The 89,280-nt window shown below is 71.9% G+C and carries 84 protein-coding genes, 1 tRNA gene, 1 pseudogene and 1 riboswitch (1 of these 87 only partly in view); of the genes and pseudogenes, 39 read left to right on the top strand and 47 right to left on the bottom strand.

Going from position 1 to position 89,280, the window contains the following annotated elements:
- The 7 genes and pseudogenes from EJV46_RS23485 to EJV46_RS20010 form a co-directional block, all read left to right on the top strand.
- Positions 1-841: pseudogene (locus tag EJV46_RS23485) on the top strand (hypothetical protein); the annotation flags it as partial.
- A 14-nt stretch (positions 842-855) separates the two neighbouring features.
- Positions 856-1,656 (top strand): cellulose synthase operon protein YhjQ/BcsQ, encoded by an 801-nt coding sequence (locus EJV46_RS20035; protein ID WP_131550477.1) that lies wholly within the window; start codon positions 856-858, stop codon positions 1,654-1,656.
- 44 nt (positions 1,657-1,700) lie between these two features.
- Positions 1,701-6,416, top strand: coding sequence for a UDP-forming cellulose synthase catalytic subunit (bcsA, locus tag EJV46_RS20030; protein WP_165585629.1), 4,716 nt, complete (start codon positions 1,701-1,703; stop codon positions 6,414-6,416).
- A gap of 61 nt (positions 6,417-6,477) precedes the next feature.
- Positions 6,478-7,455 (top strand): alginate O-acetyltransferase AlgX-related protein, encoded by a 978-nt coding sequence (locus EJV46_RS20025; RefSeq protein WP_131550475.1) that lies wholly within the window; start codon positions 6,478-6,480, stop codon positions 7,453-7,455.
- Complete coding sequence (locus EJV46_RS20020; protein WP_131550474.1) at positions 7,452-8,153, top strand: ABC transporter permease; 702 nt, start codon at positions 7,452-7,454, stop codon at positions 8,151-8,153. The genes EJV46_RS20025 and EJV46_RS20020 overlap by 4 nt, the downstream gene beginning before the upstream one ends.
- 18 nt (positions 8,154-8,171) lie before the next feature.
- Entirely contained in the window at positions 8,172-12,167 is a 3,996-nt protein-coding gene (locus EJV46_RS20015; protein ID WP_131550473.1) for a cellulose synthase subunit BcsC-related outer membrane protein, read from the top strand.
- Between the two features lie 7 nt (positions 12,168-12,174).
- Positions 12,175-12,909: a GDSL-type esterase/lipase family protein gene (locus tag EJV46_RS20010; RefSeq protein ID WP_240782665.1), complete on the top strand. Its 735-nt coding sequence runs from the start codon at positions 12,175-12,177 to the stop codon at positions 12,907-12,909.
- Positions 12,910-12,998: 89 nt separating this feature from the next.
- Here EJV46_RS20010 and EJV46_RS20005 read toward each other — a convergent pair whose 3' ends face one another.
- Both EJV46_RS20005 and EJV46_RS20000 read right to left on the bottom strand, forming a co-directional pair.
- A complete protein-coding gene (locus EJV46_RS20005) occupies positions 12,999-14,102 on the bottom strand; it encodes an alginate O-acetyltransferase AlgX-related protein (RefSeq protein WP_131550472.1) in 1,104 nt (367 codons plus the stop codon).
- Between the two features lie 13 nt (positions 14,103-14,115).
- Positions 14,116-15,534, bottom strand: coding sequence for an MBOAT family protein (locus EJV46_RS20000; protein WP_131550471.1), 1,419 nt, complete (start codon positions 15,532-15,534; stop codon positions 14,116-14,118).
- Positions 15,535-15,766: 232 nt separating this feature from the next.
- On the opposite strand from EJV46_RS20000, the gene bcsD reads away from it, so the two are divergent.
- The gene (gene bcsD, locus EJV46_RS19995; protein WP_131550470.1) at positions 15,767-16,288 is read left to right on the top strand and encodes a cellulose biosynthesis protein BcsD; all 522 of its coding nucleotides are present in this window, start codon (positions 15,767-15,769) and stop codon (positions 16,286-16,288) included.
- Positions 16,289-16,313: 25 nt separating this feature from the next.
- On the opposite strand, the gene EJV46_RS19990 is transcribed toward bcsD, so the two are convergent.
- The 4 genes from EJV46_RS19990 to EJV46_RS19975 form a co-directional block, all read right to left on the bottom strand.
- The gene (locus EJV46_RS19990) at positions 16,314-16,709 is read right to left on the bottom strand and encodes a DUF2237 family protein (RefSeq protein WP_131550469.1); all 396 of its coding nucleotides are present in this window, start codon (positions 16,707-16,709) and stop codon (positions 16,314-16,316) included.
- Between the two features lie 156 nt (positions 16,710-16,865).
- On the bottom strand, positions 16,866-18,455 hold the full coding sequence (gene pckA / locus EJV46_RS19985; protein ID WP_131550468.1) for a phosphoenolpyruvate carboxykinase (ATP): 1,590 nt from the start codon (positions 18,453-18,455) through the stop codon (positions 16,866-16,868).
- 162 nt (positions 18,456-18,617) lie between these two features.
- Positions 18,618-19,340, bottom strand: coding sequence for a HugZ family protein (locus EJV46_RS19980; RefSeq protein ID WP_131550467.1), 723 nt, complete (start codon positions 19,338-19,340; stop codon positions 18,618-18,620).
- Positions 19,341-19,395: 55 nt separating this feature from the next.
- Positions 19,396-19,797: a hypothetical protein gene (locus tag EJV46_RS19975; RefSeq protein ID WP_131550466.1), complete on the bottom strand. Its 402-nt coding sequence runs from the start codon at positions 19,795-19,797 to the stop codon at positions 19,396-19,398.
- Between the two features lie 154 nt (positions 19,798-19,951).
- On the opposite strand from EJV46_RS19975, the gene EJV46_RS19970 reads away from it, so the two are divergent.
- A complete protein-coding gene (locus EJV46_RS19970; protein ID WP_131550465.1) occupies positions 19,952-20,323 on the top strand; it encodes a helix-turn-helix domain-containing protein in 372 nt (123 codons plus the stop codon).
- 447 nt (positions 20,324-20,770) lie between these two features.
- Complete coding sequence (locus EJV46_RS19965) at positions 20,771-21,472, top strand: response regulator transcription factor (RefSeq protein WP_131550464.1); 702 nt, start codon at positions 20,771-20,773, stop codon at positions 21,470-21,472.
- Between the two features lie 6 nt (positions 21,473-21,478).
- Here EJV46_RS19965 and EJV46_RS19960 read toward each other — a convergent pair whose 3' ends face one another.
- The 7 genes from EJV46_RS19960 to EJV46_RS19930 form a co-directional block, all read right to left on the bottom strand.
- Positions 21,479-22,099 (bottom strand): HAD family hydrolase, encoded by a 621-nt coding sequence (locus EJV46_RS19960; RefSeq protein ID WP_165585628.1) that lies wholly within the window; start codon positions 22,097-22,099, stop codon positions 21,479-21,481.
- On the bottom strand, positions 22,096-23,436 hold the full coding sequence (locus EJV46_RS19955) for a hydrolase (protein WP_131550462.1): 1,341 nt from the start codon (positions 23,434-23,436) through the stop codon (positions 22,096-22,098). The genes EJV46_RS19960 and EJV46_RS19955 overlap by 4 nt, the downstream gene beginning before the upstream one ends.
- Before the next feature lie 2 nt (positions 23,437-23,438).
- On the bottom strand, positions 23,439-24,410 hold the full coding sequence (locus EJV46_RS19950) for a tripartite tricarboxylate transporter substrate binding protein (protein WP_131550461.1): 972 nt from the start codon (positions 24,408-24,410) through the stop codon (positions 23,439-23,441).
- 60 nt (positions 24,411-24,470) lie between these two features.
- A complete protein-coding gene (locus EJV46_RS19945) occupies positions 24,471-25,562 on the bottom strand; it encodes a GGDEF domain-containing protein (protein WP_165585627.1) in 1,092 nt (363 codons plus the stop codon).
- A 77-nt stretch (positions 25,563-25,639) separates the two neighbouring features.
- Positions 25,640-26,560, bottom strand: a complete 921-nt coding sequence (locus tag EJV46_RS19940) for an AEC family transporter (RefSeq protein ID WP_131550459.1) — start codon at positions 26,558-26,560, stop codon at positions 25,640-25,642.
- Between the two features lie 60 nt (positions 26,561-26,620).
- On the bottom strand, positions 26,621-27,139 hold the full coding sequence (locus EJV46_RS19935; RefSeq protein ID WP_131550458.1) for a hypothetical protein: 519 nt from the start codon (positions 27,137-27,139) through the stop codon (positions 26,621-26,623).
- 102 nt (positions 27,140-27,241) lie between these two features.
- Entirely contained in the window at positions 27,242-27,805 is a 564-nt protein-coding gene (locus tag EJV46_RS19930; protein WP_240782664.1) for a polymer-forming cytoskeletal protein, read from the bottom strand.
- Between the two features lie 153 nt (positions 27,806-27,958).
- Here EJV46_RS19930 and EJV46_RS19925 point away from each other — a divergent pair, with 153 nt between their 5' ends.
- Genes EJV46_RS19925 through EJV46_RS19915 form a run of 3 tightly spaced genes read left to right on the top strand, consistent with a single transcriptional unit; the run spans position 27,959 to position 29,887 of the window.
- On the top strand, positions 27,959-28,936 hold the full coding sequence (locus EJV46_RS19925; protein WP_131550457.1) for an adenosine kinase: 978 nt from the start codon (positions 27,959-27,961) through the stop codon (positions 28,934-28,936).
- Entirely contained in the window at positions 28,933-29,415 is a 483-nt protein-coding gene (locus tag EJV46_RS19920; protein ID WP_131550456.1) for a hypothetical protein, read from the top strand. The genes EJV46_RS19925 and EJV46_RS19920 overlap by 4 nt, the downstream gene beginning before the upstream one ends.
- Positions 29,416-29,422: 7 nt before the next feature.
- Positions 29,423-29,887: a nuclear transport factor 2 family protein gene (locus tag EJV46_RS19915; RefSeq protein ID WP_131550455.1), complete on the top strand. Its 465-nt coding sequence runs from the start codon at positions 29,423-29,425 to the stop codon at positions 29,885-29,887.
- Between the two features lie 45 nt (positions 29,888-29,932).
- On the opposite strand, the gene EJV46_RS19910 is transcribed toward EJV46_RS19915, so the two are convergent.
- Positions 29,933-30,274 (bottom strand): hypothetical protein, encoded by a 342-nt coding sequence (locus EJV46_RS19910; protein WP_131550454.1) that lies wholly within the window; start codon positions 30,272-30,274, stop codon positions 29,933-29,935.
- Between the two features lie 266 nt (positions 30,275-30,540).
- Between EJV46_RS19910 and typA the strand changes: the two genes are divergently transcribed.
- From typA to EJV46_RS19890, 4 genes are all read left to right on the top strand, one after another.
- On the top strand, positions 30,541-32,388 hold the full coding sequence (gene typA, locus EJV46_RS19905; protein ID WP_131550453.1) for a translational GTPase TypA: 1,848 nt from the start codon (positions 30,541-30,543) through the stop codon (positions 32,386-32,388).
- 167 nt (positions 32,389-32,555) lie between these two features.
- Positions 32,556-32,807: a hypothetical protein gene (locus EJV46_RS19900; protein ID WP_131550452.1), complete on the top strand. Its 252-nt coding sequence runs from the start codon at positions 32,556-32,558 to the stop codon at positions 32,805-32,807.
- 244 nt (positions 32,808-33,051) lie between these two features.
- The gene (locus tag EJV46_RS19895; protein ID WP_131550451.1) at positions 33,052-33,375 is read left to right on the top strand and encodes a hypothetical protein; all 324 of its coding nucleotides are present in this window, start codon (positions 33,052-33,054) and stop codon (positions 33,373-33,375) included.
- A gap of 65 nt (positions 33,376-33,440) precedes the next feature.
- A complete protein-coding gene (locus tag EJV46_RS19890; protein WP_131550450.1) occupies positions 33,441-34,052 on the top strand; it encodes a hypothetical protein in 612 nt (203 codons plus the stop codon).
- Positions 34,053-34,058: 6 nt separating this feature from the next.
- Here the strand turns inward: EJV46_RS19890 and EJV46_RS19885 are convergent, their stop codons facing one another.
- From EJV46_RS19885 to EJV46_RS19865, 5 genes are all read right to left on the bottom strand, one after another.
- On the bottom strand, positions 34,059-35,351 hold the full coding sequence (locus tag EJV46_RS19885) for an ATP-binding protein (RefSeq protein WP_131550449.1): 1,293 nt from the start codon (positions 35,349-35,351) through the stop codon (positions 34,059-34,061).
- Entirely contained in the window at positions 35,348-36,097 is a 750-nt protein-coding gene (locus EJV46_RS19880; protein ID WP_255466118.1) for a response regulator, read from the bottom strand. Before EJV46_RS19880 ends, EJV46_RS19885 begins: the two co-directional genes overlap by 4 nt.
- An 85-nt stretch (positions 36,098-36,182) precedes the next feature.
- A complete protein-coding gene (locus EJV46_RS19875; RefSeq protein WP_131550448.1) occupies positions 36,183-37,403 on the bottom strand; it encodes a TolC family protein in 1,221 nt (406 codons plus the stop codon).
- Between the two features lie 5 nt (positions 37,404-37,408).
- A complete protein-coding gene (locus EJV46_RS19870) occupies positions 37,409-40,537 on the bottom strand; it encodes an efflux RND transporter permease subunit (RefSeq protein WP_131550447.1) in 3,129 nt (1,042 codons plus the stop codon).
- 103 nt (positions 40,538-40,640) lie between these two features.
- Positions 40,641-41,774 (bottom strand): efflux RND transporter periplasmic adaptor subunit, encoded by a 1,134-nt coding sequence (locus tag EJV46_RS19865; RefSeq protein ID WP_131550446.1) that lies wholly within the window; start codon positions 41,772-41,774, stop codon positions 40,641-40,643.
- A 237-nt stretch (positions 41,775-42,011) separates the two neighbouring features.
- Between EJV46_RS19865 and EJV46_RS19860 the strand changes: the two genes are divergently transcribed.
- From EJV46_RS19860 to EJV46_RS19850, 3 genes are all read left to right on the top strand, one after another.
- The gene (locus EJV46_RS19860; RefSeq protein ID WP_240782663.1) at positions 42,012-43,367 is read left to right on the top strand and encodes a cytochrome P450; all 1,356 of its coding nucleotides are present in this window, start codon (positions 42,012-42,014) and stop codon (positions 43,365-43,367) included.
- Positions 43,364-44,215, top strand: a complete 852-nt coding sequence (locus EJV46_RS19855) for a lysophospholipid acyltransferase family protein (protein ID WP_131550445.1) — start codon at positions 43,364-43,366, stop codon at positions 44,213-44,215. The genes EJV46_RS19860 and EJV46_RS19855 overlap by 4 nt, the downstream gene beginning before the upstream one ends.
- Before the next feature lie 84 nt (positions 44,216-44,299).
- A complete protein-coding gene (locus EJV46_RS19850; RefSeq protein ID WP_131550444.1) occupies positions 44,300-45,577 on the top strand; it encodes a DUF4157 domain-containing protein in 1,278 nt (425 codons plus the stop codon).
- Positions 45,578-45,612: 35 nt separating this feature from the next.
- Here the strand turns inward: EJV46_RS19850 and EJV46_RS19845 are convergent, their stop codons facing one another.
- Positions 45,613-46,506: an NAD(P)-dependent oxidoreductase gene (locus tag EJV46_RS19845; RefSeq protein WP_131550443.1), complete on the bottom strand. Its 894-nt coding sequence runs from the start codon at positions 46,504-46,506 to the stop codon at positions 45,613-45,615.
- Between the two features lie 5 nt (positions 46,507-46,511).
- A complete protein-coding gene (locus EJV46_RS19840) occupies positions 46,512-46,949 on the bottom strand; it encodes a carboxymuconolactone decarboxylase family protein (RefSeq protein WP_131550442.1) in 438 nt (145 codons plus the stop codon).
- A 114-nt stretch (positions 46,950-47,063) separates the two neighbouring features.
- Here EJV46_RS19840 and EJV46_RS19835 point away from each other — a divergent pair, with 114 nt between their 5' ends.
- Both EJV46_RS19835 and EJV46_RS19830 read left to right on the top strand, forming a co-directional pair.
- Complete coding sequence (locus EJV46_RS19835) at positions 47,064-47,948, top strand: alpha/beta fold hydrolase (protein ID WP_131550441.1); 885 nt, start codon at positions 47,064-47,066, stop codon at positions 47,946-47,948.
- Between the two features lie 73 nt (positions 47,949-48,021).
- On the top strand, positions 48,022-48,960 hold the full coding sequence (locus tag EJV46_RS19830) for a tripartite tricarboxylate transporter substrate binding protein (RefSeq protein ID WP_165585626.1): 939 nt from the start codon (positions 48,022-48,024) through the stop codon (positions 48,958-48,960).
- Positions 48,961-49,076: 116 nt separating this feature from the next.
- On the opposite strand, the gene EJV46_RS19825 is transcribed toward EJV46_RS19830, so the two are convergent.
- Positions 49,077-49,283 carry a hypothetical protein gene (locus tag EJV46_RS19825; protein WP_131550439.1) on the bottom strand — a complete coding sequence of 69 codons (207 nt, stop codon included), beginning with the start codon at positions 49,281-49,283 and terminating at the stop codon, positions 49,077-49,079.
- 418 nt (positions 49,284-49,701) lie between these two features.
- Between EJV46_RS19825 and EJV46_RS19820 the strand changes: the two genes are divergently transcribed.
- Both EJV46_RS19820 and EJV46_RS19815 read left to right on the top strand, forming a co-directional pair.
- The gene (locus EJV46_RS19820) at positions 49,702-50,799 is read left to right on the top strand and encodes a Fic family protein (RefSeq protein WP_131550438.1); all 1,098 of its coding nucleotides are present in this window, start codon (positions 49,702-49,704) and stop codon (positions 50,797-50,799) included.
- Positions 50,800-51,221: 422 nt separating this feature from the next.
- Positions 51,222-51,296 (top strand) — tRNA-Gly (locus EJV46_RS19815).
- Positions 51,297-51,304: 8 nt separating this feature from the next.
- Here EJV46_RS19815 and EJV46_RS19810 read toward each other — a convergent pair.
- The 5 genes from EJV46_RS19810 to EJV46_RS19790 form a co-directional block, all read right to left on the bottom strand.
- Positions 51,305-51,940, bottom strand: coding sequence for a glutathione S-transferase N-terminal domain-containing protein (locus EJV46_RS19810; protein ID WP_131550437.1), 636 nt, complete (start codon positions 51,938-51,940; stop codon positions 51,305-51,307).
- 9 nt (positions 51,941-51,949) lie between these two features.
- Complete coding sequence (locus EJV46_RS19805; protein WP_131550436.1) at positions 51,950-52,930, bottom strand: tripartite tricarboxylate transporter substrate binding protein; 981 nt, start codon at positions 52,928-52,930, stop codon at positions 51,950-51,952.
- A gap of 111 nt (positions 52,931-53,041) precedes the next feature.
- Complete coding sequence (locus EJV46_RS19800; RefSeq protein ID WP_131550435.1) at positions 53,042-53,389, bottom strand: Rieske (2Fe-2S) protein; 348 nt, start codon at positions 53,387-53,389, stop codon at positions 53,042-53,044.
- A complete protein-coding gene (locus tag EJV46_RS19795; RefSeq protein WP_131550434.1) occupies positions 53,386-53,949 on the bottom strand; it encodes an HXXEE domain-containing protein in 564 nt (187 codons plus the stop codon). The genes EJV46_RS19800 and EJV46_RS19795 overlap by 4 nt, the downstream gene beginning before the upstream one ends.
- Positions 53,946-54,377, bottom strand: coding sequence for an EVE domain-containing protein (locus tag EJV46_RS19790; RefSeq protein ID WP_131550433.1), 432 nt, complete (start codon positions 54,375-54,377; stop codon positions 53,946-53,948). Before EJV46_RS19790 ends, EJV46_RS19795 begins: the two co-directional genes overlap by 4 nt.
- Positions 54,378-54,521: 144 nt before the next feature.
- Between EJV46_RS19790 and EJV46_RS19785 the strand changes: the two genes are divergently transcribed.
- From EJV46_RS19785 to ccmI, 7 genes are all read left to right on the top strand, one after another.
- Positions 54,522-55,316 (top strand): heme ABC transporter permease, encoded by a 795-nt coding sequence (locus EJV46_RS19785; protein ID WP_131550432.1) that lies wholly within the window; start codon positions 54,522-54,524, stop codon positions 55,314-55,316.
- A 100-nt stretch (positions 55,317-55,416) separates the two neighbouring features.
- The gene (ccmD, locus tag EJV46_RS19780) at positions 55,417-55,551 is read left to right on the top strand and encodes a heme exporter protein CcmD (RefSeq protein WP_131550431.1); all 135 of its coding nucleotides are present in this window, start codon (positions 55,417-55,419) and stop codon (positions 55,549-55,551) included.
- A complete protein-coding gene (ccmE, locus tag EJV46_RS19775) occupies positions 55,548-56,042 on the top strand; it encodes a cytochrome c maturation protein CcmE (RefSeq protein ID WP_131550430.1) in 495 nt (164 codons plus the stop codon). The genes ccmD and ccmE overlap by 4 nt, the downstream gene beginning before the upstream one ends.
- The gene (locus EJV46_RS19770) at positions 56,039-58,006 is read left to right on the top strand and encodes a heme lyase CcmF/NrfE family subunit (protein ID WP_131550429.1); all 1,968 of its coding nucleotides are present in this window, start codon (positions 56,039-56,041) and stop codon (positions 58,004-58,006) included. Before ccmE ends, EJV46_RS19770 begins: the two co-directional genes overlap by 4 nt.
- Entirely contained in the window at positions 58,003-58,584 is a 582-nt protein-coding gene (locus tag EJV46_RS19765) for a DsbE family thiol:disulfide interchange protein (RefSeq protein WP_240782661.1), read from the top strand. The genes EJV46_RS19770 and EJV46_RS19765 overlap by 4 nt, the downstream gene beginning before the upstream one ends.
- On the top strand, positions 58,584-59,111 hold the full coding sequence (locus EJV46_RS19760) for a cytochrome c-type biogenesis protein (RefSeq protein WP_131550428.1): 528 nt from the start codon (positions 58,584-58,586) through the stop codon (positions 59,109-59,111). Before EJV46_RS19765 ends, EJV46_RS19760 begins: the two co-directional genes overlap by 1 nt.
- A complete protein-coding gene (ccmI, locus tag EJV46_RS19755) occupies positions 59,108-59,899 on the top strand; it encodes a c-type cytochrome biogenesis protein CcmI (RefSeq protein WP_131550427.1) in 792 nt (263 codons plus the stop codon). The genes EJV46_RS19760 and ccmI overlap by 4 nt, the downstream gene beginning before the upstream one ends.
- On the opposite strand, the gene EJV46_RS19750 is transcribed toward ccmI, so the two are convergent.
- From EJV46_RS19750 to EJV46_RS19740, 3 genes are read right to left on the bottom strand one after another with little or no spacing between them, the layout of a single operon-like run.
- Complete coding sequence (locus EJV46_RS19750) at positions 59,896-60,090, bottom strand: hypothetical protein (protein WP_131550426.1); 195 nt, start codon at positions 60,088-60,090, stop codon at positions 59,896-59,898. The genes ccmI and EJV46_RS19750 overlap by 4 nt on opposite strands.
- Positions 60,091-60,121: 31 nt before the next feature.
- Entirely contained in the window at positions 60,122-60,709 is a 588-nt protein-coding gene (gene mobA, locus EJV46_RS19745; protein WP_131550425.1) for a molybdenum cofactor guanylyltransferase MobA, read from the bottom strand.
- Positions 60,706-61,167, bottom strand: a complete 462-nt coding sequence (locus tag EJV46_RS19740; RefSeq protein WP_131550424.1) for a hypothetical protein — start codon at positions 61,165-61,167, stop codon at positions 60,706-60,708. The genes mobA and EJV46_RS19740 overlap by 4 nt, the downstream gene beginning before the upstream one ends.
- A 108-nt stretch (positions 61,168-61,275) precedes the next feature.
- Between EJV46_RS19740 and EJV46_RS19735 the strand changes: the two genes are divergently transcribed.
- From EJV46_RS19735 to EJV46_RS19725, 3 genes are all read left to right on the top strand, one after another.
- Complete coding sequence (locus EJV46_RS19735; protein WP_131550423.1) at positions 61,276-62,817, top strand: acetolactate synthase large subunit; 1,542 nt, start codon at positions 61,276-61,278, stop codon at positions 62,815-62,817.
- A gap of 49 nt (positions 62,818-62,866) precedes the next feature.
- Positions 62,867-63,433 (top strand): DUF2585 domain-containing protein, encoded by a 567-nt coding sequence (locus EJV46_RS19730; RefSeq protein ID WP_255466124.1) that lies wholly within the window; start codon positions 62,867-62,869, stop codon positions 63,431-63,433.
- Between the two features lie 73 nt (positions 63,434-63,506).
- Positions 63,507-63,672: riboswitch (TPP riboswitch) on the top strand.
- A 40-nt stretch (positions 63,673-63,712) separates the two neighbouring features.
- Complete coding sequence (locus EJV46_RS19725; RefSeq protein WP_165585625.1) at positions 63,713-65,281, top strand: ABC transporter substrate-binding protein; 1,569 nt, start codon at positions 63,713-63,715, stop codon at positions 65,279-65,281.
- Between the two features lie 88 nt (positions 65,282-65,369).
- On the opposite strand, the gene EJV46_RS19720 is transcribed toward EJV46_RS19725, so the two are convergent.
- Positions 65,370-65,792: a phasin family protein gene (locus tag EJV46_RS19720; protein WP_131550420.1), complete on the bottom strand. Its 423-nt coding sequence runs from the start codon at positions 65,790-65,792 to the stop codon at positions 65,370-65,372.
- A gap of 127 nt (positions 65,793-65,919) precedes the next feature.
- Complete coding sequence (locus tag EJV46_RS19715; RefSeq protein ID WP_131550419.1) at positions 65,920-66,573, bottom strand: helix-turn-helix domain-containing protein; 654 nt, start codon at positions 66,571-66,573, stop codon at positions 65,920-65,922.
- Positions 66,574-66,661: 88 nt separating this feature from the next.
- Between EJV46_RS19715 and EJV46_RS19710 the strand changes: the two genes are divergently transcribed.
- Positions 66,662-67,474, top strand: coding sequence for an aminoglycoside phosphotransferase family protein (locus EJV46_RS19710; protein ID WP_131550418.1), 813 nt, complete (start codon positions 66,662-66,664; stop codon positions 67,472-67,474).
- Here the strand turns inward: EJV46_RS19710 and EJV46_RS19705 are convergent.
- Positions 67,471-68,463, bottom strand: coding sequence for a tripartite tricarboxylate transporter substrate binding protein (locus EJV46_RS19705; protein WP_131550417.1), 993 nt, complete (start codon positions 68,461-68,463; stop codon positions 67,471-67,473). The genes EJV46_RS19710 and EJV46_RS19705 overlap by 4 nt on opposite strands.
- Before the next feature lie 79 nt (positions 68,464-68,542).
- On the opposite strand from EJV46_RS19705, the gene EJV46_RS19700 reads away from it, so the two are divergent.
- Positions 68,543-69,784, top strand: a complete 1,242-nt coding sequence (locus EJV46_RS19700) for an amidohydrolase family protein (RefSeq protein ID WP_131550416.1) — start codon at positions 68,543-68,545, stop codon at positions 69,782-69,784.
- Positions 69,785-69,797: 13 nt separating this feature from the next.
- On the opposite strand, the gene EJV46_RS19695 is transcribed toward EJV46_RS19700, so the two are convergent.
- From EJV46_RS19695 to EJV46_RS19675, 5 genes are all read right to left on the bottom strand, one after another.
- Positions 69,798-71,144, bottom strand: a complete 1,347-nt coding sequence (locus EJV46_RS19695; protein ID WP_131550415.1) for a capsular biosynthesis protein — start codon at positions 71,142-71,144, stop codon at positions 69,798-69,800.
- 28 nt (positions 71,145-71,172) lie between these two features.
- Positions 71,173-71,901 (bottom strand): formyltransferase family protein, encoded by a 729-nt coding sequence (locus EJV46_RS19690; protein ID WP_206020881.1) that lies wholly within the window; start codon positions 71,899-71,901, stop codon positions 71,173-71,175.
- Between the two features lie 52 nt (positions 71,902-71,953).
- Positions 71,954-73,252, bottom strand: a complete 1,299-nt coding sequence (locus tag EJV46_RS19685) for an aminotransferase class I/II-fold pyridoxal phosphate-dependent enzyme (protein WP_131550413.1) — start codon at positions 73,250-73,252, stop codon at positions 71,954-71,956.
- Positions 73,249-80,433, bottom strand: a complete 7,185-nt coding sequence (locus EJV46_RS19680) for a type I polyketide synthase (protein ID WP_165585624.1) — start codon at positions 80,431-80,433, stop codon at positions 73,249-73,251. Before EJV46_RS19680 ends, EJV46_RS19685 begins: the two co-directional genes overlap by 4 nt.
- Positions 80,434-80,628: 195 nt before the next feature.
- Positions 80,629-81,867, bottom strand: coding sequence for a glycosyltransferase family 1 protein (locus tag EJV46_RS19675; RefSeq protein ID WP_131550411.1), 1,239 nt, complete (start codon positions 81,865-81,867; stop codon positions 80,629-80,631).
- A 279-nt stretch (positions 81,868-82,146) separates the two neighbouring features.
- Here EJV46_RS19675 and EJV46_RS19670 point away from each other — a divergent pair, with 279 nt between their 5' ends.
- Together EJV46_RS19670 and EJV46_RS19665 are read left to right on the top strand one after the other, a co-directional pair.
- On the top strand, positions 82,147-82,581 hold the full coding sequence (locus EJV46_RS19670) for a PaaI family thioesterase (RefSeq protein WP_131550410.1): 435 nt from the start codon (positions 82,147-82,149) through the stop codon (positions 82,579-82,581).
- Complete coding sequence (locus tag EJV46_RS19665; protein ID WP_131550409.1) at positions 82,578-83,594, top strand: asparaginase; 1,017 nt, start codon at positions 82,578-82,580, stop codon at positions 83,592-83,594. Before EJV46_RS19670 ends, EJV46_RS19665 begins: the two co-directional genes overlap by 4 nt.
- A 37-nt stretch (positions 83,595-83,631) precedes the next feature.
- Here the strand turns inward: EJV46_RS19665 and EJV46_RS19660 are convergent, their stop codons facing one another.
- From EJV46_RS19660 to EJV46_RS19640, 5 genes are all read right to left on the bottom strand, one after another.
- Positions 83,632-83,877: a hypothetical protein gene (locus tag EJV46_RS19660; protein ID WP_131550408.1), complete on the bottom strand. Its 246-nt coding sequence runs from the start codon at positions 83,875-83,877 to the stop codon at positions 83,632-83,634.
- Positions 83,878-83,974: 97 nt separating this feature from the next.
- A complete protein-coding gene (locus EJV46_RS19655; protein ID WP_131550407.1) occupies positions 83,975-84,385 on the bottom strand; it encodes a thioesterase family protein in 411 nt (136 codons plus the stop codon).
- Positions 84,386-84,389: 4 nt separating this feature from the next.
- Positions 84,390-84,770 carry a hypothetical protein gene (locus tag EJV46_RS19650; protein ID WP_131550406.1) on the bottom strand — a complete coding sequence of 127 codons (381 nt, stop codon included), beginning with the start codon at positions 84,768-84,770 and terminating at the stop codon, positions 84,390-84,392.
- A 76-nt stretch (positions 84,771-84,846) separates the two neighbouring features.
- A complete protein-coding gene (locus EJV46_RS19645; protein WP_131550405.1) occupies positions 84,847-85,224 on the bottom strand; it encodes a hypothetical protein in 378 nt (125 codons plus the stop codon).
- Positions 85,225-85,249: 25 nt separating this feature from the next.
- Positions 85,250-85,966 carry a ribonuclease activity regulator RraA gene (locus EJV46_RS19640; RefSeq protein WP_131550404.1) on the bottom strand — a complete coding sequence of 239 codons (717 nt, stop codon included), beginning with the start codon at positions 85,964-85,966 and terminating at the stop codon, positions 85,250-85,252.
- Positions 85,967-86,091: 125 nt separating this feature from the next.
- Between EJV46_RS19640 and EJV46_RS19635 the strand changes: the two genes are divergently transcribed.
- Positions 86,092-86,619 carry a DUF4142 domain-containing protein gene (locus EJV46_RS19635; RefSeq protein WP_165585623.1) on the top strand — a complete coding sequence of 176 codons (528 nt, stop codon included), beginning with the start codon at positions 86,092-86,094 and terminating at the stop codon, positions 86,617-86,619.
- Here EJV46_RS19635 and EJV46_RS19630 read toward each other — a convergent pair.
- From EJV46_RS19630 to EJV46_RS19615, 4 genes are all read right to left on the bottom strand, one after another.
- Positions 86,610-87,155, bottom strand: a complete 546-nt coding sequence (locus EJV46_RS19630; RefSeq protein ID WP_240782660.1) for a gluconokinase — start codon at positions 87,153-87,155, stop codon at positions 86,610-86,612. The genes EJV46_RS19635 and EJV46_RS19630 overlap by 10 nt on opposite strands.
- Positions 87,155-88,108: a phosphogluconate dehydrogenase (NAD(+)-dependent, decarboxylating) gene (gnd, locus tag EJV46_RS19625; protein ID WP_131550402.1), complete on the bottom strand. Its 954-nt coding sequence runs from the start codon at positions 88,106-88,108 to the stop codon at positions 87,155-87,157. The genes EJV46_RS19630 and gnd overlap by 1 nt, the downstream gene beginning before the upstream one ends.
- A 69-nt stretch (positions 88,109-88,177) precedes the next feature.
- On the bottom strand, positions 88,178-88,531 hold the full coding sequence (locus tag EJV46_RS19620) for a hypothetical protein (RefSeq protein WP_131550401.1): 354 nt from the start codon (positions 88,529-88,531) through the stop codon (positions 88,178-88,180).
- Between the two features lie 36 nt (positions 88,532-88,567).
- On the bottom strand, positions 88,568-89,280 hold the 3' portion of the coding sequence (locus tag EJV46_RS19615) for a carboxypeptidase M32 (protein WP_131550400.1). It continues 778 nt past the right edge of the window; 713 of the gene's 1,491 nt are visible here — the last part of the coding sequence; its start codon lies off the right edge, out of view; the stop codon is at positions 88,568-88,570.

Genomic DNA, 89,280 nt, shown 5'->3' with positions numbered 1-89,280 from the left:
CGATCGTCCCGTGCCTGCCGCGCCGCCGGTCGCGGCCCCGCCGCCCGCGCCTCCGGCCGCAGCCGCGCCGCCGCTTCCGCCGCAGGCCCCACCCACGCCGCCCTTGCCGGTGCCGCCGGTCGTCACCGCGCCTCCCCCGGCGCCCCTGCCGGCTGCCGCCGCGCCTCTCCCTCCTCCGCCGCCGAGGCCGGCCGTCGTGGCGCCTCCTCCGCCGCCGGCCGCGGCCGTGCCTCCGGCGCCCCCGCCGGCCCCCCCGGCCGCGGCAGCGCCGACGCCGTCCCCGACGCCGCTGGTCATCGTGGCGCCTCCGGCCGCTCCCGCCGCGCAGGCGCCACAACCCGCCCTCGTGGCACTGCCGCCGGCGGCCCCCGTGCCCGAGCCGGCGCCCGAGCCGGCGATCGACTGGGCCGCCCTCGCTTCGGCCGCACGCCCCGTGCCGCGGGTCATCCGCGAGGCCGAGATCGCCGCCTTGGAGATGCCGGAGCCCGCGCCCGGAGCGCCGGCCGCGCCCGATTTCAGCCTGCTGGACTCCATCGGCCTGATGCCGGAACCGGCGCCCGCTCCGCCGCCGCCCGTGCCCGGCGGGACGCTCGCACGACTGCGCAGCCAGATCGCCGGCTCCGCAGAGCAGCCCCTGCCGAGCCCCGCCTACCAGACCGGCCCGGCGGGCCTGTCTTCCACCCCTCCGACCGGCACCTCCGCCGGCGAGGGCATCGTGCCTGCGTCGGCCGTGACAGTTTCCTTGGGGGAGGTTATGCGTTTGATCGCCTCGGGTAGCCCGCCCGCGGCATCCCCCATCGATACGTTCCGCGCCGCCCTGCGGTCGTCATCGCCCTTCTAGACGCCGGAGGCACCATGCCCCTCATCTGCTTCGCTTCCCCCAAGGGTGGTGTCGGTAAGACCACCCTGGCCGCGAACGTCGCCGATGCGATGCGGCGCCAGGGGCGACGCGTCATGGTCATGGACTTCGACCCGCAGAACACGCTCCGGCTGCATTTCGGCGTGCCTCTGACCGATGGGTCGGGATTCATGACCGAACTGCCCAAGCGCCCCGACTGGCGCGAGCTGGTGCGGCAGACCTCCTCGGGCGTGATGCTGCTGCCGCACGGCTCCGTCGACATCCGGGGCGCTCTCGGCCTCTTCCATTCGCTCGAGCGCGACCCGGAGCTGCTGGCCGCGCCCATGCGCGCGATCCTTTCCGACCCGAGCCTCCTGGTCATCGCCGACACCCCCCCCGGCGCGTCGCATTCCCTCAATATCCTCGCCCCGATGTCGGCCATGGTCGTCGCCGTGCTGCTGGCCGACGCGACCAGCGCCGCCCTGGTGCCCGACATCGACAATGGCCGCTTCCTCGGCGCCGGCACCATGGCCGCGCTCTTCGCCGGCCGGCTGCGCGTGGTGCTGAACGGCGTCGATCCCAATGCCCGCCTGTCGCGCGCCGCGGCCGAGACCGTGGCGCGCCACCTGGGCCCGCGCCTGCTGGGCGCCATCTGCCGCGAGGAGATCGTGGCCGAGGCGCTGGCCGCCCAGCGCCTCGTTCTCGACATCGCCCCGAACAGCCAGGCGGCCGAGGATCTTCGCGAGATCTCACGGGGGATCGAGGCCGCGCTGCCCTCGGTGCCGGAACCCTTCAGCGCAAATTGGGGTGCTCGATGAGCGAAGTTGCTGCCCGGAGGGAGCGCCTCGCGCGACTTCCGTTCATGCGGAACAAGTGGTTCGGCTGGCTCGTGACCATCGTGGGCCTCATCGCCGCGGCCGCCGTCATCACCGTTCCCATGCAGCCCGAGCAGCAGGTCATCTTCGCGATCGGAGGCTTCCTCTTCTTCCTGGTCTTCAACCGCTTCGAGGGGCGCACCGTCACCCTGCTGCTGGCGCTCCTCTCCACCGTCATCTCGCTGCGCTACATCTTCTGGCGCATGACGGAGACGCTGGACTTCAGCACCTTTCTCCAGACCTTCCTGGGCACCGGCCTGCTGCTCGCCGAGGTCTACGCCATCATCGCGCTCATGCTGGCCTATTTCCAGACCCTCTGGCCGCTGGAGCGGCGGCCCGCGCCGATGCCCTCCAATTCCGACGACTGGCCGGTGATCGACGTCTTCATTCCCTCCTACAACGAGCCGCTGGACGTGGTGCGCCCGACGGTCTTCGCCGCCCTCGCGCTCGACTGGCCGACCGACAAGCTGAACGTCTACCTGCTCGACGATGGCCGCCGCGAGGACTTCCGCCGCTTCGCCGCCGAGGCGGGCTGCGGCTACATCATCCGCCCCGACAACCGCGGCGCCAAGGCCGGCAACATCAACCACGCGCTGAGCCAGACGACCGGGGAGTTCGTCGTCGTCTTCGACTGCGACCACGTGACGACGCGCGGCTTCCTGCAGCTCACCGTGGGATGGATGCTGCGCGACCACGGCCTCGCGATGGTGCAGACGCCGCACTACTTCTACTCGCCCGATCCCTTCGAGCGGAACCTCGTCGCCGGCCAGCGCGTGCCGAACGAGGGGCTGCTCTTCTACGGCCTGATCCAGCAGGGCAACGACTTCTGGGGCGCGACCTTCTTCTGCGGCTCCTGCGCGGTGATGCGGCGCGCGGCGCTCGAGGCCGTGGGCGGCGTGCCGACCGAGACGGTGACCGAGGACTGCCACTGCTCGCTGCGCATGCAGAAGCTCGGCTGGCGCACCGCCTATCTGCGCGTGCCGCTCGCGGCCGGCCTCGCGACCGAGCGCCTCATGCTGCACATCGGCCAACGCATGCGCTGGGCTCGCGGCATGATCCAGATCATGCGCCTCGAGAACCCGCTGACCTCCAGCGGCCTGAACCTCGCCCAGCGCCTTTGCTACTTCATGGCGATGTTCCACTTCCTCTTTCCGCTGCCGCGCTTCGTGTTCCTGACCGCGCCGCTCGCCTTCCTCATCTTCGGCGAGAGCATCATCGCGGCCTCGCCGCTGGCCATCGTCGCCTATGCGGGGCCGCATATCGTCCATTCGGTCGTGACCAACTCGCGCATCCAGAAGCGCGTGCGCCATTCCTTCTGGTCCGAGATCTACGAGACCGTGCTCACCGTGTACCTGCTGCCGGTGACGCTCGCGACGCTGCTCGATCCCAAGCGCGGCCGCTTCAACGTGACGGACAAGGGCGGCACGCTGGAGGAGGGCTACTTCGATCTTCGCGCCGTGGGCCCAAACATGGTCCTCGCCGGCGCCCTCATCTTCGGCCTGCTGCTCGGCATCTACGGCCTCGCGGTCAATCCTCCGGCGAGCCTGGAATTCCAGGCCTATGCGCTGAACGTCGTCTGGGCGACCTTCTGCCTCATCACCGTGCTGGCCGGCCTCGCCGTGGGCCGCGAGCGACGCCAGGTGCGCGAGCGCGCCCGGGTCGCGGCCGAGGTGCGCTCGGCGGTGATCCTGGGCGACGGGCGCCGGGTGGAGGGCGTTTCCGAGGATCTTTCGCTCGGCGGCGCGGCGCTGCGCATGGAGGCGCCGGGCGACCTCGGCGAGGATCAGCTCGTGATGGTGGAGCTCGATGCCGGATCGCAGATCGTGACCGTGCCCGCCGAGGTGCTGCGCTGGCAGGGCGGCCGCGTGAACCTGCGCTTCCTGCCGCAGGACATCCATGACGAGGGCAACATCGTGATCGCCACCCTGGGACGCGCGGACGCCTGGGTCGATTGGGACAACATCCGCGCCGACCGTCCCCTGCGCTCGCTGAAGGAAGTTCTTGTGTCGATTGGTGGCCTCTTCTCCGGCGGTTCGCAGTTCAGCTTCCGCCGCCGCCCGCGGCGCGCCCACGATCTGCCCGACCTGCCGCCCGCGACGGCGCAGGGGGGGGCTCAGGGCGCGGCGCAGCGCGCCGGCATCGTGCGAGGCGCCGGCGTGCCGGCCGCGGTCGGTGCCGCGCTCCTGCTCTTCCTCGCCGGCACCGCCCTGGGCCAGAGCCGCCAGCCCGGCTCGGCCCTGAACGCCCCCGGCGGCCAGGCCCCGGCCGCGCCCATCCTCTCGCCCGCTCCCGGCGCGGCGCCGGCCCCGCAGGGCTTCGGCGCTTCGCCCCAGGCGCCGGCGCTCTCGCCCTCGCCGATGCTGCCGCCGATCCTCTCGCCGGCGCCGCAAACCTTCGCGCCCCCGCCGCTCACGCCGGCCCAGGCTCCGAATCCGCTGGCTCCGAATCCCTTGGCGCCGCCCGTGCTGAGCTCGGCGCCGCAGAGCCCGAACCCGCTCGCTCCCGCCCCGCTCAGCCCCGCATCCGGCGATCCCAACCCCCTGATGCAGGCGGAAGGGCAGGAGGCGCCGGGCACGCGCACCGAGACCCGCACGCTGCGCCAGCTCGGTCTGCGCGGGCCGATGCAGCTGCGCGGCGTGTCGGATCTCCAGGGCATCCTCTTCGGCGTGCGCGGCGACGAGGTGGTGACCTCGGCCCGCCTGATCCTGCAGGGCGCGACCTCGCCCGCGCTGATCCCCGAGCTGAGCCAGATCGCCTTCACGCTCAACGAGCAGTTCGTCGGCACCGTCCAGCCGGATCGCGCGCGGCCGGCCTTCGGGCCGCTGGAATTCCCGATCAATCCCTTCTTCTTCGCGGATGTGAACCGGCTGAACTTCCGCTTCACCGGCCGCTACGCGATCGAGTGCAACGACCCGCTCTCCGGCCTGCTCTGGAGCACGATCTCGGACAACTCGACGATCTCGCTCCGGCTCGAGCGACTGCCGGTGACGCGCGACCTCGCGCGCCTGCCCGAGCCCTTCTTCGATCCGCGCCTGCTGCGCGAGCCGCTGGTCCTGCCGATCGTCCTGCCGGAGACGCCGAGCAACGACGCGCTGCGCTCCGCCGCCATCGTGACCTCCTGGTTCGCGGTGCAGGCCGATTATCGCGGCGCCTCCTTCCCGGTGGCGACGGTGCTGCCGCCGACCGGCAACGCGATCGTCGTCACCACGGGCCCGGATTCGATCCCCGGCCTCGTCCTGCCGCGGATGGAGGGCCCGACCCTCGCCGTCGTGCAGAATCCCTCCGACCCGCTCGGCCTGCTGCTCGTCATCGCCGGCCGCAACGGGCCCGAGGCCGTGACGGCGGCGACGGCGCTGGGCGTCGGCCGCGAGGCGCTGACCGGCGAGCTCGCCACGATCCAGGATCAGGCCATCCCGCCGCGTGTCGCCTATGACGCGCCGCGCTGGGTGCGCACCGACCGTCCGCTGCGCTTCGGCGAGATCATGGATCCGTCCGAGCTGCAGGCCTTCGGCTACGTGCCCGGCCCGATCGCCGTGCCCTTCCGCACGGCGCCCGACCTCTACACGGCGCGCGAGCGGGCCATGTCCTCCCTGGTGCGCTTCCGCGCGCCGCCGGGGCCGATCATGGATGTCGCGGTCTCGCGCCTCGACGTGGCGATCAACGACATCTACCTGCGCTCCGTCCCGCTGCGCGCGGCCGACCTGGCCTGGCCGCTGAGCTGGGTTCAGCGGCAGTTCGTCTCCTCCGAGGTGGACGAGGCGCAGGTCGCGCTGCCGAGCTACATGCTCTACGGCCAGAACGAGCTGCAGCTGCGCTTCGACATGCGCCCGCTGCACCGCGGCGACTGCATCGCGGTGCCGGGCGACATCCGCGCCTCGGTGGACCCGGACAGCACGATCGACCTGACCGGCGCCTATCGCTTCACCACCCTGCCGAACCTGGCCTATTTCGTGAGCTCGGGCTTCCCCTTCACGAAGTTCGCCGATCTCTCCGAGACGGCGGTGGTGCTGCCCGAGCGGCCGAGCCAGCAGGAGCTGGAGGCCTTCTTCACGATGATGGGCCGCATCGCGGCGCTGGTGGGCTACCCGCCGGTGAACCTGCGGGTCATCCGGCCGGGCGCGCTGCAGGAGAATGCCGACAAGGACCTGATCGTGATCGGCACGCTGGGCCGCCAGCCGGCGCTGCAGCAGCTTCTGCGCGACACGGGCCCGCTGCAGGCGGAGGGCAACCGGCTCACCGTCCGGCTCAACGACGGCATGGGCGATTTCCGCAACCTCTTCGGGGGCGAGCGCCGCGGCGAGCTGGAGCGCGTCTCGGCGCTGCTGGCAGCGCCCGGCGAGTCGCTCGGCGCGCTGATCGGCTTCCAGAGCCCGCTGCAATCCGGCCGCTCGGTCGTGGCACTGACGGGGTCCAGCCCTGCCGGCCTGGAATCCATGGTGATCGCGCTGCGCGATCCCGAGCAGGTGCCGCGCGTGCAGGGCGACCTCGCGCTGCTCTCGGGCGGCCGCGTCTCGGCCTTCCGCGTGACCTCGACCTACCAGGTCGGCGCGCTCCCGCCCTGGCTCTGGCCGGAATTCTACCTGGGCAACAACCCCTGGTACCTGCTTGCGATCCTGCTCGTCGTGCTCGTGCTGGTGCCCGCGCCGCTCTACTGGATCCTGCGCCGCCGCGCGGCCCAACGCCTGAGGGAGCGCTCGGCGTGACGGGATTTCCAGGGGGACGTTCGGGGGCGGAAGGCGCCCGCTGTCGAGGGGCCGCGTGAAGATGCGTCAGATTTCCGTGTCGCGTCGCGCCTTGCTGGCGGCCTCGGCCGCCGGGGGCCTGGCGGCGCCGGCGGTGGCTCAGTCGGGCCTCGTCACCGTCGGCACGAACGGCTGGATCTTTCCGGTCTGGGACAAGATCGACGGGCTCGACAACACCGCCCTGCGCGAGACCGTCCAGGTCGTCGCCAATGCCGTGACCGCGCTCCGGGCCGGCCGCATGGACGCGGTGATCTGCCTCATCCCGTCCCGCAAGCGCCTCCTGCGGCAGTTCATGCCGGCCGGCTCGCGCTATGCCGCCGAGGTGGAGCGCCGCTACAGCCTTCCCCTGGCGGAGCTCCGCCGCGCCGGCGCCCTCGTGCCCGACCTGGACGCGCATTTCCGCAACGTGATGCAGCGCGAGCCGCAGCGCCAGCTCTTCTGGAAGACCGATACGCACTGGACGCCGGTCGGGGCCGAGGTGGCCGCCATCGAGACCGCGCGGCAGATGCGGGAGCAGCTCGGCATGCCGCCGAGCCCGCGCCCAGGCACGCGGCTGGGCGACCTTCGTCCCATGACCCTCGCGGCAGGCGACCTCGCGCGCTACGCGAGCACCCAGCGCGGCGTCTATGGGCCGGAGGAATCCTGGATCCGGCAGATCCTCGGCGCCGAAGGTCCCGCCGCGCTGCTGGCGGATGACGCGTCGGACGTGACGGTCGTCGGCACCAGCAACGTGCAGCCGCGCTTCGGCTTCGTGCCGGTGCTGTCCAACCAGGTGCTGCGGCCGGTCGGCCTCTTCTGGAAGCCGAACAGCGTCGGACCCTACTTCGCGCTTCTCGAATACCTGAAGAGCGAGGACTTCCGGCGGAACCGGCCGCGAGCCCTCGTGTGGAACCTGCTGGAGCCCGATATGGTGACCTCGACCAACAATGCCGCCTGGGGTCAGGCAGCCATGACCTCGGCCAATTTCATCGCCGAGATTCGCCGGCTGGTGGCCGCATGAGACCCGCCCTGCGCACGGCGCTGGCCGCTGCCCTCCTCTCCGTTCCCCTGGCCCTCTCCTCTGCGGTGCCGCAGGCCCTGGCGCAGAGCCAGGTCTATGATCCCGTGCCGCCGCGCGGCTCGGCCTATGTGCGCCTCGTGAACGGGCTGGTGGGCGAGATCCAGGCGCGCCCCGACTTCCTGCCGCCGCAGCGCCTCGGCACCGCGCCCGAGCAGCGCGTGATGGCCTTCACCGCCGTGGAGAACGTGGCCGGCCGCCAGCTGCGGCTGGAGTTCCAGGAGGGCCAGGCGCGCGGCAGCGCGACCTTCCGCGTCGAGCCGGGCAGCTTCAACACCATCCTGCTGCACCCGGCGGCGGGCGGCATCGGCGCCACCGCGGTGGTCGACACGGCGGACTTCAACCAGACCCGCTCGCGAATCGCCTTCTACAACGTCCTGCCGGACTGCCCTGCGGCGACGCTGGCGCTGCTCCCTTCGGGGCCGGCGGTCTTCGAGGGCGTGCCGGCGCTGGGCACCCGCGCGCGCAGCGTGAACCCCGTCACGGCCCAGGTGCGGGCGAGCTGCGGCGCGCGCGCCGCCGCGCCGATCGCGCTGCAGGGGCTGGAGGCGGGCGGCATGTACAGCGTCTGGCTGATGGGCTCGGGCAGCAACGTCGCGGGCTTCGTCACGCGGGACACGACGGCGCGGTATCAGCGATGACGCACGAGGCGGCCTGACATGACCAAGGAAGCGGGGACCATGCCGCAGCGCATCTCTCGGCGTGGGTGCCAGGTCGTTTCCGGCCAGGGGCCGGCCTTCGCGACGCTCGCCGTCCTCCTGGCCGCCGCGACGCCGGCCGAGGCGCAGGCGCCGGCCCAGGTGCCCGGCCTCGCGCTTGGCCCCGGGCCGGTCGATGTCCGCACCTCGGGCGGGGCCGCGACGGCGAACCTCACCGAGCAGGCGCAGTTCTGGCAGCAGCAGGGCCAGCCGGAGCGCGCGCTCCAGGCCTATGAGCGTCTGCTGGCGGTGGAGCCGAACAATCTCGACGCGCTGGCCGGCGCGGTCGAGACGGCCGCGCTTAGCAACCAGACCGCGGCCGCGCAGCGCTACCTGCAGCAGCTTCGCCGCGTGTCGCCGCAGGATGCGCGCCTGCCCCGCGTGACCGAGCTGGTGCGGCTGCTCAACGAGGACGCCGAGACCCTGAGCGCCGCGCGCGGCCTCGCCGCCGCCGGCCGCGGCTCCGAGGCGGTGGCGCGCTACCGCCAGCTCTTCCGCGACGGCAACATCCCCTCCGCCCTTTCGGCCGAATACTTTCAGGTGCTCGCGGGTTCCTCGGAGGCGGGGTACCGCGAGGCGACGCAGCAGCTGAGCCAGCGCGTCCAGGCCGCGCCGAACGACGAGCGCCTGGCGCTGACCTATGCGCAGATCCTGACCTATCGCGAGGACACCCGCGCGGAGGGCGTGGACCAGCTCCAGCGGCTGGCCGCCCGCCCTGGCGTGCGCGGGCCGGCGCGCGCCGCCTGGCGCCAGGGGCTGCTGTGGCTCGGCGACGACCCCGAGACCGGGGCACGCATCGAGCAGTACCTGGCGGTCTTCCCCGGCGACCGCGAGCTGGAGGCGAAGATGCGCGCCTCGCAGCGCGGCCTCGCGCCGGGGGCCGAGGCCCGCCTCCTGGCCTGGGCCGAGGTCGATCGCCGGAACTACGGCGAGGCCGAGCGGCAGTTCAACGCCGCGATCGCGATCGACGGGAACGATGCCGAATCCGTGCTCGGCCTGGCCGTGCTGCGGAAGATCCAGAACCGGATGAGCGAGGCCCAGCGCCTGCTCGAGCGCGCCATCGCGCTCTCGCCGGACCGCGCCGAGGAATTCACCCGCTCCGTCGGCGACCTCACGCCCTATCAGAACCTGCGCGGCGGGGGCCAGGGCGGTGGCGGTGGCGGTGGCGGTGGCGGCGGCGGCAGCGGCCGCGGCTTCACGGCGGGTCCCTCCGTCCAGGGCTGGCGCGCGCTGGCGCGCGGCGACCTGGACGGGGCGGACCGCTTCGCGCGCCGCGCCCTCACCGGCCGGGGCCAGGAGCGCCTGGACGCCGAGATGATCCTGGGCCAGGTCGCGTTGCAGCGGCAGGACTTCATCACGGCGGAGGCGCGGTTCCGCAACGCCCTGGCGCTGCGCCCGAACCTGCGCGACGCGCAGACCGGCCTTTATTTCGCGCTGACCGGCCAGAACCGGATCGCCGAGGCGGACGCGCTGCAGCGCGAGGCGGGCCTCTCGGTGGCCGGCGCCGGCGGCGCCCGGGCCGTGGCGCTGCGCGACCGCGCCACGCTGATCGACGACCCCGAGCAGCGGCTGGCGGCGCTGCGGCAGGCCCTCACGGTGGATCCGGCGAATGCCTGGGTGCGGATGGACCTCGTGCGCCAGCTCAAGGCCATGGACCGCATGGAGGAGGCCCGCGCCCTCCAGGCCCAGATGGAGCAGGACACCTCGTCTGAGACCTCCACGGCCGCGGCGCTCCTGGCCCAGGAGGACGAGCGCTACGGCGCGGTGGTGGCGCTGCTGGACCGGGTTCCGGTGCGGCTGCGCAACAGCGACACGAACCGCCTGCTCGCCAATGCGCGGCGCGAGTACGAGGTGCGCCAGGTGGAGCGGCTGGTCCGCGAGGGCCGTCCCGGCGCCACCGAGGCGCTGCTGGCCCTGGCCAACCGGCGCGACCCGTCCTTCGCCAGCGGCCCGGCCGTGGTGCGCGCCTTCGCGCGCCTCGGCGATAGCCGGGGCGCCGGCCTCGCCGCGCGCGCGGCGCTCACCGCCAATCCGATGACCACGGCGCAGAACCGCATCGAGCTCGCCTCCGCGCTGCTGGAGGCGAACCGGATGGAGGATGCGGCGGCGCTGCTGAACCCGCTCGCCGCCGACAGCCGCATCCCGACCGAGACGCGGCGCGAGCTCGCCCGCGTGATGGAGCAGGGCACGGTCCAGCAGTCCGACGCGCTGATGTACCGCCAGGCGCCCGAGGAGGCCTATCAGGCGCTGCGGCCCAACCTCGAGGCGCAGCCCAACAGCGTGCCGCTGAACATGGCGCTGGTGCGGCTCTATATCAGCGCGCGCCGCTACGACGAGGCCCGCCAGCTCGCCCAGGCCGTGCTGGACCGCGAACCGCGCAACCTGCTGGCCCGGGTGACGATGATCGACGTCGCGGCCGCGCAGGGCCGCTTCCGCGAGGCGGAGGGCCTGCTCGCCGAGACGGCCTTCTTCCACCCCAACGATCCGCAGGTGCTGATGGCCGAAAGCCGGCTGGCGCGCGCCCGCGGCGACTACGTCCGCACCCTCCAGGTGCTGGAGCGCGTGGCCGCGCGGCGGCTCGAGCACCTGCGCCAGAACGGGCAGATCGTCGAGGCCGAGCAGACGGCGCAGGCCTTCAGCCCGACGCGGCGGACCGCGACCTCGCCGCTCACCGATCCCACCTCGGTGCAGATCGCCAGCGAGCTGGTCCGCGCCCGCGACGAGGCCGCGACCTGGCTCCAGGCCGGCATCCAGATCCAGAGCCGCACGGGTGAGGCCGGGCTCTCGCGCGCGCTGACCGTGGTGGCGCCCGTCGAGGTCTCGACGCCGGTGCCGGGCATCGGCGGACGCGTGGTGGTGGGGCTGGACACGGTCTCGATGAATGCGGGCCGGATCGGCAGCGGCGTGGAGACGCAGCGGCAGTTCGGCACCAATGCGCTCAGGGCCCCGGCCGACTTCCGCCGGCCCAACGCCGCCGTCGACGGCTATGCGCTGCGGCTCGCCTATATGCGCAACAACTTCCGCGCCGATATCGGCTCGACGCCCATGGGCTTCGCGAATCCGACGGTGGTCGGCGGGGTTGAGGTGGTGCCGCGGATCAACGAGCAGTTCCGCGTGCGGCTGACCTTCGAGCGGCGGGCGATGACGGACAGCATCCTCTCCTATGCCGGCCAGCGCGAGCGCGACTGGCCGGTCAACTGGGGCGGCGTCGTGCGGACCGGCGGGCGGGTGCAGCTGGAATATACGCCGGCCGCGCGCTGGGGGGCCTATGCGGGGGTGGGCGGCTATTCGATCGACGGCCAGAACGTGCAGGCCAACAAGCGGATCGAGGCCTCGGTCGGCGCCTACTACAACGTGCTGCGCACGCCGAGCCAGAGCCTGACCCTGGCCGCCGGCGCCTTCTACACGGGCTACGACAACAACCTCGGCGCCTTCACCTTCGGCCATGGCGGCTATTTCAGCCCGCAGCAGAACATCCTGGGCCAGGTGCAGGCCGAGTACATCGCCCGCTGGGGGGATTGGTCGTTCCGCGGCGTGGGCAGCGTGGGCTACCAGAACTACCGGACCTCGGGGAATGCGGTCTTCCCGACGAACTCGGCCCTGCAGGCGCAGCTCCAGCAGGCGGCGCTTCTCGACGGCACGATCCAGACGCGCGTGCCCGGCCAGCGCAGCGATGGGCCGACCGGGTCCATCTTCGCGAACCTGGAATACGCCATCAATCCGAACCTGCGCCTGGGCGCGGCCGGGCGCTACGAGCGGGTGGGCAATTACGAGGAGGGCGTGGGCTTCTTCTACCTGAGATGGCGCCTCGACCGGCCGCGCTCCGACCTGCAGCCCTTCTACGAAGGGGCCGCGTATCCCACCCTCAACGTCAACGATCCCATCCAGGGCAGCTTCCAGCAGGGCAGGCCGGAATGGGTCCAGCTCCCGAACGGAGCCACCAGGCCCACCTGGTGAGATGAGAATGCGGCATTTCCTCCTGACGGCGGCCATGTCGCTCGGGCTTGCCGCCCCCGCCCTGGCGGCCTGCCCTGTCCCGCCGCGCGGTCAGCCGCTGCCCATCGAGGCGACGGCCAGCCTGCAGCCCTGGCCGCCCTGGCGCGTGGCGGTCGATTCCATGACCGAGCGGCTGCGGCGCAGCAACGTCTCGCCGGCACGGATGGTCTTCCTCGGCGATTCCATCACCGAGGGCTGGCAGGCGCAGATCTTCCAGCAGTTCTACGGCCACCGCGCGGCCATCAACCTCGGCATCGGCGGCGATGCGACGCAGGGCATGCTGTGGCGGCTGGAGAACGGGCACTGGCCGGCCAACCTGCGGCCGCAGCTCATCGTGCTGATGATCGGCACGAACAATCTCGGCTATGGCTCGACGGCGGAGAACACGGCCTACGGGGTGGGCGCGATCGTCGCCCGGCTGCAGCAGCTCTCGCCGAGCTCGCGCATCCTTCTGCTGGGCATCCTGCCGCGCGCCGCCACGGCGGCGGATCCGGCGCGGGCGCTGGTGGACCGGACGAACCAGCTCATCGCCGCCTGCGCGGACGGGCGCCGCGTCATCTTCGCCAATCCGGGGCCGCTGCTGCTGGACGGGGCCGGCAACCTCGCCGACTACGTGTCCTTCGACGCGCTGCACCTCACCATGGTGGGCTATGCGATCCTCTCCACGGCGATCGAGCCGATCCTGCGGCAGAGCTTGCCCTGATCCTCTCCGATCACGGAGATCGGTGAGGATCAGGAAGCGCCGCGCCTGATCTCCCGGGACGCAGCTTCGCGCGGGAGGGCGCCGAGCGGCTATCGCGCGAAGAAGGCCCGCTCCTCGGGCGTGATCGGCTGGCCGATGACCCGTTCCGGGATTTCCCAGATGATCAGCCGCGGCGGGCTCTCGCGGAAGGTCGCGCCGGCGAAGTAGTCCGAGGCGGCGCCTGAGAAGCCGCCGCCCGCCCGGGCCAGGTTGGTGACCTTCGCGCCCAGCGCCTCCTGCAGGGCGCCGTGGAAATTGGCGTTCACCGAATAGGAGGAGCCGATCAGCGTCACCTGCGGCGCTCCGGCATCGTCCAGCAGGCCGCCGCTGGCTTCGGGCTCGCGGGTCCGCGCGAGGTGCTGCCGGTCGATGCGTGGCCTCAGCCCGTCGGGCAGGATGTCGAGGCCCATCAGCCGCAGCAGGTCGCCGGGACCGGGGGTCAGCGCGGCGTCGCGGGTCGTCGCGAAGCCGCCCGGACGGTCGATGCCGACACCCTGCGCCCGGGCCGCGATGGCCTGCGCCGCGACCGCGGCGCCGTCCTGGTTCCAATGGGTGTCCGTGCGCCAATAGGCATCCTGCCGCGCGGCCAGGGCCTGGAGCGGCGGCAGCAGCGGGACGGGCGCGAGATCCTTCGCCGACAGCGCGGCCATCAGGCGGTCGTAGCGCGCCGCCGATTGCGCGGAGAGCGGCGCGCCGCAGAGCCGGTCGCCATGCACCCGCGCCTTGTCCGGCACGACCGCCACGAGCAGCGCGATGTTCCGGGCGGCCAGCCGGTCGCGGATTCGCGCCAGGGCGTCGACGCGCTCGGCCATGATGGCCTCGGCATCCGGCCAGGGGCGCAGCTCTTCCGTCAGGAAGAGCCAGCCGTCGCAGCCCACCCGCACCTGCGGCCCGCCGGAGCGGAAGAGGCCCCAGCGGAACAGCCCGCCGGCAGCGCGCGCCCAGGGGTCGATGGGCAGGTTGTGCGCCATGATGTGGTTGATCGCGCCGGCGGTGCGCCCGGCGAGGAAGGCCTCGCCGTTCAGGTTGGGCTGGAGGCGCTGCTGCGCGGCGGGGAGCGCGATGGCGCGCAAGCCCTCGGACAGGCCCCAGGCCAGGATCGCGATGACCAGCACCGCCTGCCAGATCGCGGTCTTTCGAAGCCAGCCTTGCATCCGTGCGGCTCCTTCAGAACTGGAAGTAGAGGAAGGGAACGGCGGCGCGGCTGTAGAGCAGGATCATGCCCAGCACGAAGCCCGCCAGGGGCGCCGCGGCCCAGCAGTACCGCCAGAAGGCGCCCATCTCCTCGACGGGCCGCTGAAAGGGCAGTCGGCCGCCGAGCAGCGGCAGATAGATCAGCACCACGGCGAGCAGCATGCACCACCACTGGTCGGGCGTGACCTGCCAGGCCAGGGCGTCGGAGATGGGCAGGCTGCCGGGGAGGAACATCGCGCCGTACATGGCGACGGCGCTGGTCATGTCGTGCGCCCGGAAGGCGACCCAGCCGACGACGACGGCCAGCATCAGCAGCAGATTGCCCAGGAAGTAAGGCATCGGTCCGTGGCCGGCGCCGCGCCAGGCGCGGTGGATGGCCAGCCAGCCGCCGTGCCAGAAGCCCCAGAAGATGAAGGTCCAGTTGGCGCCGTGCCAGAAGCCGCCGATGACCATGGTCATCAGCAGGTTCACATAGGTGCGGACCGGGCCCTTCCGGTTGCCGCCCAGCGAGATGTAGAGGTAGTCGCGCAGGAAGCGGCTCAGCGTCATGTGCCAGCGCTGCCAGAATTCCTGGATGTTGCCCGCCAGGTAGGGGTTGTTGAAGTTCTCCGGGAAGCGGAAGGCGCACATCTGCGCGAGGCCGATGGCCATCGCCGAATAACCCGCGAAGTCGAAGAAGAGCTGCAGCGTGTAGCCGACCGCACCGGCCCAGGCGTCCGCCATGCTCGGGTTGGGCAGTGCGTAGACCACGTCGACCATGGGCGAGATGGTGTCGGCGATCAGCACCTTCATGCAGAAGCCGATCATGAAGCGCCGCGCGCCCAGGCCGAACTTCTCCAGCGTGTGGACGCGGTGCTTGAGGTCGTCCTCGATCTCGGCGTAGCGCACGATCGGGCCGGCGATGAGCTGGCTGAAGATGGCCTTGTACGCCGCGAAGGCGATGAAGTTGCGGCTGACCGGCACGGTGCCGCGCCACACGTCGACCATGTAGCTGACCGATTGCAGGACGTAGAAGGACAGTCCGATCGGCAGGATGATCTCCGACCAGGGCGTGGGCGCGAGACCTATCGCGCTGATGGCGTCGTTGAAGGTCTGCACGCCGAAGTTCGCGTACTTGAAATAGCCGAGCACGCTCAGGACCACGACGAGGCCGAAGGCGAGCAGCCGGTTCTTCGTGCGGCCCGGCTCCGTCCGGTCGATCAGCCGCGCCATCACGAAGGTGAAGACCGTGACCCCGACGAGCAGGCCGAGGAAGTCCACCCGCCACCAGGCGTAGAAGCCCCAGGACAGCAGCAGGATCGTCCAGTTGCGATGGCGCGCCGGCGTCAGGAAATAGAGGGCGAAGAACAGCGGCAGGAAGAGGAAGAGGAACTCGAAGGAGGCAAAGATCATCGGCCGCTATCCTCCCTGCGGGCATTCGTCCGGGACGGAACCGCATCGCGAGAGGCGGCGACGCATTCATATGCGCAGGCCATTGACTTTCCTCGATTCGCGGGGGGACGCAGGACGGCCTTAGCATCGACAACTCGGGTTTTGCAATGCCCGCCATGCGTGTTTTCCGGCCGTGTTGCGCGCCTGCAAAGGTGCCCGTTTCGCGGATTTTCACCGGCCGCGTTTCTGATTTATGGTCTATGCCGTTGCGACGGATTCATGGGGCTCGCTCGTGCCGGACCAGATCACCGAACAGAACGCGCTCACCTATTTCGCCCGGCGCGGCGTGGCGGCGCAGTGGCGCACCTTCCTCCGCGCGATGATGGAGACGCTGGAAAGCCATCTCGACGCCCCCGGCCGCGAGGGGATGATGCGTCTGGTGGGCGCGCGCATGGCCGCGCTGATGCCGCTGCCCGCCTGTGCCACGCTGGGCGAGCTCGAGGCCCGCATCAACGACGCGCTTGCCACGGTGGACTGGGGCTATGTGCAGATGAGCCTCGACCTGGGCAACCGCACGATGGTGCTGCGCCACGTGGCGGCGCCGCTGGTGGGCACGCATGCGGACCTCAACGGCTCCTGGATCGGCTCGGTGCTGGAGGGGCTCTATGCGGGCTGGCTCGGCAGCCAGCCCGGCGCGGAGCCGAGCGTGCCGGTGCGGAAATGGTCGCCGGATGGCGCGGCGCTGCTGCTGCGCTACGCGAATATCCCCGGCTGACGCCTTCTCACCGGGCTTAAATCGCTCAGGCGGCGTGCAGCCGCAGATGCGCCATCCGGGTGACCTGCAAGGTCGCCTCATGCGTCGCCGCCAGAACGACCTTCGGTGCATGGCCCGCCTGCCGCGCCTCTTCCCAGCGCGCGGCGCAGAGGCACCAGCGATCGCCGGGCTTCAGGCCCGCAAAGCCGTATTCCGGCCGTGGCGTGGAGAGGTCGTTGCCGGTGGCGCGGGAGAATTCGAGGAAGCCCTCCGTCATCTCCGCGCAGACGGTGTGCAGGCCGAGATCGTTCTCGTCCGTATTGCAGCAGCCGTCGCGGAACCAGCCGGTGAGGGGCGCCATGCTGCAGGGCAGGAGCACGCCGCCGAGCACGTTGTGCGCGACGGGCCGTTCCTCGCGGCGCGGGATGGAACCGTCCGGCATTCATCCTCCCTCAAACAGGCGCGCCGAGCAGATGATGCGCACCCCGGTCCAATCGGGCCGCGACTGCGGCCGGCGCCGCCCAAGCCCCTTGCCGACCCGCGCTCCAGGAGCGGCCGGGGCGAGCCGCCCCAACCCGCCCGGGGGTCGGAGGGTCGACTAAGCGGCGGCCTTGATGGCCGCCGCCTTCACGTCGTCGCCGACGGCGCCGGCGAAGGTCTCGAAGTTCTTCTCGAAGAGGCCCACCAGCTTCTTCGCCGTCGCATCATAGGCCGCCTTGTCCTGCCAGGAGTCGCGCGGGTTCAGCACGTCACCCGGGATGCCCGCGACGGCCTTCGGAATGGCCAGGCCGAAGAACGGATCCGTCACGAACTCCACCTGGGCCAGCGAGCCGTCCAGCGCCGCGCGCAGCAAGGCGCGCGTGTGCTTGATCGACATGCGGTGGCCCGTGCCGTAGGCGCCGCCCGTCCAGCCCGTGTTCACCAGCCAGACCTGCGCGCCGTCGCGGGCGATCAGGCTCTCCAGCATGCGGCCGTAGACCTCCGGGTGGCGCGGCAGGAAGGGCGCGCCGAAGCAGGTGGAGAAGGTCGCCTGCGGCTCCTTGCCGAGGCCCTTCTCCGTGCCGGCGACGCGCGCCGTGTAGCCCGAGAGGAAGTGGTACATCGCCTGGGCCGGCGTCAGCTTGGAGATCGGCGGCAGCACGCCGAAGGCGTCGGCCGTCAGCATCACCACGTTCTTCGGCAGGCCGCCCATGCCGCCCGGCTGCGTGTTCGGGATGAACTCGATCGGGTAGCAGCTGCGCGTGTTCTCGGTGTAGCGGTTGTCGTCGAGGTCGAGCTTGCCGTGCTTGTCGGAGACCACGTTCTCGAGCACGGCGCCGAAGCGGTGCGAGGCATCCCAGATCTGCGGCTCGGCCTCCTTCGACAGCTTGATGACCTTGGCGTAGCAGCCACCCTCGAAGTTGAAGACGCCCGTCTCGGTCCAGCCATGCTCGTCATCGCCGATCAGCGCGCGCTCGGGATCGGAGGAGAGGGTGGTCTTGCCCGTGCCGGAAAGGCCGAAGAACAGCGCCGTGTCGCCATCCTTGCCGACATTGGCCGAGCAATGCATCGGCAGCACGCCTTGCGCCGGCAGCAGCCAGTTCATGACGGTGAAGATGCTCTTCTTGATCTCGCCGGCGTAGCTGGTGCCGGCGATCGCGATGATCTTCTGCTTGAAGGAGAGGCCGATCAGCGTGGTCGAGCCGGCGCGGCCGCCATCCTCGGCCGGGACCGATTCCAGCTCGGGCGCGTGCAGGATGGTGTAGTCGGGCGTGAAGCCCTCCAGCTCGGCCTCGGCCGGGCGGATGAACATGTTGCGCGCGAAGAGGGCATGCCAGGCATTGGTCGTGACCAACCGCACCTTGATGCGGTACTTCGGGTCGGCGCCGGCGTAGAGATCCTGGGTGAAGAGCTCCTTCTGGCCGCCGAGGTAGCCGCGGACGCGCTTCAGGAAGACCTCGTACTTCGCCGCATCCAGCTTCTGGTTGACCTTGCCCCACCAGACATCGGCCGAGGTCTCGGGCTCGTCCACGACGAACTTGTCGGCCACCGAGCGGCCGGTGTGCTGGCCGGTGATGCCGATGAAGGCGCCGTCGGCCGAGAGGCGGCCCTCGCCGCGCAGCATGGCCTGCTGGACCAGCGAAGCCGCCGTCAGATTGGCATGGACGGTGCCGTTGGTGACGCCGGTGCCGGCGAGGGAGTCGGTCATTCGCGGTTTCCCAGTGAAGCGGACGGCCGGAGGCGATCGCTCGTCCCGGCCCAGGCTGTTTCGAGGAGAGTTGAGACCGAATTAGGGCGGCTAAGCTCCGGTGACAATGCGCTAACACCTCGCGGAACCGCAGTTCGTCGCAAAAGACGCGAGGCGACCCGCCTACTGCGATGCACGATTGCCAGGACGGCCCCGTCGCGCGGCACGGATCAGCTCCGCGCGGACCGCGTCCGGGCCGGACGCGGGCGCCTCGAAGTCCAGCCGGAGGACGGTATCGCCAAGGACGAGATCCAGCCCGTCCACATCGACCGCGGCGAGGCGCCAGGCGCCTGGGCCGCCGCCGGGCAGGCCCCGTGCGATGGCGGCGATAGCGTCCGGATGGTCCTCGTTGACGTGCTGGATGATCTCCGCCTCCGCCGAGGCGATGGCTTCGACGGCGTCCGGATCGGGCAGCAGCCCGGCGAGGGGCAGCCGCGTCGCGCGGGCAAAGCCGCCGACGAGGAGAGCTCCGCCCGGCTTCACTCGCCAAAGACCGAAATCGCCGAAATCGGCATAGGCGGCGGCATAGGGATGCCGCGTGAGCCAGCGCGCCTTCAGCCCCGCATCTTCGATCCGTTCGGCGATGCCCGTGAGCGTGACGCGCGGCGCCGCCTGCGGATTGGCCGCCGTGGCCCCGCCCTGGAAGAGCAGGGCGCAGCGCGGCTCCCGCATCAGCTGCCGCGTGTGTTCGGAGAGCGTGGAAAGCCAGAGCAGCGGCGCCAGCTCCGGCGAGCAGGCTGGGGTGACGAGGCCCGCGAAGGGCTGCCCGTCGCGCTGCGTGGCCAGGGTGGCGGCCCGCGCGGCGCGGATGATCTTCCGGGCTTCGAAGCCTGAATCGTCGGTCATGGGGGAAGCCTGGGGCGGGAGGAGCCGGGCGTCCACCCGGCCCATGCCCCGGTGGTCAGCGGTAGGAGCAGGTGAAGCGGATCTGCGTGCCGACCTGGGCGGGCGCCGGGGCGCCCGTGCCGCCGGGGTTGCTCGTCCGAAGCGCCAGGACGGTGATGTCCTTCTGCTGGAAGGCGTTCAGATCGAAGCGGGCGATCGGGCGGAAGACGGTGAAGTTCCCGATGCGGGCGAGGGTGAGCATCGTCGCCGTCATCGCGCGGCGGTTCGGGTCCATGTTCTGGAACTGGCCGTGATACTCGACTTCGGCGGTCCGGCCGTTGGAGATCACGTTGCTGTAGAATGCGTTGGCGACCAGGCTGCCGTTGCAGTAGCGGGCCTGCTGGGCGGCGGCGGGGTAGGCGAAGGCGCTGGCGGCGACGGCGGCGGCGAAGGCGGCGGTCCGGGCGAAGCGGGTCATCTGGTCTCTCCTGGTCGGGGCGCCTTTCGGCTCGGTTGGAGAATGCGGCGCGGTGGCGTCGCCGGCCACCAGGCGGAACCGATCGCCGCGATAGGCCGCCGCCGAGGAAGGACTTCGCAAGCGCGATCAATCCGGCCTGGGGCATAGGCGGCGCATGACGCTCAGGACCGCCACCCTCACCGACCACGCCGCGCGCATCAGCCGCGCCGTCCGGCATTCCTCCGAACGGCTGGAGCGCACGCCCTTCCTCGAGGAGCTGGCCGGCGTCGCCGCCTTCTCGCCCTGCTACTTCCACCGGGTCTACCGCGCGCTGATGGGCGAGACGCCGGCCGAGACCCTGACGCGCCTGCGCCTGTCCCGCGCCGCCGCTGCCCTCATCCGCACCGGACAGACCATGTCGCGCATCGCCCGCGAGGCTACGGCTCGGTCGCCGCCTTCACCCGCGCCTTCCGCGAGGCCCATGGCCTCCCGCCCGGCGCCTATCGCCACCGCGCCGGCATCGGCGCCATCCTGGAGCACGAGATGACCGAAGTGATCTTCACCGAGCTGCCCGCCAGGCACCTCGCCACGCTGCGCCACATGGCGCCTATGCCGAGATCGCCGGCACCTTCGAGCGGCTCGCCGCCTGGGCGCGCGGCAGCGGGCTGGTCGGGCCGCAGACGCGGTTCTACGGGCTCTATCGGGACGACCCCGCACGCCGTTCCGTCCAGCACGGGATGCTCGGCCGGTTCCTCGCCGCTGGCGGGCAGCCATTCGCCGTAGAGCCGGTCTAGGCGCCCTTCAGGAAGCGCAGCCGGGCACAGCACAACGCCGGCAGCGAGAGCACTAGCTCAACGATTGCCGCACCCTGCCGCCGGCCGAGTGGCTGACCGACATTCTTCTGCCGCTGAAACGGAGATAGTTGCGAATCTGCCACGGCTGCGTCTGTTTTGTGCCTGAATCGCCGCCTATGAAGGGCGGCAAGGAGGCACCCATGCCGCAAACCATCGCCCTCGTGGACGACGACCGCAACATCCTGACCTCGGTCTCCATGACCCTGGAGCAGGAGGGCTATCAGGTCCGCACCTACACGGACGGCGAGAGCGCGCTGCAGGGCCTCATGGGCAAGCCGGCGGACCTGGCCGTGCTCGACATCAAGATGCCGCGCATGGACGGCATGGAGCTGCTGCAGCGGCTGCGCGCCCGCAGCGCCATGCCGGTCATCTTCCTCACCTCCAAGGACGAGGAGGTGGACGAGCTGATGGGCCTGCGCCTGGGCGCCGACGATTACATCACCAAGCCCTTCTCCCAGCGCCTGCTGCTGGAGCGCATCCGCGCGCTGCTGCGCCGGAACGAGGCGATGAAGCAGGAGAGCAGCGGCGTCGTCGCCGGTGGCCTGCTGGTCCGCGGCGACCTCACGCTCGACGAGACCAAGCACACCTGCATCTGGAAGGGGAAGCCGATCCAGCTGACCGTCACCGAGTTCCTGCTGGTGAAGGCGCTGGCGCTGCGTCCGGGCCTCGTGAAGAACCGCGACCAGCTGATCGACGCGGCCTATGGTGAGAACATCTATGTCGACGACCGCACCATCGACAGCCACGTGAAGCGGGTCCGCAAGAAGTTCCGCGCGCAGGACGACGAATTCGCGCAGATCGAGACGCTCTACGGGATCGGCTACCGCTACAAGGAGCAATAAGCGCCTTCAGCCGCGTAGGCGCAGGCCGATCTCGGTCAGCGCGCCGACGCGCGTGCAGCCCTGCACACGCGGGTCATGCACCTCGCCCCAGAGGCCGCGCGCGATGAAGACCGGATGCAGCCCCGCCGCCCGCGCCGGCTCCACGTCGTTGTCGAGACGGTCGCCGACATAGGCGATCTCGGCCGGCGCCGCGCCCGTGGCCTTTAGCACCTCGGCGAAGAAGCCCGGCTCGGGCTTGGACACGCCCCATTGGGCCGAGGTCGCGACGAAATCCGCGCCGAGGGACAGCGCCTCCAGCGCCTCGGCCACGCCGGGCGGCTGGTTGCCCGCGATGCCGACGCGGAACCCCGCCTGCCGCAGCGATGCGATGCCGGCGCGCACGTCGGGATAGAGATCCGCCTCGGCGGGAATTTCCAGCCCGTTCAGCCGGGCGCGATGGGCCTTGATGTCGACATGCGGCGCCAGCTCGCGGATGGTGCCGCCGATGCCCTTCTCTGCCGCGATGCCTTCGCGCAGCTTCTGCGTGAACGCCTCCTCGGTGAGCTCCAGCACATCGGCCCAGCCGCGGATCAGCCGCGCCTCGTCCACCAGCACGCCGCCGACGTCGAAGACGACCCAGGAGATCACCAGGTGAGCTCCAGCACGGCGATGCGGTTCTCGGAGCGCGGCAGCGCGCGGCCGACCAGCTTCTCCTCGTTGTACAGCGCATGGACCGCGCTTCCGGCGCGCCCGATCGGCAGCGCCCGGCTTGCCGTGGCAAGGCTGGCCACGCCCTCGCGCTTCTCCGCGACCTCCTGGTCGTCGATCAGCACCACGTCGCGCGGCCAGGAGAAGTAGCCGCGCGGGCGCGTCAGCCGCACGATGCAATCGGCGCCGCGCTCCGCCTCGGTCAGCGGCGCGGGCGGGCGGAGGTTCACCACGGCCGAGGAGCGCGGGAAATGCGAGCGGAAGTAGTGCGCGACCGGATGGCCCGGCACGCCCAGCACGATCTCGACCGGCATGTAGCGCCAGGCCGGCAGGACGGCGCCGCCCCAGGCGCCGTCCGCGCCCGTGGTCATGTTCAGCAGCGCGTCGCCCTCGCGCTGGCCCTGCCAGTCGAGCGTCCAGACCTCGACGGTGGCGCCGGCGACCGGGCGGTTGGTCGGCACGCCGTTGGACAGGCCGGTCACGATGCCGCCGATCCGCGGCCGCTCCTCCGGCACGACGCCCAGCATATGCGGCTCGCGGCCCGCGATATGCTTGAACTGCTCGCGGAAGGAGCGCCAGTGATAGGCCGTCTCGCGATGATCGAGGCCGGTCAGCAGGATGTTGGTGGCGCCGCGCAGCGCCGGCCCGTCCTGCGTGATGCCCGTCGGCGTGCCGGGCCGGCCGACATAGCGGCCGTCCGGCTGCGCATAGAGGTCGTTGTCGGAGCGGAGGGTGAGGAAGCTCGTGCCCGCGACCACGTCCGTGGGGCCGCCGTTGAGCCGGCGCAGGAACGGCGCGCGGCCGTTGAACTCGCTGCCCGGGTTGAACTCCCAGTCGTAGACGCCGCGGTTGGGCGTGCCGCAGGTGACGACATGGCTCACCTGCGCGGCCCCGGCCGGCCGCGAGACGAAGTCGCGGATCGGGTAGCCGCCGCGCGAATTGCCGACGAGCGCCACGCGGGCCGCCCCCGTCCTCGCGCGCAGCTCCGCGACGGCGGCGGCCAGGCGCTCCGTCTGCTCGGCGCTGGAGCTGCGGTCCGACTGGGCCACGGCGTCGTCGGCGCGGGCCACCGGGTCGGGCAGGCTGATCGCCGTCATCCGGGCGCGCGGCCAGTTGTTGGATTCGAAACGCCAGAGCGTCGTCATCCACAGGGCCGCGTGGTCGCCGTTGCCGTGCACGAAGAGGATGGGTGTCCGCGCCGCGTCCTGCGCGGAGGCGGCGCGGAGGAAGGGCAGGGCGAGCGCGGAGCCCAGCAGCGCGCGGCGGGCGAGGGTCATGTTCAGCCGTCCAGCCTGATGCCCAGCTCGCGAATCAGCGGGCGCCAGAGCGCGTTCTCGGCGGCCACGAAGGCCTCGAACTGCGCCGGCGTCCACGGCTGGTAGTCGATCCCCAGCCCCCGCATGCGCGAGGTGATGTCCGGCGACTGGATCGCGGCGATCATCTCGGCGGAGAGCCGGGCGACGATGGCCGCCGGCGTCGCCTTCGGCACGCTCATCCCCTGCCAGCCATAGGCCACGGTGTTGGGGTATCCCAGCTCGGCCATGGTCGGCACCTCCGGCGCGTCGGGCGTGCGGGCCTCCGTGAGCGCGGCGAGCGCGCGCACCTTGCGGTCGCGGATGAAGGGCAGGCCGGTCGCGGTGTCGATCACCACGCAGTCCACCTGGCCCGCGAGCAGGTCCTGCATGGCGGCCGGCCCGCCGCGATAGGGGACGTGGGTCACGTCGATGTTGGTGCGGCGCCGCACCAGCTCCATCGCCAGGTGATGCGGCGAGGCGACGGCCGGCGTGCCGTAGGTGACGGAGCGTTGCCGCGAGGCCGCCAGAAGCCCGGCAAAATCGGCCGGCGCGCCCTCGGGCCGCACGACGATGTAGAGCGGGAAGCGGCCGATGAAGCCGGCCCCGGCGAGGTCGGTGTCCGGATTATAGGGCAGCCGCGTGTAGAGCGCCGGGTTGTAGGTCAGGATGCCGTTGTCGACATGCAGCCAAGTATAGCCGTCGGCGGGCGCGCGCGAGACCGTCTCGCTCGCCAGCACGGCGCCGCCGCCGGGCCGGTTCTCCACCACGACGTTCTGGCCGAGCCGCGCGGACATCGCCGCGCCGATGAGCCGCGCGAAGGTGTCCGAGGCGCCCCCCGGCGGATAGCCGACGATCCAGCGGATCGGGCGCTCCGGGAAGCTCTGCGCCGGCGCCGCCTGCGGCAGCATGGCCGCCATGGCGGCGCCCGATCGGAGGAGGTTGCGGCGTGCCAGCATGGGTCGGTGTCTCCGGGATGTCGGGGCATCATGAAGGGCCGGCGCCGGCCTTCCAAGACGTCATCCCCAAACGGCGCCGGACTTCGGCATGGGCGGGTCGGTGCAGAGGCGGTTGCGGCCGCCGCGCTTGGCCTCGTAGAGCGCCGCATCCGCCCGCTCGACGAGATGCGCGGCCGCCTCGCCCGGTTCCGCCACCGCGAGGCCCAGCGAGACGGTCACGCCGAGCCGCTGCCCGGTGTGCTGCCCCCCTTGGCGGATGAGGAGCGAGGCGCCGCCGACGCGGGCGCGGATCGCCTCCGCGGTGCGCGCCGCCTCCTGCAGGCCGTGGCCGCGCAGGATCACGCAGAACTCCTCGCCGCCGAAGCGCGCCGCCAGCGCGTCCTGGCCGGCCCCCAATGCCTGGGACAATGTCGCCGCCAGCAGGCGCAGCACGTCGTCGCCCACGTGATGGCCATGCGTGTCGTTCACCGCCTTGAAGTGGTCCACATCCACCATGACCAGGGCGAGCGGCAAGGTTCCCGCCTCCTCCAGCCCGGCGCGGAGCGCCTCGTCCAGGCAGCGGCGGTTGGCGAGGCCGGTGAGCGGGTCGGTCGTGGCCTGGCGCCGCGCCTCGGCGAGTTGGGCATGGAGCTCCTGCGTCTTGCGGGCGGTTTCGGTCAGGCGCCGCGCGGCGGCGTCGCTCCGGCGGCTGACCTCGCGCGTCTCGGCGACCAGGCGCTGCAGCACGGCGCCCAGGGCCTCCGGGCCGTCCGAGAGGCCGTCGGAGGCCTCGCGCAGCGATCCGCCATAGCGTGTCGCGGCCTCCCGTGCCCCATCCACCAGGGTCACCGCCTCGGAAACGGCGCCCTCCAGCCGGCGCGACATCTCGTGCAGCGAGAGGGCCTCGTGCCCCGCCTCGAAGAACTGCGCGTGCAGCTCGTCCATCCGGGGCTGGGCGATACGCCCGCCGCCCTCCAGCGCCGCATCCAGCGCGTAGCGCAACCCGGGCTCCGAGCCGCCATGGTAGCTGAACCAGATGAGGTAGTTGGCCGGCGTGGGCGAGAGCCCGTTCTGCAGCATGGAGGCCATGGCCGCATGCGCGAGCACGAGGCTCGGATCCTTGCGCGGGGGCGCCGGCGGCGGTTCCGCGATGGCGGCGGTGGGAAAGGACATTCTCGGCTCGGCATCCCGTTCGTTCCGCGCCCAGAAGACCACCATAAGGTGAACAGGAGGTTTCCGCCGGCGCGGATTCAGCCGAGGCCGGTGATCGCCTTCACCGCGAGCATCCACAGGGGCAGCGTGAGGACTGAAAGAAAATGCTCCGAGGAGGTGATCGCCGCCATCAGCGGCGCATCGCCGCCCATGGCGCGCGCCATGACGTAGGAGGTGGCGGCCGTCGGCAGTGCCATGAACAGCACGGCGATGGTGGTGGCCAGCGGCGGGAGGTCCAGCCAGAGGCAGGCCGCCAGCGTCACCGCCGGCACGATCAGCAGCTTGAGGAACGCGGTCGCGAGCTGCAGCGGGATGCGGTCCGCCAGCGCCTCGACGGAAAGCGCCGCGCCCACGGCCAGCAGGCCCAGCGCCACCGAGGCGCGGCCCAGGGATTCCATCAGCGGCTTCAGGCCCGGGGGCAGCCCACCCAGCCAGGCCACGAGGAAGCCGGCCACGCAGGCCAGCATGAGCGGGTTGCGCAGGATCTGCCGCAGGATCGGCCAGGGCCTGAACCCCTTTTCCGAGGCGAAGGCGGCGTTGCTCACGAACTGCACGAAGGGGACGATCAGCCCCGAGGAGACGGCGCCGAGCGCGATTCCCGGCAGGCCGAACATGGCGCCGGCCACCGCGAAGCCGATCAGATTGTTGAAGCGGATGCCGCCCATCACGACGCTCGTCATCGAGGCATGGCCCTGGCGGTGATGCCGGGAGATCAGCAGCGAGAGCACGGTGCCGATGCCGAGCGCGATCCAGATCGCGACCAGCATGCCGAGGATCGGAACCTCGCCCAGCCGCACCGAGCCGATCGCCGCCACGAGGAGCGAGGGCAGCAGCACCCAGAAGATCAGCTTCTCGATGCCGGCCCAGATGGCGTCGTCGCGCAGCAGCCGTCGCTTCAGGACCGCGCCGAGCGCCAGCATCCCGAAGCACGGCACGAAGGCATCGATGTAGGGGAGCACGGTCAGAGCATCTTCAAGGCGGGCCGACCTCGCCCGGCCAAGGCACGCGGCAAGTCTGGCTCACGCACCGAGTTCGAGCGGCGCAGCGTTTTCGTCGGACGGAGCCTGGTGCGATGCGCCCTGCGCCGCGAGGTCCCGCAGGCAGGAGGCCTCGGTGCGCTGCGCCAGGCCGCCGGCACGCGCCTGCACATGCGCCACGCGCGGCCCCGCCTCGGAGGGATACATCACGATGTCGAGCTGGCAGCCGCCGCCGGCATAGAGCCAGACCTCGGCCGGTCCCTCCTCGCGACGGAGGATGGGCTCGCCCAGCGCGGCGCGCACCGCCGCGGGCGAGGCGCCGAGCAGCGCGGAGGCCATGCGTGGAGCCGGAGCAGGCCGGCGCGCGGCGGCGGGCCCGGCCATGCGGCCCGGGACGCGGGGCGGGAGCGGGGCGGCCGAGGGCGCGGAAGGCGGCACGCCCAGCGCCTCCAGGCTCGCGCGATGGGAGGCGAGGGCGGCCCGAGCCGCCTCGACCTCGCGATCCGGCCCCGTGGCGCAGGCCGCGAGAAGAAGGGGCAGGAGGAGGACCCAGCGCGGCATCGCGCGAACATCCCGGAAGAAGGTTAAGCCCGCCTGCAGGAAGCGGGCCCCAGGATCCAGACAAGACCCTGGGTCAAAGCAAGATCCGGCGTCAAACCAGGATCAGGTGCCCTCGCCCTGCAGCATCTCCATGCTACCGACGATCTGGCCGCCCTCCTCGACGGAGAGCTTCTTGTATCGCGCCATGCCCTTCACCTTGCCGGTGGAGCGGATGACGAGGTTGCCGCGCGCCGTCAGCGTGCCGTCGAAGAGCCCCCCGATCTCGGCGTCCTCCACCTGGACCTCGCCGCGGAAGACGCCGGTCTGGGTCACCGAGAGCTCGGCGGCCTGGATCATCTGGCTCTCGACCGTGCCGTCGACCACCAAGCGCTCGGCATCCGCCACCGTGCCCTGCAGGCTGATGCCGCGGCCGACGATCAGCGTGCGGCGGTCGGCCTGGCCCTCGACGCGCGGCGTGCGGGCCGGCGAGGCGGGGGCGCCGGGCACGCCCGGCCGGGCCGGGGCAGCGCCGGGCTTCGGCGGCACGCCCATCGGCGCGCTGTTCGCGGACGGCGCACGGTAGGTCGGCATTGTCAGCTCGGAGTCGCGCGAGGTCGGAACGCTCACCGACTCCTGCGGGCCCTGGGCCTCAGAACCGTCATCCTTCTTGCGGCCGAAGATCGACATGCGGGCAATCCTTCAAGTTCTAGGCGTTGGAACAGGTTTATAACGGCCGGCCTCTTGGGGGCAACGGCAGGTTGCAATTTATCGCGCCGGCTTTGCAATCGGCCGGTTTGGCGGCTACGCCTCCCGTTGCGACGCAACAGGATCCCGCCCCGCATGACCCCACCCACGCTCGATATTCTCGGCATCGGCAATGCCATCGTGGACGTTCTTGCGCCCACGGATGAGACCTTCATCGCCGAGCGCGGCCTGCCCAAGGGCGGGATGCGGCTGATCGACGCGGCGGAGGCCGAGGCGCTCTACGCCGCCATGCCGGCCGGAGTCGAGAGCTCGGGCGGATCGGCGGGCAACACCTGCGCGGTGGCCGCCGCGCTGGGTGCCAAAGTGGGCTTCCTGGGCAAGGTCGCCGCCGACCAGCTCGGCGAGGTCTTCGCCCATGATATCAAGGCGGTGGGCGTGCATTTTCCCACCCCGCCGCTCTCCGGCGCCGCCCCCACGGCGCGCTGCCTGATCCTGGTCACGCCCGACGGGCAGCGGACCATGAACACCTTCCTCGGCGCCTGCGTCACCTTCGGCGAGAAGGATGTGGACGCCGCCGAGGTGGCCCGCGCCAAGGTCGTCTACCTGGAAGGCTACCTCTTCGACCCGCCGGAGGCGCAGGCCGCCTTCAGGGCCGCCGCCCGCGCCGCCCATGCCGCCGGCCGGAAGGTGGCGATCACCCTCTCCGACCCCTTCTGCGTCGGCCGGCACCGCGAGGCCTTCCGCGCCTTCGTGAAGGAGGAGGCCGACATCCTCTTCGCCAACGAAGCCGAGATCCTGGCCCTCTACGAGATGGACGACTTCGAGGCCGCCGCCGCCCAGGCCGCCCAGGAGGTCGAGATTGCGGCCCTGACCCGCAGCGAGCACGGCTCGATCATCCTCTCCGGCGGCGAGCGGCACCTGGTCGCCGCGCAGCCCACCACGGTCGTCGACACGACGGGCGCCGGCGACGCCTATGCGGCCGGGTTCCTGGCCGCCTGGGCCAGGGGACTCTCCTTGCCCATGGCCGGGCGCTGGGGCAGCATCGCGGCCGCCGAGGTCATCAGCCATTACGGGGCCCGGCCGCTCGTGAACCTGAAGGAGCTCGTGGCATGATCCGCCTGATCGCCCTCGCGCCGCTGCTCGTGCCGATGCTGTTGCCCACGGCGGCCTCAGCCCATCGCGGCGAGCGCTTCGAGACCATCGCCCAGCTCGCGCAGAACGATTCGATCCGCGAGCTGCAGCGCCTCCAGGCCAATCCGGACCAGCCCCCCGGCGTGGCCGCTCAGCGGCGCGACGCCGCCGAGGTGGATGCGGCGAGCCTGGACGACGCGGCGGGCCAGCTCCAGGGCGCGCTGACGGCGTTGCGGGCCGGCCGCCCCGGCCCTGCCAACGAGTTCCTCGAGCGTGCCGAATCCCGCCTGCTCACCCGCAGCACGGCGCCTGCCCGCGCCGGCGAGGCGGTGAGCGGCGGCCCCATCGGCCGCATCGCCGCCGCCCGCGCCGCCCTGCTGCGCAACGACCGCGCCGGCGCCCAGCGGGAGGTCGAGGCCGCCCTGGTCGCGATCGACCGCCCCAGCCGCCGCCCGCGCTGAGGCCGCGATGACGCCGGACCTTCCCGAAGCTCCGCCGCCGATCCGGGACGCGATCCTCGACTGGCTCGACCGCTTTTCCGCCACGGTGCGCGAGGTGGACTACCGGAGCGCCTACCCCTTCTGGCACCCGCGCATCATCGCCTTCGGCACGGTCCAGGCGCTGGTCGAGGGGCTGGAGCCCTGGCGCGACCAGCAATGGGAGAGCGTCTGGCCGAAGACCAGCGACTTCCGCTTCCCCCGGGATGCGGCGCGCGTGCTGGCCAGCCCGGACGGGCGGATGGCGGTGGCGATCGCGCCCTTTACCTCGACCGGCTACGCGCCGGACGGCACGCCCTTCGACCGGCCCGGCCGCGCCACGCTGATCCTGGTGCCCGGCGGCACCGAGGGATGGCTCGGCGTGCACAGCCATATGTCCCTGAGGCGCGGCGTTCCCGCCGACAGCCACGGGAACCGGCCCGTGAAGGCCCGTTAGGCCGCGCTTCCACTCCTCGACGCGGATCGGCCGCGCGGGCGCCGCCTACCGGCAGATCAGCCGGGTGTTCCCGGTGATGCGGGTTCCGTCCACGATGGCCGTGCCGTTGGCCAGGATATACTCGCGGAACGTCCGGCTGTTCAGCGTCTGGGTGGAATAGATGTCCCGGTTGGGCTGCGCGTTGACCATCTGGAACCGGACATCGAACCGGATCGGCTGCATCGACGAGTTGGCGATCCGCGCCACGTAGTTCCAGGTGCCGCCCGAGCCAGGCCGCGTCTGGGCATATTGCACCGCGAGCCGGTCCGGCCCCAGGCAGGACTGCTGGGCCTGAGCAGCGGAAGCGGTGCCGAAGACGAGCATCGCCGCAAATACATGTTTCATCATGATATTTGTTTCCCCAACGCGGCGAGGATATGCCTCGGGACCGAGACGACTGCAACGGCCGGTTCTGTCTCGTCCGTCACATCTCCGCGACTGTCCATGCGGCGACGAGACTCTCACATGAGACCCGCGCATGACGTGGATCGCATCTCCGCTGGCAATTTTGTTGCGGCGCCCCTATGTGTGCGCCGCAGCACAGCTTCATGACCGATCAACGCCGCCCGGGCATCTTCGCGCGCGGGCCAACCCACGCCCGGAATCCCGACCCCATGACCAGCATGCGTAACCTCGCGATCATCGCGCACGTCGACCACGGCAAGACCACGCTCGTCGACCAGCTCCTCAAGCAATCCGGTACCTTCCGCGAGAACCAGCAGGTGGCCGAGCGGGCGATGGACCGCAACGACCTGGAGCGCGAGCGCGGGATCACCATCCTCGCCAAGTGCACGGCGGTCGAGTGGAAGGGCGTGAAGCTCAACATCATCGACACCCCCGGCCACGCCGATTTCGGCGGCGAGGTGGAGCGCATCCTCTCGATGGTGGACGGCGCCATCCTGCTGGTCGACGCGGCCGAGGGCGTGCTGCCGCAGACCAAGTTCGTGCTCGGCAAGGCCCTGGCCCGCGGCATCCGCCCCATCGTGGTCGTGAACAAGGTCGACCGCCAGGACGCCCGCCCGCATGAGGTGCATGACGAGGTGTTCGACCTCTTCGCCAGCCTCGACGCGACGGACGAGCAGCTTGACTTTCCCATGCTCTTCGCCTCCGGCCGCCAGGGCTGGGCCGATGAGGTGATGGAAGGCCCGCGCGAGAACCTGGACGCGCTCTTCGCCCTGGTCGTCCGCCATGTGCCCGAGCCGACCGTCCTGCCGGACGCGCCCTTCGCGATGAACGCGACGCTGCTGGAATACGACAACTTCCTGGGCCGCATCCTGACCGGCCGCATCGAGCAGGGCACCGCCCGCGTCAACATGCCGGTGAAGGTGCTGCGCGCCGACGGCACGGTGGCCGAGACCGGTCGCCTGTCGAAGCTGCTCTCCTTCCGCGGCCTGGAGCGGGTTCCGGTGGACGAGGTGCATGCGGGCGACATCATCGCCATCGCGGGCCTGTCGGACACGACCATTCCCGACACGATCTGCGCCCCCGACCAGGCCACGCCGCTGCCGGCCATCCCGGTCGACCCGCCGACGCTCGCCATGACCTTCCGCGTCAATGACGGCCCGCTGGGCGGCCGCGAGGGCAAGAAGGTGACGTCGCGCCAGATCCGCGACCGCCTGATCCGCGAGGCCGAGGGCAATGTCGCCATCCGCATCCGCGACAGCGAGGAGACGGATGCCTTCGAGGTGGCCGGCCGCGGCGAGCTGCAGCTGGGCGTGCTCATCGAGACCATGCGCCGCGAGAGCTTCGAGCTCACCATCGGCCGCCCGCGCGTGCTGATGCGCGAGAACCCCGAGACCGGCGCGCGCGAGGAGCCCTTCGAGGAGGTGCTCGTCGACGTGGACGAGGCCTATACGGGCGTGGTCGTCGAGAAGCTGTCCATCCGCAAGGCGCAGATGCAGGACATGCGCCCCTCGGGCGGCGGCAAGACGCGCATCACCTTCATCATGCCCTCGCGGGGCCTCATCGGCTACCACTCGGAGTTCCTCACGGACACGCGTGGCACGGGCATCATGAACCGCCTGTTCCACGGCTATCTGCCCTTCGCCGGCACGATCGAGGGTCGCCGCAACGGCTCGCTGATCTCCAATGTGGACGGCGAGACGACGCAGTACGCGCTCTTCGCCCTGCAGGAGCGCGGCCACCTCTTCGTCGACCCGGGTGCGAAGGTCTATGAGGGCCTGATCATCGGCGAGAACTCGCGCGGCGACGATCTCGAGGTGAACCCCGTCAAGGAGAAGAAGCTCACCAACATCCGCGCCGCCGGCAAGGATGACGCGCTTCTGCTGGTGCCGCCGCGCAAGATGAGCCTGGAGCAGGCGATCGCCTATATCGAGGACGACGAGCTGGTGGAGGTGACGCCTTCGGCCATCCGCATCCGCAAGCGCTACCTGGATCCGAACGAGCGCAAGCGCATGAGCCGCAAGGCCGAGGGCCTGCCGGTCAAGGGCGAGGCGGCCTGAAGACCACCGCGAGGGGCTCCGCTCCTCGCGGAACCCGCGGCGCAGGCCCCTTGGGGCGTTGCGCCGCGTTACATCCTGCCCTGGTTCCGCGGCAATCAGGCCCCGAACCTGCCTTGGCCCGGACCCATCCTCCCCTGGATCGCAAATTCCTGCGAGGGAGGTTTCCAATGTCGAAGTTCTTCATCGCCGCTGCTCTGGGTCTCGGCCTGCTCTCGGCGGGGCCGGCGGCCAACGCCGCCACGGCGCTGCGCGTCGATGCCCATGCGGAGGTGACGCCGGTGCATTACCAGGGCGGTCACCACGGGCGGCACTATGCACCCCCTCGGCGCCACCATCATCACCATTATGCGCCGCCGCCTCGCCATTACGGTTGGCACGCGCCGGTTCATCGCCCGCATCGCCAGTACGGCTGGCGCTAGGGCCCTTCCTTCGGAAGGGCTGGCACAAGCGCCCGAGCCCTTGATGGTCCAGACGATTTGCTTCCGGTGGCTCGACCCACGGCGGTCATGCCCCGAAAAGCGCCGTCTGGGGCTCCAACCATGCCGCCGCGCCTGGCCTCCAGGCGCGGCATACATGTTTTGTCATATTTCCGACACTCAGCGACGGCCCGCTCCCGGCATCTGACGCGAAAGGCAATCACGCCTACGCAGAGGATACCATCGCATGTTCCGCCCGCTTCTCGTCGCGGGGCTCCTGATTTCGGGTGCCGCCGTAGCCGGCCCGGATATCCGCTCCATCCCCGGCGGCGTGCACGGCAGCGCGCCAGCCAGAATCATCGGCACCGATGGTGGCGGTCTGCCCGTTATTCAGCGCCCGGAAATCCCGGCCTCGCGCGTCGTGAGGAACGGCGTCGCGCGCCTGGCCACGACGGGCGACGATCGCACGATCACGTATTCCGGCGCGGGTCGCGGGAGCTTCGGCGCCGCCCGGTCCCCCAGCATCGTCAGCAACGAGAACGGACGCCCTGAGCTCCGCTACTCGAACTGACGTCCAGGGCGCGCGGCGGGGGTCGTGCGCTTCTTTTCGTGTCCGACAACAAGGGAGAGACTAGCATGTTCCGCAACAGTCTGATGGCGGCCGCCGCGATGATCGTGTTCGGCTCGGGCGCCGCGCTCGCGCAGGGCGCGCCCGGCGGCGAGACCTGGCAATTCCAGTGCCCGGCCGCCGGCACCACCGTCGAGCAGTCCAGCGGCGCCGCGCTGCGCTACCGCGCGGCCGCCGCGGCGCCGGCCACCTGCAATGTCGGCGGCCAGCCGCGCCTGCTCGGCTACTGGTCGGTGCGCGAGGGCTTCTTCCAGGCCGGCGGCGCGCGCCTCGCTGCGGCCTTCTCCCAGGGGGTGGACCTGAACCGCATGGAGCCGGTGACCTTCGAGTATTTCGGCCCCAACCGCTTCGCCATCAGCACCCACTACCAGGAGACCTGGCGCGCCGCGCCCGGCGGCGCGGTCACGACGCCGGCCGGAACCTTCGACACGGTGAAGGTGACGCGCGACTTCCAGGTCATCGGCGCGGTCTTCAGCTACACCCAGTCCGTCTGGTTCGACCGGGCGACCAACGCGCCGGTCCAGGCGCGGGTGGAGCACCTCAATCCGGTCCAGGCCTCGACCCTGGTGAACTGGGTCGCGACTGACGTCTCGCGCAGGCAGGCCACCGCCGCGCGCTGACGCATCTCACCCGGCGGGCAGGGCGATCCGCACGCCCAGCCCGCCCAGCTCCGCCTCGCGCAGCTCCAGGTCGCCGCCCTCCGCCGTGGCGAAGCGAAGGGCGGTGGTGAGGCCGAGGCCGACCCCGCTGCCGCCGCGCGACGGGTCCAGCCGTACGAAGGGGGCCAGCGCCTGCTCTCGCCGGTTCGCCGGAATGCCCGGCCCGCGGTCGGTGACGTCGATCACCGCCTGCCGCCCCTCGCGGCGCAGGGTGATCCGCACCGGCGGAGCGCCGTGCTGCAGCGCATTGGTCACGAGGTTGCGAATGGCCCGCTTCGCGGCGACGCGCCTCAGTGGGATCACGCAGCGTGCGGGACCGAGGTAGGCGACGTCGTGCCCTCCATCGGACGCTTCGCTCGCGAGGGTCTGCAGGATGGCCGCGAGATCGGTGTCCACCGAGGGCTCCGCGTCGCGGCCCTCGCGGAAATAGGCCAGCGCGCCGGCGACCATCGCCTCCATCTCCGCCACCTCCGCCTCGATCTCCGCGCGCTCCTGGCCGGGCGGCAAAAATCCCGCGCGCAGGCGAAGGCGCGCGAGCGGCGTGCGGAAGTCATGGCTGAGCGCGGCGAGGGCCTCGGTACGATCCTCGATCAGCCGGGCGATGCGGGCCTGCATCGCGTTGAAGGCCTGTGCCGCGTGGCGCACCTCGACGGGGCCGGTGGTCGGCAGCTTCGCCGGACGGGGATCGCGGCCCAGCCGGTCGGCGGCCTCGGCCAGCCGGCGCAGCGGCTGCGTCATCCAGCCCAGGATGGGGAAGGCGACAAGCAGGATGCCGAGCGCCATGGCCGAGACGGGCAGCCAGTGGCCGGGCTTCACGGGAAAGCCCGCATAGGGCGGCGGCTGGGCGGCGAAGTGGATCCAGCCCCCGCCCGGCGCGGCCACGGCGCCGCTCGCGGCGGCTCCGACCATCGCGCGCACGACCGGGCCCGATTCCCCGAGCTGCTCGAAGAGTTCGGGAAAGCGGTGGGGCGCCGCGACCGGGGCCGAAGGCGGCGTCGCCCGCCATCGCAGCTCAAGGCCGGGCAGCGACCATTCGCGCACGACCGTGTCGCGCTCCGCCTCGGGCTGGCCGGCCGAGACGGCACTTGCAGCCAGGATCCGGTCCGCGAGGCGCGTCTCGAAGGCCAAAAGCTCGGCCCGGTGCAGCGCACGGTCGTGGATCAGCATGCTGCCGGCGTCGAGGAGGGTGAGCCCGCCCACCAGGACCAGCATCGTCCGTCCCGCCAGGCTGTCGGGCCGCACGAGGTTCCAGAGGCTCATCCGCGCGCCACGCTCGGCACGAAGAGGTAGCCGCTGCCGCGCACCGTCTTGATGATGGCAGGGCTGCTCTCGTTCGGCTCGATCTTGCGGCGCAAGCGGCTGACCTGCACGTCCACCGCGCGCTCCGAGCTCTCGGTTCCCATCCGCCGCTTGGCGACCTCCATCAGCCGCTCACGGCTCAGCACGCGTTGCGGCTGCTGAAGGAAGGCCAGCAGCAGGTCGTATTCGGCGCCGGAGAGGTCGACCGCCGCACCGGCCGGGGAAAAGAGCTCACGCCCCCTGAGATCGAGCATCCAGCCGGCGAAGTGCAGCCGGCGCTCGGAGCGGGCCGGCTCGGCCGGATCGCCCATGGAGCGGCGCAGCAGCGCGCGCACACGGGCCACGAACTCGCGCGGGCCGAAGGGCTTGGCCACATAGTCGTCCGCGCCCATCTCGAGGCCGAGCACGCGGTCCGTCTCATCCCCCCGCGCGGTGAGCATGAGGATGGGCACCTGGCTCCGCGCCCGCAGCCGGCGGCACAGGTCGAGCCCCGAGGGGCCCGGCAGCATCACGTCCAGTACGACAAGGTCGGGCGGCGCGGCGCCGTCATCGAGCAGCTCCCACATCTCGCGGCCGTCGCGCGCGGGCGTGACGCGGAAGCCCGCCTCGCGCAGCAGTCGTCCGACGAGATGTCGCATCTGGCCGTCATCTTCCACCACCAGGATATTCGCGTCTGGGTCGAGAAGCCTTTCCTCGCGCCGATCCAAGTCCCACTCTCCCACGCGCCCTCTGCGCCCGTTCCAGGGCGGAGGGCGGCCCGGCGATATCAAGATTTTGCGAGGCCGGTCCTGATCAAGGCACCACGCCCATGGCCTGGTTCACCCGCGAGCGCGCGCGGCTGGCATCGACGCTCGCGCGCCCCTCGTCATTCGCGGCCTCCAGCCGGAGCTGCCGCACGCGGTAGAGGTCGAAGGTCCCCGTCTCGCCGCTGCGGAACGCGCGGACCGCGATCCCCTCCTGCTCGTTGGCGACCGCCAGCCGCTGCCGCGCCAGCCGCAGCGCCTGCTCCGACGCGGCCAGTTGCGCCCGGGCCCGCCCGACCTCCGCCTCCACGAGGCGCCGCGCCTGCGCCAGCAGCGCCACCGCCTGCGTCACCTCGCTCTGCGCCGCGGCGCGGCGGGGCGCGTTGCGCGCCTCGGTCGCGAGCGGCAGGCGGAAGCGCAGGCCGATGCTCGTCGAATCGTTGGTGCCGCGGCCGTTCTCCTGCCGCAGGAAGGTGCCGAGCTCGGGATTGTCGCGCGGCGTGGCCGCGACCAGGCGCTGCCGCGACTCCGCATGGGCGACGGCAGCCTCGGCGGCGCGCAGGGCAGGGTGCGATCCGCGCGCGCGGATCGCCTCCACCGGCAGGTTCGGCTCCATCCCGCCCGTCATCACGCGATAGGCTGCGACGGCGAGCGCGGCGGTCGATTCCGCCTGGGCCAGGCTGAGCTCGGCACCCAGCGTCTCGTTGCGCGCGAGCAGCGCCTCGGTGGGCGGGATGTCGCCGAGCTCGGCGCGGCGCGTGACGTCGCGCGCGATCTCGCGCGCGGTGCCGAGGCGGTCGCGCGCCAGCTGCACGGCGCGGCGCGCTTCCGCGGCGTCCCACCAGGCTTCGCGCAGCAGGCCCGCGACCTCCAGGCGGCGCAGCAGGATGCGCTGGTCGTATTCGGTGACGGCGTGCTCCACCGTGCCGCGCAGCGCGCTGCGCTGGCCGGGCAGCCACAGGGGCGCGGCGAAATCCATCTCCATCTCGCGCTGCTCGCGCGGGCCGCGCGTGTCGGAGCGGAAGGAGCCGCTGATCGAGGGCGGGCCCGCGATCGCCGAGCGCGCGGTGATGCCGCGCGCGCCGGCGGCCATGCGCTGCGCCTCCAGCGCCCGCATGCTGGCGTCGATCGCCAGCGCGGCTTCCAGGTGCTGCGACAGAGAGCTGCTCTGTGCGGCCAAGGCGGGTGGCCGGGCGCGCTGGCGCGCCGTGTTCTGGGCATGGGCGGAGAGGGGCAGCAGCAAGGCCGCGCCCAGCATCAGGATCTTCATCGGTGTCACTCCGCCGGCGCGTGCTGGATTTCGGGCGCCGCGGCCGGTTTCGGCCGGGGCAGGGCGAAACGCTCGTAGAGGATGGGCAGCAGCACCAGCGTCAGCACCGTCGCCGTCACGAGGCCGCCGATGACGACGATGGCCAGCGGCTTCTGGATCTCGCTGCCCGGCCCCGTCGCGAAGAGGAAGGGCACCAGCGCCAGCGCCGCGATGGCGGCCGTGAGCGTCACCGGCGTCATGCGCCGCCGCGCGCCCTCGCGGACGGCCGCCTGCAGCTCCAGCCCCTCCTCCGCGACGAGGCGGTTGATGTAGCTGATGAGCACCACGCCGTTCAGCACCGCGATGCCGATCAGCGTGAGGAAGCCCACCGAGGCCGGCACCGAGACGAACTCGCCCGAGGCCCAGAGCGCGATCATCCCGCCGATCAGCGCGAAGGGCACGTTGCAGAAGACCAGCGTCGCCTGCCGCACCGAGCCGAAGGTGAGGAAGAGCAGCAGGAAGATCGCGGCCAGCGCGATCGGCACCACGATGGACAGCGTGGCCATCGCGCGCTGCTGGTTCTCGAACTGTCCACCCCAGATCAGGCGGTAGCCCGGCGGCATCTGCACGCGCTGCTGCACCGCCGCCTGCGCCTCGGCGACGAAGCCGCCGATGTCGCGCCCGCGCACATTGGTGAGCACGGTCGCGAAGCGCTCCGCCTGTTCGCGGATCACCTGCACGGGGCCGTCCTCCTCGCGGATATCGGCCACCTGGCTCAGCAGCACGGTACCGCCGCCCGGCAGCGCGATCTGGACGCGCGAGAGGCCGCCGGCCGAGGCGCGCAACCCGTCCTCGCCGCGCAACAGCACGGGGATGCGGCGGTCGCCCTCCAGCACCACGCCCACATCGCGCCCGTCCACCCAGACGCGCAGCGCGTCCTGCACGTCGCTGGCGTTGAGGCCCAGGCGGCCGGCCGCGAGGCGATCGATCTCGACGGTCAGGTAGGCCATGCCGCCGTTGCGCAGCGCGAAGACATCGGAGCTTCCGGGAATCTCGCGCACCGCGGCGGCGATGTCGCGCCCGATGCGGTTCAGCTCCTCGAGGTCCGGGCCGATGACCTTGATGACCACGTCGCCGCGCGAGCCGATGATCATCTCCTGCACGCGCATGTCGATGGGCTGGTTGAAGGAGAAGCTGATGCCGGGGACGCTCTCCATCACCTGCCGGATCGCATCCATCACGGCGGCCGTGCCGCCCTCGCGTATCTCCGGCCGCCATTCCTCGACCGGCGCGAAGGTGAGGAACATGTCGGATTCGTTGAGGCCGACGGGGTCGATCCCCAGCTCGTCCGCGCCGGCGCGGCCCATGATGCCGCGCACCTCGGGCACCGCGGCCATGATCTGGCGCTGCATGCGCAGGTCCATGTCGGCCGCCGCCTCGACGCCGATGGTCGGGTGCTTGCGCAGCGTGATGACCGGCGTGCCCTCGTCCATGACGGGGATGAAGATGCTGCCCACCTGCGAGAAGGCGAGCACGGCGAGGACGAGGCCCGTGACGGCGGAGCCGCCGATGAGGAAGGGCCTCCGCATCGCCCATTCCAGGAAGGGGTCGTAGAGGGCGTGCATCCTGCGCACGAGCCAGGGCTCGCCCGCATGGCCGCTGCGCAGCAGGAAGGCGCACATCACCGGCACGATCGTCAGCGCCAGCACCAGGGCGGCGAGCAGCGCGAAGGTGATCGTGAGCGCGACCGGCCCGAAGAGCCGGCCCTCCAGCCCCTGCAGCGAGAGCAGCGGCACGAAGACCGCCACGATGATGACGACGCCGGAGACCAGCGGGATCATCACCTCGCGCGTCGATTCGCCGACGAGGTTGAGGCGCTGCTTCAGCGTGAGCTCGCCATGCTGCTCGCCCATGCGATGCGCCGTGTTCTCCACGACGACGACGGCGCAATCCACCAGCAGGCCGATGGCGATGGCCAGCCCGCCCAGCGACATGATGTTCGCCGAGAGCCCATAGGCCGACATGATGCCGAAGGTGACCAGCACCGCGAGCGGCAGGCTCAGCGAGACCACCAGCGCCGCGCGCCAGTTGCCGAGGAAGAGCAGCAGCAGGATCACCACCAGGGCGATCGCCTCCAGCAGGACCTTCTGCACCGTCCAGACCGCCTTCCCGATGAGGTCCGCGCGGTCGTAGAAGGCGACGAGCCGCACGCCCTCCGGCAGCCGCCGCTCGATTTCGGGGAAGCGGGCGCGGGCGCCTTCCACCACGTCCCGCGCGTTCACCCCGCGCAGGCCGAGCAGGATGCCCCAGACCGCCTCGCCCTCGCCGTCGCGCGTGACGACGCCGTTGCGCGGCAGCGCGCCGAAGCGCACGTCGGCCACGTCGGCCACGCGCACCACGCCGGTCGGCCGGGCGGCGAGCACGATGGCGCGCACGTCGTCCAGCGTGCGGATGCGGCCCTCGGCGCGGACCAGCAGCGCCTCCTCGCCGTCGCGCACGCGGCCGGCGCCGTCGTTGCGGTTGTTGCGCTCCAGCGCCTCCCGCAGCATGGCGGTGGTGATGCCGCGCGAGGCCATGGCGGAGGGACTCGGCACGACCTCGTAGGTGCGCACGAAGCCGCCGAGCACGTTCACGTCGGCCACGCCGGGCACCGAGCGCAGGACCGGCCGGACCACCCAGTCCATGAGCGTCCGGGCATCGGTGGGCGTGATGTTCTCGCCCTCGATGGTGAACATCAGCATCTCGGCCAGCGGCGTCACGATGGGCGCCAGGCCGCCGGAGATGCCGTCGGGCAGGTCGTCCATCGCCTGCTGCAGACGCTCGTTCACCTGGGCGCGGGCCCAGAAGATGTCGGTGCCCTGGGCGAATTCGAAGGTCATCAGCGTGACCGAGAAGCGTGTCGTGGAGCGCATGAAGACGAGGTTGGGAATGCCCCGCATCATCTGCTCAATCGGGTTGGTGACGCGCTGCTCCAGCTCCTCCGGCGCCAGGCCCGGCGCGCGCAGCGAGACGAGCACCTGGGTCGGCGAGACGTCCGGGAAGGCGTCGATGGGGAGCTGCTGGTAGGAGCGGAAGCCCCAGACCGCGAGGCCCACGGCGAGGATCATCACCAGCAGCCGCTGGCGCAGCGCCGTGTCAACGAGACGTGCGAGCATGGTCTAGAGCCTTTTCCGTTCGCAGGGGCTCACTGCAAGGCCTCTGGCCATTGTTCCGGGAGCAGGCTGCACGCGCCCGGCGATTCCATCTCCGACGGTCATGCTAGCTCTCGTCGCCGTCGGAGAGCTCGCCGAGCAGGGCCAGGATTCCCCGGGTCGCGATCTGATCGGTGGCGGCGAGCTGGCCGCGGATCGAGGTGAACTGCGCCGTCTCGTTCAGCACCGTGACAGGGCGGGCCCGGAATCCGTCCGGGATGCGGATGAAGACCCAGCTCCGCTCGCGATGCCGCACCACGCTGCCGGCGGGAACGCGGAACTGCGCGCCGCCATTGGCGCGCAGCGCCATCGCCACGGTGACCGCCTGGCCCGGGCGCAGCGCGTCGGTGCCCTGGGTCATCTCGGCCACCGCCACCACGCTCTGCGTGCCGGCATCGACCGAGCGGCCGATGCGCAGGACCTTGCCCTCGGCGCCCTGCGCCGGCACCAGCACGCGCGAGCCCGGCTCCAGCGCCGGCACGCGCGAGATCGGCACCTGCGCGTTGATCCAGAGCACGCTGAGGTCGCCGATGGTGACCAGCGGCGCGGCCTGCGCCACGCGCTCGCCCGCCGTCGCGCCGCGGGTGAGCACGACGCCGTCCACCGGGCTCCTCACGGAGAGCGAAGGCTGGATCCGGCGGGTGCGGCGCAGCTCGGCCGTCTCCTCGCTGGTGAGGCCGAAGAGGGCGAGGAGCTGGATCCGCTCGTCCAGCGCCGCGGCTGTGGCGACCGCTTCGGCGCGGGTGGTGATGAGGCGCCGCTCGGCGATCACGCGCTCGCGGTGCAGCTGCTCGTCGCGGCGCAGCTTTTCGGCGGCCAGGTCATGGCCCGTCACGGCCTGGAGGAAGAGCCGCTGCGCCTCCACCAGCTCCGTGCTGCGCAGCTGCGCGATCACCTGGCCCTGGCGCACGAACTCGTCCGGCGAGACGGTGAGCGTCTCCAGCAGGCCAGCCGCCGGCGCGGCGATGACGCGCAGCTGCTGGGGCGGGACCACGACCACGCCGGGCAGGGCGATCTCGGCCGGGCCGGTTTCGGACTCGGGATTCCCAAGCTCGAAAGCGCCGCTCCGCAGCTGCCGCTCGTCCATCCGGATCAGGACGTCGGGCGTGCCCGGCTGCGCGACGGCGAACTGGACGAGCGCCGGCAGCGCCACGGCAAGCAACAGGGGCGCGCAGAAACGGCGCGCGATGGCCAAGGGCATCACGTTCTCCAAAATTGAGGCCCGCTTCCCTTGCCACCGGCGCTATCGCGCTCTCTGCCGTCACATTAAGGATAGTTAACCTACCGCGGAAATGCAAGCCTCGGACTGGACCCGGTTAGGAGGGGGAGGCTTTACCGCCGCTGAATGGTAGCTTGCGCGAAACTGAATGGAGCTTCCGGTGATCATCCTCGTCACGGGCGCGACGGCCGGAGCCGGCCGGCTGCGGGTTCGCAAGGAATGACGGATCACGCGGCCTATACGCCGCCGCATCCGCCGCGATTCCAGGGCCGCCTGCCGATCACCGAGCTGCTGGCGCGCGCGCGCCGCAGCCTGCTGGAGATCTGGAGCGAAGGCTCCTACCGCACCGAGGTCATCAACACGAAGATCCTCACGCAGCGGCTGATCCTCTTCAACATGCCGGGCGCCATCCAGCAGGTCTTCGTCAATTCCGGCACGGTGTTCGAGCGCAAGTCGCCGCAGATGAAGCACGCGCTGGAGGCGCTGCTGGGCGACGGGCTCTTCATCTCCGACGGTCTCGTGTGGAAGGAGCGGCGGCGGGTGGTGCAGCCCGTCACGCACCCCTCGCGCATGGCCGATCTCACGCCGGTGATGACCGAGGTCGCGCAGGAATGGCTCGCGCAGTGGGAGGCGCGGCCCGACGGCGCCGGCTTCGACCTGCTGGCCGAGATGGGGCATTTCACCGCCGAGGTCATCTGCCGCACCCTCTTCGGCAGCGCGCTCGGGCGGGACGGCGCGCAGCTGGTCGTGCGCTCCTTCGCGAACTACCAGGCGAAGATCGGCAACATGGACCTGGTCTCGCTCTTCGGCCTGCCGGATTTCATCCCCCGCCTGCCGAGTTTCCGCGTGGGCGGCGAGGTGAAGAAGATCCACTCCGTCGTGGACGGGCTGATCGCGGACATCCTCGCCGGCCGTGCCGGGCAGAGCTCGCTCATCGCCAGCATGGCGCAGGGCTCGGGCATGAATGCGCGCGCCTTCCGCAACGAGGCGATCACCCTCTTCATGGCAGGCCACGAGACGACGGCGAATACGCTGGCCTGGGCCTGGTTCCTGCTCTCCGAGGCGGATTGGGCGGAGGCTCGCTTCCATGCGGAGATCGATGCCGTGCTCGGCGGCCGCGCGCCGCGTTTCGAGGACCTGGCGAATCTCCCCTATACGCGCGCCGTGGTGGAGGAGACGCTGCGCCTCTACCCGCCCGTGCCCATGCTGATCCGCCGCGCTTCCGAGACGACGATGGTCGGTGACGTAGAGGTGCCGAAGGGCGCGGTGGTGGGCGCCTCGCCCTGGCTCGTGCATCGCCACGAGCGCCATTGGGAAGGGCCGGACGAATTCCGGCCGGAACGCTTCCTGCCCGAAGCCCCGCCGCCGGCGAAATACACCTACCTGCCCTTCAGCCTCGGTCCCCGCGTCTGCACCGGGCAGCATTTTGGTCTCTACGAGGCCATGCTCTGCCTCGCGACGCTGGGCCAGCGCTTCCGGCTGCGCGGGGTGCCGGGGCAGCGGGCCTATCCCGTCTGCCGGCTCACATTGCGGCCGGGCGACACTCTGCCGATGGTGCTGGAGCGGCGCGGGTGAGGCGGCGCCTGCTCGACGGCTTCGACCGCTTCTCCATCGCCTGGATGCGGCACGCGCCCTGGCCCCTCGCCGAGGCCTATGCCGGCCTCGTCGCGCGCAGGATCGCGCCGAGGCTCTATGCGGCGGCGACGCAGCGCGGGCGGGCGAATCTTTCCCGCCTGCGGCCGGACCTCGAGGCCGGAGCGGCAGTCGCCGAGATGTGGGACAACACCGCCCGCAGCTTCCTGGAGGTGCCCCGCGCGATCCGGCTCTTCGATGCGGGGCGCGTGGAGGTTCATGGCGCCGGGCACCTCGCCGCGCGTCCGCTGATCGTGGCGGCGCTGCACCTGGGCAATTGGGAGATGGTCGGCCTCGCCATGGTGCGCGCCGGCGCGCCGCCCGTCGCCTTCTACCAGCCGCCGAGCAGCGACCTGCGCACGCGCACCGTGGTGGCCGAGCGCATCAAGGGCGGCGGACGGCTGCTGCCGCTGGGCCGGGACGCCGCGCGGCCGGCCATGAACGCGCTGCTGCGCGACCGCGACGTGCTGCTGGTCTTCCCCGACGAGCACCAGCACGGCCGCGTCGCGGCGCCGAGCCTGGGCCGTGGGCCCCGCCGGGGCGGCAATATCGAATACGCGGCGCGGCTGGCGCGGGCGACCGGCGCGGCGATCGTGGTGGGGTACTGCCGGCGGCTGCCCGGCACGCGCTTCCGCGTGGAGTTCCTGCCGCCGCTCCAAGTGCCGCGGACGGGGGATCGCGAGGCCGACATCCGCGCCGGGACCAATGCGCTGGACCGGCTGATCGAGCCCGTCATCCTGGCCAACCTGCCGCAATGGCTGATGCTGCCCGACTGGAAGCCCGAAGGCTGACGGGGCCGACGCGACAAATCCCTCCCTCGAACGCTTCCGCGATCCATGATCTGATGGGGCATTCCGCATCCCGGGGAGGGGATCATGCCTGCCCATGGCGCGCACCTGCCGGCCGCCCTTCGTGATCGGCTGGAGCGCAGCTTCGGCGCCGACCTGTCGGAGGTGCGCGTCCATCGCTGCGGCGCGGCGCGGCGCATCGCCGAGGATCTCGGCACGATCGCCTGCGCCGTGGACGGCGCGATCCTGCTCGGCGCGGACGTGCCCGCCGCGGTGCTGGCGCATGAGGTTGTGCACCTGCTCCAGGCCCGCCTTCCCGGTGCCGCGCCCGTGGCGGCCGCCGAGGCCGAGGCGCGGCATCTCGCCGCCCGGGCCCTGGCCGGGCTGCCCTGCCGCGTCGCGGTTCCGGCGGATGCGGCGCAGCCCCTCCGCTGGGAGGAGGCCGGGCACTACTACACGGTCTATTACGTCGCGCTTGCCTGCGGGATGTCGAACGACGACGCCATGCGCATCGCCTTCTGGGCCCAGTTCCCCGACGAGGTGTCCGAGCTCGACGCCGTCAAGGCCGGCTTCGCCATGCCGCTCACCGGCCCTGCCGCGCTGGCTCAGTGGGCCGGCTCGGGCTTCGGCATTCCCGACGCGCTGGAGGACATGTATGTCGAGGTGAACAACGGCATCGCGGGCCTTTACGGCGGCTACGGCCGCATCGCGCCGCCGGTGCGCGTCGACACCTCGCAGTTCCAGGTCAATCTCGACGTGCAGCGGGGCCTGCATTGCCTCACGGGCGCCAATTGGACCGTGGAGACCAACCGCCGCACCCAGATCAGCCTCGGCGCCGCCAGGCGGGAGGATCACTACTTCGAGTTCGGCCTCTCCCTGCACGCCTATGGCGACAGCTTCGCCCACCGGAATCACGATTCGGGCCATATGTACGCGTCCATCCTCGGCCATGGGCCGGAGACCAAGTTCACCCAGATCGCGGGCGACGAGATCTCGCGCATGGCCGGCGCCCAGCATCCCGACGAGCTCTCGACGCCGCGCCGGCGGGAATTTGAGGGCTGCGTGACGGGCATGCACGCGCTTTTCAGGACGGCCTATCCGAATCTGACGCCGCGCGAGAGCGCCGGGGACGCCGCGGCCGCGCTGGCCACCGTCATCGTGGACGAGCCCGTGGCCAGCGTCCAGATCGCGACGATCCGCGGTCTCGCCAGCCGGCGGCTCCGCACCAGCATGCACAGCTACCGGCCGGAACGGCACGAGGATGTGCCCTTCGACGACTTCTTCGATGAGCCCAAGCCGGTGGCCGCGACGCGCCACCACGTGAACGAGGGGCTGCGGCTGGCCCGGCTCTGGAATCCGCGCTGACCGCTTCCGGACCTCGGCCGGAAGCGGCCGGGCCGCTACCGGTTGCCGCCGGTCAGGGTCTGCTGCGCCAGGTGCTCGGAGAGCTTGGCGACCGCCGTGTGGTCCTCGCCCTTGCCGAGCATGGTCGCCGCACTCGCCCACATCTCGCGGCAGAGCGCGGCGAAGGGCGTCGGCACCGAGGCCTCCTTGCCGACCTCCAGCGCGATGGAGAGATCCTTCACCATCAGGTCGAGCCCGAAGCCGGAATCGAAGCGGCGGGAGAGCACGAACTGCTTGAACTTCTTCTGCGAGGAGTTGGTCATCCCCGTCGAGGCGTTCAGCACGTCCACCATCAGCCCGGGCTCGAGGCCGAACTTCTGGCCGATCAGCAGGGCCTCGATGCCGAGGAGGAAGCCGCCCGCGCTGACCAGATTGTTCAGCGCCTTCATCGCCTGTCCCGCGCCGATCGGCCCGCAGCGGTGAATCGAGGTGCCCATGGCCTTGAGATAGGGATCGGCCGCGTCCAGGTCGGCCTCCGCGCCGCCGGCCATGATGGCGAGTTCGCCCGTCTTCGCGCGCGGCACGCCGCCCGAGACGGGGCAATCCACCATGCGGACCCGCTTCGCCGACAGCTTCTCCGCGATCTCGCGCGTGCGCGTGGGATTGCCGGAGGTCATGTCGATGAAGAGCGCGCCCTCCGGCAGCGTGGCGGCCACCGCATCGGCGACGATCGCCACTTCCTTGCTGGTGGGCAGGATGCAGATGAAGGCATCCACGCCCTTCACCGCCTCCGCCGCCGAGGCCGCGGCATGGCCGCCGACCTCGCTGGCGAATTGCGCGGTGCGCTCGGCCGAGATGTCGGTGACCACGACATCGAAGCCGGCCTTGACCAGGTTGGCCGCCATCGGCCAGCCCATGTTGCCGATGCCGGCGAAGGCGACGCGTGCCATGGGGATTACTTCTTCGCCTTCTTCTTCGGCTTCTCGGCAGCGGCTTCCTTGGGCTTGAGCGCGCCCTCGGCCGTCAGCACCTCATGCGCCGCCTTGAAGGCGTCGAGGCCGGCGGGGATGCCGCAATAGGCGGTGGCGTGGAGCAGGGTGGCCTTGATCTCCTCGACGGAGATGCCGTTGTTCAGCGCGCCCTTCACATGCAGCTTGATCTCGGGCGTCTTGCCGAGCGCCGTCAGCATGGCGAGGTTCAGCAGGCTGCGCGTCTTGCGCGACAGGGTGTCGTCGCCCCAGGCCCAGCCCCAGGCGATGGCGGTGGTGGCGCGCTGGAACGACATCATGAAGTCGTCGGCCTTGGCCATGCTGGCGTCGACATATTCGGCACCGAGGACGGCGCGGCGGATGGGAAGGCCCTTCTTGAACAGGGCGTCGTCGTCGGCGGGCATTTCTCTCTCCATGTCCCTGCGGATTCGCGCACGCTCGCGCAGGGGCCCGGGCCGGTCAATGGGCAGGGGCGGCGAAGGCGGCTAGCCTCGCCTGAAATCGACCGGGAGCGGCGCATGTTCTTCGAGGGCTTCACGCTGGAGACGCGGCAGATCGGCGGCAACGCCGTCCGCTTCCGCAAGGGCGGCAGCGGCCCGCCGCTGCTCCTGCTGCACGGCAACCCGCAGACCCACGCCATGTGGCACCGGGTCGCGCCGGAGCTGGCCAGGCGCTTCACCGTCGTGGCCGCCGACATCCGCGGCTATGGCTTCTCCGGGAAGCCGCCGGCCACCGCCGACCATGCGCCCTATTCGAAGCGCGAGATGGCGAAGGACGTGGTGGGGCTCATGCACGAGCTCGGCTTCCCGCGCTTCCAGGTGGTGAGCCACGACCGCGGCGCGCGTCTCGCGCATCGCCTGGCGCTGGACCACGCGGCCAGCGTCGAGCGGCTCTGCACGATGGACATCGTGCCGACGCTGCATCACTTCGAGCATGTCGATATGGCCTTCGGGCTCGGCTACTATCACTGGTTCTGGCTGGCGCAGCCGCATCCGGGGCCGGAGACGATCATCGAGCAGGACACGGAGGTCTGGTTCGACATCCACACCTCGCGCGAGCCCAAGGACAAGAGCTTCTTCCACCCCGAGGCGCGCGCCGACTACCTGGCGGCCCTGAAGCTGCCCGGCACGGTGCGCGCCATCTGCGAGGATTATCGCGCCGCCACCAGCATCGACCTGGAGCACGACCGCGCCAGCCGCGCGGCCGGGGAGAAGGTCACCTGCCCGCTGCTGGTGCTCTGGGGCGCGAAGGGGAAGATCGGGCAGTGGTACGAGCCGCTGGAGGTCTGGGGCCAGTACGCGAGCGGCCCGGTCAGCGGCCACTCCGTGAACAGCGGCCATTACCTGGCCGAGGAGGCACCGCAGGAAGTCCTTGCGGCGCTCGATGTCTTCCTCCGTGCCTGAGGCCGCGGGCGCACGGCTAGCCTCACGGCGCCGCCTCCGGCACGATGGGAGCAGCTTTTCGCGGAGCCCTTCCATGCGCCGACGCGCCCTCCTGGCCGCCCCGTTCCTCGCCACGCCCGCCCTGGGGCAATCGAGGACCATCCGGATCATCGTGCCCTTCGCGGCCGGCGGCATCATCGATGTCGCCGCGCGCATCCTGGCCGAGCCGCTGGCCGTGGCGCTCAACCAGAACGTCGTGATCGAGAACCAGCCCGGCGCCGGCGCCGTCATCGGCGCGCGCAACGCGGCGCGCGCCACGCCGGATGGGCAGACGCTTCTGGTGAACGGCGCGGCGCATTCGGTGATGAAGGCGCTCTACGCCGACGCGCCCGATCCCGCGCGCGACTTCGCGCCGGTCACGCTCATCTCGCAGCAGCCCTTCCTGCTGACGGTGCAGCCCTCGGTCCCGGCGCGCGACCTGCCGGGCTTCCTCGCCTGGCTGCGCGCGCGCGGCGACAAGGCCACCTTCGCGACGACGGGCGTGGGCGCGGCCTCGCATCTCGCGGGCGAGCTGCTGAAGCGGCTCGCGGGCGTGGATTTCACCGTGGTTCCCTATCGCGGCACGCCGCAGGCCGTGTCGGACCTCACGGCCGGGCGCGTGGACTTCATGATCGACAGCCAGACCCTGCTGGCGCCCCTGACCCGCGACGGCCAGGTCGTCGGCCTCGCGGTGACGACGCCCGAGCGCTCGGCGATGCTGCCGGATCTGCCGAGCATCGCCGAGGTGGTGCCGGGCTTTTCCTCCTCGTCCTGGCAGGCGCTTTACGCGCCCGCCGGGACCCCTCTGCCGGTGATCGCCCGGCTGGCCGAGGGCTGCGCGACGGCCCTCGGCCAGCCGGGCGCGCAGCGGCGGCTCGCGGATTCCGGGCTGCAGGGCATGCCGGGCGGGCCGGCGGCGCTGGCCGGCTTCCTGGCGGCGGAGACGGCGCGCTGGGTGCCCATCCTGGCCGCAACGGGCGCCAGGGGAGGGTGATCCTGGGGGGTTGAGAACCGGGCCGGCGGGCGCTAAGCCTGTGGCCGCTGCGGGTGTAGTTCAATGGTAGAACGGCAGCTTCCAAGGGGAGTTTGGACCCTCGGAAACCCGCAGGATCATGGCGTTTTCTCGACCTTCGCACAGATGCCGAGCCCGTCCGTGATGTCGCTGGAGTCAGCGATCCGGGTGGCTTTTCCCGGCTTCGCCTTCGCCTTGATCTGGGTCTTCGGCCGGCTCCAATATCGGAGTTCCTCTGGGAGCGCGTCGCGGTAGATGGCCTCTGCATCACCGGGCGGTCGTCGGCCTTCGACAACATCGGCCACGTAGGCCTGCCAGCTCCTGAGAGCACCGATGCCGGATGCTGCGGGCCCGGACTAGTCGTGAACCTGCACGAGCCGGTTCCTCCCCACGACATGGTTCAGAGCGGCCTCGGCGGCAGCTTAGGAGACACCGAGATACGTCATGCCGGTCCGAGCTGTCCGGCGCAGATCGTGCCATGTCCAGTTCGACGTGCCAGAGGTCTGGAACATCCGGGGGCACAACCACGTCCTGACGCCGGGTTCGCCAAGCTGCGCGAGACGCTGGCTCCGCAGTTCGCCGAAGCGAAACAGCTCACGGCCACCATACGGGAGCGACTGAACCGGTGGCGTTTTGATCCGACGTCAACGACATCGCCTGTCTGCTAACATGATGCCAGAACATGTTAGCAAAACTCGTTTCCTTTAACGTATAGGACGCAACATGTTAAAGCCGACCTATACGATCCGCCCCCTCCCTCCCAGCGTGGACCTTGAGACCGTATCGGTTCTCAAGGCGCTGGCAGCCGCCAACCGGGCCTTGGCGGAGCTGAAGGGGCGGGCAGCCACCATCCCCAATCCGGGCATCCTGATCGACACCCTCGCCCTACAGGAAGCCAAGGCGTCCTCCGAGGTCGAGAACATCGTCACCACGCAGGACGAGCTGTTTCAGGCCGACCTTTTCCCGGAAGGTCCGCAATCGCCAGCTGCGAAGGAAGTGGCGCTCTACCGCGATGCCTTGCGGCTAGGGTATGCCCGGCTGCTCGAAACGGGCGGGTTGATCCCCAACAAGACCCTCATCGACATGTTCCAGCTGCTGAAGCGGCGTGGTGATGGCTTCCGCGGAACGCCGGGCACAGCCCTGAAGAATGAGGCCAGCGGCGAGATCGTCTTCGTGCCGCCTCAGGACGGGCGCGAGATCGTCCAGCATATGACGGCCCTTGAGCGGTTTATGAACGAGGACGAGGCGTGCGATCTGGACCCTCTGATCAAGATGGCACTGATTCACCATCAGTTCGAAAGCATCCACCCCTTCCCCGACGGCAACGGACGGATCGGGCGCATCATCAACGTGCTCTACCTGACGCGATCCGGGTTGCTGGACATCCCGATCCTCTACCTGTCCCGCCACATCACCCGGAACAAGGCCGACTACTACCGGCTGCTGCAAGCCGTCCGGGACGAAGGCCAATGGGAGGAGTGGCTGCTCTACATGCTGCGCGGTGTGACCGAGACGGCTCGGACCACGCTGGCGCTGGTGGAGGGCATGCGCCGCCAGATGGCGGAGGTGAAGCACCGAATGCGGTCGCAGCTTCCCAAGATTTATAGTCAGGAACTGCTCAACAATCTGTTCCGCCACCCCTACACCCGGATCGAGTTCGTCCAGAACGACCTCGGCCTCAGAGCCCGCCAGACCGCGGCGAAATACCTCGATACGCTGGCAGAGCACGGCTTCGTCGAAAAGCACCAAGCCGGGAGGAACAACTACTACATCAACACCGCGCTGGTTCGGTTGTTCCTCGACGTCTCAGGGGAACGGTGATGGAAGGCAAAGAGACGTTGCATAAGTCTCTCCATCCGCCTGAAGAGGCATTGCATTGACGGCCAAACTTTCGGTCGGTGGCTTATAGGGACCTATGGGTGACCGACCGGAATTTACCCCCGAGATGCGCTTCGTGGTCGCCGGGCGGAAGGCCGATGACAGGTGGACGCCACACCCGCGCAAGGCGGGGCAAGGCGCTGGCACAGCTTGTATGCCAAGGCGCAGTGACCAGTTCCGCCAGAGTCACAGGAGAATCCAATCACGGACAATGGGCTGCTGTGGGCCGCAAGGCGGGGGACGGTCCGCACCGGCCACGCTGCCTTCCTGAAGGCGACCGAGGTCTCGGATACCGCACCAAACCGCCAGTTTTTGCGCGCCGCTTGCTCGGGGCGGCCCTCCCCGATAAGAAGGACGACAGCGCCGCGGGCGTAGTTCAGAGGTAGAACGTCAGCTTCCCAAGCTGAATGTCGGGGGTTCGATTCCCCCCGCCCGCTCCAGACTTCCCTCAGACGACCTTCTCGGTGATCGCCTGCGGCATCGGCACGGTGTCCGCGAAAGAGCGCCGCGCCTCCAGCCGCGCGCTCATCCTCGCCAGCGCCGGATACAGCCGCGCCCAGTCGAACTCCTGGAAGCGCACGGCGAGGTAGCGCAGCGCCGTGCCCGCCGCGATGTCCGCGAGACCGAAACGCCCGCCGACCAGAAAGCCCTCCCGCGCAGCCTCGGCGCGCTCCGCCAGCGAGCGGACGCCGCCCTCCACCTTCCGCCTCTGCCGCGCGATCCATTCCGCGCTCGGCGCCGCGCGCTGGCGCTCGAAGAAGAGCAGCACCACGGCGTCGCAGATCCCGTCCGCGACGACCTCGACCTGCCGCGCGGCCAGGATCTCCTCCGGCGTGTCGGGCAGCAGGCGCGGCGTGGGGTGCCTCACCTCCAGCCATTCCAGGATGAAGCGGCTCTCGTAGATGCCGTCGCCCCCGGGCAGGACCAGAACCGGCAGCTTCTCGAGCGGGTTGTAGGCCGGCGTCGCCGTGGCCTCGTGCCACGGCACCTCGGTCTGCAGCTCGAAGGCGATGCCCTTCTCGATCAGCGCGATCCGCACCTTGCGGGCATAGGGCGAGGGCGTCGCGCTGATGAGCCTGTACATGCCGGCAGCCTACTGGATGTAGGCGCCCGTGGCCCGCACGACCTCGGCCCAGGCGGCCCGCTCGCGCGCCTGCATCGCCGCCAGCTCCTCCGGCGTCGAGGGCTCGGGCACGGCGCCCTGGGTCCGCAGCACCTCGATGAAGGAGGGCTGGCGCATCGCCTCGCGCACCGCCTGGTTCAGCCGGTCGATGACCGGCCGCGGCGTGCGGGCCGGCGCGTAGATCGCCTTCCACAAACCGCTGTCCAGCGTGCCTCCGAGTTCCAGGATCGTCGGCGTGTTCGGGAAGAGCGCGATGCGCTGCTTCGCCGCCACGGCCACGGCGCGCGTGCCGGTGTCGCGCGTCATGGTCTCGGCGCCGCCGGCGGGCAGGGACATGCAGTCCACCTGGCTGGCCATGATGGCCTGCATGCCCGGGGCCTGGCCGGTGAAGGGGACGTGCAGCATCTCGACATTCTGCTCGCGGATCACGCGCTCCATCGCCAGGTGCGAGGTCGAGGCCACGCCCCAGCTCGCGAAGGTGACGACGCCGGGCTCCCTCTTCGCCGCTTCCAGCAGGCCACGGAAGTCGCGGATGCCCGGCTTGGACGGGCCGACGACGTAGGCGAAGGGCACGTTGGCGACGAAGCTGATCGGCGCGAAGTCGCGGTCGGCATCGTATTGCAGGCTGCGATAGGCGGTCATGTTGATCGCCTGGGTGTCGACGATGCCCATCCAGAGCGTGTGGCCGTCGGGGGTGGCGCGCGCGGCGGCCGCTGCCCCTACGCCGCCCCCGGCGCCCGCGCGGTTCTCGACCACGACGGTCACGCCCAGGATCGGCGTCAGCGCCTGCGCCATGCCACGGCAGACGATGTCGTTGAGGCCGCCCGGCGGAAAGCCCGAGATGAGGCGGATGGTGCGGTCGGGATAGGCCAGCGCGGGGGTGGCCAAGGGACCGGCAAGGGCCGCGGCGGCACCGGTTCCGAGCAGCGCGCGGCGGGTGAAAACAGTCATCTGGAACGTCCCTGTTGTACGGGACTGGCGCAGTCCTCTCGGCGATATTGATGGCAGGAGGAACACACGGTCAATCGGCCGGCCGCGAGCCGAGGCCAACCTCCGGCGCGGCTATTGCCCGGCATCCCTCGGCACGCGGACCTCCGCACCCTCGATCCGCACCGGCACCGCTTCCAGCACCTCGCCGATGCAGGGGCCGGAGATGCACTCGCCGTCCTCGATGCGGAAGCGCGCGCCATGCGCGGCGCAGACGATCCGCTCGCCCTTGCGGTCGAGGAACCGGTGCGGGACCAGCTCCAGCGGCAGGCCGACATGCGGGCAGGAATTCACGTAGACCAGCACGCGCTCGCCGCGGCGGATGGCGAAGAGGCCGGTGAAGCCGCCGGGCGGGGCGTCGAAGCCGCGCGACTCGCCCTCGGGCAGGTCCTCGAGGCGGCAGAGGGTGCGCCAGTCGCTCACATCCGGCGCTTTACGTGGATCACGATGGCGGCGTGCAGCGCGAGGATCAGCGCCAGCGCGCCGAGATGCGCCGCCACGCCCACGCCCGGCTCGCGCGAGAGCAGGATCAGCGCGGCAATCCCGGCCGGCAGGAACAGCGCCACCGAGGTGACGAGGCCCGGATTGTAGGACCGGAACCTCACGCCGGCGGCGATATGCGTGACGGCGTTCACCACCGCCAGATAGGCTGCGACCAATCCCCAGCCAGGATGCGACAGCCCCGCCAGCAGCAGCGCCGCCGCGTTCACGATCCACACGCCGCCGATGTTGATGACGGCCACGGCGGCGGGCGTCAGCGCCTCCTGGCCCTGGGCGACGTGCGTGTTGACGAAGGTGCGGAACCGGTCGCCGACATGCTCCTCGAGCTGGTGGATCATGTAGGCCGGCTGCAGCAGGAAGACCCAGAGCAGCCAGGCCGAGAAGGCCAGCAAGGGCGCCAGCGCCAGCAGCAGCGGCGCGCCGGCCAGTGCGCCCATCAGCCAGTGGTCGCGCAGCAGCTCGCGGAGGCTGGCGGCCCTCATCCCTCCTGGGCCATCTCCAGGATGACGGCCGCGTGCTCCGGCGAGATGGGCATCACCGAGAGCCGCGACTGCCGCACCAGGGCGATCCCCCCCAGCCGAGGCTCGACCTTGATGGCGGCGAGGGTGACCGGGTGCTTCACGGGCCCGATCGCCTTCATGTCCACGCAGATCCAGCGGCCCGTCTCGTCGGTCGGATCCGGGTAGGCCTCGCGGACCACCTCGACGACGCCGACGATCTCCTTGCCGATATTGGAATGGTAGAAGAAGGCGCGGTCGCCCTTCTTCATGGCCTTGAGGAACGCCTGGGCCTGGTGGTTGCGCACGCCGCTCCAGGGCTCGACGCCGTTCGTCACCTGCTGCTCCCAGGAGAAGGCGTCGGGCTCGGATTTCACGAGGAAGGTGGGGAGCTTCTTGGGTCGGGCGGCCATGGCGGGAATCCGGGTCGGGAGCCACAGCCTAGGCACGGATGTCGTATGCCGCCAGCGGCTCAGGCGCTTCGCGATCCCGGTCCCGGAGGATCGGTAGGGCCGGCATGTCCCCGCCGCGGCTTTGAACGCGGATCGCGAGGGCTTATGTTGCCGGGCGTGGATGCCACCTCTCCTTCGGCCCGCCTGCCGCGTCCCGGCGGCTCGCTGCACCGCTTCGCCAATCCGGGCCGCTTCCTGCGGCTGACGGAAAGCTGGCTTCCCGTGCTCGCCGTGGCGGCCGTACTGGTGCTCGGCTGGGGCGCCGCCTGGGGGCTGGCCTATGCGCCGCCCGACTGGCAGCAGGGCGAGACGGTGCGGATCATGTTCGTCCATGTCCCGATGGCCTGGCTGGCCATGGGCGGCTATGCCGGCCTCGCCATCCTTTCCGTCATGTCGCTGATCTGGCGTCACCCGCTGGCCGACCTGACGGCGCGGGAGCTCTCGCCCATCGGTGCGGCCGTCACCGCGCTCTGCCTGATCACCGGCAGCCTGTGGGGGCGGCCGATGTGGGGCACCTGGTGGGTCTGGGACGCGCGGCTGACCTCGGTGCTGGTGCTCTTCTTCCTCTGGCTCGGCCATGCCGCGCTGGTCCGCGCCTTCGACGACCCCGAGCGCGGGGCGCGCATGGGCGCGATCCTGGCGCTGATCGGCGTGGTGAACCTGCCCATCGTGAAATTCTCCGTGGACTGGTGGAACACGCTGCACCAGCCCGCGAGCTTGACCCGGATCAATGCGCCGGGGATGCATGTGGATATCCTCTACCCCCTGCTGGTCTGCGCGGTGGGCTTCTCGCTGGCCTTCGCCGCGCTGGTGCTGGCGGCGACGCGGGCGGCCGTGATGGAGCGGCGCCTGCGCGCGCTCCAGATGGCCGCGGCGCGGCGGGCGGAGGTCGTTGGATGATGGGCACCACCGGGAGGAATCCGGCCGCCAGGCGGACGGCGGCGCCCAACCGACGGCGCGGCCGGCGCTCCAGTCGCCCGCCGTCCGAGGGTGCGAAGACATGATTGCGCATTGGGCCTATGTGGCCATCGCCTGGGGACTGGCCGGGCTGGTCTTCGCCGCGATGAGCGCGATGTCCCTGACACGCTATCGCAGGGCGAAGCGCCATCTCGACCGGCTGGAGACGAGGCGATGACGCGCAAGAAGCGACGCCTCTACATCCTGCTGCTCTGTGCGATCGGCCTCGGCTCCGCGACGGCGCTGACGCTGACCGCCTTCCAGGACAACCTCGTCTTCTTCCGCTCGCCCAGCGACATCGCGCGCGAGGCGCCGCCGCCCGGCCGCGCCTTCCGCCTCGGCGGGCTGGTCGAGGCCGGCAGCGTGGAGCGCGGCGGGGCCACCATTCGCTTCCGCGTCACCGATGGAGCCAGCACCATCCCCGTCACCTTCACCGGCGTCCTCCCCGATCTCTTCCGCGAGGGCCAGGGCGTGGTCGCCCAGGGCGTGATGCGCCCCGACGGAAGCTTCGCCGCGCGGGAGGTCCTCGCCCGCCACGACGAGACCTACATGCCGCCCGAGGTCGCCGATGCGCTGAAGCGGTCCGGCCACTGGAACCCCGCGCAGGGCGCGCCGCCGCCGGCGGCGAGCTGGAACACGCTCACGCCGGAACGGCGCAGCGGCTCGTGATCCCCGAGCTTGGCCATTTCGCGCTGATCCTGGCGGCGATGCTCGCCGTCGCGCAATCCGTGCTGCCGCTGGTCGGCGCGCAGCGCGGCGACAGCCGGCTGATGGGCTCGGCGGCGCCGCTGGCGATCGCCGGTTTCCTCGCGGTGGCCGTCGCCTTCGCCTCGCTCATCTGGAGCTATGCGACCAACGACACCACGGTCGCCAATGTCGTCGCCAACAGCCATTCCGCCAAGCCGATGATCTACAAGATCAGCGGCACCTGGGGGAATCACGAGGGCTCGATGGTCCTCTGGGTGCTGGTGCTGGCGGCCTGCGCCGCCGCGGTCGCCGGCTTCGGGCGCGGGCTGCCCTCGGCCTTGCAGGCGCGGGCGATCGCGGTGCTGGGCACCATCTCGCTCGGCTTCCTCGCCTTCATCCTCCTCACCTCCAACCCCTTCGAGCGCGTCTGGCCTCCGCCGCGCGACGGCAACGGCCTCAATCCGCTGCTGCAGGATTTCGGCCTCGCGGTGCATCCGCCGCTGCTCTACGCCGGCTATGTCGGCTTCGCGGTGACCTTCGCCTTCGCCGTCGCCGCCCTCATCGAGGGGCGGGTGGACGCGGCCTGGGGGCGCTGGGTGCGGCCCTGGGCGCTGGCCGCCTGGTCCTTCCTGACGCTCGGCATCGCGATCGGCTCCTGGTGGGCCTATTACGAGCTCGGCTGGGGCGGCTACTGGTTCTGGGATCCGGTGGAGAACGCCTCGCTGCTGCCCTGGCTCGCTGGCACCGCGCTGGTGCATTCGGCGATCGTGGTCGAGAAGCGCGAGGCACTGAAGATCTGGACGGTGCTGCTGGCGCTGCTCGCCTTCGCGCTCTCGCTGCTGGGCACCTTCCTGGTGCGCTCGGGCATCCTGAACAGCGTGCATTCCTTCGCCTCCGACCCCTCGCGCGGCGTCTTCATCCTGGTCCTGCTCGCGATCTACATCGCGGGCGCCTTCCTGCTCTTCGCCTGGCGCGCGCCGGCCATGGCGCCGACGGGGATCTTCGCGCCGGTCTCGCGCGAGGGATCGCTGGTGCTGAACAACCTGCTGCTCTGCTCGATCTGCGCGGTGGTGCTGGTGGGCACGCTCTACCCGCTCTTCCTCGACCTGCTGACGGGCCAGATGATCTCGGTCGGCCCGCCCTTCTTCAACAGCGCCGTCGCGCCGCTGGCCCTGCCGCTGATCGCGGGCATGGCGATCGGGCCGATGATGCCGTGGAAGCGCGCGTCGCTCTGGCCCGTGCTGCAGCGGCTCTGGTGGGCGGCCTGCCTCGCGCTGCTGGCCTTCGTGCTGAGCCTCGCCGTCGCGGGGTGGCATGTGCTGCCGGCCTTCGGCTTCGCCTGCGCCTTCTGGCTGATCGGCGGCGCGGCGGCCGACATCGCGGACCGCGCCGGCCTCGGCCGCACGCGCCTCGCCAACGTGCTGCACCGCGCGCGCGGCCTGCCGCGCTCGGCCTGGGGCGCCGCCGTCGCGCATGCGGGGGTGGGCGTCACACTGCTGGGCATCTCGGGCATGGGCCTGGCCACGGATCATCTCGCCGCGCTTCCCCCCGGCGGATCGACGCAATTCGCCGGCTACGAATGGCGGCTGGACGGCGTGCGGGATGCGACCGGCCCGAACTTCACCGCGCGCCGCGCCACCGTCACGCTGCTGCGCGACGGGCGCCCCGTGCGCGTCATGGAGCCCTCGCGCCGCTTCTTCCCGCAGGGCCGGACCACCACCACCGAGGCCGCTATCCACACCAATCTCCTGCGTGACCTCTACGCCGTGCTCGGCGAGGAGCATGAAGGCCAGGCGGTGCTGCGCCTGCACAACAATCCGCTCGCGCCCTGGATCTGGCTCGGTGCCTTCGTCATGGCGCTGGGCGGCGCGCTCTCGCTCAGCGACCGCCGCGTGCGCATCGCCGCACCGGCGGCGAAGCGGCGAGAAGCCGAGGTGACGGCGTGAGCGAGCTCGCAAAACCCTCCCGCCGGAAGCTGATGCTCTACGCGCCGCTCGCCGTGGCGGGCGTGGCCGGCCTGGGCTTCTGGGCCATGCTGCGCGGCCTGGGCGACGGCAGCTTCAACCCGCGCGGCGTGCCATCCGCGCTGCTCGGCAAGAACCCGCCGGAATTCTCGCTGCCGGGCCTCGACGGCGTGGACCTGCCGCCGCTCGCCTCGCCGGATCTGCGGCTCTTCCGCAAGCCGGTCCTCGTGAACTTCTGGGCGAGCTGGTGCGCGCCCTGCATCGTCGAGCATCCGCAACTCATGGCGCTGCACCGCCAGGGCGTGCCCATCCTGGGCATCAACTACAAGGACCGCGAGCCCGATGCGCGCAGCTTCCTCGCGCGCCACGGCAATCCCTTCGCGCGGCTGGGGGTCGACGTGCCGGGCCGGATCGCCATCGACTGGGGCGTCTACGGCGTGCCGGAGACCTATGTGCTCGACCGCCACGGCGTGATCCGCTGGCGCTGGGCGGGGCCCATCACGCCCGAGGTGATGACGGCGAGCGTCGTCCCGCTGCTGCGCTCGCTCGAGAACGCCTGATGGGCCGGCCGCTCCGCCTGTGCGCGCTGCTGCTCGCGGCGTCGCTGCCCGCCATGGCCCAGGTCGCGACGGCGCCGGTTGCCGGCCGCCTGCCGGACCCGGCCGCCGAGGCGCGCGCAAGAGAGATCGGCCGCGAGCTGCGCTGCCTCGTCTGCCAGAACCAGTCCATCGAGGACAGCGAGGCGGAGCTCGCGCGCGACCTCCGCCGCATCGTGCGCGAGCAGGTCGCGCGGGGCGCCTCGGATGAGGAGGTGGTCCGCTTTGTGCACGACCGCTACGGCGATTTCGTGCTGCTGCGCCCGCCCGTCCGGCTCGCCACCCTGCTGCTCTGGGCCACGCCCGTGCTGGCGCTGCTGGGCGGGCTCTTCGCCATCTGGCGCCTGCGGCGCCGGCAGCCCACGGCCGTCGCGGAGCTCACCGAGGCCGAGCAGGCACGCCTGGCGGAGCGCCTGGCGTCCGATCGCTTCGGCGTTCTTCCGCCGAAGGGTGAATCGGCCGCGCAGCGTACAGGCGAGCCGCGCGCGTGACCTGGCTTGCCCTGGCCCTCGCGGCCGCGCTGATCCTCTCGCCGCTCGCCTGGGCCGCGCTGCGCCCGCCCGCCCCGCGCAGCCGGGGCGAGGCGCATCTCGCGCTGTTCCACGCGCAGCTCGCAGAGCTCGACTCGCAGCGCGCGGAAGGAAGGCTCGACGAGGCCTCGCACAAGGCCGCGACGCTGGAGGTGCAGCGCCGCCTGCTCGCCGCCCCGGCCGCCGCGGCGCCACCGTCGGAGACGCGCGCCTCGCCGTTGCTGCTGGGCGCGCTGGTCCTGATCCCGGTCGCCGGCGTGATCCTCTATCTCGACCGCGGCTTCCCGGAGATGCGCTCGGCCACGCTCAGCGAGCGCCGGCAGGCGGATGCCGCCGACGACGCGATCATCACCCAGCTCCGCGAGCGCCTGCGCACCGCCGATCCCGCAACGGAATCCGGGCGCCAGGGCTTCATCCTGCTGGGCAATGCGGAGCGCACGCGCGGACGGCTGGCCGAGGCCTCCGCCGCCTATCGCCGCGCGCTGGAGGCCCGCTTCGACCTGGGCCTGGCCATTCGCTTCGTGGAGGTGGAGATCGAGCGCGGGGAGGCGGCAAGCGCGCTGACCTGGATCGACCGCAGCCTGGAGACGCAGCCAGATCCGCGGCTGCGCTTCCTCAAGGGCCTCGCGCAGGCCCGCGCGGGGCAGCCGGAGGAGGCGCGGGCGACGTGGCGCGCGCTGCTGGCCGACGCGCCGGCGGATGCGCCCTGGCGCGCGGCGGTCCAGCAGAGCCTCGACGGGCTGCCCTAGCGCCGCATCGAGAGACCCCAGGCAAGGGCCGCGGAGATGGCCAGGAAGGCGCCCAGCACGCCCGCCGCGAAGGGGATCATCCCGTCCATCTCGTCAAAGGCCTGGTTTCCCGCTGCCGTGAAGAGGCCCCACCAGGCGAAGCTCCCCAGCAGCACCGAAAGGAACAGGCAGATCAGCGCGGCGCGAAGCATGGCATCCTTCCCCCTCGCCGGGGACAACGTGTCACGAGGGCGGCGGTTCGCGCAGCCGCCGCGCCGCCTCTGCCAGCTCCTCCGGCGTGTTCACGTTGAAGAAGGGATCGCCCTCCCATTCCACGGTCGCGACGCCGTGCCTCGCGGCCCAGGCGCCGACCCGCCGCTCGCCGTCCAGGATCGCCGCGCGCAGCTCCCCGGCCAGCCGCCGCGGCCAGAGCCCCACCGGCGGATGAACCCGTCCCGCCGAGGCCGCGCAGGCGAGCGCTGCGCCTGAGGCGTGGAGGCGCTCCACGAGGTCCGGCGGGAGAAAGGGGGCGTCGCCCGTGACCGTCGCCACCCAGGGCAGCGGAGAGGATTCCAGCGCGGCCAGGATGCCGGCCAGAGGCCCGGGATGGCCGGGGAGCGTGTCCGGCCAGACCGGCAGGCCGAAACCCGCGAAGCGCGCCGGGTCGCCATTGGCATTGATCGCCAGCTCCGCGCATTGCGGCGCCAGCCGCTCGATCACCCGTGCCAGCATCGGCCGGCCGCCGAGTTCGCGCAGCGGCTTGTCGCCGCCGCCCATGCGCCGCGACAGCCCCCCGGCGAGGATGACGCCGCAGGTATCGGCGCGGCTCATCCGCGGAGGGCGAAGGGCCGCAGGAAGAAGACCGTCCCGAAGCCGAGCGCGCCGTTCAGCAGCGCCATGCGGGCCAGGAGCTGGGAGCCGGGGCTGGTGACCGGCGGGCGGCCCATCAGCGCCGGGATGACGAGCAGCTCCACGGCGGTGATCACCACCGCGCCGAAGACGAAGCCGAAGGGCAGGTCGGGGAAGGAGGTCGCGCGCAGCAGCGCGCCGATCACGATTCCCCAAAGCCCGCCCTGGATCAGCAGGAAGGCCAGCCAGGGCATGCCGAAGGGGCCGGTGCGCGCGAAGCTGTAGGCGCGGGGAAAGGCCCCGAAGAGCTCGGCCGCGCCCGGAATCCTCCCCGCATGGTGGTGCATGATGTGCAGCGTGCCCTGGTGGAAGGCGGCCATGCCGAGCACTCCGGCGACGAAGCCGTAGAGCAGGATCTTGCGCGGCAGCGAATGCGCCATGGACGTCCCCCATCTTGCCGATTCGGCATCTTCGGCCCAGGCTGCGCGCGGCGTCCATAGGACAATCACGGGGGGCCGCGAGCCCGCCGCCCCATAGGGAGATTACGCGTGAACGGTGCGGAAAGCCTGGTGCACAGCCTGCTGAAGAGCGGCGTCGATGTCTGTTTCGCCAATCCCGGCACCAGTGAGATGCACTTCGTCGCGGCGCTCGACCGCGTGCCCGGGATGCGCTGCGTGCTCGGCCTGCAGGAGAATGTGGTGACGGGAGCCGCCGACGGCTACTGGCGCACCGCGGGCAAGCCGGCCGTCACGCTGCTGCATTGCGGCCCGGGCCTCGCCAACGGCCTCGCCGGCCTGCACGACGCGCGCCGCGCGCATTCGGGCATCGTGAACTGCGTGGGCGACCAGGCGACCTATCACCGCCCGCTCGATGCGCCGCTGACCGCCGATACCGAGGGCTTCGCGCGCGGCGTCTCCGCCTGGACGCGGACCAGCGCCAAGGCCAGCGAGATCGGCGCCGACGTGGCCGTCGCCGTCCAGGCGGCGAAGACCTCGCCCGGCCAGGTGGCGACGCTGATCTGCCCCTCCGACACCTGCTGGGACGATGGGGGCGTGGTCGCCGAGGCGCTGCCCGTGCCCGCCACGCCGCAGGCCGAGGCGCATGCCATCCGCAATGCCGCGAAGGTGCTGCGCGAGAAGAAGAACGTGCTGATCCTGCTCGGCGGCCCGACGGCGCTGACCGAGGCGGCGCAGCTCCAGGCCCAGCGCGTGATCGCCCATACTGGCGCGCATATCCTGGCCGAGACCTCCAACGCCAAGATCGCGCGCGGCCAGGGCCGTATGCAGCTCGACCGCGTGCCCTATCCGCCGGATGCCGCGATCGCGCGGCTGAAGGACTACGAGCAGATCATCCTGGTCGGCTCCAAGGCGCCGGTCGGCTTCTTCGGCTATCCGAACTACCCGTCGCTCCATTATCCGCCGAAGGCCGAGATCACCGTGCTGACGCGCCAGGAGCAGGACGCGGTCACGGCGCTGACGGCGCTGGCCGAGGAGCTGGGCGCGCCGAAGGTCGCGATGCCGGACAACGGCCCGAAGCCGGAGCTGCCGCGCGGCGCGCCCTCGCCCGAGGGGCTGGCCCGCGTGATCGCGGCGCTGATGCCGGAGGATTCGATCATCGTCGACGAGTCCGTGACCTATGGCCGTGGCCTTTCGCCCCTGACGCATTGCGCGCCGAAGCACGACTGGTTGCAGAACCGCGGCGGCGCCATCGGCTACGGCTTCCCCGTGGCGGTGGGCGCGGCGATCGGCGGCGGCGGGCGCCGCGTGATCGCGCTGCAGGCCGACGGCTCGGGCATGTACACGGTGCAGGCGCTCTGGACCCAGGCGCGAGAGAAGCTGCCGATCACCACGATCGTGCTCTCCAACCGCAAGTACCAGATCCTGATCGGCGAGTACCAGAACGTCGGCGCCAATCCGGGCCCGACGGCGATGCAGATGCTCGACCTGGGCAATCCGGATATCGACTGGGTGAAGCTGGCGAACGGCATGGGCGTGGGCGCCGCGACGGCCTCGACGCTGGAGGAGCTGGCGGACCTGGTGTCGCAGAGCCTTTCGCAGGATGCGCCCTTCCTGATCGAGTTCCTGATCTGAAGATTTCGCGCCACGAGCGCGATCCCCGGAGGCCATCTTGGCCGGGGCGGTGAATCGCCCTTCCAGGGGTGCCTGGGTCGCGATCCTGATAGGGATGGTCGCCGTCACGGCGGCCATCCTGCTCTGGATGGGCCGCGTGCCCATCTGCACCTGCGGCACGGTGAAGCTGTGGCACGGGGTGGTCGTCAGCTCCGAGAATTCGCAGCACATCACCGACTGGTACACGCCGTCGCACATCATCCACGGCATCCTGTTCTATGGCGCGCTGCACCTCGTCGCGCGGCGGCTGGGGCTGCTGCCGCGGCTGGCGATCGCCACCATCGTCGAGGCCGCCTGGGAGATCGCGGAGAACACCAACGCGGTCATCAACCGCTACCGCGAGGCGACGATCGCCCTCGACTACTTCGGCGACAGCGTCCTCAATTCCGTCAGCGACATCCTGGCCATGTGGCTGGGCTTCTGGCTCGCGGCGCGGCTGCCCGTCTGGGCCTCGGTGGCGCTCGTGCTCGTCTTCGAGATCGGCGTGGCCTGGATGATCCGCGACAACCTCACGCTCAATGTGCTGATGCTGCTCTGGCCGCTGGATGCGGTGAAGGCCTGGCAGGCGGGCGGCTGACCGCCACCCTCGGCCGCGGCCTTCCCGCGGCACCCGGCATCTGGACAGTGGCCGCGCCCCGGCGCATGTCTCCTGCGTCACCTGGGTGAGCGCCTACCGCCCGGTCCGCCATGCCCGCCCGCCGAAAGGCGGCGGCCAGGCGGGATCGGGAACGGGCGCTGAGAGGCGGGACGTCATCCCGCGAGCCCTGGAACCTGATCCGGTTCGGACCGGCGAAGGGATTGGTGCGCATCCCCGATGCATTCCGTCCCGTGCCTCCGCGCCGCATGGAGGAAATGGATGGACCGTCGTTCCCTGCTGATGGCGCCGGCGCTGCTGGCCGCGCCCGCCTATGCCCAGAGCGCCCGCGCCCGCACGCTGCGCTTCATGCCGCAGGCCGGGCTCGCCGTGCTCGACCCGATCTTCAATCCGACGACCATCGTCACCACCCACGCCTATTGCGTCTTCGACACGCTCTACGGCGCCGATCGCGCGCTGCGCCCGCATCCGCAGATGGCGGCGGGCCACGAGGTCTCCGCCGACGCGCTCACCTGGCGCATCACCCTGCGCGAGGGCCTGCGCTTCCATGACGGCGAGCCCGTCCGCGCGCGCGACTGCGTGGCGAGCATCCGCCGCTGGGCCGTCCGCGACGGCTTCGGCCAGGTGCTGATGCAGGCCACCGCCGAGCTCGCCGCGCCGGACGACCGGACGATCCTCTTCCGTCTGCACCGCCCTTTCCCGGCGCTGCTCGATGCGCTGGCCAAGCCCGGCTCCTCGCCCTGCTTCATGATGCCCGAGCGGCTGGCCGCGCAGCCCGCCGACCGCCCCATCGCCGAGGCCGTGGGCAGCGGCCCCTGGAAGTTCCTGCCCGGCGAATTCGTCCAGGGCGCCCGCGCCGCCTATCTCCGCAACGAGCACTACGTCCCCCGCGAGGAGCCGGCCGAGGCGGCCGCCGGGGGCAAGCGCGTGCATTTCGACCGGCTGGAGATCATCTGGATTCCCGACGGCGGCACCGCCGCGGCCGCGCTGCGCACCGGCGAGATCGACTGGATCGAATACCCGCTGCCCGACCTCGTTCCCGTCCTCGAGCGCGACCGCAACACGAAGACGCAGATCTACGATCCAAACGGCTTCCTCGGCTTCCTGCGTTTCAACCACCTGCACCCGCCCTTCAACGACGTCCGCCTCCGCCGCGCGATCCGCGACGTGATCGTGCAGCCGGACTTCATGCAGGCGGTGGCCCTGCCGCAGGACTGGCAGGAATGCCACGCCATGTTCCCCTGCGGCCTGCCGAATGTCGTGGAATCCGCCCCGGCCGCGCGCGGCGAGGCCGCGATGGAGCGCGCACGCGCCGCCCTGCGCGAGGCGGGCTACAGGGGCGAGCCCATCATCCACATCAATCCGAGCGACTTTCCCGCCGTCACCCAGCAGGGCCGCCTCACGGTGGATCTGATGCGGCGGCTCGGCGTGAACATGGAGGCGGTGGAGAGCGACTGGGCCACCATCATCGCCCGCCGCGCCAACCGCGCGCCGCCGGCCCAGGGCGGGTGGCATCTGCACAACACCAACGGCCCGGCGGCGACCATCGCCAACCCCGCGGTGAGCTGGACCATCCGCATGAACGGCGCCGCCGCCTGGCCGGGCTGGCCGGAGGATGCCGGGGTCGAGGAACAGGTCTCGGCCTGGGTGCAGGCGCCGGACGTGGCGGCGCAGGACCTGGCCATGAAACGGCTGCAGGATCTGCTCTGGGACGCGGTGCCGATCGCGCCGACGGGGCTGTTCCGGCTGCGCACCGCCTTCCGTGCGGACCTGACGGGCGTGCTGCAAGCGCCCAATCCGATGCTGTGGAACCTGCGGCGCAGTTCTTGAGAGGGGCTCCGGCCTCTCAAATGTTGTCTCCGCTTCGCGGCCAACCCCCGGCAGGGAACCCGTTCCCTGCACCCTCGTCACAAGGGCCTCAGCCCTTGTGCATCAGGCTCTTCACCTCTTCCAGCGCCTCGCCGAAGCGGCGGTTCAGCACGCCCACGGCCTCGCCGTTGGATTTCTGGATGAGCTCGGCGATCTCCTGCATATTCGCCACCGCGCGCTCATAGGCCGCCTTCATCAGCTCGGCCTGCCTCGTCGCCTTGTCCTGCGGCGAGCCTTCCGCCGTGGCGAGGCTCTGCACCGCCTGGCTCATCTCGCCCATGACCTGCTGGACGATTTCCATGTTGCGCCGGGCCACCGCCTGCGCGCCTTCCATGGCGAGCTTGTTCGCCGCCGTCAGCGCGTCCAGGTTTCGCTTCTGCGCCTCCGCGAGCGCCTGGAAGTCGGGCATGCTCGGCATCTTCATCGCGCCGAACATCCTCATCATCTCGTCCGAGTTGAAACCGCTGCCCATGGTGCTCTCCTGACTTGACCGGGTCTCGGAAGATCTCTCCCTCGCCCTTGCCGTTCTGCTTCAGTTTCGCTGCGAACGCGTGAATTGACACTCACCTCCGCTACCTTCGGCCGCAGGATCGACAGCGTCAAACAGGATCGGCCGCCGCCCCGCTTTCGTCGAGCGTTTCGATGGGCGATGTATGGCCGGCCGACGCCGCGGCAGGTTCCCTTGGCGCGAAGCCGAACATGCGCGCGATCCGGTCCGCCCGGTCCAGCGCCCGGTCCAGCGCGGCCATGGTGGCCGAGAGGTCGGCGCTCTCGTCCTTCTCCCAGGCCCGCAGCCCGGCCAGCCAGACGGTTCCCAGCCCCTTCGCCCGCAGCAGTCCCGACGGCCCCGTCGCGTCGAGCCCCGCCGCCTCCAGCATCCAGGCCATGGAGGGGAGCATCTGGGTCGAGAGCTGGAGCGCCAGCAGCGGCGCCGTCGGCAGATCGTGCATCAGCCGGACCACGCCGGCCCGGTCCGGCTGCAGCGCGTCGAGCCGGCGCATCAGCACGTCGAAGAGCCGGTCGCGCGCGCTGGCCGAGGGATCGTCCACCGTGCCCTCCAGCACGGCGGCGTCCACCGTGCGCCCATGCGCCGCGAGGATGGCCTGCGGGCCGTCGAAGCTTCGCCGCAATTCGGCGAGCGGAATGCCCGCTTCGGCGGCAATGCCGCGCATCGTGACGCCGTGCCAGCCGCGGTCCGCGAGGACGCGCCAGAAGGCGGAGATGATCGCATCGGAGGAGGTCGCGCCGGTCATGCCCTCAAGATCGGGTGGCGGGCCGGCCGGCGCAAGCGCTAAGGCTGGGTGGCGCAGTGCGCGCCGTGGCCATGATACCCTCCGCCGCATGTTCGACGCCCATCTGCGCCGCTGGAATCTCGTGCCGGACGGCCCCCCCATCCTGACCCGGGCCGCGCGCCTCCTGCCGGTGCAACAGGCGGGCGAGCCGGCCATGCTCAAGCTGTCCGTCGAGGCGGACGAGCGGGCCGGCGGCGTCCTGATGGCCTGGTGGGACGGCGACGGCGCCGCCCGCGTGCTGGCGCAGGACGACGAGGCCCTGCTGCTGGAGCGCGCCATGGGGCCGGGCTCCCTGGCCGAAATGGCGCGCGCCGGCCAGGACGACGAGGCGTGCCGCATCCTCTGCGCCGCCGCGGCACGCCTGCATGCACCCCGTGCCAGGCCGTGGCCCGAGCTGATTCCCCTCGCGCACTGGTTCCGCGAGCTCGAGCCGGCCGCGGGCGCGCGGGGCGGCATCCTGACGCGCTGCGAAGCCACGGCCCGGGATCTGCTGGCGAATCCGCGCGAGGTGGGCGTGCTGCATGGCGACCTGCATCACGACAACGTGCTCGACTTCGGCGCGCGGGGCTGGCTGGCGATCGATCCCAAGCGCCTGCTGGGCGAGCGTGGCTTCGACTACGCCAATATCTTCACCAATCCCGACCTCGCCGATCCGACGCGGCCGGTCGCGACCCTGCCCGGGCGATTCGCGCGGCGGCTGGAGGTGGTGGGGCAGGCCGCTGGGCTGGAGCGCCGGCGCCTGCTGCTCTGGATCCTGGCCTGGGCCGGGCTTTCGGCCGCCTGGTATCTCGGCGACGGCGACCCGGCGGCCATCGATCTGGAGATCGCCGCCGTCGCCGCCGCCGAGCTGGATCGGTCCTAATCCGCCACGATATTCCCCGCCCGGACCACCTCGCGCCAGCGATCCAGCTCGCCGCGGATCAGCGCGGTGTATTGTTCCGGCCCCATGTTCCCGGGCACCACGCCGATGGCGGCGAAGCGCTCGACGACGCCCGGATCCGCCAGGGCCGCGCCGATCTCGGTGTTCCAGCGCGCGACGATCTCGGCCGGAACCCCGGCCGGCGCCGAGAAGCCGAACCAGTTGGTCGCCGCCACGCCGGGGAAGCCCGCCTCGGCGAAGGTCGGCACCTCGGCCAGGGAGGCGGGGCGGGTGGCCTCGCTCGTCGCGAGCGGGCGCAGGCGGCCGCCGCGCAGATGGGGCAGCGCGATGGGCAGGCTCTCCATGATGGCCGGAATCTGCCCGCTGATCGTGTCGGTCAGCGCCGCCGCCGAGCCGCGATAGGGCACGTGGACCAGGTCGACGCCGGCTTCGCGGGCCAGCACCTGGCCGATCAGGTGGTTTAGCGTGCCGTTGCCGCCCGAGCCGTAGGTGACTTGGCCCGGCCGCGCCTTCACCTGCGCGATGAATTCCGCGACCGTCCGCGCCGGAAAGTCCAGGTTCACCGCCAGCACGCTCGGGAAGGTGCCGACCAGGCGAATATGGGTGAAGTCGCGCAGCGCGTCATACGGTGTGTTGCGGTACAGGACCGGCCCGATCCCGTGCGAGGCCGCGCTCGACATCATCACGAGGTGCCGGTCGCCCGGCGCCTTGGCCAGGAGGTCGGCGCCCAGCGCCCCGCCGGCGCCCGGCCGGTTCTCGGCGACGACGGGCTGCCCGAATTTGTTGCCGATATGCGCCGCCACGATGCGCGAGAGCGTGTCGGCGGCGCCCCCGGGCGGGAAGTTGATGATCCAGCGGATCGGCCGGTCCGGCCAGGCAGGCTGGGCCGATGCCGTGGGGGCGAGCGCGGGCGCGGCCAGGAGGGAGGCCGCGCCGGTCAGCAGGGCGCGTCGCGAGGGAAGCAGGATCATCGAAGCCTCTTGTGTGCGGGTTTCCATCATGCCCCGAATCGAGCAAACCTCGTGCCATCAAATCCGGAGTCGTCCTCATATGGAATTCGACCTGCTGCTGCGCCGCGCGCGCCTCGCCGATGCCGCGCCCGACGGGCTGGTGGATATCGGCGTGAAAGGCGGCGTGATCGCCGCCATCGCGCCGGAGCTGGGGCAGGATGCCGGGGAAGTGCTCGACGTTGCCGGCGGCTTCGTCTCCCCCGGCTTCGTCGAGACGCATATCCACCTGGACAAGAGCTGCATCATCGACCGCTGCGGCTGCGCGCCCGGCCGCAACCCGCACCGCGCCATGGAGCGGGTCGCCGCGGTGAAGAGCACCTTCACCGTCGAGGACGTGAACGCCCGCGCCCGCGGCACGCTGGAGCGCGCGATCAGCCACGGCACGACCATCATGCGCACGCATTGCGAGGTCGATCCCGGCGTCGGCCTGCGCGGCTTCCACGGCGTGAGGGCCTTGGTGGATGCCTATAAATGGGCCATCGACCTCCAGATCTGCGTGATGCCGCAGGAGGGCCTGCTCGACAGCCCCGGCACCGAGGCTCTGATGGTCGAGGCGCTCAGGACGGGTGCCACCGTGATCGGCGCCGCGCCCAACTACGACCGCGACCGCCACGGCCAGATCCGCCGGATCTTCGAGCTCGCGCAGGAGTTCGATGTCGATATCGACATGCATCTGGACAGCGGCACCGATCCGAACGACCTCGACGCGCTGCTGGTCTGCGAGCTGACCGAGCAGATCGGCTGGCAGGGCCGCGTCGCCTTCGGCCACGGCACCAAGATCGCCAGTGCCACGCCCGAGCACCAGGACCGCATTGGCAGGCGGATGGCCGAGGCCGGCGTGTCGCTGGCCGTGCTGCCCGCGACCGACCTCTTCCTGATGGGCCGCGACCAGGACCACGACATCCGCCGCGGCGTGGTGGACGCGCACCGGCTGATGGCGCAGGGCGCGCTCTGCAACATCTCCACCAACAACGTGCAGAACCCCTTCACGCCCTTCGGCGATGCGCAGCTCATCCGCATGGCGAACCTCTACTGCAACGTGATCCAGCGCGGCGACGCGCAGGAGCTGCGCCAGGCCTGGGACATGTTCACCACGAATTCCGCGAAGGTGCTCCGCCGGAAGGACTACGGCATCGCCGTCGGCAACCCGGCCGACCTCGTGGTGGTGGATGCGCCGACGCCGGTGGATGCGATCCGCTCCATCTCGCCGGTGCTGGCCGGCTTCAAGCGCGGCCGCCGGAGCTTCACGCGGCAGCGCGCGGAGCTGCATCCCCCGGGCTGAGGCGGGAGGCCGCTCAGGCGATGCCGCCGGGCCGGAAGATGTCCAGGCTCCGCCCGGGCGCGGTCGTGACCGCGAGCCGCCCGGTCTCCGGCGGTGCCGGCAGCGGGAAATCCGCGAGGCCCGCCTCCAGCCGGTCCGCCGCCGCCGCCACGCCGGCCGCGACGCCCTCGGCGGAATAGTAGCTCCCCCGCACGTGCAGGTGGTGCGCGATGCCGCGCAGGAAGGCGTCGGTCAGCGCCGCGTCGGGCGCGCGCGCCTCCCGCCAGAAGCTGTCCAGCCCCTCCTCATGCGTTACCCCGGGCACCCGGTACAGCGCCTCGCCCAGGGCCAGGACCGGCTTGCCGAGCTGCAGCGCGCGGATGCCCGCGGTGCTGTTCACCGTCACCAGGCCCGCCGCCCGGAGCAGGAGCGGGTCGAGCGGGATCGCATCCACCAGATGCACGCGTCCGCCGACGCCCGCCTGCTCCGCCATGCGCGCGAGCCGCGCCGTCCAGTGCTTGATGCCCGGGTCCAGCGGATGCACCTTCACGGCGAGCTGCGCCCCGGCCGGCGCATGGGCGGCGAAGCTGCGCACGGTCTCGCGCAGCGGCGTGTCCATGTCCGGATAGGGCGAGTAGGCGCGGATCGAGTAGTCGTTCTCCATCTGCATCGCGAAGAGGAAGAAGGGCGCGTCCTCCGGCAGCCGGGCGACCAGCGCCTCCGCCCGCCGCCGCGTCCTTCCGCGCAGGACCAGCCGCCAGGCCGTCCCCAGATAGGCCGGGATGACCGCATGGAGCTGGAAGCCCTGGAAATGCGGGAAGGGCCAAGGCGTCAGGTTGGCCAGGTGGAACAGCACGTCCCATCGCGCCTGGGTCGGGAAATGGTCGGCGAAGAGGCGCGTCTCGTCCACCGGGGGCAGCCCCTCGGCGGCGGCGAGGATCGAGGCCGGGTCGCGCGGGAAATGCGAGAGGGCGTTGTGGCCGTCCCGCTCGAGGATGATCCAGTCCGGCCGGATATAGCCGTAATCCGTGGCGGCCACGGCGATGCCGCGGGCCTTCGCCGCCGCGATGGCGATGCGGTGGTAGGGCCGCTGCTCGCCCAGCAGCACGAGATCGGTGACGGCGCGCTCCTCGAAGACGCGCTCGACATGGGCGTGCCATTCGCCGAGACGGCCCTGGAAGTCCTCGGCCGGCACGCCCTCCGGAAGGAAGCGTCGCCATTTCCGCTCCGGCCAGAAATGGCCTTTCCAGAGGAGATGGTCGCCGAGGCATGTGTTGATGCGGTGCGCGGCATGCCCGCGGGCCCTCAGCGTCGCGGCAAGGGCGGGGAAGAGGGGGCTGATCGGCCCTTGCAGGAAGAGGAAGCTGCGGGCGCGCCTCACGGCGCGTCCCCGGCGCGGTTCCCGCCCGTCACGAGCGCCAGCCGCCGGCCGGGGCGCGCCAGGCCATGGTCACGTCCCCGCGGCCGAGCAGGCGCACCCCGGCCCGCCGCCGCTCCGCAGCTTCCGGCCAGCCGCGATAGGGAAGCGCCCGGGGCGGCGCGGGGGCCTCCTCGCCGGCCTCGATGCGGTCCAGCACCGCGTCGAGCAGCGGCAGCGCCGCCAAGTGCAGCGCCCGCGCCGCCGCCAGGGCCGAGGCGCCGGGCGGCAGCGACACCTCCCGCTGCGCCCAGATGCCGCCTGCATCGATCCGCGGCGCCAGCGCATGGACGGAAACCCCCGTGGCCCCTTCGGCCAGGCCAAAGAACGCCGGGATCGGTCCTCGGTGGCGCGGCAGCAGCGAGGGATGCACGTTGATCCCGCCCCGCGCCGGCGCGGCCAGCACGGCGGCGCCGAGAATCCGGTCGAGGTGGAAGCTCACCAGCAACTCCGCCCCGGTCTCGCGCAGCGCGGCCTGCATCCCGGCTTCGTCCGCCAGCCGCAGCGTCCGGATGCCGCGCTCCGCGCAAAGCCCCGACAGCCGGCGCGGCCGGCGGAAGGCCGCGCCGATCGGCGGCAGGAGATGGTTCGCCGCGAGATAGGGCAGAATCCCCGGTCCGGAGCCTCGCAGCGCCCGCCAGGTGGCCCGGTGCGCGGAGAGCGGCGGCGAGTGGCCCACCAGGACGAGCCTCTCCGCCTGCCGTTCCGCGAACCGCAGCACGGCCTCGGCGCTTCCCGCGCTCTCCAACGTGAACAGGGCAATCCGCAAACGCCTATGCCGCCTCGCGCGCCACCCGGGACAGGGCCTGGACCGTCTCGTCGATCTCGGCGTCACTGTGCTCGGCACTGAGGAAGAAGCGCAAGCGCGCCTGCCCTTCGGGCACCACCGGGAAGACGATGGGCTGCACGTTGATGCGCAGCTCCAGCAGCCGCTCGGCGGCACGCGCGGCCGTCACGCTCTCGCCGAGGATGACCGGGACGATGGCCTGGCCCACGGAGCCCCCCGTGTCGAAGCCCGCCGCCCGGGCCTGGTCGCGGAACCGCCGCGCGACCGCGTGCAGCCGCGTCACCCGCCAGGGCTCCGCCTGCATGATCGCCAGCGCGCATTCGGCGGCGGCCGCCAGGGCCGGCGCCATGCCGACGGAATAGACGAAGCCCGGCGCCGTGTGCCGCAGCAGGTCCACCAGCGCATGGCTGCCCGCGACATAGCCGCCGCACGACGAGAGCGTCTTGGAGAGCGTCCCCATCCAGATGTCGACGAGGCCCGGATCGACCCCCTGCGCCTCGAAGAGGCCGCGCCCCGTGGGCCCCAGCACGCCCAGCGAATGCGCCTCGTCCACCATGAGCCAGGCCTCGTGCCTCCGCGCGATCTCGCTGAAGCGCGCGAGCTCGGGCACGGTGCCGTCCATCGAGTAGTGGCCCTCGATCAGCACCAGGGCGCGGCCGTGCCGATGACGCTCGGCGGCCAGGATGGAGGCCGCCGCCTCCCAGTCGTTGTTCGGGAAGGCCAGCCGCCGCGCGCGGGAAAGCCGCACGCCCTCGGTGGCGCTGTTGTGCACCAGCGCGTCATGCACCACGAGATCCTCGGGGCCGAGCAGATGGCCGATGACGGAGACGTTGGTCGCATGGCCCGAGACCATGACGATCGCCTCCTCGGCCGCGTAGTTCGCGGCGAGCGCGGCCTCCAGCGATCCGTGCACCGGCCGCTCGCCCGAGACGAGGCGCGAGGCGGAGGCCGAGACGCCATGCCGCGCGATGGCCTGCCGCGCCGCCTCCGCCACCCGCGGATCGCCGTTGAGGCCGAGGTAGTTGTACGAGGAGAAGTTCACGTATTCGGCATTGCCGATGACCGTGCGCGCGCCGGCGATGCCCTCATGCGGGCGTAGGAAGGGATTGGACAGCCCCATTTGCCGGCCCAGCGTGCGCGTCGCCGCCACTTCGCGCGCTGCGGGCAGGGTCGAGAAGTCGCGCGCCGAGATGGGCGCCGCCTGGGCCGCGGCCGGTGCGGCGCGGCCGGAGAGGCGGCGCAGCAGCGCCGCGCGATCGGCCTCGGAGAGCCCCCTTCCGCTCACTCCGCCGCCTCGCGGGCCGCCGGGACCTGGGCAAGGATGGCCCGGGCCAGCGCGCTCACCGTCAGCTCCTCGGTGACGGCCCGGAGCGGGATCGAGACCGAGAAGCGCCGCTCCAGCCCCGTCCGCAGCTCGATGCTGCCCAGGCTGTCGAGCCCGAGGCGCGTCAGCGGCGTATCGGCCGGCACGGCGCCGGGCGGCAGGCGCAGGATGCGCGCGACCTCGCGCGCCACCAGGCGGCGGGCGATCTCCAGCCCGCCATCCGGCCCGGCCTCGGCGATGGCGCGCAGCGGATCCTGCTCGCCGGAATCGGCGGCGAAGGCGCCGGTGAGCGGGGCGAAGGCGGGCTCGGCCAGAAGGCGCAGGCTGCGACGCGCCGCCTCCCAATCCACCCGGGCGAGGCCGATGACCGGCAGGCCGCTGGCCAGCAGCGCCGGCAGCGCCCCCAGCGCCTCGGAGGCGCGCAGCGCCGTGGCGCCCAGGCGCTGCGAGAGGGCGGCGGCGTTGGGCGCGTCGCCCGCCAGAACCCCGGCATCGGCGATCGGGCCCCACTGCACGGCCAGCGCGGGCCAGCCGGCGGCGTGGCGGCGCCGCGCCAGCGCATCGAGGGCGGCATTGGCGGCGACATAGGCCGCCTGGCCCGGGCTGCCGATCGGCACCGTCGCGGAGGAGAAGAGCAGGAAGAGGCGCAGCGCGTCGTCCCGCGTCAGCCGGTCGAGGTTCTCCGCGACGATGGCCTTCGCGGCCCAGACCGTGGCCACCGAGGCCGGGTCCAGCCGGGCCGCGACGCCGTCGGCGAAGACGGCGGCGGCGTGGACCACGCCCTCGATGGGGGGCATGCCGGCGCGGATACCGTCCAGGGCGGCGGCCAGCGCCTCGGGATCGGCGGCATCGGCGGCGAATATCCGCGCCTCGGCCCCGAGCGTCCGCAACCGCGTCAGCGCCGCCGCCGCCCCTGGCGTGGCGGGGCCGCGCCGCGAGACGAGGGCGAGATGCCGGATGCCCTGGCCCGCCAGCCAGCAGGCCGCCTCCAGCCCGAAGCCCGCCGTGCCGCCGACCACGACCACGCTGCCCTTGGGGCGCCAGTCCTGGGCCGCGTCCCCGGCCAGCTCGGCCGGCGGCGTGATGACGAGCTTGCCGATATGCCCGCCCGCCTGGAGCTGCCGGAAGGCCTCCTCCGCCTGGCCGGATTCATGGACGCGGATCGGCAGCGGGCGGATCGCGCCGTCCTCCAGCCGCGTCGCCAGCGAGGCGAGCATGCGCGAGGCCAGCGCCGGCCGGTGCCGCGCCACCTCGTCGAGATCCACGGCGAACCAGGCGACGTTGCGCCGCATGGGCCGCAGGGTGACGCGTCGCGCCTCCGCGAAGTCGCGCTTGCCGAGCTCCAGGAATCGGCCGAAGGGCGCCATCAGCCCCAGGCTGCGCTCCATCGCCTCGCCGGAGAGCGAGTTGAGGCAGATGTCGACGCAGCCCTCGCCCGGCGGCGCGGGCCAGACGGCGCGCAGCCGCTCGGCGAAGCTGCCGTCGCGGCTGTCGAGCGCGACCTCGGCGCCGGCGGCCCGCAGGAAGGCGCGGCGCGCCTCGGTGCCGGCGGTGACGGCGACGCGCGCGCCGGCCGCCAGCGCGATCTGCAGCGCCGCGAGGCCGACGGCGCCCGCGCCGCCATGGATCAGCACGCGCTCGCCGGGCTGGATGCGGGCCAGCCCCTCCAGCGCGTGGATGACGGTGAGGAAGGCGACCGGCAGGCTGGCCGCCTCTTCCATGGAAAGGCCGCGCGGCAGCGGCGCCAGCGCGGCGGCCTGGGTGACGGCGCGCGTCGCGAGCGCGCGCGGCGCGAAGCCGAAGACCTGCTGGCCCGGCCGCAGCGCGACGCCCGCGCCCACCGCCTCGACCACGCCTGCCGCCTCCATACCGAGGCCCGGCCCCGCGAAGCCGGGCTGCAGCGCCTCCTCCGGCAGCAGGCCCTGGGCCCACATCACATCGCGGAAGTTGAGGCCGGCGGCGGCGATGCGCAGCCTCACCTCGCCCGGTCCAGGTGGCGCGCACAAATCCGGCGCCGCTTCCCAGGCGAGGCTGCCCAGCTGGCCCGGCGCAGCGACCTCCAGCCGGCGCGGACCCGCGGGCGGCGGGCTGGGCGGCAGGGCCGCGGCCAGGCGCGGCACGAGCCGGGCCGAGGCGGTGAGGCGCTGCTCGGCCTCGGCATCGGGCGGGTCGAGCAGCGCGGCCACGAGGCGGCTCGCCGCCTCGGCCGCCGGAAGATCGGGCGCCACGTCGTGCCGCTGGGGCTTCAGCCCCGGCATCTCGTTGGCCAGCACGCGGGCCAGCGCCATCTGGCCGGCCGCGGCCAGCCCGCTCCCGCCGCCGCGCACGACCAGATGGAACTGCGCGGCCACGCCGTCCGCCAGGGCGGCAAGCTGCGCGAGCGGGGCGAGGCTGTCCGCCTCGGGCGCCGGCAGGGCGATGACGGCGGCGCCGCGCAGCAGGCGGGGCGCCGGATCGGCGGGCAGATGGGCGACATGCGCGCCGGCGGCGGCCAGCGCCTCGGCCAGCGCCTCGCACAGGGGCCGCTGCGTGCCGCCCGACCAGAGGAGGAAGCGCCGCGCCGGCGCCGCGTGCAGGAGCTGGCCGCCCGCGGGCCTGGCGGCGGCGATCAGCGCGGCGTCCCAGGGCAGCGCCGGCAAGGCGATCTGGCGCGGGTGCGGCCAGCCGCCGGCGGTCATCACCCCCGTCCAGCCGGCGGCGTCGTGCAGCCGTGGCGACGACCACCAGCCGGGCGCGAGGCCCTCGGTCATGTCCCAGAAGAGGCCCGGCATGGGCTCGGCCAGCAACAGGGCGCCGCCAGGGGCGGTGGCGCCGCGCAGCGCCTCGGCCAGGCGGTGGGTGAAGGCGCGGCGCGGCGAGAGCGCGAGGCCGAGCACGAGCTCGGCCTCGGCCGGCGGCGCGCCTTCGGCCGCCGGATCCCAGACGGCCCGCTCGATGCCGGCCTCGCCCGCCTGCGGCAGCGCGGGCGGGCGGGCGCCGGGCAGGTGGGTGACGGTGAGGCGCAGCGCGGCGCCCAGCGGCGCGAGGGCCTGGCGCAGCGCAGGCAGCAGCGGCCCGTCCTCGGCGCCGACCACCAGCACGCGGCAGGGGCGCCCCTCCGGCCAGCCCCGCAGCAGGTCGGCGGCCCCATCGGCCAGGGCGGCGGCCAGGCGGCGGAGGCTCTCGGCGCCGGCGGGAAGCGTTGCCGGCCCGCTCGGCCGGCCCGCCAGGGCGCCGGGCAGGGCTTCCGCCGCCTGGGCGAGCACCGCCAGCTCCTGCGCCAGGATGGGCTGCTCGAAGAGCACCTGCCGCCAGATCGCTTCCGGCTCCGGAAGCGCGCCGGAATCCAGCGAGAGCGCCCGGGCGCGGAACCGCAGGGCCTCGGCGAGCGGGCCCTCGGCGGTCTCCGCCCCGGCCGCGAGGCCGGCCGCCACGCCATGCGCGGCCAGCAGCAGCGCCGCGTCGTCCAGCGCCGGCTGCGGCTGCCGGGGCGGTCGCAGGGCGCCGAGGTCCAGGGCCGGCGGCGGCTCGGGCCAGGCGGCGGGCAGCGCCGCGGGGTGCCATTCGGTGTGGAAGGCGGGCAGCTCGCTGGCCTGGGCGGCGCGCGGCAGGCGCTGGAACAGCGCGCCGGTCACCACGGCCAGCGCCATTCCGGTCGCGTCGCGCAGCACGAGGCCGGCGGTCGCGCCGCGCCGCCCGGCATGCTCCAGCACGAGGTCGGCCGAGACCGGCAGGGCCGCGCCGCGCCGCACCGCGACGCGGCCGAAGCGCACCGGCACGAAGCCCGACGCGTCGTTCCCGCCCTCCGGGCCGCCGATCAATCCGAGGAAGCCCTGCATGGCGCCGTCCAGCCGCACCGGATGCAGGTGGAATCCGGCATCCGTCGGCGCCGCCTCGGGCAGCTCGAGGCGCACCTCGGCGCGGCCGGCGGCCGCCTCGGCGCGCCAGGCGGCGACGGGCCGGAAGGCGGGGCCGTAGGACAGCCCCTCCTGCGCGGCACGCGCGGCAAGCGCCGCGGCGTCACGCCACTCGCCCCGGACCTCGCGGGCGATCGCCTCGGGCAGGACCGTGAGCACCGTCACGCGACCCGCGGCGTGCAGGGTCCAGCCCTCCTCGGAGAGCCGGCGCCGCGCCGCCAGGGTGAAGCCCCCCTCCGCATCCAGCCGCACGCGCATCTCGCGCGCCACGTCGTCGCCCAGGGGCAGGGCGCGCAGGATGGCGAAGTCCGCGATCTCCAGCGCCGCGGCGCCGCGATGCCGCAGGAAGCCCGCCTCCAGCGCCATTTCCAGCATGGCGGCGGCCGGCAGCATGGGGTGGCCGCCCAGGGCGTGGTCGGCGAGCCAGGGCTCCTCCAGCGTGTCGATCGAGCGGCGCCACTCCTCGCCGGATTCGCTGCCGACGTGGCGGAAGCCGATCAGCCGCCCGTCGGGCACGGCCTCCAGCGCGCCCTGGCTCTCGACGGTGCGGGCGAACCAGTGCGGGCGGAGGGCGAAGGGCGAGGGAGGCAGGTCGCGCGTTGCCGGGCCCACGAAGCCGGGCGCGCCGCGCGGGTCCGCGCCATGCGCCGCGGCCTGGTCGGCGATGGCGGGGAAGGGGTCGGCCGCCTCGGCGGTGCCCCGCCGCAGGCTAGGCAGGATGGCGGCTTCCAGGCCGGCGGCGCGCAGGGTGCCGCGCAGATAGCCCTGCAGCACCGGATTGGCGCCGATCTCGAGGAAGACGGCCGGCCGCAGCGCCGCCGCCGCCCGCACCGCCGTCTCGAAGCGCACCGGCTCGCGCAGGTTGCGCCACCAATAGGCGGCGTTGCAGGCCGCGCGCGCCAGGGCCTCGCCGGTCACGCTGGAGACCATCGGCACCCGGCCGTCGCCGGCGCGCAGGCCGCGCAGCCCCTGCACCAGGGCCTCGCGCACGGGATCCATGGCGGCGGAGTGGAAGGCGTAATCGAGGTCGAGCGGGATCCAGGTGAGCCGGCGCGCCTCGGCCGCCTCGCCCAGCCGCGCGAGCGCGGCCTCGGGCCCGGCGACGGTGAGGGATCCCGGGGCATTGAGCGCGGCGATCTCCAGCGGCGGCTCGCCGGGGCGGCAGCAGGCCGCGATCAGCGCCTGGGCCTCGGCGGCGGTGGTGCCCAGCGCCGCCATCCGCCCATGCCCGCGCGTGGTGGCCTGCGCCCGGCTGCGGATGACGATGAGCCGCGCGGCCTGGGCGAGGCTCAGCAGCCCGGCGGCCTGGGCCGCGGCGACCTCGCCGACGGAATGGCCGAGGCAGAGCGCGGGGACGATGCCCTCCGCCGCCAGCGCGGCCACGATGCCGTATTGGATGGCGAAGAGCAGCGGCTGCGCGACCTCCGTGGCGGCCAGCGCCTCGGCGGGCATCGCCTCGCGCAGCGCCTCGGCGACGGACCAGCCCAGATGCGGGCGGAGCGCGGCGTCGGCACGGCCGATCGCCTTGCGAAAGACCTTGCTGCCGTGCATCTCGGCGGCCGCCATGCCGGCCCATTGCGCGCCGTTGCCCGAGAAGACGAAGGCGACACCCTGCCCGGGGCTCGCCACGCCCGACGTGACTCCTTTGGGGGTTTCGCCCCGCCGATGCGCGGCCAGCAGCCCGGCCCATTCGTCGCCGTCGCCGTCGCCCGCGCCGCGCAGCACGAGCCGATGGGCCAGCAGGTCGCGATGGCGGGCCTGGCCGCGGATCATCGTCAGCACCCGCGGCGCGGGGAGGCCGCGCAGCCGTTCCTGCCAGGCTTCGGCGAGCGCGCCGAGCTGCCCGGCGCCATGGGCGGAGAGCAGCAGCGGCGGCGGCGCGCCGCGCGGACCGGACCGGACGGGTTGCGGTGCCGGGTTCTCGCGCAGGTCCCCCGCGCGCCCCAGCGCGACATCTTCCGCGCGCCCTAGCGCGACGCAGGCATTCGTCCCGCCGAAGCCGAAGCTGTTCACCGCGACGGCCCGGCCTTGAAGGGGCATCGGCGTGCTGGCCAGGATCAGGCCATGCCGGTCGAAAGGGATCGCCGGATTGGGGATATCGGCGTGCAGCGTGGCGGGGATGCGCCCGCTCTCCAGCACATGCAGGCCCTTCAGCAGCCCGACCAGGCCGGAGGCCGCCTCGGTGTGGCCGATGTTGCTCTTCACCGAGCCGATGGGCAGCGGCGCTGCGCGCCCCGTCGTGGCGGCCCGGGCGATGGCGGCGGCCTCGATCGGATCGCCCGCCGGGGTGCCCGTGCCATGCGCCTCGAAATAGCCGAGCGCCTCCGGCCCCAGCCCCGCGCGCGCCAGCACCTCGGCGATCAGGGCCGATTGCGCCTCGCCATCGGGCAGCGAGATGCCGGCGGTGCGGCCGGCCGCGTTCACGCCGCTGGCCAGGATGACGCCGCGGATCCGGTCGCCGTCCCGCCGCGCATCTGTGAGCGGCTTCAGCAGCAGCACCACGCCGCCCTCGGCCCGCACGTAGCCGTCCGCGCCCGCGCCGAAGGCCTGGCAGCGGCCGCGCTTCGACAGCATCCCCGCCCGCCAGAAGCCGATGAAGGGATAGGGCGAGAGCATCAGGTTGATGCCGCCCACCACCGCGGCGGTGGCGTGCCCGGCGCGCAAAGCCTCGCAGGCGGCGTTCAGGGCGACGAGGCCGGAGGAGCAGGCCGTGTCCAGCGTCATGGCCGGGCCGCGCAGGTCGAAGACGTGGCCGAGCCGGTTGGCGGCGATGGAGAGCGCCCCGCCCGTCATGATGTAGCGGTCGGAACTGCCGACGTCCTGCTGGCGGATATCGGCGTAGTCGGTGGTCGAGGCGCCCACATAGACGCCGATCCTCCGGCCGGCGGCCTCGGCCTCGGGCCAGCCGGCATCCTCGAAGGCGCGGCGGGCCAGCATCAGCAGCAGGCGCTGCTGCGGGTCCATCTCGTCCGCCTCGCGGGGCGAGAGGCCGAAGCCGGTCGCGTCGAAGCCCGCCACCTCCCCGATGGTGCCGGCGCGGAAGTGGAGCGCGCGGCCGACCTCGCCGGGGCGGGGGTGCAGGAACCGCGATTGGGTGAAGCGGTCGGCCGGGAGCTCGGTGACGGCGTCGTGGCCCTCGTCGAGCACGCGGCCGAAACCGGCCAGATCCGGCGCGCCCGGCAGGCGGCAGGCGGCGCCGACGACCGCGATCGGCGCCGAAGCCTCGGTCTGCCGATCTCCCGCCATTCGCGCGTCCCTGCTCATCCCGCTCCTTCCGCCAGACCTGTCCAGGCTGTCATTGGATGTGCTGCGATGCAATATGATGCGTCATCGATTTACCGCATGGCAACGACCACGCGAGCGGCCGCGAATTGTCGCATTGGTCAAGTTTACCGACAATCAGCAACGCTTCTCGCCGGTATTGGTCGCGATGGCTTTGCGTCAGGCGTGCCGGAACAGCGATGCGGCGGGGCTGCCGGCCGCGGGCAGATGCTGCAGGAACTGCTCGACGGCGGAGAAGTGGCGGCCCCAGCTCGGCGCCGTCCATTGCCCGAGGCGGGCCAGCTGCGCCGCGCGGCGGGCGCTGCGCGGCTCGGCGAGTTCCAGGACGGCGCGGCGCCAGGCGAGGAAGTCCAGCGGATGGAGATAGTCCGCCACGTCGCCTCCCACCTCCCGCGCCGCCGGGATGTCGGAGGCGATGACCGGCGTGCCGAGAGCCATGGCCTCGGCCAGCGGCAGGCCGAAGCCTTCCACGAAGCTCGGGCAGAGCAGGGCCGTCGCGCCCTGGAGAAGACGCGCGACCTCCTGGTCCGGCAGGCGGCCGCATTCCTCGACGAGGCCCCCGAAATTCCCCCGGTCCAGCAGGCGGAAGACCTGTTCGTTCTCCCAGCCGCGGCGGCCGATGATGAGCAGCCGCGGCGCGTCGGCCATCCCCTGGATGGCGAAGTCCCGCCAGATCTGCAGCGCGAGGAGGTGGTTCTTGCGGGGCTCAATGGTGCCGAGCATCACGAAATAGGGATGCGGCGGGGACGGGCCCCGGCGCGGGGCCGGCAGGTCCAGGCCCAGGCCCATCACTCCCATCGGCGGCAGCGGCTGCTGCCCGCGGATCAGGTGCCCCCGCACGCTCTCGGCCACCGCATCGGTGGTCACCATCACGCCGGCCGCGCGGCGGGCGACCATGTCGAGCTTGGCCAGGTGCTGGCGGGTCGCGAGCGGCCGCGTGTATTCCGGATGGGTCAGGGGGATCAGGTCGTGCAGCAGGGGCACGAAGCGCGCGCCCATGGCGATCAGCCCGCCGGTGGCGCGCTCGTGATGCAGGGCCCGGTGCGAGACGATGAGGAACAGGCTGTCGCCGCGCGCAGCGATCCGCCGCGCGAGCTCTCCGCGCCCCAGGCCCCAGAGCTTGAACGAGAGCGCCGCGGCCGCCATGGCGCGGAAGCGCGTGAGCATGCCCTCCTTGCCGGGGAAGACGGCGCGGTCGGCCTCCTGCAGCAGCGCATGGGCCAGGCTGTCCGGCAGCGCGGCGAACCAGCCCCAGGGCGATTGCGCGACGAAGGTGACGTCCTTCGCGGGCAGGCCGCGCCAGTGGCGGGCATGGGCGAACTCGACGCGGTCGATGCCGCTGGGCTGGCCGGCCCAGGCCAGCCCGAGCAGGCGGGAGATGTCGAGCACGATATGCACGCCGTCATGCTCCTGCAGCTCGAGGCCGGGTTGCGGGCGCCGTGGAGACGGACACGCCCAGGGTTTTCATCGCACCCGGCGCGAGGAAACGCAGCCGGACGCCTTTTCGGCGGCCCCTCCGGGTCGCTCGGCCGCCGCTGGCTTTCGTCCCAGTCGGCGGCGATCATCCGGCCCGGAGGGCCGGCAGGCAAGACGGAAGACCGGATCGCGGGCTCCATTGACACCCGCTGCCGTTAATCCAGGGTTAAAGGCGCACCGAGGCGAGAAAAAGGCGAGCGCATGAGCATCTGGCGTCAACCCACCACGCCCGAGGCGATCCAGGCCCGCAGGGGCGAGAGCGTGAACACGCTGCTCGACATCGTGATCACCGAGATCGGCCCGGACTTCGTCAAGGGCGAGATGCCGGTGGATGGCCGGCATGTGCAGCCCTTCGGCATCATCCATGGCGGCGTCTCGGTCGTGCTGGCCGAGACGCTGGGCAGCCTGGCCTCGCTGATGGCCTGCGATCCCGGCTTCCACGCCGTGGGGCTGGAGGTGAATGCCAACCACCTCCGCCCCCTGCCCAAGGGGGGCCGCGCCTATGGGCTCTGCACCCCGGTGCGGATCGGCCGCAGCGTGCATGTCTGGAACATCGAGCTGCGCCGCGACGACGGCGAGCTCACCTGCGTCTCCCGCCTGACGACCGCGATCCTCGAAAGGAAGGCCTCCGCATGACGACCCGTCCGGGGACCGGCCGCCCGAAGATCGCCGTCATCGGGACCGGCGGCACCATCAGCTCCATGGGGCGCGGGCCCTTCGACATCGCCGACTACGCGACGCTCGGAAAGGTCATGACCTCGGCGCAGCTCCTCGAGTTCTGGCCGCAGGTGCAGGAGGTCGCGGAGGCCTTCGCGGTGCCGTACAAGGCCGTGCCCTCCACGGCGCTCGGCCCGGCGGAATGGCTGGAGCTGGTGCGGCTCTGCGACGAGACCGCGGCCAGGCATCCGGACCTCGACGGCATCGTGATCACCCACGGTACGGCGACGCTGGAGGAGACCGCCTATTTCCTCTCGCTGACCCTGAAGGTCGAGGTTCCGGTCGTGGTGGTCGGCGCCCAGCGGCCCTCCACGGGCCTCTCCTCCGATGCCGGCATGAACCTCGCCAATGCCTGCCGCGTGGCCGGCGATCCGCGCGCCCGGGGGCTCGGCGCGCTGGTGCTGCTGAACGACGAGATCCATGCCGCCCGCGAGGTCACCAAGACCAGCACCAGCCGGATGCAGACCTTCCGGACCCCGGATTTCGGCCTGCTCGGCCATGCCGATGCCGACGCGATCGCCTGGTATCGCAGGCCGCTCCGAAAGCTCGGGCGCGACACGGAATTCGATGTCCGCAAGCTCGAACGCCTGCCGCGCGTGGACATCGTCTCCTGCTATGCAGGGGCAGACGGGGCGGCGGTGCAGGCCTTCGTCGCGGCCGGCGCGCAGGGGCTGGTCTCCGCGGGCTTCGCGCCGAGCTTCGTCACCCCGGCGCTGGGCGAGGCGATGATCGCCGCGATGAAGGCCGGCACGCCCATCGCCGCCAGCACGCGGGCCGGCTCGGGCCGCATGTTCTACACGACGCGGATGCGCGAGGCCGGCTTCGTGAACGCCGACAACCTCAATCCCCAGAAGGCGCGGATCCTGCTCATGCTCGGGCTGACGGCGACGAAGGAGCTATCGGAGCTCAACCGGATCTTCTCCGAATACTGACTTCGGGCTGGCCATGTCGTCGAGGCGGCGCCTCGGGCTAGGGCTGCGCCGTGCCGCCTGACGCGGGGCCAGCCTGGCCGGCGAGCTGAACGGAAAGGTCCGGGCCCGGTGCCCGGCCGATGGCCGGTTCCGGGACGGCCCATGGCAGGACCACGCCGATCTCCACGACCTCCCGCTCGTCCCCGGCGGGGCCGTTGAAGGCCCAGGGCAGGACCAGCGCCAGCATCATGGCCAGGGTCGCGGCCAGGAAGGGCAAGTCGGCGAGGCGTGGGCGTGACGTCATGCGGCGGCTCCGGATCCGGGTCCGGAGGCTGAAACGCCGCAGGCCGCGAGGGGTTTCAACCGCGGCCCGCGTGGAGACCCCTTGAACGAAGGCGCCCTCAGGATTCCGTGGGAGCCAGCCGTTCCGCCGCGGCGCGCCAGGCGTCGAGCATGGGCGCCGGCCGCCGGGTCCCGCGGTCCATGAACACGATCACGCTCTCCGCGGCCGCGAAGCGCAGCTCGCCGAGGAAGAGCTCCTGCCGGATGGTGATCGAGGTGTTGCCCACCCGCGAGATCGCGCTGCCGATCCGCACGCGCCCCGGGTAGTGGATCTCGGCCAGGTAGTCGATCGTCACGCGCCGCAGCGCGGTGGCCAGCGGGCGCGAGCGCGGCTCGCCCGCCACCGACGAGATGATCTCGCCGCGGCCCGCCTCGCAGAGGGCCGCGATCGAGGCGTTGTTCACATGCCCGTTGAGGTCCGTGTCCTGGATGCGGAGCTTCTCCTCCGTCCAGAAGGGGAACCCCGTCATGGCCTCATTGCGCGCTGAGGCCCCGGCTCGTGACGGTGATCCGGCTCGCGACGCAGATGTTCACCTGCCGGAGCTCCGAGGCGCGGCCGTTGCTCCATACGATCCGGAAATCGTAGTTGCCGGGATTGTTGGCCCGGTAGTTCACATAGCGTCCCGGATAGAGGACGGAGGCGCCCAGCTGGTCGGCGCCCCAGCTGCCGAGCGAGGAGTGGCTGAAATACAGCTGCTGCACGACGGCGCCCGATTCGTTCACCACGCGGAAGCTGGTGTCGCAGACTCGGGGCGCCGGGGCGACGACCACGGTCTGCCCATAGGGCTGCGGGGCCACGCAGGCGCCGAGCAGCGTCGCGCTGGCCAGGGCTGCGATGGCGGCGATTCTCTTCATGCGTGTCCCCGTTGATGCTCTCGAATGAAGCCAGGGTAATGAATCCCGACAGTGCCGCAAGCAACCAGAGCGTGAATCAGCGGGCTTCGATGCCGTAATTCGTGATGACGACCTGCGTGTTGGTGCAGATATTCGCGCGCCGGAGGTCGGAGGTGGACCGGTCCTGCCGGACGATGCGGAAATCATGCGCCCCGGGGCCGTCGGCCCGGAAATCACGCGACTGGCCGGGGCTGAGGATGTCGTTGCCGAGGCGGTCGCGACCGAAGGAGGAGAGCGCCGAGTCGGCGAAGAAGAGCTGGTGCACCTGGCGCGTGCTGCTGTTGGTCACGCGAAGCGTGCCGTCGCAGGCCGGGCGCGAGGTGGCGGCGCCGGCCGCCGGCCGGTCGTCCGGCGGCGCGGCGGAGCAGGCGGCCAGCGCGGCGGCGCCGGCCAGCATCAGGAACCACTTGGTCATTGGACTGCTCCTCCCAGGCGGGCGCTCAGGCGCGCCCGGCGGCCTTGTCGGCTTCGTACTTGGCCTTGTTCTCGGCATTGGCCGGGTAGAGGCCGGGCAGGGCCACGCCCGACTCGACCTGGACCATGATCCAGGCCTCCAGCCGCTCCTGCTCCACGCTCTCCTCGGTCACCGCGTCCACGATGTCCTTGGGGATGAGGACGCAGCCATCCGCATCGGCCACGATGACGTCCCCCGGGAAGACCGCGACACCGCCGCAGCCGATCGGCTCCTGCCAGCTCACGAAGGTGAGGCCCGCGACGGACGGGGGCGCCGCGCCGCCGGCGCACCAGACCGGCAGGCCGGTGCCGTTCACGCCGGCCACGTCGCGCACCGCGCCGTCGGTGACCAGCGCCGTCACGCCGCGCTTCTTCAGGCGGGCGCAGAGGATGTCGCCGAAGATGCCGGCATCGGTGATGCCCATGGCGTCCGCGACGGCGATGCAGCCCTCGGGCATCGCCTCGATGGCGGCGCGGGTGCTGATCGGGCTCGACCAGCTGGCCGGCGTCGCGAGGTCCTCGCGGGCCGGGACGAAGCGCAGCGTGAAGGCCTCGCCCACCAGGCGCACGCCCTGGGCGGAGGGCGAGAAGGGCGCGGCGCCGCGCATCCAGACGTTGCGGAGACCCTTCTTCAGCAGCACCGTCGTGAGCGTGGCGGTGGTGATCTTCTCGAGCTTGGCCTTGGTGGCGGCGGACAGGGACATGAGGCTTCTCCGGGAACGTCCCTTGCCTGTTATGCCGCGGCCCGGCCGGGGTCAACGCGGGCCGGGCGGGGCAACCCGGGCCTCCCGCCGCGGTTCCTGCCGGCATGACATCCGGGACAGACGCCATGCACCGCCGCAGCCTCGCCACCGGGATCGCCGCGGCGGCCCTGCTGCCCGCCCTCGCCGCCGCGCAGCCCGCGCCGAACGTCACCATTCCAGGCACGCCCTCGGCCCGCGGCGCGGCCGAGCCGTGGCGGGAGGCCCTTTCCACCGGAATCCTGGCGCTGGTGACCAGCCAGCTCGCGGCCACCAAGGCGCAGAACGAGCTGCTGAAGAACTTCGCCGGCTTCGAGGTGGCCGAGCAGCGCTCCGTCATCCAGGCCATGCAGCTCGCGGGCATGGCCGTGCCGCCGCAGCTTCGCCTGGAAGGCGGGGACGCGCGGGTGATGCAGCAGCTGGAGGCCGCATCCGGGGCGGAGTTCGACCGGCTCTATCTGCGCGCGCAGATCGCCGGGCACCAGGAACTGCTGCGGCTGCACAGCGGGATGAGGGCGAGCGGAACGCGGGAGCAGAAGATCATCTCCACCCTCGCCGCCGTGACCGCGGACCAGCACCTGCGCATCCTGCAGGCCATGCAGAACCGTCAGACCTGAAGGCGCCTTGCCGCCTCGGCCGCGACGGCGTCCGGCGCGGCGGCGATGTCGAGGGCCAGCGCCTCCTCGTCGGTCCCGGGCGGCTCCAGCGTGGCGAACTGGCTGGCCATCAGGCTCGGCGGCATGAAGTGTCCCGCGCGGGCGCCCTGCCGCGCGGCGATCAGCGCCGGGGCGCCGGAGAGACGCACCACCGCGAGCCCCGGCACCCAGCCGCGCAACCGGTCGCGATAGCTGCGCTTCAGGGCGGAGCAGGCGATGATGCCGCCCCTCTCCTCCGCGGCCAGCCAGGCGCCGAGCGCGTCGAGCCAGGGCCAGCGGTCGGCATCCGTGAGCGGGATGCCCGCCGACATCCTTTCCACGTTCTCGGGCGGATGAAACGCGTCGGCATCGGCGAAGGGGAGGCCCAGCGCCTCGGCCAGCATCGCCCCGATCGTCGATTTGCCGCAGCCGGAGACGCCCATCACGAGAACGTGGCGCCGAGCCGCCCCCATTTTCCGAGTCGCCGGGCCATCCGGCGCGGCTTGAAGACGCTGCATCATTCCTTCCTCGGCTCCAGATGCCCCCCGAAGCCCTTCCGCATGGCGCTCAGGGCCTTGTCGGCGAAGCTCGCCTCCTGGCGGGAGCGGAAGCGGGTGAAGAGCGCGGCCGCCAGCACGGGCACGGGCACGGCCTGCTCGACGGCCGTGTCCACCGTCCAGCGGCCCTCGCCGCTGTCGCTGACATGGCCGCCGTATTCGGCGAGGTCGGGGTCGTAGGCCAGGGCCTGAGCGGTCAGGTCCAGCAGCCAGGAGGAGACGACCGAGCCGCGCCGCCAGGCCTCGGTGATGTCGGGCAGGTCGAGCGCGAAGGGGGCGGCCCGCATGAGGTCCAGCCCCTCGGCCATGGCCTGCATCATCCCGTACTCGATGCCGTTATGGACCATCTTGGCATAGTGGCCGGCGCCGTTGGGGCCGCAATGCACGTAGCCCCTGGCCGGGCGCGGATCACGGGCCTCGCGGCCCTCGGTGGGCAAGGCCGTGCCCTCGCCGGGGACGAGCGCGGCCAGGATGGGATCGAGCCGCTGCACGACCTGCGCCTCGCCACCGATCATCAGGCAATAGCCGCGCTTCAGCCCCCAGACCCCGCCCGAGGTGCCGATGTCCAGGTAGTGGATTCCACGCGCGGCGGCCTCGGCGCCGCGCCGGGCGGAATCCTTCCAGAAGGAATTCCCGCCCTCGATGAGGATGTCGCCCTCGTGCAGCAGGCCGTGCAGCTCGCGCAAGGTGGTCTCGGTCGCCTCGCCGGCGGGCAGCATGACCCAGACCGCGCGCGGGGAGCTCAGGCTGGCGACGAGCTCGGCCAGGGAGGCGGCGCCCTGCGCGCCCTCGGCGGCCAGCGCGGCGACCGCGGTGCCGTCGCGATCATAGGCGACGCCGACATGCCCCGCCTTCATCACCCGGCGCAGGATATTGGCGCCCATCCGCCCCAGTCCGACCATGCCGAGCTGCATGCGTGTCTCTCCCCGTTGCCGCGAATGCTACACGGCCTGCGGCGCGATGCGAGAGCGCTTCCGCGTCCTTCACTCGCTCGGGACGATGCCCGTCTCCCCATAGGAACGCAGGCAGGCGGGCATCCCCGCCGCGCCCTGTTCGCTGCAGACGACGAAGGCGCGGCGGTCCCGCTCCTGCCGCGACTCCATTGGCGCCGGCGTAGCGGCGGCTGGCGGCTCGGGCACGGCCGCTGCGGGCGCAGCGCTGTCGGGGATGCTCTCCGGCGGGCGCGGGAGGGGCGGCGTGGGAGCCGGCGTGCGCGCGCGCGACGGGGGCCGGCGGCGGCTCTGCGCCTGGCCGGGCTCCGGTGGGGGAGGCGGCGGCGGCGGATCCGCCGCGCAGGCCGCGACGGCCAGCATCAGGAGCACGACCGGCCACCTCATCGGAACTGTCTCCCCCGCCGCGCGCCAAGGCGCGCCTCACGCCTCGAGGAGATACCGCGCCGTCAAGTGGTCCTGGAAGTCCTGAGGATCGAGCGGCTTGCCTGTCGCGGCGCGCAGCAGGTCCTGGAAGCCGAGTCGCGATCCATGGCCGTGGACATTCACGCGCAGCCAGCCGAGCAGCGGCGCCATGTCGCCTTCGGCCAGCGCGGCGTCGAGGCCCGGGGTCGCGGCCCGCGCGGCCTTCATGAGCTGCGCGGCCGCCATGGCGCCGAGCGTGTAGCTCGGGAAATAGCCGAAGCCGCCGTCGTGCCAGTGGATGTCCTGCAGGCAGCCGCGCGCGTCGTCGGGCGGGGTGATGCCGAGGAGGGCGTTCAGCCCCTCGGCCCAGGCGCCGGGAAGGTCGGCGATGGAGAGGCGGCCCTCGATCATCGCGCGCTCCAGCCGGAAGCGCAGGATGACATGCGCGGGATAGGTCAGCTCGTCGGCGTCGACGCGGATGAAGCCGCGCGAGACGTGGCGCCAGAGGCCCGCGAGGTTCCTAACCGAATAGGCGGCCGGATCGCCCCCATAGAGCGCCTGCAGCTCCGGGCCGAGGAACGACAGGAAGGCGTCGGAGCGCGAGGCCTGCATCTCCACGATCAGGCTCTGCGACTCATGCGCCGCCATTCCGGCGGCCTCGCCCACCGGCTGCCGCGCGTGGTCCTCGGGCAGGCCGCGCTCGTAGAGGGCATGGCCGGTCTCGTGCAGGA

The organism is Roseococcus sp. SYP-B2431, from assembly GCF_004336745.1.
Classification (GTDB): domain Bacteria; phylum Pseudomonadota; class Alphaproteobacteria; order Acetobacterales; family Acetobacteraceae; genus Roseococcus.
This window is presented reverse-complemented; position numbering and strand designations above follow the sequence as displayed.

Excerpts from the sequence above, each read along its gene's own strand:
- EJV46_RS19945 (WP_165585627.1), bottom strand. The coding sequence starts at position 25,562 with ATGTCCTTTCCCACCGCCGCCATCGCGGAACCGCCGCCGGCGCCCCCG.
- EJV46_RS20010 (WP_240782665.1), top strand. The coding sequence starts at position 12,175 with ATGCGGCATTTCCTCCTGACGGCGGCCATGTCGCTCGGGCTTGCCGCC.
- EJV46_RS19935 (WP_131550458.1), bottom strand. The coding sequence starts at position 27,139 with ATGCCGCGCTGGGTCCTCCTCCTGCCCCTTCTTCTCGCGGCCTGCGCC.
- EJV46_RS19750 (WP_131550426.1), bottom strand. The coding sequence starts at position 60,090 with ATGCTTCGCGCCGCGCTGATCTGCCTGTTCCTTTCGGTGCTGCTGGGG.
- EJV46_RS19850 (WP_131550444.1), top strand. The coding sequence starts at position 44,300 with ATGCCTGCCCATGGCGCGCACCTGCCGGCCGCCCTTCGTGATCGGCTG.
- EJV46_RS19635 (WP_165585623.1), top strand. The coding sequence starts at position 86,092 with ATGCACCGCCGCAGCCTCGCCACCGGGATCGCCGCGGCGGCCCTGCTG.
- EJV46_RS19665 (WP_131550409.1), top strand. The coding sequence starts at position 82,578 with ATGACGACCCGTCCGGGGACCGGCCGCCCGAAGATCGCCGTCATCGGG.
- pckA (WP_131550468.1), bottom strand. The coding sequence starts at position 18,455 with ATGACCGACTCCCTCGCCGGCACCGGCGTCACCAACGGCACCGTCCAT.
- EJV46_RS20035 (WP_131550477.1), top strand. The coding sequence starts at position 856 with ATGCCCCTCATCTGCTTCGCTTCCCCCAAGGGTGGTGTCGGTAAGACC.
- EJV46_RS19640 (WP_131550404.1), bottom strand. The coding sequence starts at position 85,966 with ATGTCCCTGTCCGCCGCCACCAAGGCCAAGCTCGAGAAGATCACCACC.
- EJV46_RS19910 (WP_131550454.1), bottom strand. The coding sequence starts at position 30,274 with ATGATGAAACATGTATTTGCGGCGATGCTCGTCTTCGGCACCGCTTCC.
- EJV46_RS19875 (WP_131550448.1), bottom strand. The coding sequence starts at position 37,403 with ATGAAGATCCTGATGCTGGGCGCGGCCTTGCTGCTGCCCCTCTCCGCC.
- EJV46_RS19915 (WP_131550455.1), top strand. The coding sequence starts at position 29,423 with ATGACGCCGGACCTTCCCGAAGCTCCGCCGCCGATCCGGGACGCGATC.
- EJV46_RS19700 (WP_131550416.1), top strand. The coding sequence starts at position 68,543 with ATGGAATTCGACCTGCTGCTGCGCCGCGCGCGCCTCGCCGATGCCGCG.
- EJV46_RS19725 (WP_165585625.1), top strand. The coding sequence starts at position 63,713 with ATGGACCGTCGTTCCCTGCTGATGGCGCCGGCGCTGCTGGCCGCGCCC.
- EJV46_RS19660 (WP_131550408.1), bottom strand. The coding sequence starts at position 83,877 with ATGACGTCACGCCCACGCCTCGCCGACTTGCCCTTCCTGGCCGCGACC.
- EJV46_RS19645 (WP_131550405.1), bottom strand. The coding sequence starts at position 85,224 with ATGACCAAGTGGTTCCTGATGCTGGCCGGCGCCGCCGCGCTGGCCGCC.
- EJV46_RS19870 (WP_131550447.1), bottom strand. The coding sequence starts at position 40,537 with ATGCTCGCACGTCTCGTTGACACGGCGCTGCGCCAGCGGCTGCTGGTG.
- EJV46_RS19980 (WP_131550467.1), bottom strand. The coding sequence starts at position 19,340 with ATGACCGACGATTCAGGCTTCGAAGCCCGGAAGATCATCCGCGCCGCG.
- EJV46_RS19715 (WP_131550419.1), bottom strand. The coding sequence starts at position 66,573 with ATGACCGGCGCGACCTCCTCCGATGCGATCATCTCCGCCTTCTGGCGC.
- EJV46_RS19785 (WP_131550432.1), top strand. The coding sequence starts at position 54,522 with ATGTTGCCGGGCGTGGATGCCACCTCTCCTTCGGCCCGCCTGCCGCGT.
- typA (WP_131550453.1), top strand. The coding sequence starts at position 30,541 with ATGACCAGCATGCGTAACCTCGCGATCATCGCGCACGTCGACCACGGC.
- bcsA (WP_165585629.1), top strand. The coding sequence starts at position 1,701 with ATGCGGAACAAGTGGTTCGGCTGGCTCGTGACCATCGTGGGCCTCATC.
- EJV46_RS20005 (WP_131550472.1), bottom strand. The coding sequence starts at position 14,102 with ATGCAAGGCTGGCTTCGAAAGACCGCGATCTGGCAGGCGGTGCTGGTC.
- EJV46_RS19760 (WP_131550428.1), top strand. The coding sequence starts at position 58,584 with ATGGGCCGGCCGCTCCGCCTGTGCGCGCTGCTGCTCGCGGCGTCGCTG.
- EJV46_RS19890 (WP_131550450.1), top strand. The coding sequence starts at position 33,441 with ATGTTCCGCAACAGTCTGATGGCGGCCGCCGCGATGATCGTGTTCGGC.
- EJV46_RS19710 (WP_131550418.1), top strand. The coding sequence starts at position 66,662 with ATGTTCGACGCCCATCTGCGCCGCTGGAATCTCGTGCCGGACGGCCCC.
- EJV46_RS19895 (WP_131550451.1), top strand. The coding sequence starts at position 33,052 with ATGTTCCGCCCGCTTCTCGTCGCGGGGCTCCTGATTTCGGGTGCCGCC.
- EJV46_RS20015 (WP_131550473.1), top strand. The coding sequence starts at position 8,172 with ATGACCAAGGAAGCGGGGACCATGCCGCAGCGCATCTCTCGGCGTGGG.
- EJV46_RS19950 (WP_131550461.1), bottom strand. The coding sequence starts at position 24,410 with ATGCTGGCACGCCGCAACCTCCTCCGATCGGGCGCCGCCATGGCGGCC.
- EJV46_RS19920 (WP_131550456.1), top strand. The coding sequence starts at position 28,933 with ATGATCCGCCTGATCGCCCTCGCGCCGCTGCTCGTGCCGATGCTGTTG.
- EJV46_RS20025 (WP_131550475.1), top strand. The coding sequence starts at position 6,478 with ATGCGTCAGATTTCCGTGTCGCGTCGCGCCTTGCTGGCGGCCTCGGCC.
- ccmE (WP_131550430.1), top strand. The coding sequence starts at position 55,548 with ATGACGCGCAAGAAGCGACGCCTCTACATCCTGCTGCTCTGTGCGATC.
- EJV46_RS19965 (WP_131550464.1), top strand. The coding sequence starts at position 20,771 with ATGCCGCAAACCATCGCCCTCGTGGACGACGACCGCAACATCCTGACC.
- EJV46_RS19740 (WP_131550424.1), bottom strand. The coding sequence starts at position 61,167 with ATGGCGCATTCGCTGCCGCGCAAGATCCTGCTCTACGGCTTCGTCGCC.
- EJV46_RS19810 (WP_131550437.1), bottom strand. The coding sequence starts at position 51,940 with ATGTACAGGCTCATCAGCGCGACGCCCTCGCCCTATGCCCGCAAGGTG.
- EJV46_RS19900 (WP_131550452.1), top strand. The coding sequence starts at position 32,556 with ATGTCGAAGTTCTTCATCGCCGCTGCTCTGGGTCTCGGCCTGCTCTCG.
- EJV46_RS19955 (WP_131550462.1), bottom strand. The coding sequence starts at position 23,436 with ATGACCCTCGCCCGCCGCGCGCTGCTGGGCTCCGCGCTCGCCCTGCCC.
- EJV46_RS19830 (WP_165585626.1), top strand. The coding sequence starts at position 48,022 with ATGCGCCGACGCGCCCTCCTGGCCGCCCCGTTCCTCGCCACGCCCGCC.
- EJV46_RS19795 (WP_131550434.1), bottom strand. The coding sequence starts at position 53,949 with ATGAGGGCCGCCAGCCTCCGCGAGCTGCTGCGCGACCACTGGCTGATG.
- EJV46_RS19720 (WP_131550420.1), bottom strand. The coding sequence starts at position 65,792 with ATGGGCAGCGGTTTCAACTCGGACGAGATGATGAGGATGTTCGGCGCG.
- gnd (WP_131550402.1), bottom strand. The coding sequence starts at position 88,108 with ATGCAGCTCGGCATGGTCGGACTGGGGCGGATGGGCGCCAATATCCTG.
- EJV46_RS19975 (WP_131550466.1), bottom strand. The coding sequence starts at position 19,797 with ATGACCCGCTTCGCCCGGACCGCCGCCTTCGCCGCCGCCGTCGCCGCC.
- EJV46_RS19790 (WP_131550433.1), bottom strand. The coding sequence starts at position 54,377 with ATGGCCGCCCGACCCAAGAAGCTCCCCACCTTCCTCGTGAAATCCGAG.
- EJV46_RS19655 (WP_131550407.1), bottom strand. The coding sequence starts at position 84,385 with ATGACGGGGTTCCCCTTCTGGACGGAGGAGAAGCTCCGCATCCAGGAC.
- EJV46_RS19845 (WP_131550443.1), bottom strand. The coding sequence starts at position 46,506 with ATGGCACGCGTCGCCTTCGCCGGCATCGGCAACATGGGCTGGCCGATG.
- EJV46_RS19670 (WP_131550410.1), top strand. The coding sequence starts at position 82,147 with ATGAGCATCTGGCGTCAACCCACCACGCCCGAGGCGATCCAGGCCCGC.
- EJV46_RS20000 (WP_131550471.1), bottom strand. The coding sequence starts at position 15,534 with ATGATCTTTGCCTCCTTCGAGTTCCTCTTCCTCTTCCTGCCGCTGTTC.
- EJV46_RS19805 (WP_131550436.1), bottom strand. The coding sequence starts at position 52,930 with ATGACTGTTTTCACCCGCCGCGCGCTGCTCGGAACCGGTGCCGCCGCG.
- EJV46_RS19820 (WP_131550438.1), top strand. The coding sequence starts at position 49,702 with ATGTTAAAGCCGACCTATACGATCCGCCCCCTCCCTCCCAGCGTGGAC.
- EJV46_RS19970 (WP_131550465.1), top strand. The coding sequence starts at position 19,952 with ATGACGCTCAGGACCGCCACCCTCACCGACCACGCCGCGCGCATCAGC.
- EJV46_RS19705 (WP_131550417.1), bottom strand. The coding sequence starts at position 68,463 with ATGATCCTGCTTCCCTCGCGACGCGCCCTGCTGACCGGCGCGGCCTCC.
- bcsD (WP_131550470.1), top strand. The coding sequence starts at position 15,767 with ATGGTCTATGCCGTTGCGACGGATTCATGGGGCTCGCTCGTGCCGGAC.
- mobA (WP_131550425.1), bottom strand. The coding sequence starts at position 60,709 with ATGAGCCGCGCCGATACCTGCGGCGTCATCCTCGCCGGGGGGCTGTCG.
- EJV46_RS19840 (WP_131550442.1), bottom strand. The coding sequence starts at position 46,949 with ATGCCCGCCGACGACGACGCCCTGTTCAAGAAGGGCCTTCCCATCCGC.
- EJV46_RS19925 (WP_131550457.1), top strand. The coding sequence starts at position 27,959 with ATGACCCCACCCACGCTCGATATTCTCGGCATCGGCAATGCCATCGTG.
- EJV46_RS19885 (WP_131550449.1), bottom strand. The coding sequence starts at position 35,351 with ATGAGCCTCTGGAACCTCGTGCGGCCCGACAGCCTGGCGGGACGGACG.
- EJV46_RS19620 (WP_131550401.1), bottom strand. The coding sequence starts at position 88,531 with ATGAGGTGGCCGGTCGTGCTCCTGATGCTGGCCGTCGCGGCCTGCGCG.
- EJV46_RS19990 (WP_131550469.1), bottom strand. The coding sequence starts at position 16,709 with ATGCCGGACGGTTCCATCCCGCGCCGCGAGGAACGGCCCGTCGCGCAC.
- EJV46_RS19865 (WP_131550446.1), bottom strand. The coding sequence starts at position 41,774 with ATGCCCTTGGCCATCGCGCGCCGTTTCTGCGCGCCCCTGTTGCTTGCC.
- EJV46_RS19860 (WP_240782663.1), top strand. The coding sequence starts at position 42,012 with ATGACGGATCACGCGGCCTATACGCCGCCGCATCCGCCGCGATTCCAG.
- EJV46_RS19835 (WP_131550441.1), top strand. The coding sequence starts at position 47,064 with ATGTTCTTCGAGGGCTTCACGCTGGAGACGCGGCAGATCGGCGGCAAC.
- EJV46_RS19630 (WP_240782660.1), bottom strand. The coding sequence starts at position 87,155 with ATGCAGCGTCTTCAAGCCGCGCCGGATGGCCCGGCGACTCGGAAAATG.
- EJV46_RS20020 (WP_131550474.1), top strand. The coding sequence starts at position 7,452 with ATGAGACCCGCCCTGCGCACGGCGCTGGCCGCTGCCCTCCTCTCCGTT.
- EJV46_RS19680 (WP_165585624.1), bottom strand. The coding sequence starts at position 80,433 with ATGGCGGGAGATCGGCAGACCGAGGCTTCGGCGCCGATCGCGGTCGTC.
- EJV46_RS19930 (WP_240782664.1), bottom strand. The coding sequence starts at position 27,805 with ATGTCGATCTTCGGCCGCAAGAAGGATGACGGTTCTGAGGCCCAGGGC.
- EJV46_RS19650 (WP_131550406.1), bottom strand. The coding sequence starts at position 84,770 with ATGAAGAGAATCGCCGCCATCGCAGCCCTGGCCAGCGCGACGCTGCTC.
- ccmD (WP_131550431.1), top strand. The coding sequence starts at position 55,417 with ATGATTGCGCATTGGGCCTATGTGGCCATCGCCTGGGGACTGGCCGGG.